The 100,331-nt window shown below is 52.6% G+C and carries 82 protein-coding genes and 3 tRNA genes; 53 read left to right on the top strand and 32 right to left on the bottom strand.

All coding sequences use genetic code 11. The annotated features are described in order from the left end of the window. Nucleotides 1-69: 69 nt before the first annotated feature. The 3 genes from BUA28_RS11410 to pmbA all read right to left on the bottom strand — a co-directional run bounded on the left by BUA28_RS11410 (nucleotide 70) and on the right by pmbA (nucleotide 3,353). Nucleotides 70-549, bottom strand: coding sequence for an autoinducer binding domain-containing protein (locus BUA28_RS11410; RefSeq protein WP_083569983.1), 480 nt, complete (start codon nucleotides 547-549; stop codon nucleotides 70-72). 262 nt (nucleotides 550-811) lie between these two features. Next, entirely contained in the window at nucleotides 812-1,852 is a 1,041-nt protein-coding gene (locus BUA28_RS11405; protein WP_072768243.1) for a phosphoglycerate mutase, read from the bottom strand. 142 nt (nucleotides 1,853-1,994) lie between these two features. Beyond that, complete coding sequence (gene pmbA / locus BUA28_RS11400; RefSeq protein WP_072768253.1) at nucleotides 1,995-3,353, bottom strand: metalloprotease PmbA; 1,359 nt, start codon at nucleotides 3,351-3,353, stop codon at nucleotides 1,995-1,997. Between the two features lie 139 nt (nucleotides 3,354-3,492). Between pmbA and yjgA the strand changes: the two genes are divergently transcribed. Then, the gene (gene yjgA, locus BUA28_RS11395; RefSeq protein WP_072768242.1) at nucleotides 3,493-4,038 is read left to right on the top strand and encodes a ribosome biogenesis factor YjgA; all 546 of its coding nucleotides are present in this window, start codon (nucleotides 3,493-3,495) and stop codon (nucleotides 4,036-4,038) included. 135 nt (nucleotides 4,039-4,173) lie between these two features. On the opposite strand, the gene BUA28_RS11390 is transcribed toward yjgA, so the two are convergent. Next, nucleotides 4,174-5,271 carry a transglutaminase-like domain-containing protein gene (locus tag BUA28_RS11390; RefSeq protein WP_072768241.1) on the bottom strand — a complete coding sequence of 366 codons (1,098 nt, stop codon included), beginning with the start codon at nucleotides 5,269-5,271 and terminating at the stop codon, nucleotides 4,174-4,176. Nucleotides 5,272-5,400: 129 nt separating this feature from the next. On the opposite strand from BUA28_RS11390, the gene BUA28_RS11385 reads away from it, so the two are divergent. The 3 genes from BUA28_RS11385 to BUA28_RS11375 all read left to right on the top strand — a co-directional run bounded on the left by BUA28_RS11385 (nucleotide 5,401) and on the right by BUA28_RS11375 (nucleotide 8,342). Beyond that, on the top strand, nucleotides 5,401-6,087 hold the full coding sequence (locus tag BUA28_RS11385) for an alpha/beta hydrolase (RefSeq protein WP_072768240.1): 687 nt from the start codon (nucleotides 5,401-5,403) through the stop codon (nucleotides 6,085-6,087). Between the two features lie 216 nt (nucleotides 6,088-6,303). Continuing rightward, nucleotides 6,304-6,768 carry a response regulator transcription factor gene (locus BUA28_RS11380; RefSeq protein WP_072768239.1) on the top strand — a complete coding sequence of 155 codons (465 nt, stop codon included), beginning with the start codon at nucleotides 6,304-6,306 and terminating at the stop codon, nucleotides 6,766-6,768. A 38-nt stretch (nucleotides 6,769-6,806) separates the two neighbouring features. Then, nucleotides 6,807-8,342: a sensor histidine kinase gene (locus tag BUA28_RS11375; protein ID WP_072768238.1), complete on the top strand. Its 1,536-nt coding sequence runs from the start codon at nucleotides 6,807-6,809 to the stop codon at nucleotides 8,340-8,342. A gap of 85 nt (nucleotides 8,343-8,427) precedes the next feature. On the opposite strand, the gene arfB is transcribed toward BUA28_RS11375, so the two are convergent. The 16 genes from arfB to BUA28_RS11295 form a co-directional block, all read right to left on the bottom strand. Continuing rightward, nucleotides 8,428-8,862 carry an alternative ribosome rescue aminoacyl-tRNA hydrolase ArfB gene (gene arfB / locus BUA28_RS11370; protein ID WP_143148508.1) on the bottom strand — a complete coding sequence of 145 codons (435 nt, stop codon included), beginning with the start codon at nucleotides 8,860-8,862 and terminating at the stop codon, nucleotides 8,428-8,430. A 115-nt stretch (nucleotides 8,863-8,977) separates the two neighbouring features. Beyond that, nucleotides 8,978-9,916 (bottom strand): NAD(P)H-binding protein, encoded by a 939-nt coding sequence (locus BUA28_RS11365; RefSeq protein WP_256598308.1) that lies wholly within the window; start codon nucleotides 9,914-9,916, stop codon nucleotides 8,978-8,980. A 19-nt stretch (nucleotides 9,917-9,935) separates the two neighbouring features. Next, nucleotides 9,936-10,862 carry a glycosyltransferase family 2 protein gene (locus BUA28_RS11360; RefSeq protein WP_072768236.1) on the bottom strand — a complete coding sequence of 309 codons (927 nt, stop codon included), beginning with the start codon at nucleotides 10,860-10,862 and terminating at the stop codon, nucleotides 9,936-9,938. An 81-nt stretch (nucleotides 10,863-10,943) separates the two neighbouring features. Then, entirely contained in the window at nucleotides 10,944-11,258 is a 315-nt protein-coding gene (mazF, locus tag BUA28_RS11355) for an endoribonuclease MazF (RefSeq protein ID WP_072768235.1), read from the bottom strand. Further along, nucleotides 11,258-11,500 carry an AbrB/MazE/SpoVT family DNA-binding domain-containing protein gene (locus tag BUA28_RS11350; RefSeq protein WP_072768234.1) on the bottom strand — a complete coding sequence of 81 codons (243 nt, stop codon included), beginning with the start codon at nucleotides 11,498-11,500 and terminating at the stop codon, nucleotides 11,258-11,260. The genes mazF and BUA28_RS11350 overlap by 1 nt, the downstream gene beginning before the upstream one ends. A 156-nt stretch (nucleotides 11,501-11,656) precedes the next feature. Next, nucleotides 11,657-11,974, bottom strand: a complete 318-nt coding sequence (locus BUA28_RS11345) for a DUF1634 domain-containing protein (RefSeq protein ID WP_072768233.1) — start codon at nucleotides 11,972-11,974, stop codon at nucleotides 11,657-11,659. Continuing rightward, the gene (locus BUA28_RS11340) at nucleotides 11,971-12,831 is read right to left on the bottom strand and encodes a sulfite exporter TauE/SafE family protein (RefSeq protein ID WP_072768232.1); all 861 of its coding nucleotides are present in this window, start codon (nucleotides 12,829-12,831) and stop codon (nucleotides 11,971-11,973) included. The genes BUA28_RS11345 and BUA28_RS11340 overlap by 4 nt, the downstream gene beginning before the upstream one ends. A gap of 460 nt (nucleotides 12,832-13,291) precedes the next feature. Beyond that, on the bottom strand, nucleotides 13,292-14,578 hold the full coding sequence (locus tag BUA28_RS11335; RefSeq protein ID WP_072768231.1) for a metallophosphoesterase family protein: 1,287 nt from the start codon (nucleotides 14,576-14,578) through the stop codon (nucleotides 13,292-13,294). Between the two features lie 235 nt (nucleotides 14,579-14,813). Continuing rightward, complete coding sequence (locus BUA28_RS11330) at nucleotides 14,814-15,821, bottom strand: glycosyltransferase family protein (RefSeq protein WP_218587264.1); 1,008 nt, start codon at nucleotides 15,819-15,821, stop codon at nucleotides 14,814-14,816. Between the two features lie 89 nt (nucleotides 15,822-15,910). After that, on the bottom strand, nucleotides 15,911-17,020 hold the full coding sequence (wecB, locus tag BUA28_RS11325; protein WP_305887643.1) for a non-hydrolyzing UDP-N-acetylglucosamine 2-epimerase: 1,110 nt from the start codon (nucleotides 17,018-17,020) through the stop codon (nucleotides 15,911-15,913). An 82-nt stretch (nucleotides 17,021-17,102) separates the two neighbouring features. Next, entirely contained in the window at nucleotides 17,103-18,209 is a 1,107-nt protein-coding gene (locus BUA28_RS11320; RefSeq protein ID WP_083569981.1) for an FkbM family methyltransferase, read from the bottom strand. Nucleotides 18,210-18,390: 181 nt separating this feature from the next. After that, nucleotides 18,391-19,395, bottom strand: coding sequence for a glycosyltransferase family 2 protein (locus BUA28_RS11315; RefSeq protein ID WP_072768228.1), 1,005 nt, complete (start codon nucleotides 19,393-19,395; stop codon nucleotides 18,391-18,393). Between the two features lie 33 nt (nucleotides 19,396-19,428). Then, the gene (locus tag BUA28_RS11310) at nucleotides 19,429-19,980 is read right to left on the bottom strand and encodes a hypothetical protein (RefSeq protein WP_178298019.1); all 552 of its coding nucleotides are present in this window, start codon (nucleotides 19,978-19,980) and stop codon (nucleotides 19,429-19,431) included. Between the two features lie 178 nt (nucleotides 19,981-20,158). Continuing rightward, entirely contained in the window at nucleotides 20,159-23,551 is a 3,393-nt protein-coding gene (locus tag BUA28_RS11305; RefSeq protein WP_072768226.1) for a glycosyltransferase, read from the bottom strand. A 279-nt stretch (nucleotides 23,552-23,830) separates the two neighbouring features. Further along, a complete protein-coding gene (locus BUA28_RS11300; RefSeq protein WP_256598307.1) occupies nucleotides 23,831-25,318 on the bottom strand; it encodes an ABC transporter ATP-binding protein in 1,488 nt (495 codons plus the stop codon). After that, a complete protein-coding gene (locus BUA28_RS11295) occupies nucleotides 25,308-26,129 on the bottom strand; it encodes an ABC transporter permease (RefSeq protein ID WP_072768225.1) in 822 nt (273 codons plus the stop codon). Before BUA28_RS11295 ends, BUA28_RS11300 begins: the two co-directional genes overlap by 11 nt. Nucleotides 26,130-26,895: 766 nt before the next feature. Here BUA28_RS11295 and hemP point away from each other — a divergent pair. The 12 genes from hemP (at nucleotide 26,896) to BUA28_RS11230 (ending at nucleotide 36,653) form a co-directional block, all read left to right on the top strand. Then, on the top strand, nucleotides 26,896-27,081 hold the full coding sequence (gene hemP, locus BUA28_RS11290) for a hemin uptake protein HemP (protein WP_072768224.1): 186 nt from the start codon (nucleotides 26,896-26,898) through the stop codon (nucleotides 27,079-27,081). A 28-nt stretch (nucleotides 27,082-27,109) separates the two neighbouring features. Beyond that, entirely contained in the window at nucleotides 27,110-27,343 is a 234-nt protein-coding gene (locus BUA28_RS11285) for a bacterioferritin-associated ferredoxin (protein WP_072768223.1), read from the top strand. A 2-nt stretch (nucleotides 27,344-27,345) separates the two neighbouring features. Next, a complete protein-coding gene (gene bfr, locus BUA28_RS11280; protein WP_072768222.1) occupies nucleotides 27,346-27,810 on the top strand; it encodes a bacterioferritin in 465 nt (154 codons plus the stop codon). Nucleotides 27,811-27,908: 98 nt separating this feature from the next. Next, nucleotides 27,909-28,931, top strand: coding sequence for a DUF2325 domain-containing protein (locus BUA28_RS11275; RefSeq protein WP_143148504.1), 1,023 nt, complete (start codon nucleotides 27,909-27,911; stop codon nucleotides 28,929-28,931). 130 nt (nucleotides 28,932-29,061) lie between these two features. Continuing rightward, nucleotides 29,062-30,078 (top strand): multicopper oxidase domain-containing protein, encoded by a 1,017-nt coding sequence (locus tag BUA28_RS11270; RefSeq protein ID WP_072768220.1) that lies wholly within the window; start codon nucleotides 29,062-29,064, stop codon nucleotides 30,076-30,078. A gap of 65 nt (nucleotides 30,079-30,143) precedes the next feature. Continuing rightward, nucleotides 30,144-30,803 (top strand): hypothetical protein, encoded by a 660-nt coding sequence (locus BUA28_RS11265; RefSeq protein WP_072768219.1) that lies wholly within the window; start codon nucleotides 30,144-30,146, stop codon nucleotides 30,801-30,803. After that, nucleotides 30,800-31,543, top strand: coding sequence for a PepSY-associated TM helix domain-containing protein (locus tag BUA28_RS11260; RefSeq protein WP_083569979.1), 744 nt, complete (start codon nucleotides 30,800-30,802; stop codon nucleotides 31,541-31,543). Before BUA28_RS11265 ends, BUA28_RS11260 begins: the two co-directional genes overlap by 4 nt. 159 nt (nucleotides 31,544-31,702) lie before the next feature. Further along, nucleotides 31,703-33,922, top strand: coding sequence for a TonB-dependent receptor (locus BUA28_RS11255; RefSeq protein WP_072768218.1), 2,220 nt, complete (start codon nucleotides 31,703-31,705; stop codon nucleotides 33,920-33,922). A 767-nt stretch (nucleotides 33,923-34,689) separates the two neighbouring features. Next, nucleotides 34,690-35,265: an acyl-homoserine-lactone synthase gene (locus BUA28_RS11245; protein ID WP_256598306.1), complete on the top strand. Its 576-nt coding sequence runs from the start codon at nucleotides 34,690-34,692 to the stop codon at nucleotides 35,263-35,265. Continuing rightward, nucleotides 35,262-35,726: a hypothetical protein gene (locus BUA28_RS11240; protein ID WP_072768216.1), complete on the top strand. Its 465-nt coding sequence runs from the start codon at nucleotides 35,262-35,264 to the stop codon at nucleotides 35,724-35,726. The genes BUA28_RS11245 and BUA28_RS11240 overlap by 4 nt, the downstream gene beginning before the upstream one ends. A gap of 237 nt (nucleotides 35,727-35,963) precedes the next feature. After that, nucleotides 35,964-36,254, top strand: a complete 291-nt coding sequence (locus BUA28_RS11235) for a hypothetical protein (protein WP_072768215.1) — start codon at nucleotides 35,964-35,966, stop codon at nucleotides 36,252-36,254. Nucleotides 36,255-36,434: 180 nt separating this feature from the next. Continuing rightward, nucleotides 36,435-36,653 carry a hypothetical protein gene (locus BUA28_RS11230; protein WP_143148503.1) on the top strand — a complete coding sequence of 73 codons (219 nt, stop codon included), beginning with the start codon at nucleotides 36,435-36,437 and terminating at the stop codon, nucleotides 36,651-36,653. Nucleotides 36,654-36,779: 126 nt separating this feature from the next. On the opposite strand, the gene BUA28_RS11225 is transcribed toward BUA28_RS11230, so the two are convergent. The 3 genes from BUA28_RS11225 to BUA28_RS11215 all read right to left on the bottom strand — a co-directional run bounded on the left by BUA28_RS11225 (nucleotide 36,780) and on the right by BUA28_RS11215 (nucleotide 39,743). Continuing rightward, complete coding sequence (locus tag BUA28_RS11225; protein ID WP_072768213.1) at nucleotides 36,780-37,259, bottom strand: ferritin-like domain-containing protein; 480 nt, start codon at nucleotides 37,257-37,259, stop codon at nucleotides 36,780-36,782. A gap of 176 nt (nucleotides 37,260-37,435) precedes the next feature. Beyond that, nucleotides 37,436-38,038 (bottom strand): peroxiredoxin, encoded by a 603-nt coding sequence (locus BUA28_RS11220; protein ID WP_072768212.1) that lies wholly within the window; start codon nucleotides 38,036-38,038, stop codon nucleotides 37,436-37,438. Nucleotides 38,039-38,198: 160 nt separating this feature from the next. Beyond that, nucleotides 38,199-39,743, bottom strand: a complete 1,545-nt coding sequence (locus BUA28_RS11215) for a bifunctional ADP-dependent NAD(P)H-hydrate dehydratase/NAD(P)H-hydrate epimerase (RefSeq protein ID WP_072768211.1) — start codon at nucleotides 39,741-39,743, stop codon at nucleotides 38,199-38,201. Nucleotides 39,744-39,987: 244 nt separating this feature from the next. Here BUA28_RS11215 and purL point away from each other — a divergent pair, with 244 nt between their 5' ends. The 4 genes from purL to BUA28_RS11195 all read left to right on the top strand — a co-directional run bounded on the left by purL (nucleotide 39,988) and on the right by BUA28_RS11195 (nucleotide 47,935). Next, nucleotides 39,988-44,022, top strand: coding sequence for a phosphoribosylformylglycinamidine synthase (gene purL, locus BUA28_RS11210; RefSeq protein ID WP_072768210.1), 4,035 nt, complete (start codon nucleotides 39,988-39,990; stop codon nucleotides 44,020-44,022). A 99-nt stretch (nucleotides 44,023-44,121) separates the two neighbouring features. Further along, complete coding sequence (locus tag BUA28_RS11205) at nucleotides 44,122-45,360, top strand: ChaN family lipoprotein (protein ID WP_256598305.1); 1,239 nt, start codon at nucleotides 44,122-44,124, stop codon at nucleotides 45,358-45,360. Then, nucleotides 45,357-47,447 (top strand): M1 family metallopeptidase, encoded by a 2,091-nt coding sequence (locus tag BUA28_RS11200; RefSeq protein ID WP_256598304.1) that lies wholly within the window; start codon nucleotides 45,357-45,359, stop codon nucleotides 47,445-47,447. The genes BUA28_RS11205 and BUA28_RS11200 overlap by 4 nt, the downstream gene beginning before the upstream one ends. 287 nt (nucleotides 47,448-47,734) lie before the next feature. Beyond that, the gene (locus BUA28_RS11195; protein WP_072768209.1) at nucleotides 47,735-47,935 is read left to right on the top strand and encodes a hypothetical protein; all 201 of its coding nucleotides are present in this window, start codon (nucleotides 47,735-47,737) and stop codon (nucleotides 47,933-47,935) included. Nucleotides 47,936-48,038: 103 nt separating this feature from the next. Here BUA28_RS11195 and BUA28_RS11190 read toward each other — a convergent pair whose 3' ends face one another. Then, nucleotides 48,039-48,725, bottom strand: coding sequence for a PEP-CTERM sorting domain-containing protein (locus tag BUA28_RS11190; RefSeq protein ID WP_083569978.1), 687 nt, complete (start codon nucleotides 48,723-48,725; stop codon nucleotides 48,039-48,041). Between the two features lie 388 nt (nucleotides 48,726-49,113). Then, complete coding sequence (epsA, locus tag BUA28_RS11185) at nucleotides 49,114-49,971, bottom strand: XrtB/PEP-CTERM-associated transcriptional regulator EpsA (RefSeq protein ID WP_072768207.1); 858 nt, start codon at nucleotides 49,969-49,971, stop codon at nucleotides 49,114-49,116. A 524-nt stretch (nucleotides 49,972-50,495) separates the two neighbouring features. On the opposite strand from epsA, the gene BUA28_RS11180 reads away from it, so the two are divergent. The 11 genes from BUA28_RS11180 to der all read left to right on the top strand — a co-directional run bounded on the left by BUA28_RS11180 (nucleotide 50,496) and on the right by der (nucleotide 64,312). Beyond that, nucleotides 50,496-53,108: a bifunctional diguanylate cyclase/phosphodiesterase gene (locus BUA28_RS11180; protein ID WP_072768206.1), complete on the top strand. Its 2,613-nt coding sequence runs from the start codon at nucleotides 50,496-50,498 to the stop codon at nucleotides 53,106-53,108. A gap of 258 nt (nucleotides 53,109-53,366) precedes the next feature. Then, the gene (locus tag BUA28_RS15595) at nucleotides 53,367-53,840 is read left to right on the top strand and encodes a hypothetical protein (RefSeq protein WP_072768205.1); all 474 of its coding nucleotides are present in this window, start codon (nucleotides 53,367-53,369) and stop codon (nucleotides 53,838-53,840) included. A 492-nt stretch (nucleotides 53,841-54,332) separates the two neighbouring features. Continuing rightward, nucleotides 54,333-55,094 (top strand): SGNH/GDSL hydrolase family protein, encoded by a 762-nt coding sequence (locus BUA28_RS11170; RefSeq protein ID WP_072768204.1) that lies wholly within the window; start codon nucleotides 54,333-54,335, stop codon nucleotides 55,092-55,094. Nucleotides 55,095-55,393: 299 nt separating this feature from the next. Continuing rightward, nucleotides 55,394-55,819 carry a nucleoside-diphosphate kinase gene (ndk, locus tag BUA28_RS11165; protein WP_072768203.1) on the top strand — a complete coding sequence of 142 codons (426 nt, stop codon included), beginning with the start codon at nucleotides 55,394-55,396 and terminating at the stop codon, nucleotides 55,817-55,819. 18 nt (nucleotides 55,820-55,837) lie between these two features. Next, entirely contained in the window at nucleotides 55,838-56,935 is a 1,098-nt protein-coding gene (gene rlmN / locus BUA28_RS11160) for a dual-specificity RNA methyltransferase RlmN (RefSeq protein WP_072768202.1), read from the top strand. A gap of 112 nt (nucleotides 56,936-57,047) precedes the next feature. Continuing rightward, a complete protein-coding gene (locus BUA28_RS11155) occupies nucleotides 57,048-58,049 on the top strand; it encodes a helix-turn-helix domain-containing protein (RefSeq protein ID WP_072768201.1) in 1,002 nt (333 codons plus the stop codon). 39 nt (nucleotides 58,050-58,088) lie between these two features. Continuing rightward, entirely contained in the window at nucleotides 58,089-59,333 is a 1,245-nt protein-coding gene (ispG, locus tag BUA28_RS11150) for a flavodoxin-dependent (E)-4-hydroxy-3-methylbut-2-enyl-diphosphate synthase (protein WP_072768245.1), read from the top strand. Beyond that, nucleotides 59,323-60,600 (top strand): histidine--tRNA ligase, encoded by a 1,278-nt coding sequence (hisS, locus tag BUA28_RS11145; protein WP_072768200.1) that lies wholly within the window; start codon nucleotides 59,323-59,325, stop codon nucleotides 60,598-60,600. Before ispG ends, hisS begins: the two co-directional genes overlap by 11 nt. Before the next feature lie 45 nt (nucleotides 60,601-60,645). Continuing rightward, nucleotides 60,646-61,272 (top strand): tetratricopeptide repeat protein, encoded by a 627-nt coding sequence (locus tag BUA28_RS11140; protein WP_072768199.1) that lies wholly within the window; start codon nucleotides 60,646-60,648, stop codon nucleotides 61,270-61,272. A gap of 188 nt (nucleotides 61,273-61,460) precedes the next feature. Then, nucleotides 61,461-62,804, top strand: coding sequence for an outer membrane protein assembly factor BamB (gene bamB, locus BUA28_RS11135; protein ID WP_371915216.1), 1,344 nt, complete (start codon nucleotides 61,461-61,463; stop codon nucleotides 62,802-62,804). Between the two features lie 107 nt (nucleotides 62,805-62,911). Further along, nucleotides 62,912-64,312 carry a ribosome biogenesis GTPase Der gene (der, locus tag BUA28_RS11130; protein WP_072768197.1) on the top strand — a complete coding sequence of 467 codons (1,401 nt, stop codon included), beginning with the start codon at nucleotides 62,912-62,914 and terminating at the stop codon, nucleotides 64,310-64,312. 192 nt (nucleotides 64,313-64,504) lie between these two features. Here der and apaG read toward each other — a convergent pair whose 3' ends face one another. Continuing rightward, nucleotides 64,505-64,888, bottom strand: a complete 384-nt coding sequence (gene apaG / locus BUA28_RS11125) for a Co2+/Mg2+ efflux protein ApaG (RefSeq protein WP_072768196.1) — start codon at nucleotides 64,886-64,888, stop codon at nucleotides 64,505-64,507. Nucleotides 64,889-65,053: 165 nt separating this feature from the next. Between apaG and rpe the strand changes: the two genes are divergently transcribed. From rpe to trpE, 3 genes are all read left to right on the top strand, one after another. Then, entirely contained in the window at nucleotides 65,054-65,737 is a 684-nt protein-coding gene (gene rpe, locus BUA28_RS11120) for a ribulose-phosphate 3-epimerase (protein ID WP_072768195.1), read from the top strand. Nucleotides 65,738-66,003: 266 nt separating this feature from the next. Further along, complete coding sequence (locus BUA28_RS11115; protein WP_072768194.1) at nucleotides 66,004-66,732, top strand: phosphoglycolate phosphatase; 729 nt, start codon at nucleotides 66,004-66,006, stop codon at nucleotides 66,730-66,732. 129 nt (nucleotides 66,733-66,861) lie between these two features. Continuing rightward, nucleotides 66,862-68,343, top strand: a complete 1,482-nt coding sequence (gene trpE / locus BUA28_RS11110) for an anthranilate synthase component I (RefSeq protein ID WP_072768193.1) — start codon at nucleotides 66,862-66,864, stop codon at nucleotides 68,341-68,343. Nucleotides 68,344-68,534: 191 nt separating this feature from the next. On the opposite strand, the gene dacB is transcribed toward trpE, so the two are convergent. Next, the gene (gene dacB, locus BUA28_RS11105; RefSeq protein ID WP_072768192.1) at nucleotides 68,535-70,064 is read right to left on the bottom strand and encodes a D-alanyl-D-alanine carboxypeptidase/D-alanyl-D-alanine endopeptidase; all 1,530 of its coding nucleotides are present in this window, start codon (nucleotides 70,062-70,064) and stop codon (nucleotides 68,535-68,537) included. Nucleotides 70,065-70,117: 53 nt separating this feature from the next. After that, nucleotides 70,118-71,428 (bottom strand): adenosylmethionine--8-amino-7-oxononanoate transaminase, encoded by a 1,311-nt coding sequence (gene bioA / locus BUA28_RS11100; RefSeq protein ID WP_072768191.1) that lies wholly within the window; start codon nucleotides 71,426-71,428, stop codon nucleotides 70,118-70,120. Nucleotides 71,429-71,576: 148 nt separating this feature from the next. On the opposite strand from bioA, the gene groES reads away from it, so the two are divergent. The 13 genes from groES (at nucleotide 71,577) to BUA28_RS11035 (ending at nucleotide 84,420) form a co-directional block, all read left to right on the top strand. Then, nucleotides 71,577-71,867 carry a co-chaperone GroES gene (gene groES / locus BUA28_RS11095; RefSeq protein ID WP_025041667.1) on the top strand — a complete coding sequence of 97 codons (291 nt, stop codon included), beginning with the start codon at nucleotides 71,577-71,579 and terminating at the stop codon, nucleotides 71,865-71,867. A 45-nt stretch (nucleotides 71,868-71,912) separates the two neighbouring features. Further along, a complete protein-coding gene (groL, locus tag BUA28_RS11090) occupies nucleotides 71,913-73,565 on the top strand; it encodes a chaperonin GroEL (RefSeq protein ID WP_072768190.1) in 1,653 nt (550 codons plus the stop codon). 409 nt (nucleotides 73,566-73,974) lie between these two features. Continuing rightward, nucleotides 73,975-74,820 (top strand): presqualene diphosphate synthase HpnD, encoded by an 846-nt coding sequence (gene hpnD / locus BUA28_RS11085; RefSeq protein WP_072768189.1) that lies wholly within the window; start codon nucleotides 73,975-73,977, stop codon nucleotides 74,818-74,820. Between the two features lie 179 nt (nucleotides 74,821-74,999). Then, on the top strand, nucleotides 75,000-75,758 hold the full coding sequence (locus BUA28_RS11080) for a YciK family oxidoreductase (RefSeq protein ID WP_072768188.1): 759 nt from the start codon (nucleotides 75,000-75,002) through the stop codon (nucleotides 75,756-75,758). A gap of 65 nt (nucleotides 75,759-75,823) precedes the next feature. Beyond that, a tRNA-Leu gene (locus BUA28_RS11075) sits at nucleotides 75,824-75,908 on the top strand. 99 nt (nucleotides 75,909-76,007) lie between these two features. Then, complete coding sequence (gene tig, locus BUA28_RS11070) at nucleotides 76,008-77,312, top strand: trigger factor (protein WP_072768187.1); 1,305 nt, start codon at nucleotides 76,008-76,010, stop codon at nucleotides 77,310-77,312. After that, a complete protein-coding gene (gene clpP / locus BUA28_RS11065) occupies nucleotides 77,312-77,953 on the top strand; it encodes an ATP-dependent Clp endopeptidase proteolytic subunit ClpP (protein ID WP_072768186.1) in 642 nt (213 codons plus the stop codon). The genes tig and clpP overlap by 1 nt, the downstream gene beginning before the upstream one ends. Before the next feature lie 65 nt (nucleotides 77,954-78,018). Next, nucleotides 78,019-79,296 (top strand): ATP-dependent Clp protease ATP-binding subunit ClpX, encoded by a 1,278-nt coding sequence (clpX, locus tag BUA28_RS11060; protein WP_072768185.1) that lies wholly within the window; start codon nucleotides 78,019-78,021, stop codon nucleotides 79,294-79,296. 90 nt (nucleotides 79,297-79,386) lie between these two features. Next, complete coding sequence (gene lon / locus BUA28_RS11055) at nucleotides 79,387-81,801, top strand: endopeptidase La (protein ID WP_072768184.1); 2,415 nt, start codon at nucleotides 79,387-79,389, stop codon at nucleotides 81,799-81,801. 218 nt (nucleotides 81,802-82,019) lie between these two features. Further along, on the top strand, nucleotides 82,020-82,292 hold the full coding sequence (locus BUA28_RS11050; RefSeq protein ID WP_025041659.1) for an HU family DNA-binding protein: 273 nt from the start codon (nucleotides 82,020-82,022) through the stop codon (nucleotides 82,290-82,292). Nucleotides 82,293-82,305: 13 nt separating this feature from the next. Next, nucleotides 82,306-82,381 (top strand) — tRNA-Val (locus BUA28_RS11045). A 17-nt stretch (nucleotides 82,382-82,398) separates the two neighbouring features. After that, nucleotides 82,399-82,475, top strand: a tRNA-Asp gene (locus BUA28_RS11040). A 61-nt stretch (nucleotides 82,476-82,536) separates the two neighbouring features. Next, a complete protein-coding gene (locus tag BUA28_RS11035; RefSeq protein WP_072768183.1) occupies nucleotides 82,537-84,420 on the top strand; it encodes a SurA N-terminal domain-containing protein in 1,884 nt (627 codons plus the stop codon). Nucleotides 84,421-84,444: 24 nt separating this feature from the next. Here BUA28_RS11035 and BUA28_RS11030 read toward each other — a convergent pair whose 3' ends face one another. Next, a complete protein-coding gene (locus BUA28_RS11030) occupies nucleotides 84,445-85,227 on the bottom strand; it encodes an enoyl-ACP reductase FabI (protein ID WP_072768182.1) in 783 nt (260 codons plus the stop codon). Between the two features lie 302 nt (nucleotides 85,228-85,529). Here BUA28_RS11030 and BUA28_RS15925 point away from each other — a divergent pair, with 302 nt between their 5' ends. The 6 genes from BUA28_RS15925 (at nucleotide 85,530) to BUA28_RS11005 (ending at nucleotide 94,319) form a co-directional block, all read left to right on the top strand. After that, nucleotides 85,530-85,670, top strand: coding sequence for a hypothetical protein (locus BUA28_RS15925; RefSeq protein ID WP_176767863.1), 141 nt, complete (start codon nucleotides 85,530-85,532; stop codon nucleotides 85,668-85,670). 187 nt (nucleotides 85,671-85,857) lie between these two features. Continuing rightward, a complete protein-coding gene (locus BUA28_RS11025) occupies nucleotides 85,858-88,044 on the top strand; it encodes an ABC transporter substrate-binding protein (protein ID WP_072768244.1) in 2,187 nt (728 codons plus the stop codon). Then, nucleotides 88,037-89,014: an ABC transporter permease gene (locus BUA28_RS11020; RefSeq protein ID WP_072768181.1), complete on the top strand. Its 978-nt coding sequence runs from the start codon at nucleotides 88,037-88,039 to the stop codon at nucleotides 89,012-89,014. The genes BUA28_RS11025 and BUA28_RS11020 overlap by 8 nt, the downstream gene beginning before the upstream one ends. A 22-nt stretch (nucleotides 89,015-89,036) precedes the next feature. Then, nucleotides 89,037-90,545, top strand: coding sequence for an ABC transporter permease (locus BUA28_RS11015; RefSeq protein WP_072768180.1), 1,509 nt, complete (start codon nucleotides 89,037-89,039; stop codon nucleotides 90,543-90,545). Next, nucleotides 90,542-92,698 (top strand): ABC transporter ATP-binding protein, encoded by a 2,157-nt coding sequence (locus tag BUA28_RS11010; protein WP_072768179.1) that lies wholly within the window; start codon nucleotides 90,542-90,544, stop codon nucleotides 92,696-92,698. The genes BUA28_RS11015 and BUA28_RS11010 overlap by 4 nt, the downstream gene beginning before the upstream one ends. Before the next feature lie 10 nt (nucleotides 92,699-92,708). Further along, nucleotides 92,709-94,319 carry a peptide chain release factor 3 gene (locus BUA28_RS11005; protein ID WP_072768178.1) on the top strand — a complete coding sequence of 537 codons (1,611 nt, stop codon included), beginning with the start codon at nucleotides 92,709-92,711 and terminating at the stop codon, nucleotides 94,317-94,319. Between the two features lie 130 nt (nucleotides 94,320-94,449). On the opposite strand, the gene BUA28_RS11000 is transcribed toward BUA28_RS11005, so the two are convergent. From BUA28_RS11000 to BUA28_RS10990, 3 genes are all read right to left on the bottom strand, one after another. Beyond that, nucleotides 94,450-95,334, bottom strand: coding sequence for a fructosamine kinase family protein (locus tag BUA28_RS11000; RefSeq protein ID WP_072768177.1), 885 nt, complete (start codon nucleotides 95,332-95,334; stop codon nucleotides 94,450-94,452). Between the two features lie 33 nt (nucleotides 95,335-95,367). Then, nucleotides 95,368-96,780, bottom strand: coding sequence for an argininosuccinate lyase (gene argH, locus BUA28_RS10995; RefSeq protein ID WP_072768176.1), 1,413 nt, complete (start codon nucleotides 96,778-96,780; stop codon nucleotides 95,368-95,370). 221 nt (nucleotides 96,781-97,001) lie between these two features. Beyond that, nucleotides 97,002-99,203, bottom strand: a complete 2,202-nt coding sequence (locus BUA28_RS10990) for a primosomal protein N' (RefSeq protein ID WP_072768175.1) — start codon at nucleotides 99,201-99,203, stop codon at nucleotides 97,002-97,004. Nucleotides 99,204-100,331 lie beyond the last annotated feature (1,128 nt).

Here is a 100,331-nt window from a genome sequence, read left to right as displayed (position 1 = left end):
GGGAAATAACGCCAATTCTGGCAATTTCCTCAGACCTTGTATACCCCTCAACGTTAATATCTGCAAGGCTTACGGACGTATTTCAGGGACGACTAGCTGGGCTTTGTCCATCGTCGCGATAATATCATCCTGAGCTTCACGAGAGTCGCGGGAGGTCGCAAGGCTCAGCATTGCAGCTTCGCCTCGCCCACCATGAACCGAGAAACTGGCTCCGCTCGCCAGGCCGCAATCCTTTGCCTCGCTTCTTATCCTTGCCTCCTTGCGTCCCTTGAAAATCTCGTTCCTCCAAATGACAGGAATTGACGTTCTGGCGCAGTGGGAAACGGTAGGATCAATACTGGCGTAACCTTCCTCGTCATAACGTTTTCGCCATGCTTCCGGATAACAACTGAGGATGAATCGATATGGACGGGTAAGTGATGTATTCACCTGGACGCCGTATAGAAAGTGCTCGAAACCCATCTGGCCAACAATGGCTGTCGCATCCCTGTGCAGCTCTTCCACAGTGTTGCAATTCAACAACGACTCGAATAGATTTAAATTAGTCATGATTTTCTCCTCATGATATTCCCCTTTTATTGCAAAATTCTTACCACCGGTCACGAGTCGTGGGATATTTTACCCACAAGTTACTTATATTAAACATTATTTGCTACGCGAAATCATCCCGAGTTTTATTGATTTGCAGCGTAGTGGAGATTCGGTTTTTCTTGCCCCATCACATTGCCGGGTGGAGCCTCATTATGAATGATATTAGCCACTTTTAATGTGCTGAAAAAGACAAAAAAAACATGGCTTTTCTTCCGATACCCTAGCCGGCATAGATCGAGATTGGTTTTGGCGTGCGCCAGAATTTCCTCAAGTCAATGCGTCTTGCAGTAAAATTTTTGCTTCTGTCTCCACTGAGTGCGGTGAGGGTTATTCGGCTGAACAGCCCTTGCCTGGACATTGTCCACAAAGGCGTGAACCAGTTCCGTTCGAGCTCTTTCAAACTTTCACGCCAGCCATATGCATCCGCGTACTGGGCTTTTCCGTAGAGGGCATCAAGCACGACGAGATGATGCCCGGACGTGGCGGATTGTTGCCACATCGCCGCGCTTGGGGGAAGCTGTATATGATCTGTATGAGACGCTAGTGCCAGGGAGCGGGCAAGGACATTATTGCTCCATATACGCGTATATGGAGAACTCGGTGATTCCGGCATGATCCCGCCGCCCCAGAACCAGGTACTGTTAATGACTGGTTCGCCATGCACCTCCCGTAACTGATTAAGCGGATGCGAATGCAGCAGCATTTGGATTTCATTGAAGAGGCCGCGCCAGAACGTTTGGTTTGCGCCGAACGGCAGCAATTCATTGATGCCTCTGTTTGCAACCTCGCCAAGCAAATGTGTTTTTGCCGCGGGCGTTTTTGTTACGCGCATATACCAGCGATCGGGTCGTAGCGGCAAGAATACCAGTGCCTGGCTGCTCGCCGCAAAATACCGGTTAAGCATGCCGGTAAGCTCCTCGGCCTCCTGGGACGAAATCTGGAAAACACGGCTATCAGCCAGCACGATCTGATCACGCTCGATATGCAGATGCACCGGGTCGGCGCGAATCCAGTAATCGTTTCCTGCTTTTATATCCTCCGCTCCATCGATCAGCAGGGTAAGAGGTGCAACTGGCCAGTCCTGCTGTTTTGCAACGCCGAGCGCCCGGCAGAGCCAAGCCTCTAGTCCTTCCGACTCATCCTCATCGCTCGAACATTTTGCAATCAGGTTCTCCAGTGCGGGGAGCGATAGATCACGGTAAATGTCCGGAAACCCGGTATCGGGCCAAAAGAGGGCAGGAACAAGCAAATGTAGATTCATCGTGAGTTCGCGCGTGAGCCGAAACCATTGCCGGGCTAGACAAGTCGAGCAAAAGGGGCGAAGGCGAATCGAAGCGCATTCCCCAGGGAGTAAACAGAAAAGCGGATGCTGAAAGACTGAGCGCTGAGTGCTTACTGAATGTTTAACCGCCCGCGACCATCATGCGGTCTATCAACAGGGAGCCGCATTGCTTGGAACCACGCGCAATAACGTCATTGCCGACTGCGGAAATGCCAAGCAACATATCTTTCAGGTTGCCTGCGATCGTAATTTCCTCAACGGCATGGCGGATTTCTCCATCCTCCACCCAGTAGCCTGCTGCCCCGCGGGAATAATCTCCTGTGACTGGGTTTACGCCTTGACCGAGTAATTCAGTTACCAGCACTCCTTTATTCATTTTCTTGAGCAGGGCGGAGAATTCGAGTCCGGCGCCATTATCCAGAATAAGGTTATGGTTACCCCCGGCGTTTCCGGTCGTGCTCAGCCCGAGCTTGCGAGCGGAATAACTGCCGAGAAAATACCCCTGCATCACGCCGTTCTCCACCACTTTGCGTTCACGCGTGGCGACACCCTCATCATCGAACGGTCCGCTGGCCAACCCTTTTTTCAAGTGAGGGGCTTCCCGGATCTGAATATCAGGGGCAAATACTTGTTTGCCGATACTATCCAGTAGAAATGACGACTTCCGGTAGAGGCTGCCACCACTCACGGCGCTGACAAAATGGCCCATCAGGCTGGCTGCTATCGGCGCTTCGAATAGAACAGGCACTTCACAGGTCGCAATTTTCCTGGCACCCAGGCGTGCAACGCTGCGCATCCCCGTTTTTCTGCCAACGGCATCTGCATGCTCCAGATCAGCGGCGTCGCGCGCAACGCTATACCAATAATCGCGCTGCATCGTATCATCCTGGCTTGCAATCACCGCGCAACTGATACTGTGACGAGAACCGGGGTAGCCGCCCATGAATCCCAGACTGTTGGCATACACAAACTGGGACTCGCTCAGCGAAACGCTCGCCCCTTCAGAATTGGTGATGCGCTTATCCACCGCGAACGCGGCCGCTTCACAGGTTTGCGCGAGCTGTATGGCCTGCTCCACCGGCAAATCCCACGGAAAATACAAATCAAGGTCGGGGAATTCCCGCGCCAGCAAGTCACTATCGGCCAGCCCTGCACAATCGTCAGCGGCCGTGTGTCCGGCAATCGACAAGGCCGCCGCGACCGTGTCTTTTATTGCCTGTGGCGCGAAATCCGAGGTGCTTGCATGGCCGCGTTTCTGGCCGATATAAACTGTTACCGAGAGCCCTTTGTCACGATTGTACTCTATGGTTTCGACCTCTCCGCGCCGGACGGTAACACTCTGGCCGAAACCATCCGAAATATCGGTTTCACAGGCGCTGGCGCCATTTTTTTTGGCATAATCCAGTACGTCCTGCGCAATTTTTTGAAGTACAGGGAAAGGATAGGAAAAACGCGGGGAAGGGCGGGCATTATCGTTCATGGCCATTTTAAGGGAGGAACCTTATATTGATTAGCTGGCAAATAGCACGCGCAAGCCCGTCTTGGAGCCCAGCAGCAGACTGGCCTGAGATTATGTGGAAATGGCGCTATGATAGCAGTTTCTTGAATTGGGAAGCACAGTGCAGAAAACCCCCTTAAACGATTCCGGACCGCTTCCGGCCAGCAAGACCCGGCGCAAGCAGGAAATGCATGCGCTCCAGGACATGGGCGAACAACTGATACAGCTCGATCTCAAGCGACTGGCCGAACTTGACCTGCCGGAAACGCTGGCCGACGCCGTGCTCGAAGCCAAGCGGATAAGCAAGCATGGAGCGCTTCGCCGGCAGATGCAATTTATCGGCAAGCTGATGCGTGACGTAGATGCAGCGCCAATACAGGAAAAACTTGACGCCTGGAACGGCCTGAGCTCGCAACATACGGCATGGCTGCATCTGCTGGAGCGCTGGCGCGAGCGGCTGCTGACGGATGAGTTGGCGCTGGGCGAACTTGGGCAAAAATATCCTTCCGCAGACCTGCAGCAATTGCGTTTGCTGTCGCGCAACGCGGAAAAGGAAAGGCTTGCGAACAAGCCACCCAAAAGTTTTCGTATGTTATTTCAAGAACTGCAAAAAATTATTCCTGAAGGTTCGAGAGAGCCAGCAAGGAATGACGAACGGGACGCGTAACTGGATAGCACCTTTCCGCACGCTATGGAAAGCACGCGGATTGGAAACAAATTTGGAATAGAGAGCGGATGCGTCGCCAGGTATCAGCCGAACTGCGCCCTGCTTGCAAAACCAGGGCGTGTTCAGAGTTTTCCACTAAAACTTGACGCCCGTCCCCACGAGTTCCGATGAGACAATTTTGTAGGAAAACCCGGCCGGATCAAGGCTATCCTGTTCGTGGCCGGCAATCTCGGCCTGGGGATACATGAAAAACGGCAGATCTTTAAAAACACTGTCTTTTGCCAGCGTGATATCCTTGCCGTGATTAAATGACACCCAGTTCATCTCCCACGCACCGAATAATTTATCGCGCAATTCAACCACTCGGGGATTGGTGATCAGCAATGCTTCCTCAAGCGCCAGTTCGCGCACATCAGCGGGGTCCACTGGCACCCAACCCAGGCCGGCGAGATAAAATTCCGCCCGGACATGCTGGGCGGTGGTGATATCGTCGGATTGCCCCAGGGCTTTGTGCGTCGCTGACTCATCTATGCGAATTCCATAATGATCTCGCGCGGGGACGCCCGCTGCGCGAGCCAGTCCTACAAATAAAGCATTAAGGTCGGCGCATTTTCCGCCCATATTGCCGCTTTCCAGCATGAGCTTGATATCACCCCGGCCACAGCCGCGCGTTGCCGGGTCGCGATAGGAATTGTCTACCACCCAGTTATAGACGGCGTGCGCTTTTTGTAGCGGTGTCTGGGCATTGGCGTCTTTAATGATCGACAGCGCAGTTTTGCGTACAATACCGTCTAGCGGTATGTTCTTTGTCGGTAGCAGAAAACGTTTCACATCCGCTGGGATGGGGGCCGTGCCTCGCTCGGAATACTGCTTCAGGTCGACAGAGCGGTCAACGGTCTTCACGACGCTGCTCACCGAGACGGTGCGTGGACCGGCGCCCCGCCACTCGGCGTAAAACATGGGTGAAGATGTTCCGGGAACGGTATCGAACTTGGCAACCGTCGGATTACCGCTCCAGACGCTGCCCTGAGAAAACTGGTGTGGTGTATCGTCGGTGTCGGGTAATGGTACCCATAAACGGGCTTTTTTTCCGTCGGCGGGAAGATCGAACTTATAGGTCAGGCGATAAGTATGCCGCCGTGACGGGATAACCTGTTGAGCAAACACGGATGGGGCAACAGGAAATAATGCGGCGCTTACTCCCGCTAATTTGATAAAATCCCTGCGTTTCATATTTTCTCCTGCTATAGGGGTTTCGTCTTGAAATTTTGTCTTGAAAATCGAAAGAGCGAATCTAATCCTACCCTCGCGTTAAGTCAACTAGTCAATTAGTCAAATTTTGTCAAATTTTTTTCTCGCCTGGTGACCGCAATCCCTACCGATCTGCTTCCCGCTATTGAACTGGAAACCGGGACTCGCCCAACTCATACTATTTTATGGATGCACGGTCTCGGGGCGGATGGCAATGATTTTGTCCCGATCGTGGATGAGCTCGCGCTGCCTTCGGCGATACACGTCCGTTTCGTGTTTCCACACGCACCGAAGCGCCCGGTGAGCATTAACCGTGGCATGGTGATGCGCGCGTGGTACGACTACGACCTGATCGATACGAATGCAGGCCTTCACGAAAATATGGAAAGCTTGTACGAATCGCAACGGGCAATCGAGGCGCTGCTCGCGCACGAAAACCAGCGGGGAATAAAGTCGGAGAATATTGTTCTGGCCGGTTTTTCTCAAGGTGGAGCGCTAGCGCTCCACACCGGCTTGCGCTATCCGGAAAAACTCGCCGGTGTTATGGCTTTATCATGCCATCTCCCTCTGCCGCAAACCCTCCCAGCGGAAGCGCACCGGGCTAATTTCCCCGTGTCGATTTTCATGTCGCATGGCGAAAGCGATAATGTCATACCGATGACAATGGCGGTCGCGTCAAAACGGCAACTGACCGAACTAGGCTATGCAGTGGAATGGCATGAGTATCGGATGGCGCACTCCGTTTGCAAAGAAGAGATAGCCGATATGGGGAAATGGCTGAAGCGAGTTTTAATCTGAATCCGCTCCGTGGCGCTGATCACTGGAGTTCCGGAATAAAACCGGCGCGATGCAGCATAATATTTACATCTCACCTTTCCGAGGGCGCAGATCGCAGCCTTCACAAAACTTTTACACTTGCGTGACACCCGCTTCACTTAGACTATATTATGCTGTTTGCGGGAACGGTACCCGTAAACGTATCTGCAATTTAAACAGAAACCGGAGGAAACCCAAATGCATGCACCCACTGAACGTCTGGAAAACGATAAGCTGCGCGGCCAACTGCCTGGTTCGGTATTAGCAAAAGAAAGCGGTGCTACCCAGCGAATCGCGCATGTCGATGACGATCCGGATATTCGCGATACTGTAAAACGTATTCTCGATGCAAATGGATATACAGTCGATAGCTACGAGACGATGCGCGATTTTATAGTATCGCTATTAAAGAATCCTGCAAATCCTCCTGATCTGGCGATCCTTGATGTAATGGTTGAATCGATGGATTCGGGGCTGGAAGCTTATGTGGAGCTCCGAAAGCATTTTCCCCAACTACACATGATATTCATGACCTCTCTCGGCGAGGAAATCCGTCCTTATTTCACCGGCATATCCGACGAATGGATTTTAATCGTGGAAAAACCCGTCGACCCGATCAGCTTTTTATCGATTGTTCGCCATCGGCTGGATGCGCCTGCGTAATTTAGAATTTCCAGCAGATTCTTCCTGCAGAATTTAACATGGCGATTGCCGAATTTTCCTGGGCTGCATCCAAAACCGCCTTCGCTTTCCCGCGTGCCGGGTTAACGGGCTCGAAGCTGAGCGACGAAGTACTGATTGGCAACGCGCGGTGGTTTATCATTTTTCGATGGGGGGTCATCGCTGTTCTCCTCATTTTTCAAATATTTGCGCTCGTTGCTTCAGATACGCTTACCGAAATCGGCATCACTCACCAGCAGGGATGGCCTGTTGTCATAACAGCCCTGTTATTTATCGCAAATATCATCTGCATCTATGCCCTGGATTTTCGCAAGCGGACAAAATATAACTCCCCCTCCATAAACATCTGGGCTCAAATCATCGTCGACCTCCTTTGCCTGTCGGTCGTCGTGCATTACGTTGGCAGTATTGCGACTCCGGCTCCCTTCTTTTATGTGCTGCATATCGCCTTATCGTGCATCTTTTTCTCGACGGTGGAGAGTCTGATTGTCACGGTTCTGGTTTGCGCGATGTATTCCATTGTTTTGTTGTTTGAAAATCCGCTTCTTTTTCTGGCGCCTCAGTCGGTATTGATAGACCCGGGTGCATCTGGCATCAGCTCGCTTAAAATCAATACGTTTTTATGGATGTTTACGCTGGATGTGCTCTTTGTCATTGTCTGGTATGTCGTTTCACGGCTGTCGATCGTCGTGCGCGTCCACGAGCGACACCTTATGGATGCCTACGAGCAGATCAGCCGGGCGCAAGCGGAGAAAGACCGGTATGCCGTCCTGATGACACATCAGCTTAAAGCGCCGCTTGATGCGATTCGCAGCAAGATCAGTCTGATCAAAGGAAATTATTGTGGAGAGGCCTCGCCGGAAATAATGAATGTCATTATGAAGGTCGATGATCGAGCCGCCGGCATGGCAGGTCTGATTCTGGATGTGCTCAAGCTTGAACGGTTAAAAGCTGCAGCCCGCGATCCCGCTAATTTGACGTGGGCGAATATTGCTGGTGTCCTCCAGAAATGTATAGACAAATTACAACCTATTGCCAATTCGCATCATATCGCTATCAACCCTTCGATCGAAGATTTTGTGGTGGAATGTGTCCCCAATCAGCTTGAAATACTCTTCGAGAATATTATTTCAAATGCAATTGTCTATTCATACGATGGACGTTCGGTGGAGATCGGGTCTTCTTTCGATGAGCACAGCCTATCCGCGACAGTAACTATTATCGACCATGGGATTGGCATCGGCGATAAAGACCTTCCGCATATCTTCGACGAGTATTTTTATACCCCCAGGGCAGCGTTGCACAACCGAACATCAAGCGGAATAGGTTTATCAATAGTAAAAACCGTGGCTGAGAACAATAAACTAAACATCAGGGTTTCCAGCGAGCAGAATGTCGGAACCACCTTTTCTGTAGTCTTTCACAACGCGAAAAGCGCCCCCGCTATGGAAAAGAGCTTGCAGCAAACTGAGAGCCTTATTGCACGTCCGGCGAATCCACCCGTTGAATTGCCTGAGCCCGACAAAAATGAATCTCATCTAGCACCTATTCATTAGAAATAATCCCGGCACCACGTGATAAAGCCAGCGGTTTAACCTGGCGCATGACTTACACGAAAGCGGATCGAAGTCCTTCTCCTCGTTACGACACCTGCTCACTCAAGAATTTTTTCCTCATGATCTTGATCTGGCCTCGCTGGGTTTTACTGTCGAGCCGTTTCTTCTGCGAACTGCGCGTCGGTTGGGTAGGTTTGCGATTCGGAGGTAATTCGGTTACGCGCCCGATGAGTTCGTATAAACGTCGCAGCGCTTCTTCGCGGTTTTTTTCCTGGCTGCGATATTGCTGCGCTTTGATAACGACCACGCCCTCTCGTGTGATTCGCTGGTCGTTCAGTTTCAATAAACGCTCTTTGTAAATGTCGGGCAGCGATGAAGCGCCAATGTGGAAGCGCAAGTGGATCGCGCTGGAGACCTTGTTCACATTTTGCCCGCCCGAACCCTGTGCCCGAATTGCCTTTATCTCGATCTCGTTCTCGATCGCGTGTATGGCGGCGGCTATTTTGCTGGGATTTTCCATCATTATTCCTGGGTAGCGGTGTCCACGCTTCGATTTCTATTAGCCATGCTCGACATCGCCGCTGTTTGACAGGATGGGCGAGCGTGCCTATATGGGAAGCATGCATTGCTCATTTTCACCCATCGTTCCAATGAGGGGTAAACGGCCTTGGCGAAAAACCAAAATCCAGTGTTGCCTCTGTGTGGTCAAAACACAAATCGACATTCATCCGTATTGCCATTTCCAGCGTTGTGCCCTGCTTATCCGATATCAGCGCCATGACATTTATCGCGCCACGGAACATCCATGGAGGCACGGTTAAAAAACGAGCAGGTTTTCCAAGCGAGGTGAATATTTTCTCGACCATCTGGCGGTAACTTAACGTCTCGCCACCACTCACGTTATATGCCTTGTTAAACGTGGAGGGCTGCTCAAGCGCCGTAAGGCAAGCCTCCGCAAGATCATCAGCATGAACGGGCTGGCGTAGCCCCGACGCCTTTCCCAGCAGGGGAAAAAAACCGTAACGCCGAATAAAACTCGCGATACGCGTTATATTTTTATCCCGAGCGCAATCATAGACCAGCGTTGGACGCAACACCGTCCAGTTTGTTTCTGAGGCGTCGCAAAGACGCCTGATAGCCTCTTCCGCTTCAGCCAGGCGACATGCGATTTGGCGCTCCCCCGCATCAGCAGAGTCCGCCTTGCTGAACAGGCTGGTTGAACCAAAGCCAATCACCCGTTTAATTCGCTGCAAGGCTAAAACCGGCAGTAGCGGGGGCAATAACCAGAGAGGGGCGAGGTGAATGAGTGCCTCCGCGTGAATCAGCGGAAATTGCCCTGCACGACTTATATCTGCCTCGTGCCAAATCAGCTGATTACTCGTTGTTCCCACGTATTTTCCGCCATCGCGGCTGATTGCGTGAACTTCATGGCCGGCAGCCACTAGCCTGGATAGCAGGAAGTACCCAATTATGCTGGTTGCGCCCGTGACAATAATTTTATGTGGAGAAGCAAGGCCAGGCATTGTCTTGATAAGCATTGGGCTAAGACCATTAAACTTTGGATGCGCTCGCATCCGGAAATCCGGCGTAACACTATTCTCGTCCCAGACCCACAAGCCGTCCAGCGCGTCGAACGCTATAAATTGTCGCTATTGTCCCAAAGCGCAGCCATACGCCGAGCGCCACCAGCCACATCACGACACCTGGGTACTCATGCCGGAAAAACTTGCGATAAAACCGCATCATCCCCTTGTGCTTGTGCCACTCCACAAATATAGGGCGGGAGCGGCTGCAGGTCCCCTTATAGTGCACAACCGGGGCGTCCGGTACGAAAAGAATCTGCCAGCCTTTTTTCTGGAAGCGCATGCACCAATCCAGATCTTCACAGTGGATAAAATAACTCTCATCCCATGGGCCAACATCTTCGATTGCCTTCTGGTGAACAAGCATGAGGGCGCCCGAAACAGCCTCCACTTCAAGCGGTCCAGTCGGCAATGCTTGCTTGTGCAGATGAAAATCAAAAAACAGCCGGGGCCAGTAGCGTTCAAAGTGGTACAAGCCAAAGGCACGAACAAACGAACGCCAGGGCGTAGGAATCGCACGGCGCCCGCCAGCCTGCTCAGTGCCATCCTGGTTGATTAATAGTCCGCCGATCATTCCTGCGGAAGGGTTCGCTTCCAATACCTGAACCATGCGCGGCAATGAATCGTCGCTCAAAACGCAATCAGGATTCAGGAATAACAAATAAGGCGCGATAGCCTGTGCAGCGCCTATGTTACAGGCCGTGGCAAAACCGAGGTTTGAAGCGTTGCGAATGATCCTGAGTTTCGGTTCTTCACGAAAACGTTGCGTGCACAGTTCAAGGCTGAAATCTGAAGAAGCATTATCCACCACCAGCACTTCGCTTACCTGAGGCAATGCCGAATGTATGCACTCTGCCAGGATTTGCCCCGCATTGTAATTTACGACAATGACCGAGACCGGGAGGTGATCCGTAGGCGTATTTACCTCAGCAACCATCTATTTTCCACCTACCCTGCCAGTCTTGTTTGCGAGGAAGCGGCGCTTATTGCACGCGTCAATTTCCTGCTGTGATGAGAATTATTGTTTATCGATGAGGGCAGCAATTTTTGCCAAGACCTGAGCTAATTCGCCGGGTGAGACTTTTCCTTTGTGGCTTGCCTTGCGCGCAACCCAATCGAGACTTTTGATTTGATCGGCCAGCACAGCACAGGGACGATCGTCTGAAATAAAAACCTCGAAAGGATAGTCTTTAACCCGAGTGGTTATTGGGCAGCACAACATAAGGCCGGTTTTACCGTTGTAGGACGAAGGGCTAACCACTAGTAGCCCGGCTTGGGGGGTGAAGTGCAACCAAACAATATCGCCAGCCTCAGGTACATAGCGATGAATCATTACAAAAGCTCTTTGCCGACCGGTGTCCCGAAATCAACCTCGGCATGCAGATTTTCCGGTGTTATGTCGGCAAGCATCTGAGTAAGGTCATATTTATTTTTGTGAATCGGTTCGATGACGATGCGACCATCTTCTTCGCGAATATCCACCGGATCTTCCAAGTTTAAGCGGACAGCTTCCATGATCCCGGCGGGGATGCGAACCGATGCGCTATTGCCCCACTTTTTAACGATTACTCGCATGGCAGTCTCCTATGTTGAGCCAATGCTGGCACCATAGCGACAAAACCGGAATGTGTCAACATTGTAGATACATGCCGCGCTCTACGGGTGCGGCCTCATCCGGAAACGACACAAAGCGGATCTTGCTTGGTCGCGATATTTCTTTGCCTGGATACTTCAAAGACCGATCAAAATTCCGGCACCGATGATCGCCAGGACGAGTGCAGAAATGACCATATAGGCGTAGTCACGCTCCCGCAGGAAGATGGCCAGCATCAGCGCCACGCGCGCCACCGGCAAAAGAATGAACAGCGCCACACCGGCTTTTACCAGGTCGTAGCCGCCGAGGCCGAAGCCAGGCAAACCCTCGAGTTGCTGTAGAGCACTCAAGGCCATCCCGGCAGCAATCACGGCCGAGGCGAGCCACGTGCCGTACCAGAGCAACGCGGCAATGATCTGTTCATGGCGCTCGTAATCGTCAGTCATAGGCTTCATGCCGGACCTCCGGGAGTATGCACGCCCAAAGCGCCCAGGAACATTTGGACAGCGAGCAGCGCAAGGACAATGACAAAGAAGAGGCGCAGCTTGTCGGCGGCAAGGCCCATCAGGAGGCGCGCTCCGAGGAGCGCCCCAACCACTGATCCCAGCGCGACCGGGCCAGCAATATCGATGTCGATGTCTCCCCGTACGAAATAAGCGCCGGCGCTCGCGGCAGCCGTCACGCCGATCATGAAATTGGACGTGGCGGACGAAACCTTGATGGGTAGTCGCAGGGCGGTGTCCATCGCGGGGATTTTGAGTACGCCGGAACCGATGCCGAGCAGTGCCGAAATCAGGCCTGCGCCGTACATCAGGGATAGGCCGAGCGGTACGCGGCTTACCTGATAAGGCACGTCCCGACCTAGCACATGATCGGGAAAGCTCGAATGCAGGCGCAGCACGGTGGCCCAGCTTCTGGCATCGGGTGCGCTTGCATCGATCACTTCATGGCGTCGCGTAAGCATCTGCTTTGCAGAGACGGCCAAAATGAAGGCAAACAGGCCATAGAGAAAGGAAGTTGAGACGATGCCGATCAGGAACACCCCAGTCAGCGCTCCGAGCGTGGTGCCCGTCTCCAGAACGATAGCGAGGCGGATATTGGTTAGTCGCCCTTTCAAGAATGGCGCTGCGCTACCGCAAGAACAGGCGATAACCGATATGATGCTCGCACCGATTGCCACCTGAATGTCCACGCCAAATAGCAGCGTGAGAATCGGCACGATGAAGATACCGCTTGCCATGCCGAGCACGCCGCCAAGCGCGCTCGCGCCGAAGGCGGCCACGAATAGCCAAAGAATAGTTGATATTTCCATTGGAGCGACTTCCGGGTTACGTCCGCGTGCGCGGACGCCGGGACAGTCGAGTAGCAAACCTGATCAGTTCGCCATGGTAACAAAACTTTTCGTAACAACCGGCCGCTGCCACTCGCTGCAGGAGATGCGTTAGATGAGGGAAATCGGGCTTCCGACCTCGACCTCCAGAACCTGCGCAACGTGTCTGCCGTGACAGCTTCGAGCTGGTATCGGGAAAACACAGCCCGAATCCCCAAGTGCGATTCGCGTAGGTCAGCCGCAACAACCAATCTGAAATCCCGGGTATTGTCACTGACAGCCTCGCACGATACCAATAACAGGTCTGCGAGATCTGCAACACCAGTCGTTCCCCGGACCTGATTGTTCGATATGGGTAAGCAGCGTTTCGAATAACTTCCGCCATTTCCAGCGCCGACCCCGGGTCTACCACGACGCGAAACAACTCAGATCGATCCCAACGTTACAATTCAGCAGGGAAAAACGCCGGTTGAGTTAAAGTTACCTGATGCCTAAGGGGGACGCTCACTTGCCGAAAAAACACCTGCTTATCTGTAGACCAGTACTTGAAGTCCAAAGATTTTGCTCCCTCATGCAGCTCCACCGTCAACACCTGACCTTCCGGATTCGTTCCCAGTGATGGTACAAGCAGAAAATGAGTAGTAGCTTGCGTTGAATGTACAACATCCGTGCGCGCATTCGGGTGGGTGTGTCCCGAAACCCAGGCTGAAATTTGGTACTTGAAGATGAGCTCAGTTAGTCGTTTCCTCGTACTCTCGTCAAAATCTATAGTGTCGTTGGGATCATGCAAGTTGCCCAAAGACTTTCCACTATTGGGCATCTCATGGGTTGCAACGATGATGTTATAAGTCCGGTGATGCTTAGCCAGCTGCTCTTCAAACCAATGGAAGTCATCTTCGGAGATCCCGCGCGTCTTTAGAGTTCGTGGATCGAAACTAAAGAAATTATTCATCGACAAAAGCAGAAAACATGTATTACCGACGAAGAAAATGTTATTTGTACTTCGTGTTTCAGTGCCTGCAAACGTCGATAAGAAACTGGCTATACCGCGCGCCTCCGTGAAGCCCTGGCGTACGGCGGTGGAAGATTTAGCAAATGAATCTGGAAGCGGTTCTACTAGCTTGATAAAGTTTCGTCTGGCGTCCACATCCTTTACAACCCCTATATGCGACCTATTGGAGGTGTCTCGATCGGGCGTCTCTATAAGAAGAATTTGTTGCCCCTCCACGAATTGCTTAGCGTCTTTAACAAACAGTCTGGTATCCCCTTTCTTCGCGGAGGTTCTAAGAAAACTTTCGACTTCAGGCATGAAGGCCAAAAATTTCCCTTGGATCTCCGGGTAGTTGTAATATATATAATCATGATTGCCCATCAATGCGTACTGTTTCACGGACGCATGATTGCGAATAATCCAATTTACCCATGATTTCGCTATATCCCATTCGGAAGGCAAGAAATCAATCACGTCGCCCAGCCAAAGCAGATGCGTTGGCCGCACGTTCTCATGCCCAAAGACCTGCTTTATGCGCCCAAAAGAATTAATGTTCCATTGAAGGTCCCTGTCCTTGGCATCATCTACGGCATGCGTATCGGAGATGAAGACGATACGTGCAGTCGCCTCGTTTGAGCGAAATTCAATATCGGGATTACTCAGGGCAGTTGATGCCGGGATACCCAAAGCAGTTAATGCCGCAACTGCCACTATCGCTATTTTAGCCCTACTTATCACCACAACACTCCGAACTAGAAGACGACACCGTAGGCCCCTCGTTTTCTAAGACCTATCGTTACTCCCGGCATTTTTAGCTGCACTCAGAAGTAGTGTTTACTTGACTTTTGAAACTGACAAACATAGCGACAGAATACCCGGTAATCTTCTGCAAGGTTTACTCGCTCGGCGGCGTCATCGATGGCCACCACTCGGCCTAACGAGCTTGAGGAGAAGACAGAACGGCTCAGCCGTGTCACAGGACAAAGACACCTGCTTGATTAAACCGGCTTTCCCATGAATTTTCCTTTCTGAACCGTGCCGTATTATCCGCGCTCGTGCGATGGGCCAAGGCCTGGCTGACGACGTCAGTCATATTGGAATCGCGGTCGATAAGATACACGCCTTGATCCTCACCTCTTGAGGTCATTTCTCCAAAAGCCGAGCTCAACACGGGTAGCCCCAAGGCGCGGTATTCGTAGAATTTGATCGGATCGACAGAAGCGGTGAGTGTGTCTTTTTTGAACGGGATCAAGCCAACGTCGAACTGACATATTGCCCGCAGCGCCTCTGGATGGGGAAGCGCCGGTTCCGGACGAACGTTATTGGGCAGCGGTATTGGCGGTTTCACATACATGGGGCCGATGAGCCGCAACGTTGTGTCGGGGTGCGAGTTCGCCAGGGCGACAACAAGCTCCCAGTCGAACCAGTGCCCAATAGTGCCGAGGTAGCCAATTACCAATGGCTGCACCTCATTCAACGGTCGCGCTTCTGGTATTTCAGGCATTCTTTCCGCCGCACAAGCATTCAGAACGAGGCGGACATCCCGTGCCAGATGCCCCAGTCGATCCCGCAATGCGGAGGATGATGTTAGTACCCTGGATACCAGGCCTGCCATCTTGCGCTCCCGCTTTGCCATTGCAAGACGTGACCAGCCTTTATAGAAAGCCGGATAATCATCCATCGCATCATAAAAAGACGAGATGAAGCCTCCCTTTGAGAGCAATCGCAATGCCAGCGCCGTGGGTTTGCCGATACCGAGTACGGTCGAGCTGTCCGCAAATCGGTCAACCGCCAATTCAACATCTCCCCAGAGCAGGCAATTAACCACTTCTGAAAACGGCAACGGCTCTATCGGTAATGCTTTTGGTTTTACGACGGTCAGCCAGGTCGGAATGCCACGCGCTATATGGCCGCATTTTGGGCGCCGAACCAGCACATCGGACAAGGTCGGGAATCGGCCTGGGTATGGATCGATCCACAAAACCTCGCTTCCAGTGAGCGAATGAAAATATCGGACGAGCTCATGCGGTCGTTGGGAAAAACTACTCCACGGGACGGGGGAAAGATAAATCAGCCGCATGTCGCGAAATAGTCACGCAACACCGCTGCGATACGGCCGGCTGCCTTGCCATCCCCATAAGGCGAGACGCCACGAGCCATTTTTTTATAAGCCATCTCGTCGTCCAGCAAATGTTGCGTTATGCCCGTGATTTCTTCGAAATCCGAACCCACCAGCCGCACTACGCCCTCCTGGACAGCTTCAGGCCGTTCCGTCTCGCGGCGCAGGACCAATACAGGCTTACCCAAAGCAGGGGCTTCTTCCTGTATCCCCCCGGAATCGCTCAGAATCAGATAGGCATGTTTCATAGCTGCGACGAACGACAAATAGTCCAGTGGTTCGCAAAGAGTAATCCTTGGATGATTACCTAAAACCTCAGAAACTATATTATATACATTTGGGTTAGGATGCACTGGGTACAGCACCTGCACATCCTCATTGCGCTCCACCAGTGCCAGAATGGCGCGGCAGATTTCCCTGAAAGGCTCACCGAAATTTTCCCGGCGATGTGTCGTCACGAGGATCAGGCGCTTACAGGGGTCAACCTTGAAGGGAAGGGGCGCCTCACTTTCTGCCACGCTCAACAGCGCATCGATCACAGTGTTGCCGGTTACGAATATGTCTTTGTCTGCGATACTTTCTTTTAGCAGGTTCTGCCTGGCACTTTCCGTAGGTGCAAAATGCCACTTCGTCAATCTTCCCGTCACCACTCGATTCATCTCCTCAGGAAATGGATCCGCCATGTTACCGGTACGCAAGCCCGCTTCAACGTGTCCAAACGGTATCTTGTGATAAAAACAGGCAAGAGCAGCGGTCATCACCGTGGTTGTATCGCCTTGGGCAAGCACAGCATCAGGCTTCTCGGCTAGAAGCACATCGTCGAGATTGAGCAACAGGCGGGCGGTGAGAGTTGTCAGTGCCTGATTAGGGCGCATGATATCAAGGTCGATGTCGGGCCTGATATCAAAAATGCGCAAGACCTGATCCAGGAGATTTCGATGCTGGGCGGTTGCCAGAACCGTGCATTCGATATCGGGATATTTTTTTAGTCCCAGAATAACGGGGGCCATTTTGATGGCTTCGGGGCGGGTGCCTACAACGCAAAGAATTTTGTGAATCACTAGCTACGACCGTCAGGCAACGTGGTCAACCATAAGTCATTATGCTTAAATTTGTCGCAAGTAAGAGACAATCGATATTCGGCTATGGTTTTACCATAAAAACGCCCACAGTTGTTCGTCTGCCAAATGCCTCTACAATCACAACCTCATACTCGCCGACGTTTTCGATGACTTCATTCGGAATAGTAGTGGTTATCAATTCGCCTTGAATTGTCGCTCTACCTGCCGCACGCTGATCGCCGAAATATACGTATGCGTCTCTGAAGAGGCTCACGTTGGCCGTTTTGATCCACATGGCAGAAGTTCCGTCAGGTTGAATATTTACGCCTTTCCCAACAAATGTTTGCTTTTTGCCCCAATCACGCACCTGCGCCCTCGGTAATAGCGCCTCAAGCTGGCTACCTAGCTGTAAAAAATTTGCAGGTAGTTCATTTAAAGAATAGAGGCGTGAGTCAATATCTAATATATAGTTTCTGAAATTCCTATGTCGTTCATGGTCGAGAAGTGGTCGATGAGTAATAAAGTAGTATCGTTCTGTTTTGCTAAAAATATCAATCAATTCATTCTTTGTTAGCCCACTTGAGCCAGTCAAATAGCCATCTAGCGAGTTTATTTCAAGACCACAATTATCCGTTAAAAACTCATACAGAGATGAGCTTGTCGTCCCGTAATACTCAGACGCTCCTAGGCCAGACTCAAAAACAATGAAAGGCATCGACTCTCGAATAACTCGCTCAGCCCCACGTAGCACAGGTAATTCACCGCCTTCAACATCGATTTTTATAAAATCTATTTTATGGCCAACTGGAATTATGTCGTCCAACCTACTTTTTTTGACCTTAATTTCTTGAATTTCGGGATCTGAGCAATCATAACGTCTTTGCTTGAGTCCGCTAAAGGCCAGAGCATTTTTAACCAGAAAAAAAGTATCCTCACCCGATTGATCACTTAAGGCCATATCATATAAATTAACACACTGAAACTCATCGTTGGATTTCAGTCCGTTGAGCAAGTAAGGAATGGGCTCAAACGCGTAATGTTTTCCAAGGGGGGAAAGATCAACAATTTCTTTGAGCACACTGCCAACGTGAGCACCAACATCCACACAAGATGAATTTTTGCTCAAAATCATTCTCATGATCAATATAGTATGGTGATCATACATTTGATGGATATTATTGATTTTCATATCATTCGGTGAGCCATAGTTGAACGCAGTAAGACGCTATTTTATATAAGATAGCGTTCTGTAACCCACTATCCTTGAAACAATGTCTTTCAGTACAGTGCAAAGAATTTTGTAGGTTTTGTAGGTATCTTTTTGTTTTGTTCAGAATTACAAAATTGCCGTGATTTGACGACAATCAGCCCTAAATTGCGTCAACCGTTTTCTCTTGCCCAACAAGCGCCTCCATCGGCTTGTTAAGGCTTTCTTTTTTCCCCTGAATTCCTTTTATCTTGCACGCCTTGAATGCTGCCCAGTACCCCCGATAGAGCAGATTGCGTGTTTCTTCATCCAAGCCTAAGCCGGTTGCCAGCTTCAGATTGGCCATTGAGTCGAGGCAGCGGGCTGATTTAATGATGGCTTCAAAGTGACCACCGATCGTCGCCCAACTTTGTTCTGAGTCAGCCGTTCCCGCCCACTGCTGAATTTCAGGTGCAGCATGGATTTGACTACAGACATAGCTTGAAGCCCCCTGGCGCTCAAGGCGATGGCAGAAAGCATCGAAGTCAATCTTCCTTATTGTGTAGGATACGGCGTTCTTGTTGTAAATAACCTGCAATCCCAGTCTGGAAAGCCGGTAACCCAACTCAATATCCTCAGCGCCAAATCGGAAAACCGGGTTGAACACGCCGAACTCCAGTAACAGTGAGCGTTTACAAGAAGAACGCCCGCCCCAGAAATAAGTGTAATCCAAAGCATCACCATGCCTCAGCGAGGGATAAGAGAATAAGAAACAACCGATCTCCGTAACGAAGTGCATGAGTGGGTCTCCGCTGATGTCCGGGCTAAGCGCGGTATATCCGAGTACTGCGAAGTGCTCTGCAGGGAATTCAGCGTGTGTTTTGACATGTTCTTCCAACAAGGTTTCTGTCGCGATATCATCATCGTCCAGAAAAAGCACCACATCACCCCGGCAAGCAAACAGACCGTGATTTTTGGCGCTGGCTAACCCGGCGTTGCGTTGATAAGCATAGCGAAGAGGGAGCTTTGCAGCATAAAACGCCGCTACCACCTGAGTATCGTCGACAGACCCATCATTTATTATTAGAACCTCGAAATCATGCGCGGGCAGCGTCTGCTTGCAGAGGCTATCCAGCACCTTATCTAATAGGGTTGCCCGGTTGTACGTGCAAATCACTACGCTCAGCATTGATCTACTAGAGCAGGGCAGGCGAACGGCGGCTTATCCGACATAGGATTCCAATATAAAAAAGGCGTCTTTTTTTGACAGATGCGGTCGTTCGGCAAGGTACTTGTTCATGTGCTTCGCGCTAGTCCCATGGTCGTAATACGCTACAGGTTTACGAAAGTCATGAGCCACTGGTACAGCATCGACTATGCCCATTCTAAGGCCGTGTTTTTCTGCTAGAACCGGCCATACAAAATCATTACCCCAACCCATCGGGCTGGCTTCGTCAAATGGCAAAAAATAATCAAATGCGCTCCGATGTAGCGAAAACAGAGGCCCGATTTCAACGAAACGCGTCCTTCGAGCATCAATGCCATCAAGCTGTTCAACGAACCAATGATCTATATAGCTATCATGCGTCCGTGCGGGTTGGGCCACAGCGAGGTTATAGCGGGAGACCATGGCGAGGTAGCGATCAACAAAACCAGCCGGTAACTGGATGTCATCATCGCTCACGATAACGTACTCAAAGTCGTATAAATCAATTTTCTGGAGTAGCTGATTTAACAGTAAAAATTTCGGCGAAAACGTATCGATAACTTGCACTGTGAATGGTGCCAAATCTGACTCTGACTGATTCTTGCCTAGCGAGGACCATCGTTGCCTTACGTCCCAATTGTCGCTTAAAGCAAATTCCCGAGTAATATGGGACGCAAGATTCTCTTTATCCGCAAGATATATTCCAACTACCAATACACGGCGTTCCGACCGCCTCTGTGGACCACTACACATACGGCGCCCTCGCCGCTGTAGAGCTTGTTGAGCAACGCGGGATCATGGTGCTGTCATCGCGAGACTCATCCCGGTTCAACTCATTTCGCGTTTTGGGAAAGATTTCGATCATCCGCTTTCGTGCCGCTGCAAGTGAATAATTTGTGTCCAGGTGCGTAAGTGCTGCGGTAGAGAGTCGGCGCCACAGCGCTTCATCATTATAAAGTCGAACCGCCAGGCCGGCAAAATCGTCAGGATCATCCGCAATTAAAAGATGCTTTTCATGCTGAAGACCCATGCCCTCTGCCCCGATCCGCGTGGCGACGATGGGCAGTCCATAGGATATGCTGTGGCCAACCTTGCCTTTCATCCCTGCGCCAAAACGCAATGGGGCTACAAATATGCGGCAAGATTCAAAATAGGGAGCGATATCCGGCACAAACCCGAGAGGCGCTACATTGGCCGAGCGTAGTGATTCCACCGATGGGGGCATATTGCTTCCGATGATATAAAAGACCACGTCGGGAATTTTTTCTTTGATCCGCGGAAAAATATTCTTGACGAAAAATATCACGGCGTCTTCATTGGGTTTGTGCCAGAAGCCGCCAATGAAGAGTATGCCCCTGCGTTGCGCGAAAGGCGCTTTGGGAAAAAAAATCTCATGGATGTTGGGCAGCACAGTAACTTTAGCGTCGGGTTGTTCAGCGAGTAAGTGATCTTTTTCATCATCAGTAATCGCGAGCACGAGATCCGCACAAGCACAATTGAAGAGTTCGATGCGCCGAAAGCTTGCGATGACATCAACTAAGGCGCGATCCCCTGAAATTAGCATCTCGCGCTCAAATCGTACCCAATGAAGGTCAACAGTGTCATATATGAGCTTGGAATATAGCGCGTATGCGCGGACATAAGGCAAGTACTGAAAAGCAATCTCTGGCCGAGATAGCAGTACAAAATGATATCTGCCCCCCACGGTTGCCAGATGACTATGAGCTGCACCAGATCCATAAAGAATGTCGATACCCTGTTTTTCCAGAGCCTCCCTATAATCGGGCAATTGTTCCTCGGAATCGGAGACAAAAGTAATACGAAACCCCATCTCAACCAGCAAGCGAAGAATTGCATACATGCGTACAGAACCGGAATCCCGATCGGGTGTGGGTATTCGTAAATCGATCACTAATACCCAAGGGTCGGTTGGATCAAATTGTTTTGCGCTCGCCGCCACCAGAGGGAGTGCATCCCGATTTTTGTCAAGCTGGAAGACGTCTTTGTGATTTACTTTCCAGGCGCCAGGCCGGGACAGGTAAATTTCCTTGAGCCGTTTTTTAATATGCCAAGGCAATGGCAGGCTCTTATACGTTTGGCGCAACAGCTTGTTGAACCAGAGGGAGCGGGTGAATCTCGCCGACTTTACAGGTGTTAAATTTTTGCTTAAAGGCATTAGCGCCGATTTGATCTCACGAATTGGGCCGGTCATCCGCCACGAAGTGGACTCATATATCTCAGCAATCTCTTGCTGCAGCTCGGCGATCTGCCCGTCACGTTTGGCTATGAGTTGGCTGAGGCTGGCGATCTGCCCGTCGCGTTTGGCTATGAGTTGGCTGAGGCTGGTGAGTTGCTCGTCGTGTTTGGCTATGAGTTGGCTGAGGCTAGCGAGTTGCTCATCGTTTTTCGGTATAGAAGTTAACAACGGCTGCTCTAACCACCTGATTAAGAATTCCCGCGATGAACGTCCCGTTACTTGTTGCTGAATAACAGACTCAAGCTCGGCAAAGCGCACGAAAGCGTCACCGGTCGGTGCGTAGCCTGCTGCAGCTAGAGCCAATTTGATAAATGTTTGCCGCGAGAATAGGTCACCCGTGGAATGCTTGCCAAAGCAAACAGATCCGGTCCCCCAGAGCAATGAACGAAAAAGAAGCAAGCCGACTTCGACTTCGTCTGCAAGCACCCATTCAGGATCTATTGCGTGTGGTTGCCCGACATGGTTGACGATAATATTCTGAGGCGTCATGTCAAAAAAATCCCCGGGCAACTTATCTGCTAACTGCAATTTGCCAATCGAATATCCCTTCTGACTAGCAATAACTGCGAGCAAATTTACATAGCGTTGAATGAAGAGGCCAACTTCTCCAAAGGACCATCCATCACAGGTGACTATTTTTACAAACTCGAACCATAGGGATTTGCCTTCTACATAAGGTGCTTTTTCCACCCCTGTGAAGCTGATGATTTGATTTGTCCTATCATCCTGCTCGCGATCGATCAGGTTATGATAATTCACTGCTATCATATTTTCAGCAGTTTGCTCAAATATTGTTTCTTTACAATACTGTGGAGCTCTATCAGTACTGTAGTGATACCCCAGGATGCCAGATTTAACGATTTGTTGCTGCAATGTTGACGCTACAATCAAGAAAGAATTAGCCATATCTAAAGCCAATCCGTTCTTAAATATTTCGGGCCAGGTCAGCTCCAGCGAAAAATTCGTGCTCGACGGGAGTTGGGGGTCGCGCCTTACGCTCTGCCATGCTAACGCAGCGCCATCAAAGCGTTGGCTCGAAAGACCTTCTGTAGTCAAAATCGAGACAGGTAATTTGTAATCCGGAAACGGAGCCAGGAACTCGGCCACGGCGAAGCCTGCTTTTTCCAGTAAACCAGCAAGTACTGCCCGACCGAAAGTTTGTGGCTGATCCGCAGCGTAGCGACCTTCAATGCCATACATGGGTTGGCCAAGGTGATCTTCTGGCGCTCCGGCAAAGTATTTCAACCCTAACTGGTTTTCTATGGCGATAATTAATTTGCCCTCAGGTTTGAGCAGAGATCGAACGTGCCGAAGCATGGCAAGTGCTGGATTTTCGCTCGCCGTAAAGAGATTGGCGTATTCAAGGACTCCGATGAGGGTAATTACGTCAAATCGGTAGTCACTTTGAAACTGGTCAAGTTTTTCGGCCAGCACAGTTACGTTTTCAAGGTCACGTGTCCGGGAGCGGGTGATAGTCGCACGGCGCGGGCTGCCCGCAAGGGCCAGGACATTCGCGCCGGACTCGCCCAGATAACGTGTAATTGCACCACAGCCGGAACCGATTTCCAGAATGTCCCCTTTGAGCGATGCGTCAAATGGACGCAAGATATTGGCACGAGTACCGGAGAGGTGATACAGGGAAGGCCAGTCGATGCAATGCTGCCGTAGCTCAGCGGAAAGAACAGTAATATCAGTTGCTCGATCGATAGCTTCGGCAATGCGGTCTTCAACTTCGTCCCCGTCGCTATAAGCAATACCGATATACCCGGGCCTTGACCAGATACCACTCTTTGCGTCAGCTATATAGACGGACGTTAAAATCTCGTTTTTCATCAGCGTTCGTTTGGAACTGGAAATTAAAGCGTTTTTGGTTTCAGACATGAGTGCTTTAGCGACCTTGAAAAGTGCGCAAAACGTCTCCGAACTCCGTCAGGTTTTTTTACATGGGGTACAAGAAAAGTATTTTTATAAGGATCTCGCGAGGGAACTGTTGTTGCCATAGCTATTGGTTCTGATCGGTTCTGTATTTTATGTATTGACAGCAATGGGAAGAAAGCGACAAGAGTTCGAGGCGCGTGAGCTTATGCGTCGCATTCTTGCGTCAAAAATCCAGGAAGAACGTAATTAACCCTTTCGTTTCCAAAACCGCTCCTCATGCTGTTATTTTACGAGCGACAAGTTAAGTTCAAGGTCAGCAAGCCCATGGAAATGATTATGCGGTCTGACAATAAAATGTATCGAATCGTAGCGTCGATCGTGGGGGATAATCTCCTCACCTTCTCGCGTAGCAATACCTATCGAAATAAAATAATCGCCTGGAGCAAGCCCACATTTGAAGTGGGACTTGGCATGCATTACGGCTCCCTTCTTCCAAAGCGCCTGAAAATCGTCGATATCGCATTCGCCCATCTCTGAATTGATGCCGGATACTGTTACACCGTCCTTCGTTTTGATGTTGATGTCCAATATGGGACGCAGCAGATCGCAGTGGAATTTCACGGAGATCGCAAGTGTGATAGCTTGCCCCGCTGTGATCGCCGAAGGATAGGGTTCGCCGTCCGCAGCCAGGTAAAAATCCAGAATAGAAACTGTGCCGTCACCCCATCGATATTCGTGGGCATTATATCCCTCACGCATTGCAAAGGCGTCGCACGCTTGGCTTAGCTGATATAAGGCTTCAGCTTTTATAACAGGAGCCAGTTCATCTGCTGATTCAAGCGGTTTAGCACCAACTTCGCGTTTTTCCTTACCAAATAGCAAATCCATGTATCGATTTACCACTCTTTTCGGTTCGCCTGTTTCAAGCTGCATGCCATTATTGAGTAAAATTGCTGAGGAGCAGTGGGTGACGATTTGTTCACTTGAGTGGGTAACAAGTAGAATACTTGTGCCATTATCCTTGAGCTGTTTCAGGCGCGCGAAGCACTTGGCCTGGAACTTTGCATCTCCAACAGAGAGCGCTTCGTCGACAATAAGAATATCGGGGTCTATCTGCGCTTGTACGGCAAACGCCAGCCGCACCGACATGCCGCTCGAATAGGTCTTGACGGGCTGATCGATAAACTGTCCGATATCGGCAAACGATACGATGGCATCGAGGCGACTGTCGATTTCCTCGCTGTTCAATCCAAGCACAGCGCCGTTCATGTAGATATTTTCGCGCCCGGTAAAGTCTAGATTGAAGCCGGAGCCCAGCTCGAGCAAAGCAGCGATGCGACCTTTGGTTTCTACAACGCCACCGGTGGGCGCCAGCGTGCCGCAGATGATTTGCAACAGAGTCGATTTACCCGAACCATTGCGCCCGATCAAGCCGATCGTCTCGCCTCTCCTGACTTTAAATGAAACGTCCTTGAGCGCCCAGAACTCTCGAAAATATTGCCTGGGCTGTCGACCCGTCAGACGTTGCAGACGCGGGGCAACGAACTGTTTAAGACGGTCGCGCGGCACGTCATATATCTGGTAGCACTTGGAAAGATTCTGGACGCGAATAGTGATATCGCTGGAGAAGGTGGTATTGCCAGGATCCGTTACGGTATTTTCAATATCAGGACTGTTCCGTTTCTCCTGCTGCCCTGGCTCCAGCATTCTTGATTGAGATGACATAACCGAAGCGGAAGGTTTCGGGATTTTTTCGGTTTTAGAGAACATCCGCAAATCCCTTGCGGGTTTTCTGGAACCAGGCAAACCCGCCCCAGGCGATTATTGATCCCGCTGCCATCAGAATGGACCACTGTCCAATATCCGGCAACTGGCCGAAGACCAGCACCTTGCGTCCTTCCTCAATGATGAATGCGAGTGGGTTGAGTTGCAGCCAGCCCTGGTATTTTACCGGCAAGATACTTAAAGGGTAGAACACTGGCGAAAGAAACAGCAACACAGTTGTGAACATGCCGGTGACTTGCCCGATGTCGCGCACAAATACGCCAAACGCCGCCAGAAACCAGGCGGAACCCATTGCAATGAGAATCAGCGGCAGCAAGACAAAGGGGAAAAGGACCACTGTCCATGGCATCTGATGGCTGAAGATTAGCTGGGCGATCAGCAGCACGCCGACGCTAATGATCGTGTGGAATAGCGCCGAGCCAAATGCGACCCACGGCAGTATTTCCAGTGGAAAAATCACTTTCTTCACATAGTTGACGTTGGATAATATCAGTGCGGGAGCTCGGTTGATGCATTCGGCGAAGAGCCCATGCACGATCATGCCGACGAAAAGAATAATCGCGAAATCCGTTTTGCTTTCTTCCCCGCCCACACCCCACCGTGCTTTGAATACGACAGAAAACACAAATGTATAAATCGCCAGCATGAGCAAGGGGTTGAAGAACGACCATGCAATGCCCATGACAGAGCCCCGATAACGTCCGATGACCTCGCGTTTGACCAATGCAATGATCAGGTCGCGATTACGCCAGAGGCTTGCGGCCATTTCGCGCGGCAGGATGGAGAAGTTTTGCATGCGGTAGGATGTTAGAGGTATCGCGTGTACCGCTGTGGCCACAACGTGAATGATATAGGTGGCGGGTATTGATTAGTTGAGAAGTCGCAGCGCGTTTCACGCGCTGCGTCAGGACGTTTCGCAGAATCGCGAAACGGAAGTGTTTTAGTTTTCGTTTCAGTTTCCATATGACAGGAACGCTGAATCACTGTCAGTGGGAATTGTCTTTCTCATGCGGCATCATTTAGTCGCTTCCGAAAGCGGCGCTAATAAAATATGCAGGATAGGACGAATTCATTTGCGGCGTGCCGTGTAGACCCGTGTAGACGTAAAGCATAACACAAAATATTTTACACATTGAGGCCGACTCTCAGGCTTAGGCGCCATCAGCAAGCATCTCATTCCCGCTTTTAAACTTCGGAGAAATACCAGGCGCCCATAAGCTTGCGCTGCATTCATTTTTTTATCATTGTAGAGAGTCGCTGCCTTTGGTCTTTGGTTTAGAGAAGGCATCCCGATTCAGTCCTTGAGAAAAGACGATGTTGCGTTCCAGATTCGCGCTTGCGTGAAAATGATGAGGCTACCGTTAGCTTTCTACCTGGAACGAAGCATCTTATTGAGCTTTCAAGAGAAAGACGTTCTGGCTATGCGCCTGCCGGCGCGGTACCGAGCCCAAAAATTCCTTCCAAAATACAACGCTAAAATATTTTTATCCATTCTCTTGCATTTCGTTTAAAGTTGCATATAATACGAATCATTCTCATTAATAATCGCGGAAACGGCCCAAATGGATAAGTCACTTACAGTTCCGGAAACCAACGTTGATAAACAGAACTTCGGCGTGCTCGACCGCAACAGGCGCATCTTCAGCGATACCCTGTTTTCCCAGGGAGACGAGGTATTTATCCAGCACCAGGGCGAACAATATCGCCTGCGGCGTACTCGTAACGGCAAGCTCATTTTAACCAAGTAGTGGAACTAGTAGACTTAAGGCGCTCATCATGTATATTTGTGTATGCAAAGGTGTAACTGATACCGCCATCCGGGAGGCCGTCTCTAAAGGCGCCGACCGGATGCGGGATTTGAAGACCTGTCTGGGTGTGAGTGGGCAATGCGGGATATGTGCCTGTCACGCCAAGGAGGTGCTGGAAAAAGCACTGATGCAAAAAACCATGACTCAACATCATCTACACAAACCCACTCGCTTATACGAGATCTCGCCTGAGGAGGCATAAACATGAAAAGCAGCGCAGACATTATCCAGTGGCTCAACCGCCAACTGCAACACGAATTGACGGCCATCAATCAGTACTTTCTTCATGCCCGGATGTATAAAAACTGGGGTTTTGAAAGCCTGGGCAAGAAAGAATATGAAGAATCCATAGAGGAGATGAAGCATGCCGATGCATTGATCGAGCGTATCCTTTTCCTTGAGGGATTACCCAATCTGCAAGAGCTCGGCAAGCTCCTGATCGGTGAAAAGGCTGAAGAATGCGTCGATTGCGACCTCAGGCTCGAAATGGCGTCCCGTGAGACTTTGCTTGCCGCCATCTCAGCTTCTGAAATGGCGAAGGATTATGTCTCGCGAGAGCTTTTTAAAGAAATCCTCGAAGATACCGAAGAGCATATCGACTGGCTGGAAACGCAGTTGGATGTAATGCAGAAGGTGGGCATACAGAACTGGCTGCAGAGCCAGATGTAATTATCCGTGCCGCTGGGTTCTCCTACCCAGCGGCTTTAGCCAGCCAGTCCGACGGGGCAAGCCAGCATTTTTTTATAACCTGTCATGGAGCGCAGGCTGTGGAACAGCTAAAGACAATCAGGGCAACCGGGACAACCGGTTCAGCGACCTTGGGCGTTACAACCCCAATGATTGCAGAAGCACCCCGCCCCGACGTTATTCTGCTTGCTTGCCTCCATGCCGTTGAAGAATTGAGCGCACACTTGTTGTCCGGCCTGCGGCAAGAAGCCGTTAACGGGACCGGCCGCGCCAGTTCGCACAATGCTCATAATATCGATGATTCCTTTCCCAGCCAGTTGCTGACATTGCTGGAAAGGAAATTTCATCAGGTCGTCGAGTCGTTTTCATTTCTCAGGATCAATCGCAGCCCCTTTTTTTTACAGCATACCGGGCTCACCAGGACCGCGCGCCACGGACGGGCTTCGAATAGCCCCTCGTTTTTGCCGGCAGAGAGCGCAACAACTGTATCGCAGCCGGTTGGCACTCACCAGGCATTGCTGTCGCGCATTGATCTGCTTGAGCGCAAGCTCGCCGATGCCGAAATTCCGGTTCCGCCAGAAACAGATTGGGTTCCGCTGGTCAAGGTCTCCGCCACGCCGGGAGCGCCCGGGACGCTTAGGGCGCAAGGTTGTCCTGGCAGTGCATCTGCCGCAGGACCCGCATGGGATTGCGATAGTCCTGGTGAGAAACAAGCCGCCGCGCATGCTGGTTTCGATCTTGCGGGTCGTCGCGTCCTGTGCGTAGGCGGCCGCGCCGCACTCTACCCGGAGTACCACCGCATGGTGGAGGCGTCAGGCGGCAGGTTGCTCATCTATCGTAGAGGCCCACTTCACGGTGAAGATCATCTCCCTGCGTTGCTCGACCATGCCGATCTGGTAGTTTGTCCGGTCGATTGCATAAACCACTACACTTATTTTACTGTGAAGCGCTACTGTAAATATTCGGGCAAGCCTTGCGTATTGCTCGACCGTTCCGGCCTGCCCACTTTTCGCAAGGGTGTGGCAACGCTGGCTGCGTTGGCTACGGCACCCGCCGGGTGCGGTAACCCTGTTCAATCCACGAAATCCACTCCCATCGTCTAACAACGTTATCCATGATAGAGCTAAACATGATTTGCGTGCGGAGCCACGGCAGAGGCGCGTGGGCGGACGCCAGGCGGGGGAGGCCCGTCGATTCATTATTTGTCACTGTTTCCTGGAATCGGAGAAGCACATGAGCGTTGGTTATAAAGGCAGAATCACGGCATTGGCGACTTTTATTATTGCCTTTTGTATGTGGATTCCGGCGCAGGCAGCACAGGCGGCAGTGAGAGAGTACTGGGTAGCGGCGGAGCAAACTTCCTGGAGCTATGCGCCGTCCGGGCAAAACCTGATCAAGCCGGATGTGGGGCTCGGGGTGTGGGGTACGACGCTGACATACCCTAAATACCGTTATATCGGTTATGCAGACAAAAGCTATAGCAAACCGCTGCCACAGCCCACATGGATGGGGATACTGGGACCCGAGATCCGAGCCGTGGTGGGAGATACCCTCAAAGTTCATTTCCTGAATAAAACAGACCGGCCGCTTTCCATGCATCCGCATGGATTGTTTTATGACAAATCCAGCGAAGGCGCGGATGGCTCCGGCATAGGGGCGGCCGTTCCTCCCGGTAAATCATTCACCTACACCTGGGTTGTGGACGCAGACGCAGGCCCCGGCCCGGCAGATCCTTCATCAATCGTCTGGCTTTATCACTCTCATGTGATGGAAGAAGAAGAAGCAAACCTCGGCCTCATCGGCACTATTATCGTCACGCGTCAGGGCATGGCACGGTCCGCTGCTGATCCGGCGCCGCACGATGTAGATCAGGAATTTACGACCCTGTTCATGATCTTCAATGAAGAGAACGGGGAAGAAAGCGGCATGAAGCATACGATCAACGGCCGTATTTTCGGAAATCTGGAAGGCTATGAAACAAGTTTGGGAAAGCGCGTCCGCTGGCATGTCGTCGCGCTCGGCAACGAAACAGACAATCATACCGTGCACTGGCACGGTCAGACGGTACTCGACCATGGCCGCCGCACCGATGTGGTTGAGGTGCTGCCGGCCAGCATGACGTCGGTTGACATGACCCCGCGTTCGGCTGGCAACTGGCTGCTGCATTGCCATGTAGACGACCATATGATGGCTGGGATGTCCACGCGTTGGCGCGTCCAGCCTGAAACAAAGGGAAGCCGCTCGAAATAGCTTCGAATAGCCTGGAAATAGCTTAGCCCACCTCGGGATATACAAACAAAAAAGGAAAAAATATTATGAAGATTGCAGCCATTATCCCTGCCACCGCTGTTGCCTTACTGGGCGGACTGCTTAGCTTCAATGCCGCGGCGCACGCATTGTGGCTCGAAAATGACAAGGGCGAGGCTGGGGCCTCGAAGCTTTATTTCGGCGAATACGCCGAAGATCGGCGCGAAGCCTCACCCGGCAAGCTCGACAACATCATTCAACCGCTGGTTATTGTGATCGATGCGAGCGGCGCGGAAAAACTTGTCGACGCGAGCCGCGAGAATAATCACTTTGCGATACCCGGCGGTGAAGCGACGGTGCTGGTACAAGCGCTCAAACAACCCATACGCGAGCCACAGGGTGAAAACCCTGCCCCGGTGCAAAGAAGGTTTCTCTATGCGCGGCTGGGCAACGGCGGCAGTTTGCCGCTTGATATACATAGCAGCGACAACCTGCTGCGTTTGAGCTTCCAGGGGAAGCCCGTCCCGAAGGCGGAGATTATCATTATTGCGCCCAATGGCTGGGAAAAGCATTTGCATACGAACGAGAAAGGAGAGGTTCCGCTTACCGTGCTGGAACCCGGTCTTTATGTGGTCGAGGCGAAGCATGAGTTGATTAATCCGGGCAATTTCGAGGGCAAGGCATACGCCGTCGAGAGCCACAAGGTTACGCTTAGCATTTACAGATGAGTACGCTGCAACCCGACGCATCCGCACCTGCAACCATGCAAAGCGCGGCCAGGGAAAACGCAATGCCGCGCCCGGTTACCGAGCCACGTGGTTACCTGTTTTTATCGCAGGGTATGAAGCGTGGCCGCTTTCTTGTCTGGCTCCGCCGTACGCACGCCTGGTTGGGGCTATGGGGAGCCGTACTCGGCCTGATATTCGGCACATCCGGTATTCTGTTGAATCATCGCAGCGAGATGAAAATCCCGCTTGCTGCGCAGCACGAAACTCACCAGACGCTCATGCCGCCCGTCGGCAGCCTGCAATCGGCGGAGGCGCTGGAAGCCTGGCTCCGTGTGAAATTTAAAATGCCTCACGCTAAATCGCGTATCGTGAAAAAACCCGGCGGTCCGGTCCCCTGGGGTGGTGGACAGATCAACCAGCCTGAAAATTGGCGCGTCACGCTTACCACGCCCAACCTCAGCCTTACCGCGGAGTATTGGCAAGGCGACATGGAAACACGCATCGAGCAGAAGGAAGCCAATGCCTGGGCGACATTGGCCAATTTTCACAAGGGAACCGGCATGTCCAATGTGTGGATATTGCTGACGGATACGCTGGCCTGCGGTTTGCTGGTTCTTGCGATTACCGGCACCTTGCTGTGGAGCCGTCTGCATGGACCACGGCTTATGGCGGCGGGATTGATCGGTACGGTATTCACCTCTGCTGTCATTCTTATGCTCACCACGCTATCGCTATCATGAGACTGTCTTTTTTCCCATCGCCAAGCAACCAGGGTCGAGACAAAACACTACCCATGTAAATCCATAGTTCCCTTGCTCTTACAGGGCAAACAAATCCCATAGCCAGCCAACGCCATCGTCGCTTGTAGCCAGCCAATAATTAAAATAACAGAGCGATCAATGAAAAATCTGTCCCAGTTCGAATTCCGGCGCGTCCATGTGGCCTTGTTACTGGCGTGGGTACTTATACCAACGCACGCAATAGCCCAGGAGAGTGCAGGCAATCCAGAAAAAAACGTTAATCCCGAAAAAGCCGAAAAAAAAGCGGAGTTGCCGGAAATCAAGATTACTACCGGCCGGGTCCGTCCGGGTACGATTGAGGATGTGGCGACGACCGGAAGCAAGACAGACACGCCTTCGCGCGACATTCCCGCGAGCATCACCGTCGTGCCGGCCGCCGTACTGAAAGAGCAGGGTGTAATCGAAATGAACGACGCCATGCGCAACGTCAGCAGTGTTCAGCCCCAGATGGGCGGGGGCTATGGGTTCGCGAACTCTTTCACTTCGCGCGGATTATCACTGAGCTTTTTGCGCGACAATATTCCCGATGGGGGCCACCAAAACAACTATTTCCGCACGATGTACGATGTTGATCGTATTGAAGTATTAAAAGGTCCGGGCTCTGCGCTCTTCGGCGTAGCGGGTCCTGGCGGCAGTATCAATATGATCACCAAACAGCCGCGAAATGATTTCAGCTTGTCCGCCGGTACCATGCTGGGCAGTTTCGGAACACGTAATGGATATGTCGACGTAACCGGCGCTATACCTTATTTGCCGAATGTTGCCGGCCGCCTGATTGCAGATATGGAGCATACCGATGGTTTTCGTGGCCTGGAGCGAAATATTGTCGAAGTTTCTCCCAGTTTCATCTGGCGTTATGCACCGGATAAATCACTCGTGGTTGACTACGATCATCGGGAGATCAAAATCAAGCCGGATAACTACGGCATACTCTTCGACTTCAACTCCAATATAGCGAACGTTTCCCGCGAGACGCGCTATTACAGTCGATTCAACAAGACAGACCATACAATCAATCGTCTGGGTCTTACCCATAACTGGGCAATATCCGAAGCTTTGAGCATGCGTACTGCCTTCGTATACGATGCCCGGACCCTGGAGCTATTGCGAAATGCGGGCGGCAATCAGGGTAACTCAGAGGGGATAAGCACAGGACGCACCGCTTACAGCCAGTTCGATAATGCCGGTTACACCATATTGCAGAACGAGTTTATATGGAAAACAGCCACCGGGCCTGTGAAACACACGTTTCTGGGCGGCTTCGAATACAAGAATACAGACATCAATGCGGCTCGCTCGACCTACGTTTTGCCTGACATGCAAGACATTTTTAATCCGGTAGTGGAAGCGTCACTCAATAGTCCCGGAATTAGGGGGGCGCAGACTTTTGACCGGCGGATCAGCAGTAATCAAACGTCATTTTATGCTCAGGATCAGATCGATCTGACCGATCAGTTCAAGCTTCGCCTTGGGATCCGCAATGATCTGGTGCATTACAGCGATAAAGGCTTGCAAAGAGCATCGCCAACAGCAGAGGTATCACCCACCCTATATCGCGAAATAGCACAAACGAAGTCCCTGACCACCTATTCCACGGGCGGGGTGTATCAGCCTACCAAGAATCTGGCTTTTTACGCAGGTTATAGCACCGGCGCGTTTATCAACCTTTCAACGGAAAGTCAGGCACTGTCCACGGCGCCGGAAACATCGGATCAGATAGAAGTTGGGGCGAAAACAATGCTGCTGGATGGCAAAGCCGACTTCAACGTGGCTTTGTTTCAAACCAGCCGCAACAATTATTTCGTCACTTTGCCGGGTTCCGGCGGTATACCGACTCAGGATGGCAAAGACCGGTCCCGCGGGGTAGAGGTTTCCCTGGGCCTGCGTCCTGTCAACGGGTTGAGCATCATTGGTACCGGGGTGTGGATGGATCCTGAAAATATGGCTGACAACGTGGCCAGCAATTCCGTACTTGGGATTACGAGAAGCGTCCACGGAAGCCGGCCAACCGGCGTTGCCACCCATATGGGTAACCTTTGGACTACCTACCAGATACAGAACGGCCTCGCGCGCGGCTTGATGTTCGGATTCGGTGTCACGTACAAGGGCGATGCTTATGCTGACAGCTTGAATCTTCTGAAGGTGCCATCTTACGTCGTGTTGGATGCGGCGGTATCTTATCGGGTAAAGAGAGTTGATCTCGCCCTCAACATAAAGAACCTGACGGATAAAACCTACTATATCAATCCCACGTTTGCCGGCGCCTTGCCCGGCAATCCCCTCAGCGCGTTCGGTAGCATCCGCTTCAACTTTAATTGAACGCTTTCATGAGCTGAAGTTAAACCATACGGGGTAGTTAAACCTGCGCAAGACCCGAGAATAGCCCGACTGTAACCCGACGGTAAGGCGTCAATAAGCGCAGCGCATTGCGCCGTATGAAGACGCCCGTCGAGTCCATCAATTCCGGGTCAACCAGTATGGGAGTCCAGGTGATACGAAACTATTGCCACCATCATCCCGGTTGGCATGCGTTCAGCACAGATTCCTTCCCCAAAAATTGCTGCGTCGTTACGGTAACGATCTTCCGACGGGAAATTTGATGGAGCTCGTTTAAGGCGCAATGCGCTGCGCTTATTGCGCTTTCCATTTCGCCGCTCCACCTCTATTTTGCCGATTTTCTGACAAAAAACGCTCATTCGCGTCCCCGTTTTCACCCCCTTTCAAGCATTTTCCAAAACCGATATCGACCGTCATCGCGTACGCTCAGGTTTCATTGCAAAATTTTCATAACGGCATCGAACCCAGGTGAAAACCTGAAACATCACAGCAATACAATTGCCGAAAGGCACCTTATCCAAGCTCGTTTTTACCACTAATTCTCCCAAAAAAGCCCCTAAAATACAGGTGTATGCTAACGCCGCAAACCCGCTATAGGTAACGGTTTCCGCAAGTATTTATACCCTTCGCCTGTAAGATTCTACAGCTATTCTAGGTTTGGGTTCCGTTGTTTCATAGCACCGTCATCAACCAAAAGACGGGTGAAAACAATGGGACAGATAATGCTTGCGCAACACGGAAACGGGTCAATGGACCAACGGGCGGTTGCAGGAATGTATCGGCTGAGGCACGAAGTTTTTCATGAGCGCCTGGGCTGGGAGGTTACCGACGATAACGGCATGGAGCATGATGAGTTTGATCGTGCCAATCCGGTGTATGTCCTGGCAAAAGGAGATGAAGATGAGGTGCTGGGTTGCTGGCGCTTGCTTCCGACCATGGGACCCAATATGTTGAAGGATACTTTCCCTCAGCTATTGCATGGCCAGGCGGCGCCTCAGCAAGCGGATGTGTGGGAATTGAGCCGGTTCGCTGTGACGGTGCCGAAGTATGAAAGCGCCGGTTTCGGCTTCAGCGAGATCCCGGTAAAAATGATGCAGACCTTATTTCGTTTTGCCCGGCATAACGGCATCAAGCGCTACGTAACCGTGACTACCGTCGCGGTAGAGAGATTGATACGCAAGCTTGGCGTTAATGTCTCAAGAATAGGGCCGCCCATCAAGATCGGGCGCGTTTTAACCGTGGCATGTTATATCGAGATCGACGCAATCACGGAGTTCTGCCTGTTCGGCACGCTACCGGAGAACGCGCAAAGGAAGGCAGCATGAATATTTTACTTATGGGGGAAAAGCAGGATACCCGCCGAATTCTGCAACTATTACTTGAGAAGTCAAAACACAGGCTCGAGCGAAAGTCCCTGGAAAGCTTCCCCGAGCCGGACCTCGGCGCCTACGATATGGTCCTTGTCGATGGGGCGGTGCAGGACTGCACCCAACAGGTGAATCTCCTGCAATGGATACGGGAAGCGAGACGCCGCTATCCCCATCTACCCGTGGCGGTGATGAATAACGTGGGTTCTGACGTAGCGCCCAAAGTGGCGTCTGACCGATATAAAGCGAGCCGCAAGCCTTTGCATACCTGTGGTGTTTTCGAGTCCGGCAATGGGGTGTTGAATATGCGCTGCCGCCTCCAGGAAATCGCGTTGGGAGAAACCGCCGCCCTGATGCGGGATGAGTGCGAGCGGCCAATGCTGGAGCCGATAACATTTGAATATTCGGGACGGGGATAAAAATATTGACCAGCAAGCGGGCAGAGCCAGAACAATTTTCCGCCTCCGGTTTCCATATCGATTATTCAATCTCTCAACTATTGGCGGCACGAAGGGTACCGAAGAAAGTCGCAAGGTTCCGTTGTTTTTTCAAACTTGATAAAGCTTCATCGTAACGTCATCTATTTCGGGTAACCTGAATGTTCTGATCAGTTCACAAATCAGCTTGAGCAGCGCTGTTCATCATAGGAGACAACCATGTATCCCTTATTACCTGCGTTAGTGAAGCTTTTGTCAACGGAAACAAGGAACACCCAAGCTGGCGTCGGCCCTGCTCGGCAAAGACGTGCTGCATCAGGGCGTAGAAATTTTGGCGCTGATCCGATCATTGCAATGTTTAGCAGCCGCGGCGCTGCTGGCGAAAGCCAGGTTGACCCTCGCGGGCCATCGCTTAATGTCCAGGATGACCTGGTAGGCTCTCCCAGCTTGGGCCGGCGTGGTTATCCCGCTAAATCAAACGTCAAAATCCGGAAAAAACGTTTTGGCTGAGGTTCAAATGCTACGATTGATACAACTTCGTATCAGTGTCAGGAAGGGCCGACCCAATCCAAAAAAAAAAGCTTGTGAACCCTTCGCGAGTTTCTAAACATCATCGGGCTTTCCGGCAGTTGAATTTTGGCATCCTGGATACACGGGATCAGGCGCATGGGTATATATAAAAGGTACCGAATGATTACCGGTGCTAAAGGGACGGGCCTGGGTCCGGCCGCAGCGGCCTTGCAATCGACCGAATCCAGCGGCACACTTGATGCAAGCCCGCTCACCGCACTTCGCGTGTTGATGGAATCCAGTCTACCCGGCGAAATTCTGAGTGAAGGGGAAAGTGAGATTGACTTGATGATTCAGCTAAGCGGCATGGTGCATAGCAGTACGGAAAGTGGCGAGTAATTCCGTTTCTTTTTTTGCCGGTTCGATTGAAGCGAAGGCGGAATTGCCTTCATGCTGGCCAGTTCATCCATCGTAAAAGTTATCTTGCTATGACCCCCTTTAGAGAAAGGGCCACGATTGCCGAAGTTATGGCTGCTGTGATCCGCCGCTCTGGGGCGCCTCGTAAACCCCGGTTCTGCCGGTTCTGCGCAGCATCTTGTTGACCTGATCCGCGTGCATCTCTTCCTCGACGATGAGGCCCCGTGCATAATCCTCCAATAGCACCGATTTGCCCTGGGTCAGCTCCAGCAGTTGGTAATAGGCGCCACAGGCCTCCTTTTCATTAGCCAGGGATTCCCTGAGGATATCGCCGATGTCGTGGTGATGTGTCTCCAGCAGGGGCCCGATCGAAAGTGACGGGTATCCCCCCAGGAGCGTGACAAGTTCGCCGGCCCTATGCGCGTGCAGCAATCCTTCTTCGGCCTGCTCCTTGAGCCATGCGACGACAGGAATGCGGTTGTAGCCATAGACCATCAATGAATAGTGCGTGTAACGCACCACTCCCGCAAGTTCCAGTTCCATGATCCTGTTCAGCAGTGCGATCGCCTTGTCTTTATCGAAGTCCATGAGCTTCTCCTTTTTTGGATTGCAAGAATTGGCAGGGTGGTGGCTACGTCTATCCCATAACAGGCAGCACAGCGGAACGATTTATTGTCGCGGTACCTTCTTCTCGCGGTTTCCTGCCTTGCAGCAGACTTATAGCGCTGTGCAACTTATAGTGCTGTGCAAGGTATCGTGATGTTTCACAGCGCCGAGCCGTGAGCACCTAAATATTCTGCTACACCTTCCGGGCTCGGCTTCATGCCAGGGTCTCCTGTTTTCCATCCGGCAGGGCAAACTTCGCCATGGCTTTCATGGAACTGCAGTGCATCTACCATGCGCAGCATTTCATCCACGTCGCGTCCGAGCGGCAGATCGTTGACGACCTGGTGACGCACGACACCATTTTTATCGATCAGAAAAGAGGCTCGCAGCGCAACGTGATCCGGGTGGCTGATGCCATACGCGTGCATGACATCGCCGCCTACATCGGCTACCAGAGTAATGCCGACCGGACCGATACCACCCTTGTCCACGGTAGTATTACGCCAGGCATAATGGGTGAATTGGGAATCCACGGACACGCCGATCACTTCCACGTTGCGTTTGCGGAATTCTTCTGCCCGATGCGAGTGAGCAATAATCTCCGAAGGGCAGACAAATGTGAAATCGAGCGGATAGAAAAACAGGACCGCATATTTGCCGGCAATTTCCGTATGGAAATTGAAAGTATCATTGAAGGTGCCATTCGGCAGGACAGCGGGCTTGGTGAAGTCGGGTGCGAGATGGGTTACGAGTACGGACATTGATATTTCTCCTTTTTGATTGATGGAATCGAGGCGTCATAGATGTGCACAAATGCGCTTTCGACGTTGCATATATTCGACGTTTTTACGTTGGTCGGTCTTGAATTATAGACCGAAGTCAATAGCGCCATCTGTGCGCCGCACCGCACAGCGCAAAACTTCACCTATATAGAGCGGGTCTATAGCTGTAAATCCATCGGTTTAACAGGCTTCGCGCGGCATTCGGTATTTCCGACGCGATCATCCCCACTGGGCCGCCATGTTGTTTCTGCAACACGTCCGCTGCAGCGCCATGCAGATAGACCGAGAGTAATAGAGAATTTTCCGGACTTAATCCCTGTGCCAGAAAAGCGCCGGCAATGCCGGACAATACGTCCCCCGTACCCGCGCTGCTCAAACCCGGATTTCCAGTGGTATTAATATGCCTTTTGCCGCCAGGTTCAGCGCAAATGCTGCCGGCACCTTTCAACACCGCGCAGCAATTGAAACGGGTCGCAAGATTTGCCACCGCAGTCATGCGGTCATTTTGAACTGCTGATATATCGGTATTCAGCAGGCGTGCAGCTTCGGCAGGGTGAGGTGTAAGAATGGAAGCGGCTTTACGTTCCTTGAGCAGGGTGGCAATTCCGGTATCACTTGCGATGATGTTTAAAGCATCGGCATCCAACACGAGCGGCAAGTCCGATTCCAGCGCGCAACTCAACCAGAAGCTGGCGTCTGGTTCCATACCTAGCCCGGGGCCGACGATCATGCAGTTCAGGTTATCGAGTTTGAATAAATCATGGGGCAGGCGCAGCATCAATTCGGGCTGGGCGGGATCGACCCCGAGAGCATCGCCGGCAATCAGCCCGAGATAGACGCGGCCTGCGCCCAGCTTCAACGCCGAGATTCCGGCCAGAAGTACCGCCCCGACCATTCCGGCTGAGCCGCCGATGATGCCGATGCTGCCGAACATGCCTTTGTGGCTATTCGAGGGGCGGGGTAGCGGCAATAATTGTTGAGCATTGGCCTGATCTATCATCCATGAGCCGGGTTCTTTCAGCGATGACACGTCCAGATCAAGGTCACGTACAAATATTTCCCCGCAATACTCGGGGCCATGTCCGGTCAGAAGACCGGCTTTCAGGCTGATGAACGTCACAGTGATGGCGGCCCTGATGGCGGCGCCATGCACCGTGCCGGTATCGCTGCCCAGGCCGCTCGGAATGTCGAGTGAGAGCACGGGCAGATTCATGCGATTAACCGCCTCGATAAGATCGAGATATTCAGCGGCCAGGTTTCGCCCATCGCGATGATCAAGACCAATCCCGAATAAACCGTCTATTACGACATCCCACGTTTCATTTTCAGGGATTTCGGAGAGTACCTCGCCACTCGCGGCGAGCCAGGCGTTCAGTGCCTGTTTCGCATCGTCTGAAAGATTTTTGCGCTCACCAGTGAACACCAGTGTGACCTTGTACCACCACCCGTGCAAATGGCGGGCCACGACGAAGGCGTCGCCACCATTGTTACCCGGGCCGGCCAACACCAGCGCTCTCGTTTTGCCGGCTGTCAAAAGTTTCTCTCGCGCAATTTCGGCAGCGGCCAAACCGGCTTTTTCCATGAGTTGGGGCCATCCGGGTAAAGCAGCCGCAAGTTGCTCGATCTCCCGGATCTCGGCGGCGAGATAAACGGCGCTGGAATTATTGTGTTTTGATAGGTTCATGATATTGACCGTAAAATGTTTCTACAAACCTGAATCTCATCATTACATGATGTTTCAGGAAATTGATTCTTGTGTATCAGCTTGCGTAATTAATTACAAGCTGCGCAATATTTTCTTAGGGACAACCTTATGGCGACAAGCAGTCCTTAAAAGAGTAAGCGCCCCTTTTTAAAGCCTCCCCGGCTACGGGCAGCCTGCCTTCTCGTGTAAAATGAAGCTCTCAATTTATCGTTCAGGTTATCGAATGCTTCGACTTCGCGGCGGTAGCGCACTTTCCCCGTTTCGCCTGGAAAAATTGGCGGCCGTCCTTAAAGTTATCGCTCCGCAAGTTTCCCATATTTATGCAGAATTTTGGTACTTTTGCGCAGTCACGCGCGATCTGCGCGAGAACGAAACTGCGGTCCTTGGGAGGCTGCTCAAGTGCTCTCCGGCAGAGATATCACCGATAGAAGCTGAGGCACCACAAACCCAATTGCTTCAAGGCAATTTTCTGCTGGTGGTGCCGCGCCCCGGCACCATATCGCCTTGGTCGACCAAGGCGACCGATATTGTTCGCCATTGCGGACTGGATGCGGTGGACAGATTGGAGCGGGGTGTCGTCTTTCATTTCCGTACGGCAGATCAGGCGCAGGGCGAGCTTTCCGCTCATGCAAAAGGCGCGCTGGTCGCGCTGATACACGACCGTATGACCGAGGCAGTGTTCGACTCGCTCGATGCGGCAGAAAGTTTATTCAGGCATTTCGAGCCAACGCCACTCCAGTCAGTGGACGTGCTGGGAGGCGGACGAGAAGCCTTGGAAAAGACCAACGACGAAATGGGGCTCGCGCTTTCACCCGATGAAATCGGCTATTTCGCAGCCTATTTCACGCGCATCGGACGCAATCCCACCGATGTGGAATTGATGATGTTCGCCCAGGCTAATTCGGAGCACTGCCGCCACAAGATCTTCAATGCTGATTGGGTGATAGACGGCAAACCCGAAACGGGATCGTTATTCTCGATGATTCGCCATACCCACCAGCAGCATCCGCAAGGCACAGTGGTAGCGTATGCCGATAATTCCTCCGTAATACAGGGAGCGAAAATCGCGCGCTTTTACCCCGGCAAGGATAATGTATATGGTTATGCTGATGAGCAGACACACATATTGATGAAAGTGGAAACGCATAATCATCCCACCGCTATTTCGCCTTTTTCAGGTGCCGCCACGGGCGTGGGCGGGGAGATCCGCGATGAAGGGGCCACCGGCCGCGGCGCCAAACCAAGAGCCGGGCTCAGTGGTTTTTCAGTTTCCAATTTGAATATCCCGGGATTTATTCACCCTTGGGAAGCGTACGCGCAAACGGGAACGGATCATTCTTACGGCAGGCCGGCACGTATCGCATCTGCTCTGCAAATCATGCTTGAAGGCCCAATTGGGAGCGCGGCGTTTAATAACGAGTTCGGGCGGCCCAATCTGGCGGGATACTTCCGTACATTCGAGGAATCCATCGCCGGCGAGATGCGTGGTTACCATAAACCCATCATGTTGGCGGGAGGCATCGGCCACATTGTCGAGCGGCATTCTTTCAAGGAAAAATTTTCAGCCGGCGCGCTGCTTATTCAATTGGGCGGACCTGGAATGCTGATCGGCCTCGGCGGTAGCGCGGCCTCCAGCATGGATACGGGGACAAATACCGAGAGCCTTGATTTCGATTCAGTGCAGCGCGGCAATGCGGAAATGGAACGGCGTGCGCAAGAAGTCATCGACAATTGCTGGCAACTGGAAAGACGGGGCGAGCCTAATCCGATTCTTTCAATTCACGACGTTGGCGCGGGCGGTTTATCGAATGCGTTGCCCGAACTGCTGCACGATTCCGGACGGGGCGGCTATTTCAACCTGCGTGATATTCCCTCGGAAGAGCCGGGCATGTCGCCAATGCAGATTTGGAGTAACGAGGCACAGGAACGTTATGTGCTTGCGATCAGGCCCGAATCGCTGGAGTCGTTCAGGGCGATTTGCGCGCGGGAGCGATGCCCATTCGCAGTAGTAGGTACTGCGACCGGGCAAGAGCAGCTTATCGTGACTGATCCGGCTTTCGGCAATCGGCCAGTAGATATGGATCTCTCCATACTACTGGGCAAACCGCCAAAAATGACCCGGGAAGCGACGCATATCAAAAAAACGCTGGTGTCATTTGATGTGGCGGGACTGAATCTCCGGGAATCCGCATATCGGGTGCTTCGGCTGCCGGCGGTAGCGGATAAGACTTTTCTCATCAGCATTGGCGACCGCAGCGTGGGCGGAATGACGGCGCGTGACCAGATGGTGGGGCCGTGGCAGGTTCCGGTAGCGGATGTGGCGGTGACGTTGATGGATTACCGCGCCTATCTCGGAGAAGCATTCGCCGTGGGCGAGCGTACGCCGGTGGCGCTTATTGACCCCGCCGCTTCAGCCCGTATGGCGGTAGGCGAAGCCGTCACCAATATGGCAGCGGCGCTGATTGAACATATCGGAGAGATCAAGCTTTCGGCCAACTGGATGGCCGCGGCGGGGCATCCTGGCGAAGATGCAGCTTTGTTCGACGCGGTACGGGCGGTAGGGATGGAATTGTGTCCCCGGTTGGGAATCAGCATCCCGGTGGGCAAAGACTCAATGTCGATGAAGACGTTGTGGGAAGCTGAAGCCGGCCCTGGGGATGCGAAAGTAAAAAAAGAGGTGGTTGCGCCCCTGTCGTTGATCGTTTCCGCATTTTCGAGAGTAGCGGATACGCGTAAAACGCTCACGCCGCAATTGCGCACGGATTGCGGCGAGACCGAGCTTATCCTGGTCGATCTCGGTGCGGGCAGAAACCGCCTGGGGGGGTCGGCCCTGGCCCAGGTTTATAAGCAGGTGGGCAATGATGCGCCGGACATGACGGGGCTGGAGGGGGCGGATCAACTCAAGAGTTTCTTTGCCGCCATACAACGCCTGAATCGTGAAAACAGGATAATCGCCTATCACGACCGCTCGGATGGAGGGCTGTTTGTCACATTATGCGAGATGGCTTTTGCCGGACGCGTTGGCATAACCATCAATTTGGATCAGTTATGTTTCGATGCGGCGGCAAACGACATCGACGGCAGCGAATTGAAACCGGAAGTGCTGGGTGGAAGGTTCCTGGAGCGCATCATATCAACGCTGTTCAATGAGGAATTGGGCGCCGTGATCCAGATAGAGGCTACGCAGCGCCAGCATGTACTCGATATTTTATCGGCAGAAGGTTTACGCGACCTGAGCTTTATTATCGGCAGCGTCGATGGCGGGGATGAAATCCGGTTTTTGCGCAACAACAAGCCGATATTCTCAGAGAAGCGCGTGGACTTGCATCGCGCCTGGTCGGAGACGACTTATCAGATGCAAAAGCTACGCGATAACCCCGAGTGCGCTCAACAGGAGTACGATCGTATACTCGATGTCCGTGACCCCGGACTGCACGCGCAACTGAGCTTCGATGTGGACAGTGATATTGCGGCGCCTTATGCTCTCGGCGCCAGACCTCGAATTGCGATTTTGCGCGAGCAGGGTGTGAATGGTCACGTCGAAATGGCCGCAGCGTTTGATCGTGCCGGATTTGATGCGACCGACGTACACATGAGCGATATCGTTGCGGGGCGTGTTTCGCTGAGTGGTTACAAGGGCTTCGCCGCTTGCGGCGGCTTTTCGTATGGTGACGTGCTCGGGGCAGGGGAAGGGTGGGCCAGCTCAATCCTGTTTAACGCGTGTGCCCGCGATGAGTTTGAGGCTTTCTTTTTGCGAGATGACACCTTTGCACTAGGTGTATGTAATGGCTGCCAAATGATGAGCAACCTGCATGAAATCATTCCCGGGACTGAGCATTGGCCAAGGTTCGTGCGAAATAAATCCGAGCAATTCGAGGCGCGACTCGTCATGGTGGAGGTCCAGCAAAGTCCTTCGCTGTTTTTCGACGGCATGGCGGGGAGCCGGGTGCCTGTTGCCGTTGCGCACGGTGAAGGTTATGCTGAATTTACCGATAAGAACGAAATCTCGTTAATCTCGCCGCTGGTTACGTTGCGTTTCGTGGATAATCGCGGTACACCCACAGAGATTTATCCGCTTAATCCCAGCGGCTCTTCTCAAGGTATTACCGGCGTGACGACAGCAGACGGACGGTTCAGCATACTCATGCCTCACCCGGAGCGCGGGTTTCGCGCTGTCCAGCATTCATGGCATCCCGGTTGGCGTGAGGATGCGCCATGGATGCGAATGTTCAGGAATGCGCGTAAATGGGTGGGCTGAGGCATCTGCATCCCGGTGCTTGTTAAGGCTGGCCACCGGTGTTTGCCGGATCATATAATCTGGATATGAAAAGGAGAGTTCGATGAAGGAGTATCCGGTTTGAAAATCTTTCGGAGCGCGTTCCTTGCTCCCTTTTTTGCCTATGTCAGTCTTGCATTGGTTGCCTCCGGCCTCTCCGTCAATATCGCGTCCGCGCAGACGAAAGCCCCTGCGAAGGACAACCCGGACTGCGTGCCGGCCGGGAACTGGGTCGTGCCTGGCAATGGGAAAATATCCGGCACTGAAGTCATCAATCGCGCTGCCAAGCGTTCGGTAGTGCTGCTGGGTGAGATGCACGACAACCCCGAGCACCACCGCTGGCAATTGCAGACGCTGGCCGCGCTGCACGCGTTGCGGCCGGACATGGTTATCGGTTTTGAAATGTTTCCGAGACGCGTACAGAAGGCCCTGGACCAATGGGTAGCCGGCGAGCTTACCGAATCGCAGTTTCTTGCTGCCTCCGACTGGAATGCCGTCTGGAGCACGGATGCGAATCTCTACCTGCCGTTGTTCCGTTTTGCGCGCATGAATCGGATACCGATGCTGGCTCTCAATATCGATACGCGTTTGAGAAAATCGGTTGCGGCACAAGGTTTGGCTGGCGTGCCGGAGAATGAACGCGAAGGCGTAATGGCCCCCGCTGCTGCGAGCACGGCTTATCTTGACTATCTGTTGCCGATTTACGGTGAGCACGAGCGCGGCGGTAAGAAGAACGGCGAGGCCAGCCGTGATAATCCGAATTTCCGGCGTTTTGTCGAGAGCCAGCAGCTCTGGGACCGGGCCATGGCTCAAGCGTTAAATTCAGCGGTGGGCCGCGCAGAGCGTCCTCTTGTCATTGGAATCATGGGTTCGGGGCATATCAAATACGGTTATGGCGTTCCCCACCAGCTGAAAGACCTGGGGGTGACCGACGTTGGCGCGCTACTCCCCTGGAATAGCGGTATCGCGTGCGGACAAATTACCGCGGGGCTGGCCGATGCAGTATTTGGTGTTGCCTTGCCATCGGTGGCATCGCATGAACGTCCACGGCAGCGCCTTGGCATCCGTTTTGAAATGGCACAGGATGGCGGCGCGCGAGTACTGCAGGTAGAGAAGGGAAGCATTGCCGAGGCGGCGGGTATACGTGACAGTGACGTGATCAGGGAAGCCGCCGGGGTGCCGGTCACGCAAATGGATGATATCGTCGAAATAGTCAAACGACAGGCCCCGGGAACGTGGCTGCCGCTTAAATTGAAGCGCGGCGGGGATACAATCGAGATTATTGCCAAGTTTCCGGCGATGCTGAAGGGAGGCGAATGACAAGGCTGATGACAGGGCGGCATATTTTCAATATCCATGGAAGCAACGTCTCGATCGTCTCTTTTCTGTTTTTGATTTTGTCGGCACTTGTTTCAAACAGCGCATCCGCCACATCCCCCGAGGCGGCCGACGCCGTTGAGGTCACCTATGAAATTGAGGTTCAAATAGATCCGGTGGCACACAGTATCGAGGGCCGCAGCGTCATCGTGGCGAACTCGTCGGAAGAACTGACTCTCGTGCTGGGCCGTCGTTTTGGCGTGTTGAGTGCGCAGGTCAATGGCACATCGCTGGGGCCGGCTGCAAGCATGGGGAAAGTCCGGGCCTGGCGGGTTTTCAACGACAAGGGTCTGCCGCGCCGTATCGAAGTCTACTGGCGCGGCCAATTAACGCCGCTCGATACTTCGCTCGATCATGCGCAAACGCTGGGACGGGACGAGCCGACAAGTGGCGAGGCCGGAACCTTCCTGCCTGATTCAAGCGGCTGGTATCCGTACATTGCGGGAAAGCTCGCCAGTTATCGCGTGAGCATCAAACTTCCGGCGGGGCAACGGGCGATTGTTCCAGGCCGTCTGGTGGAAGAATCCGAATCGACTGACGGATATCGGGCACGTTTTGAATTCCTGGCACCGACGGGCGGTATCGACCTCATGGCCGGCCCCTATAGCATCGAAACGCATACGATGCGCGGCGCCGGCGGCAAGCCAATCCAGTTGCGAACCTACTTCCACCCGCAGATCGCGGATCTCGCAAGCGGCTATCTCGATTCGGTGAAGGGCTATATCGATCTCTACGAATCCTGGATCGGCGAGTATCCATTTACCGAATTCAGTGTCGTTTCCAGCCCTACGCCGACAGGCTTCGGCATGCCGACGCTCACCTATCTGGGAACGGAGGTGCTTCGGCTTCCATTCATTCGTTACACGTCGCTGGGCCACGAGGTACTGCATAACTGGTGGGGAAACGGGGTATACACCGATTACGCACACGGCAACTGGTCAGAAGGATTGACCACCTTTATGGCGGATTATGCATATAAGGAGCGTGAAAATCCCGAAGCTGCGCTGGACATGCGACGCGGGTGGCTGCGGGACTTCGCCGCGCTATCGTCCGGGCAAGATGCACCGCTCAGCACATTCACCTCGCGTACGCATGGGGCGACCCAGATAGTTGGCTACAACAAATCGGCAATGGTCTTCCTCATGCTGCGCGATATGCTGGGGCGCGAAACTTTCGATCGTGCTCTTCAGGCATTCTGGCAGGAGCAACGCTTCCGCATTGCATCATGGATGGATTTGCAGCGCGCATTCGAGGCATCTTCAGGGAAGGACCTGGGTGGTTTCTTCGACCAGTGGCTCACTCGTGGAGGTGCGCCGGTCATACGCATTGCAGAGGCGAAACGCGCAAAGCCAGACCCGGTCGCTTCCGCAAATCATCGTGTTACGGTGACGCTTGAGCAAGCGGAGCCTGCATACCGATTACGCGTACCTGTCGCGGTGCGTACCGCCGAAGGCGAAGAATTTCACACGCTTGACCTTGAGAAAGCGCGCCAGGTATTCACGCTTGACGTTGGGGCCCGACCGCTGCAGGTAACGCTCGATCCGGATTTACGGTTGTTCCGGCGCTTGATGCCCGATGAGGCGCCCCCGATCCTGCGGCAGGTGATGGTGGACCGGACAGCCGCTACCGTTCTGCTTCCCGAAAGCGGGGATGCGCAAAGTACCGCCGGAACGCTGGCGGAAAAACTTCAACAGCGCACCCCAAACCTGGTTCCGGGAAAGGAGGCGCCACCGGCTGTGCCGGTGCTGGTAATCGGTCTCGAAGAGCAAGTGGATACCTGGCTCGCAAGACATCGATTGCCTGCACGGCCTGACATCGTGCGCGGCAAAGGTTCGGCGCAAGCCTGGACGGTGAGCCGTCCCGATGGCGTGACACTCGCAGTAATATCGGCGCGGGATACCGAATCTCTCGCTGCGCTAACGCGGCCGCTACCGCACTATGGCCGCCAGAGCTATGTAATATTCAATGGTTCGAAGGTGATCGGACGCGGCGCATGGCCAACACGTGCGCCGATGGTAAAGCTCGACTAATAGCCACTAGCGGCACGCTATACGTTGTTTCCGGCTGTGCTGTCTGCTGCGCAGCGACCGGGAAACCTGCGCCGCAATTGTGAATTTAGCGATTCGCATCATTTTCCCGCCTTCGCTCCCGCTCCTTTCTAATGCGAAGTCAATTGAAACTGTAATAGAGCTGAGAAAGAAAACGGCCATCGCGAGGATGCGACTGGCCATAGAGGCAAGGATTTATCTGTGAACATGGATGTTTCAGTGAAACTTGACTATTATTTCTTCATACACTTACTCTTTATGGAGAGGATATGAACGCTGATTATAAAGGATACAGTATTGTTGTCGGGGCGGATCACGACGATACCACGGGTCTCTGGAACGGCCGTTACAGGATTCTCGATGACAAAGGAATCGTTGTTTATGAAAGCTTTGTCGAGCCGTTGCCCGATCAGGATCAGGCGGGTGAAGCTGCTAACGTAGCAGCCCGCGAATGGATCGATAGGCAATAGCTAAAGCGGCCCGAATTGTTCGCGCTCTGACAAGTTCTACAAGATGCGGTGTTATCTGCGATAACAAAAAAACCCGCCGAAGCGGGTTTGTTCGCTCGTCGATTCAGGAATGTGATGATCTACGCCTGCGTACGGCCCCGATAGCAAAAAGGCCGAGCCCAACCAGGGCAAGAGTCGCTGGTTCCGGGATCTCGCCAGTTTGGCCAAATGCAGCGTCATACGTTGTGTAATGGCTTAGCTTACCAATATTGCCTTTGATGCTACCCCCTCCGGAAAGGAAATTCACCTGCTCGTTGGACCATACCAGTTTTGTCATCTCCCCGGTGTTTTGAAAGAAATAAGTATTCGCGATATCTTTGTCGTTACCGGTGCCAAATTTCAAAAGAAAATAACCTGGCCCAGTCGGGCCGACATCCAGGTACCATTGACCTGAATCTGTACCGTTCTCAACAGCGGTGAACGACTTGTCCTTGAGGTCTTGTACCAGATTGGTATTACCGGCAAAAAATTCCATTTTGGCGTGCTCAGTCGCATCTCCGGAGTCTTTAAGACGAGCCTCTCCTATTTTGATGTCAAGTATGTAAGGTATGAAAGCCGCTTGTGCAGACGGTATCCAGATGGCTGTGCCAACCAGTGTGGCGAGTATCGTGGAAAAGAATTTATTTTTTTTGTTCATTTTATCTTCCTTATTTTTCAATTGTGGTGTTTGACTAATGCCTCGAAACATCCGCGGAAATGTTTCCGATGAGACGTCGTAGCCATTTTTAGTTTTGCCGTAAAACTCTCCCATCAAACGCTGTCAGCGAATACACCCCCATGGCCGGTAAAGGCACCGTGCGGAGTAGGTTGGCCTCACGCGGAAGCCATCACAGTTTGCTTGACGGACTTTCCGAGCTTGGCCCCATTAATTCGGTGGCTATTATTCGCGTAAAAACAGGAAGATGAAATAGCACGACTAGTCGGGAGTAATAGCTCGTCAGTGATATGAGAACTATGCTTGGGAGCTATAAAACAAGAACAGATAGGAGTTTGAGAAAGGTTTGGTGTAAACCGATGGCCCAAGCGAGGCCGGCAGCCAGATAAACGGTTGCCAGTCTGGGATGGTGAATGGTCCCTCCGCCCTAAACCTGTAAGCGGAACTGCGTGGTGGAGGCTCAATACTTAATGTCGAATGAGCTTTAGCGGTTTAAGGTGAAAACAGACTGAAGGGGAAGCGCCGAATTAGCTTCAGGCATATGTGGGACCGGGCCAGTCTTGGAAATGGCCTGCACCCGATTGTAAACATCCAGCTTTTTGAAGATGTGCCGCAAATGATTTTTAACCGTATAAATGCTGATGGCCAGAATGGATGCGATCTCGGCGTTCGTTTTACCCGTCCTTACCCAATCGAGTATTTCGACTTCACGCGTGCTCAATCCGTAATTTTCGCTGTTTTGGGACGCATCTGCCGAGGATGGTGCAGCGCTATTCTGACGAACCAGGGGTCGGACCCGGCGCAATGCAGTGTCAAGATAAGGCAGCAGGTTCTCCATTGCGCTCAGCGGGGAATCATTGAGGTTGCCGGCTGAACTGAATATTACATAGAGGCAATCCTGGCCTCCGCGTTCGTCGCTGATACCGTGCACGAGCAGAGACCGCATGTCGTGCAATGCTTCGCGAAAAGCGCATAGCGGCCCCCGGTCGCCAAATTGAAAGCCGCATGCACCAAGGCTTAATCTATAGGGCGCCTTGCCCAATTCGACCCAGCAGCTATACAGCCCTCGTTGCAAGGCCCGAAGATTTTCCGAATGTAAATGCTCGGTTCTGACTCCGGGCAATACAGAAACAAGATCGTGTCGGAGGTGGTTCGCGCCAGCATCATTCCAGACCGCGAGCATGATTTCGTGGGGAAGATAATGCTGTACCTCTCCCTGCAGCCACTTCAAAAGGTCGGAATGGCTCTGCACAGCTATTCCTTCGCGGATAACTCGGAAGTACCGTTCAAGATGTTCGTCGGAGAGCGAGGACGGAAAAGAGAACGAGGAAGGAATAACCATTTGCGATAGATCTGCCTAAGTAGGTAATTGAATGAAATGTCGAGATGATGGGCCCTTTTTTGTTAAGCAAAAATCATTCCAGAAAAAAAACCTTGTTGGATCAATAGGCAAGCAAATAAATTCGCACTGACTTCATATACTGTAAGAAATACCGACTAGCGCAGGAGTTCGCGCTTGCCATTGCTTCTCCTTGTGCAGGTGCGGTACAGGTCGGTATGGCTGGACCTGGGCTATTAAGGCGCAAACCTCCATTTGGATAGGTGTGGCGATCGGGCGCAAGAGTCACTACCTGAAGATGGAGATAAAGACTCAGGCGCAGCATTTTACAGCAGGTCATTCCTCTCGGCTTCGAGGTAAATTTACCATCGGCTTTAGCGGCCCTGTATTGCAGCCGTTATTGGCAATGCAGCTCAAAATATGAGTAGCGGGGCATGCTCATGTTTCAATCCGTACAACATCTGCGATGCAAGAAAAAGATGACAAGAATTGCGAAAGCCTAATTTGACGAGGTGGGGGACGATTTCATGAGAATTGGTTTTTTTACCAAGCTGTTCACCTTCATCCTGATGCTGCTTCTTTTCGCAATTGGAATAATGGTTTTCCAGGCGTTGGGTATCCGCGACGACGTCGCCGCCAGCGAGGATCACCGCTATCGCTCTCTGCTGCTTGCTGGAGAGTTTTTTCAAAGCTCTGAAGACCTCACGCGTATGGCCCGCACCTACGCAACCACAGGAAATCCGATTTATAAGCATTATTTTTTTGATATTCTCGACATCCGGGAAGGTATCAAGCCGCGCCTGCAAAATTATCCCAACACATACTGGCATCTTGCAGGTGCGGGAAAAAGTTCTGCCGCTGAGCTGAGCAGGCCTGTTTCCTTATTCGAGATGATGCGTAAAGAAGGTCTCGACAAGGAGGAAACCGCCCTGCTTTGGGAAGCCAAAATAAATTCCGATAAATTAACCATGCTGGAGAAACAGGCAATCGCCGTGGTGGACGAGATACAAGAGAGGGGTAGCAAGAATAAACTTACAAACCATCGGCTACCTGAACGGCAACTTTCCATTGACCTTTTGTTCGGAGAACGCTACGTCGCTGAAAAAGCCGCCGTCATGGCGCCAATTCAGCAATTTACCGATTTGCTTGATACAAGAACGCAAGCGGAAGTAAAGGATGGACTCGCTCGCCTGCATCGCCACATTCTGTTAGTAATGGCGCTCATCGTTATCGCGATGCTTGCCGTCGCCGCCACGATTTTCTACGCCCGCCGCGCCCTACTGCTTCCATTGGCCCAGCTCCGTAGCGAGGTAATGAATATCGCACAAGGCGATTACGCTGCCCGCTGCCATATTGAAACGCATAATGAATTGGCCGAGCTCGGCAGTGCATTCAACTCCATGGCTTTGGCAATCGAGCAGGACATTGGCAAGCGCGAGAAAGCCGAGGAATCCATGCGGCAGGCTATCGCGATATTTGAGAACAGCGGCGAGGCAATGATAGTGACCGATGCCAAAAATGTCGTCGTCGCCGTAAACCCGGCCTTTACCAGGGTGACGGGCTATACGTTTGATGAAATCTCGGGACAGAATCCCGACATTCTGAATGCCGGCCTTCAAGGAGAGTCTTCTCTTTTAGCAATGAAAACCTCCTTGGAGACTAACGGCCATTGGGAGGGAGAAATGGCAGGCCGGCGCAAGAACAAGGAAGTCTACATCGAGTGGCGTACGATGAATGCCATCTACAATGATGATGGTTCCGTACATCGGTGGGTAACCTTGTTCTCGGACATTACCGCGAAGAAGAAATCGGAAGAACTGATCTGGCAGCAAGCCAATTTCGATCCCCTGACGAGTCTGCCCAACCGCCATATGTTCCATAACCAGCTGGAGCAGGAAATCAGGAAAGCGGATCGCTTTGGATCATCGATAGCTTTGATTCTTCTGGATCTGGACAATTTCAAAGCAGTCAATGACGCCTACGGACATAACGTTGGCGATCTTTTGCTCAAAGAAGCGGCGTGGCGCCTGAGCAGTTGCGTTCGCGGCGTTGATCCGGTGGCGCGACTTGGCGGGGACGAATTCACCGTGATCCTTGGGTCGCTAAAAAGCCTCATCAGTATCAACCGCGTCATCCGGGACATCCTGCACAGGATGTCCGAACCCTTCAAGTTAGGGGATGAGATAGCTTATGTGTCCGCCAGTATAGGCGTAACTTTTTACCCGCATGACGGCGCCGACGCCGAATCCATGGTGAGGAATGCCGACCAAGCCATGTATGCCGCCAAGAATAAGGGCCGGAACTGCTTTAGCTACTTTACCCATACACTGCAGGAAGCTGCACAGATCCGCATGCGCCTGGCCGGAGACTTGCGTAGCGCTTTGGCTGGCAACCAGCTTCAACTACACTATCAGCCTATCGTGGAACTCGAAACCGGGCGAGTTCATAAGGCGGAAGCGTTGTTGCGCTGGCACCATCCTAGGCTTGGCCTCGTAAGTCCCGTCGATTTTATTTCCATCGCGGAAGAAACCGGAATGATCATCGATATCGGCGATTGGGTATTTCGGATGGCAGCGCAGCAAGCCAAGGTTTGGCGTGCATCGCACTCTGCTTCGTTTCAGATCAGCATCAATACTTCTCCCGTACAGTTTCGCAAGAATGTCGATCTCCACAAGCCATGGCTCGATTTTTTACAGGAACTGGAGTTGCCTGGGCAAAGTATTGCCATCGAGATTACTGAAGGTTTGCTGATGGACGTCAGCCCCGACGTTACCTCAAAGCTGCGTAGCTTCAGGGAGGCGGGTATCGAGGTTTCCATGGATGATTTTGGAACCGGTTATTCCTCCCTGAGCTACCTCAAGAAATTCGACATCGATCACCTGAAGATAGACCAATCCTTCGTGCAAAGCCTGGCTCCGGATTCCGATGATCTCGCATTATGCGAGGCCATCATCGTGATGGCACATAAGCTGGGGATAAAAGTGATCGCTGAAGGGATAGAGACATCAGAGCAACGTTACCTTCTGGCCTTCGCCGGGTGCGATTATGGTCAGGGCAATTTGTTCTCCGAACCGCTGGCGGCGGACAGATTCGGGAAATTCATGGATGAAGCCCACAGTGACGCAAATCTATCGGCGTAGATCATAAAGCCGTACATCAAAAATTCGACCTCCCCTATCGTCAATACGGACGCGACTGATCCATCGTGAAATCCCTCGCTAATACAATTTCTGTATTAGCCGGAGCGAGCCCTATACTCCTCTGATGCTCACCCCTGGTTCTGGCCGGTTTCAAGCGCGGGTTGTATTCGTGCATTCGTGCGGAAACGAACGGAATAACTCAGGGGCGAGCGTACGCTTTCGATACAGCAATCTCGCTGAATTATTGTGAGGCATATCATGAAATCTATTTCCTTCTTGAAAGATACTGCTACATTCGTTGTGCTCGCCGGCATGATGCTGGGGCTCGCCGGCGTTGTTTCTGCTCAAGTTGGCGGGGCTGGCGGAGGTGGTGTAGGCGGCGCAGGTATCGGAGGCGGTGCAGGTATCGGAGGCGGCGCAGGTGACGCAGGCAGCGTAGGTGTCCCGGGTGCGGCTAACGAAGGTACCATCGGTACCCCAGGCGGCGTGGGTGACGCAGGCAGCGCAGGTGGCATGGTTAGCCCGAAGGCGGTTGATTCGATGACTGGACAACACGGTCCCATGGGAGGACGCCCCCCCTACGCATCGGGCAGCGCCGTTTCGGGGGAGGCGCCGCCAAGTCCCGCGACCTCCCCGACAAGTGGGTCGGAGCGGCAAGGTTACGGCTTTACCGGAGTAGCGCCGGGCGGAGGATCAACTGCTCCGGGAGCCACTTCAGGAACGGGGGAATAGTAAGTTCCTCATGAGCTGAAAAGCGTCGAAGATGAGTCACGATATGGCGCGGAGCCGGAGAAATAACGGCGCCTTCCAGTCGCGGTTATCTTCATCGGAGTGGTATCAAGGGGCTAACCGGACGGGCTATAATTACGCGGCGCCTGGTTTATCCTCTCCTCTACGATCCTGGTTGGGGGGTGCGATGCGTCGACTGTGAGGTTATCCAGCAACCTGCCGGGCTTAAAAGGAAATCGCTGTAAAAGCGCAAAATGTCGAGGCTGTTCATATTTCGCCGCTTTTTCGACCAATAGAATAACTATTGGCCTTCAAAATCTGCAAAATCCGCCTTCACCCAGTCACTTTTTCGCTGCGATTCTTTAAGCTCGACACGCTGCCAGCGGGGGCGGAACAATCGATGGGTGCGCAATCATCACAACGGATTGTAGTGCATTTCGATACGGCTCATCCATGTCTGTATATCGTTGACTCGTTATATGATGACCGGGAAATATGGCTAGTCGCCGCACTCCGGATGATGGGTTCGAGTCGAGCACCCGGCGCTGCTGGCTGCGGACACTCATAGCCGGCGCCGCAATGATCGCACTGGATGCGACAGGAGCAACCAGGCGGCGTAATGGATTCACTGTTCTCACATTTGGGGATTCCATCCTGGACTGCGCCCGATACAATGAATATGGCGTACATCCAGGGCAGCTGATCCTGCGTAATGACGATCATCTGTTTCCCGAGTTCCGCGGTAATGACCTTTTGTCGTTCGCGTTTGCACAGCTCGACCATCGGGCGCGTGACGGCAGCGGGGTGGAGGATCTTCCGCGGCAAGCGCTAGGACTCCAGGTTGCCGGGCCGGGGGTGGCGTTGGTGACGATCGGCGGCAACGATCTTCTTGCGGGACTTGCCGCAGACCGGGGAAATGGCATACTGCGCTTCGAGCGGCGTCTGGATATGTTTCTGCACGCGCTCCCAATGCGGCCAGTTCTGCTCGGCACGGTCTACGATCCGACGTTCGGTGACGATTCGCGCAACTTTCTAGGTGTCGATGCGGGCATTGCACGTGCGAATTTTAATCGGGTAAACGCGATCATTGCCAAGCTCGCCGTGCGCTATGGGCAACTCATCGATTTGCACCGGCATTTTCTAGGCGGCGATCCCTCATGGTTTACGTATACGATCGAGCCGAGCCTGCGGGGGGCCTCGGAAATCCGTGCCGCATTCCTGCCAGCGGTATTGACGGCCCAAAAATGCCTGATGTAGGGGCGTGGCCGCGATTCATGAACGGTTGATCTCTGCACCAGTCTCATGCTCTATGTCTCGATAACTACTCGATCCACTTCCTGCCCGCTAAACAATCGCTCGTATTACACCGGCGTCCACCGATCCCGAAGCCATCCAGGCATGTTTAGATGGAAGAGTCGATGGAAAGAATCGTTTTTCACCTGATCCCTAATTTATCGAAGCCATCGCCAAGCCAACCGCCGGTTTCCGATTTCCCGGCGTAAGGGCGGTTTTTTTGTTAAAATACGCTTTAATTTCTTAATTTAGTGGAGTATTTAATGGCTGTCGAAAGAACTTTGTCTATCATCAAACCTGATGCGGTTGCTAAAAACGTGATCGGCGAAATCTACTCCCGCTTTGAAAGCAAGGGATTGAAAATAATCGCGGCGCGCATGCTGCACCTGTCGCAGACTGATGCGGAAGGTTTTTACGCAGTGCATCGCAGCCGCCCATTTTTTAACGATCTGGTGAAGTTCATGGTTTCCGGGCCGGTAATGGTGCAGGTGCTTGAGGGCGAAGGCGCAATCGGCAAAAACCGGGAACTGATGGGCGCGACGGATCCGAAAAAGGCCGAGAATGGTACTATCCGCGCAGATTTCGCCGATAGTATCGACGCCAATGCCGTGCATGGCTCCGACGCGCCGGAAACTGCAGCAACTGAAATTTCCTATTTTTTTCCGCAACTCAACATTTATTCTCGCTAGGAAAACCACAGCTCCGCCATGAGCGTTAATCTTCTCGATTTCGATGCGAAAGGGCTCTCCGGCTTCTTTACGGAAATTGGTGAGAAGCCGTTTCGTGCCAAGCAGTTGCTGCGTTGGATACACCGATGTGGCCGGGTGGATTTTGATGGCATGAGCGACTTGGCGAAAGAATTGCGCGATAAGCTTGCTGCAACCGCCGTGATCGAATCTCCGCAGGTCATCAGCGATCATACCGCAGCCGACGGTACCCGAAAATGGCTGCTGTCGGTGGGTGCAGGTAATGGAATCGAGACGGTTTACATACCTGAAACCAACCGTGGGACGTTATGCATTTCCAGTCAGGTTGGCTGCGCGCTGGCGTGTACTTTTTGCTCTACCGGCAGGCAGGGATTCAACCGGAATTTGACGGTAGCGGAAATCATCGGTCAGTTATGGTGGGCAAATAAAGCGCTGGCGGAAGAGTTCGGCGGCGAGCAGGTCCGCGATCGGGCTGTCACGAATGTGGTAATGATGGGCATGGGCGAGCCCTTGGCTAATTTGGAAAATGTCGTGACCGCACTCAGCCTGATGCTGGACGATAACGCCTATGGACTTTCGCGGCGACGCGTGACAGTAAGTACATCAGGCTTGATACCGGCCATGGACCGTTTGCGGGAGCGTTGCCCGGTAGCGCTGGCGGTATCCTTGCATGCGCCCAACGACATGCTGCGCGACCAGTTGGTTCCAATCAACAAGAAGTACCCCATCAAGGAATTGCTGGCGGCGTGCGAGCGCTACCTTCAATCCGCGCCGAGAGATTTCGTCACTTTTGAATACGTCATGCTGGATGGGATTAACGATAGTGTGGCTCATGCACGTGAATTGGTTCAGTTGGTACGGCATACGCCCTGCAAGTTCAACCTGATTCCGTTCAATCCGTTTCCGAATTCCGGTTACAAGCGCTCATTGCCGGAAGCGGTATCCTCATTTCGGGATGTGCTGATGCAGGCCGGGCTGGTGGCCACGGTACGCAAGACACGCGGCGACGATATTGCCGCTGCATGTGGTCAGCTGGCGGGGAAAGTCCATGATAAAACCCGACGGACAAGCCGGGGATCGATGGAAGTGGCAAGATGACGCAGACTTCGTGACGCAAACTTCGACGGATTTCTACAGTCAGTATTCACATGCAGTGATAGAGCTGATTTCCGAATAAGAGGCAAGGCTGGCACAATGACGGATTCGAGTAATGGACGCGCCTGATAACGGAGATACCACCCTTGGGGTGGATGAAAAACCAGCCCGGACTGGAACAGGCGTGGGCGAATTATTGCGAGCGGAACGGCTGGCGCGCGGCTTGAGCATCGAGGATGTGGCACGGCAACTGCGCTTGGCGGTGCGGCAGGTGACGGCGCTCGAGGAGGATGACTACGACAAGCTTGCGGGCGGAACATTCGCGCGCGGATTCGTACGCAATTATGCCAAGCTGTTGCAGATCGATGCTGCGCCGTTATTGCAACAACTGGATCAGTCACTTCCGCCGTCCGCCCCTCAAACCATTACCTATCAGACTGAAGGTGTTCCGTTTCCTTCGAAGCAGAAATCGGGAACCCGCAACCTGATTGTCGCGGGGGTGATAATTCTGGCGTTGCTGCTGCTGATTTATGAAATTTATCGTGGTAACGAGGCTAATATAGCCAATATAGGCAAGCAGCCCAGCGTAAGTAGTGAAACTGGATCTGGAGCTGAAGAAGCAACCGAGCCGCCGCAATTCCAATCTCCTGACGTAATTTCAAACAGCGACGCCGACTTGCCTGCCGAGGAAGCCACGGCAGGCAAGCAAGAAAGTACTGCGCAGCTTTCTGTTCCTGCTCCGGTTTTGTCTCCACCGCTGGCGCGGCAAGCTGCTCCGGCGACCGCTGTGCCTGAATCGGCGAGCACGGTTTCCCCAAGGTCGGCGAGTCAAGCGGCGAATACGACCGTTGCCTCTCCAGCCGTGAACGGCGGGGCGAATGGTATTCACTTGATATTTGCAGGAGAATCATGGACCGAAGTTAAAGATGGCAGAGGCAGATTGCTCCTTTCGCGGATTAATCCCCGGGGCACCGAGCATGTTCTGCAAGGTACGCCGCCATTCTTCCTGACGATCGGGAACGCGGCTGAGGTCAAGCTGGTCTACAATAGCAAACCGGTTGATCTGGCGCCTTATACCAATGCCTTTGGTGGAACGGCGCGGTTGTCGCTCGAATAGAATTTCAACATTTATAAGATTCCCATATTTATTATGACCATGTCTCAAAATGCTTTCCCCCCACGTAGAAACAGTGTAGGCGTTTGCGTAGATAAGATCAGGATTGGCGGTGGTGCCCCGGTAGTGGTGCAATCCATGACCAACACCGATACCGAAAATGAAGTTGCCACCGCGGTACAGGTGGCGCAACTCGCGCGCGCGGGGTCCGAGCTGGTGCGTATTACCGTCAATACCCCGGCCGCTGCAAAAGCGGTGCCGGCTATCCGGGCTCGCCTCGATGACATGGGTTGCGATGTACCGCTGATAGGCGACTTCCATTTCAACGGCCACAAGCTGGTGACCGATTATCCCGGTTGTGCGAAGGCGCTGGCAAAATACCGTATCAATCCGGGTAATGTCGGGCATGGAAAGAAGCGCGACGAGCAATTCTCCATTCTGATAGAAACAGCCTGTAAATATGACAAGCCGGTGCGTATCGGCGTCAACTGGGGTAGTCTGGATCCGGAGTTGCTGGTGCGCATGATGGATGAGAACGCGCAATCCCCCGATCCGAAGGAGGCATCGCTCGTGATGCATGAGGCGTTGATCACCTCTGCGTTGGAAAGCGCAGCCAGGGCGGAAGAGATTGGTTTGGGCCGCGACAGGATTATACTGTCCTGCAAGATGAGCGGCGTGCGTGACTTGATCACCGTTTACCGCGACCTCGCGGCACGATGCGACTATGCGCTGCATCTGGGATTGACGGAAGCAGGCATGGGTTCCAAGGGAATCGTTGCTTCCACCGCCGCGCTATCCGTGCTGCTTCTGCAAGGCATAGGCGACACCATACGCATATCGCTCACCCCTGAGCCGGGCGGTGACCGCTCACGTGAAGTCATCGTTGCCCAGGAAATTCTGCAGACCACGGGGTTGCGCGCATTTGTGCCTCTGGTGGCGGCATGCCCCGGTTGCGGCCGCACTACCAGCACCTATTTCCAAGAGCTGGCTGAAAGTATCCAGGGCTACGTGCGGAGCCAGATGCTGATATGGCGCGAAGAATACGATGGTGTGGAAAACATGACGCTGGCTGTGATGGGATGCGTGGTCAATGGCCCCGGCGAAAGCAAGCATGCCAACATCGGCATCAGCCTGCCAGGCTCGGGAGAAAGGCCGGTGGCGCCGGTTTACGTGGATGGGCAGAAGTCTGTGACCTTAAAAGGCGATAATATCGCGGGGGAGTTTCGCCAGATCGTCGACGAATATGTGCAGATGAAATATCCGAAGAAAACGGTCGATGTCCAGTAGAACGCTGCAAGCCATTCGCGGGATGAATGACATCCTGCCTGATCAGATATACCTGTGGGAGTTTTTCGAGCAAGTCGTGCATGACTGTATGGCGGCTTTTGGTTACCGGAACATCCGCATGCCAATCGTCGAACAGACCGACTTGTTTGTGAGGTCGATTGGCGCGGTAACAGACATCGTCGAGAAAGAGATGTATTCCTTTTCGGATCAACTTAACGGCGACAGTCTGACGCTGCGTCCTGAAGGAACCGCTTCCTGTGTGCGTGCAGTGCTGGAACATAACCTGCTCTATGCGGGTTCCCAAAGACTATATTATTCCGGCGCGATGTTTCGCCATGAGCGTCCTCAAAAAGGCCGTTACCGGCAATTCCATCAGGTAGGCGTCGAAGCGCTGGGTTACGCCGGTCCGGATATCGATGCCGAGCTCATAATCATGTGTGCGGAATTATGGAAAAGATTGGGCATTTCCAATCTGCGCCTGGAAATTGGCACGCTTGGCAGCACCGCGTCCCGCGCTGTGCACAGGTCTCGATTGATCGGATATCTGGAGCGGCATCTGGACAAGCTCGATGACGATGCCCGCAGGCGGTTACACAGCAATCCGTTACGGATACTCGACAGCAAGAATGCCGAAATGAGAGAGGTTATCGACGGCGCGCCGCGGTTACTGGATGACCTTGACGAGGATTCACTGGCGCATTTCGAGGCGTTACAGCGACTGCTGCGCGATCAGGGAGTCGATTTCGAGATCAATCCGAGACTGGTGCGGGGTCTGGATTATTACAATCGTACCGTGTTCGAGTGGATAACCGGCAAGCTTGGCGCACAAGGCGCAGTATGTGCCGGCGGCCGCTATGACGGATTGGTGGAACAGATCGGCGGAAGGGCTGCGTCGGCGGCGCCGGCTTGTGGGTTCGCGCTAGGGGTGGAGCGTGTGCTGGCGCTGATATCGATGGAAAGTGCAGGCGACATACCGCATTCCGTACCGGATGCTTACGTAATACATCGTGGCGAAATTGCAGATGGCTTTGCCTGGAAGGTTGTCAGGTACTTACGGGACAAAGGGCTCAAGGCAATTTTGCATTGTGGAGATGGCAGCTTCAAGGTCCAGATGAGAAAAGCGGACGCCAGCGGGGCGCGTTTTGCCGTCATCATTGGCGACGTGGAAGCACAAGCCGGCGAAATAAGCATCAAGCCGTTGCGCGAAGCGGCTGAACAGGTGAGGGTCGGGCTCGCGGAAGCAGTCGACCTGCTCAAAGGAAATTGAAAAAAAAAGCAATCAAGAAAGAAAATTATTAATTCGGGAAGCTAAATGGCAACATATGATCCGGAAGAACAAGAGAACATAGACGAACTGAAGACGTGGTGGAGCGTATATGGCACGCAGGTAATCGTGGTTATAGCCGTTTTTATCGCGAGTATAGCGGGCGTGCAGGCGTGGAATTACTACCAGCGGCAACAGATTGACCAGGCGGTGGAATTGTACGATTCGTTGTTGCAGGTTCGGGGGAGCGGGGATGCCAAGAAAATCAGTGATGCCGCTGGTCTGGTAATGGCGGGGTTTGCCAGCAGCGGCTACGCATCGCGCGCAGCGCTGATCTCTGCCCAGTCCAGCCTGGACGCAGGCGATTTGCAAAATGCAAAAAGCCGTCTGCAGTGGGTGCTGGATAATTCGAAGGAAGAGGAATTGAAGGATCTCGTGGGGCTGCGGTTGGCAGGCATCTTGCTGGATGAGAAAAAATACGATGACGGCCTGCGTGTGCTGGAAGCCAAGCACGGCGAATCTTTTGATGGACTCTATGCCGATCTTAAAGGCGATCTGCTCGCCAGCGCCGGAAAGGTTGCCGAAGCACGTGCCGCTTATCAAATAGCAATCGACAAGGTGGGCAAACAAGGCACGTATCACAATATCATTCAAATGAAATTGGACGCTTTGTGAAACCGCAAGTAATCTGAGTCTGCAACAAAATCAGGACCATCATCGAAGATGAGGGGAGTGGTAATTTTGACCCTCAAGGAAAATGATATGACGGGGCCACCCTGTCGACGTGCAATCATTTTTTATTGTAAACCTCGAAAATGTCCCCAAGCAAACTGATGCCCTTGGCAATGCTCGCCGGAAGAGTAATTATCCGGAGGTTCGCCGGGATAGCTGACGCCGTCTCGCAGTATAGGCAGTATATTCTGCTGCTGACGTCATCCTTTTTGCTTTCCGGATGCGCTGGTATGATAGATATGGCGCGCGATGTGGCGAGCAGCTTGGCGGATATCGACATTTCCGGTGTCACCGAGATGTTCGTTGGCAAAGCGCCTGAGTTAAGTCCGGAGCAGCTTGCTCAGCTGGAGGTTATTCCGCCTGCACGTTCCTTATGGAAAGCCGGGGTCGAAGAAGGCCAGGCGGCGGTATTTCTGCCGGTATTCGAGAATGGCACGGTATATGTAGCCAGCACGGATGGTCTCCTCGTGCGTTTTAATGCGACGACAGGCAAAGCGTCGGGCGTTATCGATACGAAACACAAGTTGTCGGGCGGCGTTGGCACGGGTGAAGGCCTGTTGCTGGTTGGAACCTTCAAAGGCGAAGTTTTGGCGTTTGATGAGAAAAGCGGTAACCGGCTATGGAAAGCACAGGTATCCACCGAGGTGCTAAGCCCACCGCATGCGGCAAACGGTATGGTAGTGATTCGTACCGGAGACGGCAGAATCTTCAGCCTGGAGGCGAGCAGCGGTAAGCGCAAGTGGATTTACCAAGGCGCCACCCCCTCATTGACGGTGCGAAGTTTCGCGGGCGTTCTGATCTCGGATGACACCGTCTATGCCGGTTTCGCTGGAGGTAAGCTGGTGGCGATAAATTCCTTGACGGGCAGTGTAAGCTGGGAAGCCGCTGTAGCACGGCCAAAAGGTGCGTCCGAGTTGGAGCGGATCGCCGATATCACCAGTTTGCCGGTAATGGATGAACAGCAGGTATGCGCTGTCGCCTATCAGGGACGTGTTGCGTGCTTCGAAATAACGACCGGCACCCAGATTTGGGCACAGGACGTATCCAGCAACGCCGGCCTTGCCATGGATAACCATTACCTTTACGTAAGCGAGAATAAAGGCGCGCTGGTAGCTTACGATAAAAAGGACGGCACCCGCATTTGGACGCAAAGTCTACTTGATGGAATCCGATTGTCTCCACCGCTCGTTCGCGACGCTCGTATCATAGTCGGAGATTCCCTGGGATATGTGAATCTCATCAGGAACGACAACGGCGCCATCGTTGCGCGAAGCCTCACTGACGAGGGCGCCATCGTTACTCGCCCGGTGCCGCTACCTGATGGTTTTGCGGTACAAACCTTGAAAGGTGGAATTTATGCATTCAGCACAGAATCAATGGCAGTGCCACCCCTGTTGCCTGGTCAGTCATCTTCGATACTGCGATCACCGCAAAGCCAGTTTCTCTGCGCATTGCTTCCATTCTGTACGCCGTAGTAAGTGAATTACAACCGACAAACAGGAGTAAAAATCCGAGAAAAATCTTTATTGCAGAAGAAACGCGAGAGCGACAAGGAACCGGCTTTTTTCGGAAAATTACTATAATGAAACCTACTCTTGTGCTGGTCGGCCGCCCCAATGTCGGGAAATCAACGCTCTTCAACCGCTTGACCCGTAGCCGTGACGCGATCGTGGCGGATATACCGGGATTGACACGAGATCGCCACTACGGCCACGGCAGACTGGGAGATAAGCCCTATCTGGTTGTCGATACCGGAGGTTTCGAGCCCATGGCGACGGAAGGCATCCTGCATGAGATGGCCAAGCAGACGCGACAAGCGATCGATGAGGCTGATATGGTCCTATTCATCGTGGATGGGAGGCTGGGCCTGGCGCCGCAAGATAGAATCATTGCGGAGCAGCTGCGCAAAACGGGGCGCAAAGTCATACTGGTGGTAAATAAAACCGAAGGTATGGCGTCTTCTGTCGTTACCGCTGAGTTTCACGAGCTGGGCTTGGGAGATCCGTGCGCTATTTCCGCCATCCATGGCGACAATGTAAATGATCTGGTTGAACTGGCTCTGCTGCATTTTCCTCCGCCGCAAGAGGACGAAACAAAAGACAAGCATCCGAAAATTGCCATTGTCGGGCGCCCCAACGTTGGGAAATCAACGCTGGTGAATACAATGCTGGGGGAGGAGCGGGTTATCGCCTTCGATGAGCCCGGTACGACGCGTAACAGTATCTATATCGATTTCGACCGTAACGGCCGCACATATACGCTTATCGACACAGCGGGTTTGCGGCGACGCGGCAAAGTGCTTGAGGCGATAGAAAAGTTTTCGGTAGTGAAAACCCTGCAAGCGGTAGAGGATGCCAACGTGGTTGTACTGGTCCTTGACGCGAGCAGCGAAATTTCGGACCAGGATGCCCACATCGCCGGATTTATTCTGGAGGCGGGCCGTGCGCTGGTGTTGGCTATTAATAAGTGGGATGGCCTAAGCGAGTATCAACGCGACACTATCAAGAGCGAAATCGCCCGAAAACTGCCTTTCCTGGTGAGTTTCGCGAAGTTCCACTACATCTCGGCATTACGGGGCACCGGTTTAAAAGGACTACTCCCATCGATTGACGCCGCCTATGCCGCCGCGATGGCACAGCTATCCACCCCCAAACTCACCCGCGTCCTGATGGCGGCGGTAGAGAGGCAGCCACCGCCGCGTGCGGGCATGTCTCGTCCAAAACTGCGTTACGCCCATCAGGGCGGCTCAAACCCGCCTTTGATCGTGATCCATGGCAAGTCCCTCGATCATGTGCCCCAAACCTATCAGCGTTATCTCGAGAATATGTTTCGCGAGACTTTCAAGCTCGAGGGTACGCCTTTACGGGTGGAATTCAAGACTGGCCACAATCCCTACGCCGGAAAAAGCCCGGCGCCACTCAGCGAGGCAGAAGCAAAACAAGCGCATCGCCGCCGCAGATACGGCCGAAAGAGATATGGATAATTATTGATTTCGCTCCGGGTCTCAGTAGAACATGGGAAATTTCTGAATAACGCCTCGTCCTCGTCGCATGCGCCAAGGCTGGTTCACGGATATGTAGCAGCCTTTCGGACTTGAAGAATCCCAGCGAAAAAGCGGAAAATATGAACAAGCCAGACGCTTTTCCAGCCGATTTCCTTCAAGTTCGACAGGATGTTAGTGTAATATCCTTGGCACACTCAAGATAAATTCCGGAATCGGTGCGTCGAAACGAAGACCGTCTTCAGCCACCATCTGATAACTGCCTTTCATCGATCCAACCGGCGTTGAAATGGCAGTGCCGCTCGTATACTCAAAGCTGTCACCGGGCTTCAGCAATGGCTGCTCACCTACTACGCCGAGACCCCGCACCTCCTGCACACCGCCGCCTCCATCCGCGATAATCCAATGGCGGCTAATCAGCTGTGCCGGAACCGTGCCGGTATTGGAAAGGACGATCGTATAGGCGAACACATACCGATCGAGCGCCTCGTCTGATTGTTCAGGAAGATAGGTTGTGTGGACCTTTACCTTAATTTCGTATTTTGTACTTTCAGTCATAACCGCATTGCACACTATTTTTCACCTGACGGCAAGGGTGGCGCGTCATAAAATTGTCCAGGCGCACGAAATTCGAGGGGAGAGCTGGTTTAACGGCTGAAGCTGTTAGCGTCAAGCCGTCATTTGCGGTTAAAATCCAGTTTTTTGTTTACAAGGAAGCCCTCCATGGCTAATTATCGCATCGCCCCGAGCATTCTTTCCGCAAACTTTGCCAAATTAGGCGAGGAAATCACTGCTGTAATCGATTCCGGAGCGGATTTTATTCACTTCGATGTGATGGATAACCACTACGTGCCCAATCTTACTATTGGCCCACTGGTATGCAGCGCGATCCGGCCCCTGACGGACGCGGTTATCGACGTGCATCTGATGGTCGAGCCGGTGGATCGTATTATTCCTGACTTCGCCAAGGCCGGCGCCAATATCATTTCGTTTCATCCGGAAGCCTCCCGCCATATAGATCGTACTATAGGGCTCATCAAGGAACAGGGTTGTAAGGCGGGCCTGGTATTCAACCCTGCAACACCGTTGAGTTATCTCGACCATGTACTCGAAAAGCTGGATCTGGTGCTGATAATGTCGGTAAATCCGGGTTTCGGCGGACAGCAATTCATTCCCGAAGCATTAGAAAAACTCAAGGCGGTGCGGAAGCGCATTGATGAGACGGGGAAGAAAATTTTGCTTGAAATCGATGGTGGGGTGAAGGTGGATAACATCGCTGAAATTGCTCGCGCGGGAGCTGATACTTTCGTTGCGGGTTCTGCTATCTACGGCGCAGGCAGGGACAGCGATCCGCACCGCTATGATTCGGTAGTGGCTGCTTTACGCGCAGAGTTGGCAAAGGCTTGACAACAGCTTTTAAAGGCAGAAAAGCTCGTTGAACGCCGGTCATGAATAGTATATTTATTCCATTTCCCTACGTCACTCTGAAAATGATCGACGTCCAGGATGCGTTCTGAGAGCGCGTACTGGCGGCGTTCTGGCTCAACAAAGTGACAATGGGTTATGCCCAAGCTATGTGATCTGTTCAATCAGATTTTAAGGGGGAATTCACAACTCACGAGTTCCCGGCGTTTCACCGCAACATGAATCATATCGCACAATAGGAACCACTCATGAACAAAAGTTTTTCTCCGATGGCGGATGCCTCTGAAGTTGAAATGGAATTTCCCCTGCCAGTAAAGGCCGTGATGATCGACCTGGATGGCACTCTTCTCGATACCGCGCGGGACTTGGCCACTGCTGCCAACATGATGCTAAGGGAGTTGGGCAAAGCGGAGCTTCCGCTGGAAACCATCCAGTCCTACATCGGCAAAGGCGTAGAAAAATTGGTGAAACGTTCTCTTACTGGAAGCATTGACGGCGAACCTGGCGCAGAATTACTCGGCAAAGCGATGCCGATATATGAGCGTGAATACGCGAAAGCGTTGTGCAATGACACGCAGGCCTATCCAGGTGTTTTGGAAGGGTTGAACGCCTTGCGCGAAAGCGGATTTGGTCTGGCTTGCGTTACCAATAAAGCTGAAGTCTTTACCTTGCCGCTGCTTCGTGCGACTGGGTTACTCGATTTTTTCGACATTGTCGTTTCAGGCGATAGCCTGCCCAGAAAAAAACCCGATCCAATGCCTCTGCTGCATGCCTGCAAGCACTTTGGAATTCAGCCACGTGAGATGCTGCTGATCGGGGACTCATTAAACGATGCGCAAGCAGCGCGCGCGGCAGATTGCCGCATCTTTTGTGTGCCATATGGTTATAACGAGGGGCGGGATGTGTATGAGCTCGATTGCGACGCTGTGGTCTCGTCGATTTATGAGGCAACGAGGTTGATCCGGAAATTGTCATGATAGCCAAAAAAACTGAAACTGGAAGATGCAGGGGCAAAACCTGGGGTCCTTGGCGCCAGAGCTTTGCTCGCTGGCGTGTTTGATCCCGCTGCGGCCTTCTTTCTTTTTCTGTTTTTTTCGGAGTAAATCATGACCGAAACTGAATTCAACGATCTTGCAATACAGGGCTACAACCGCATTCCAATAGTACTGGAAACCGTTGCCGATCTCGACACACCCCTGTCGGTTTATCTGAAGCTTGCCCATCAGCCTTATTCATATTTGCTGGAATCGGTGCAGGGCGGCGAACGTTTCGGGCGATATTCATTTATCGGCTTGCCTGCTTCGACCCGCATCGAGGCGCGCGGCAACCACATCAGACTTATCAATAGCGCAGGACTAAGCAAAATTGAGGTGGATGATCCGCTGTCGTTCGTCGAATCCTATTTGTCGGATTTCAAGGCGGCGCCATATCTTGCTTTACCACGCTTCTGCGGGGGTCTCGCGGGCTACTTCGCATATGACACAGTGCGATATATCGAGCGCAAGCTGGCCGGTAATGTTCGCCTTGGCGCCCCCCCCGATGTGCTCGACACACCGGACATATTATTGCTGCTATCCGAAGAACTGGCGGTCGTGGATAATCTTTCCGGCAAGCTCTACCTTATCGTCTACGCTGACCCGGGTGTGCCCGGCACATACCTCGCCGCCAAGAAACGCCTGAAAGAACTGCTGGCGAATTTGCGCAAGCCTGTGGAGATTCCGGCAGAAGCGTCATATCAATCCGGTGAGGCTGTCTCGGAATTCAACGAAGCAGATTTTATTGCGGCAGTGGAGCGCGCCAAGCGTTATATTTTCGATGGCGACGTCATGCAGGTAGTGCTATCGCAGCGCACCAGCAAGCCTTACGGTGCTTCACCGCTGGCGCTTTACCGTGCGCTTCGCAGCCTCAATCCATCGCCTTATATGTTTTATTATCATCTCGGCGGCTTTCACGTGGTAGGCGCCTCACCCGAGATTCTGGTGCGACTGGAAGGCGAAACCGTGACGGCGCGTCCTATCGCAGGTACCCGCCCGCGCGGAAAAACCGTACAGGAAGATACGGCGCTGGCAGCCGATTTGCTGGCTGACCCGAAAGAACGTGCGGAGCACGTGATGCTGATGGATCTGGGGCGTAATGATGTCGGGCGGGTTGCACAGACGGGCACGGTAAAAGTCACCGAGAACATGCAGATCGAGCGCTATTCCCACGTTATGCATATCGTTTCCAATGTAGAGGGCAAACTCAAGCCCGGCCTGAATGCAATGGATGTACTGCGTGCCACCTTCCCGGCAGGAACCGTTAGCGGCGCCCCCAAGGTTCGGGCAATGGAAATTATCGATGAGCTGGAAGTTTCGAAACGGGGAATCTACGCCGGCGCAGTCGGTTATCTGGGGTTCAACGGAGATATGGATCTGGCTATTGCCATTCGCACTGGTATCGTCAAGGAGGGTACGTTGTATGTACAGGCGGGCGCTGGTATCGTTGCCGATTCCGTGCCGCGAAGTGAATGGATAGAGACCCAGAACAAAGCCAGGGCGCTATTGCGGGCGGCGGAGATCGCAGAAGCGGGTTTGGATAGCAAGGTTTGAATAGAATGTGATGTCATTGCCGCGCTACGGCGGACGGAACCTGGAAGCCGGGTACGCCACTGACTGTCGAGTTTATTCATGTGCTTGTGGCAGCTCATTGCAATCAGGGTAGCGATGCAGTAGAAATAAGTCATATTTACCTACTTCATATGTTGACTCCCCGAATTCGCAGCAGAATTAATCGGTAGCCATCACTGCCTTTCATAAGCCCATTCCAGCAGCGCATCCATTGCGGGCTGAGCACCTCCCGCCTTGGGATGGTTGACCAAAAAAACCACAACCACGCGCCTGCCTGATTTTTCAAGTACATAGCCGGCCATGGTTTTTACGCCCTCGAGCAGGCCGGTCTTGATATGAGCCTGGCCCGCCGTAGCGCTGCCGTTCAGCCTTTTTTTCATGGTGCCATCCACTGCCGCGATCGGCAGGGAGGAGATGAACTCGGGCATTGCCGGGCTTTGAAATGCCGCAAGTAAAAGCTCTCCCAGGTGGCGAGCGCTGATTCGCTCGTTGCGTGATAACCCCGAGCCATTTTCCATGATCAATTCAGGAAAACTCAACCGTTTGGATGCGAGCCATTGTTGAATCGCCGTGTTCGACTTCGCCAGTGTCGCGCGCCGTTTATTTTTACTGTCACCCGTACCGTTGGTTGCGCTGATACTCTCACCGGCAGGGACACCTGTCGACATGCCCCCAAGCATATCGGCCGGCAGGCCGGTAGTCAGCCCAAGTGCAAGATACAGTTGCCGTGCCGCGGTATTGTTGCTGAATTTATTGATATCGCGAACGATGTCCGTGAGTGGAGGGGATTGATGGATTTCAAGTGGCGGTATTCCTTCCGGCGCCGTGCCCGTTCTTACCTTGCCGTGAAATACTCCGCCCTGTTCCTCCCATAGGTGCCGAAAGAGGCTGAAGATATAGTGGGCGTTATCGTGTACGCTGAGAAACAGGGTTTTTTCGCCGCAATCGCTGGAATAATTCCCGTTGAGCGAGACCGATACGCGACCGTTGTCCTTGACTGCGGTACGAATATCGGTACCCAGCGCATCGCGCCATTCGCTGCATGGGCCATTAGTAAGCGTCAGGCTATTTTGAAGGTCCAGCGAGGCCGGCAGTGGATCGACAACAATCCGAACGGTTTTGCTTCCGGGCTGAGGAATCAGGCGCAGCGCCAGCGTCCGATAGTTTACCAGCAGCGCTTCGGGGAGCACGTTGTAAGCTCGGTAGGGTTTGCCATCGAAGGCCGCAGGGTCGCCATTGGGCAGATCGAAATGACTGCTATCCAGTACCAGGTCACCGGCAATTTCGCGTAATCCCGTCTGGCGCAGGCGCCGCGTGAGCAGCCAGAAATTTTCGAGATTCAGCTTGGGATCCCCGTAACCCTTGATCACCAGGTCGCCGCGCAGCGTGCCATCCTCCACTATTCCACTGGCGTACGACTCCGTGTTCCAGGTATAAGCCGGACCCAGCAGTTCCAACCCGGCGAAAGTAGTGACAAGCTTCATCACCGATGCCGGATTCATTGCCACGTTGCCGTTAACGGTCAGCAGCGGTTTGCTCGCGCTGATTTCATGAACGTAAACACCAATTGCAGACTCGGGAATTCGTGCTTGTTTAAGCGCTCTATTGACGGATGCCGGCAGATTTTGGGACCACGCGGACAGCGGCACGGCGGCCGATATAAAACACAGGACAGCAAGTACATGCTGATGCAGGATTTTCATTTATTTACGCACGAGCGAGCGATTTGCATGATGCGTGTTGCTTGCGCCGATTTTTACCATGAAGCAAGTGCCCGTAAGGTTCCTGCTGCCAGCAAATCCATTTCCTGTTCGTCAATCGTATACGGCGGCATGAAGTAGACTGTATTTCCAAGCGGACGCAACGATAACTCCTGCTTGAGGGCCGCCCGAAAAAATTTTCCGGAAAAATCCGGGTCGGGCGTCTCAACGTCGAATGCCCAGATCATGCCGCAGTTACGAAAGTTTTTTACCCCTGGATGGAGCGCGATCGGCTGTGCTGCGTGATTGAGATAGCTGGCCTTGATGCGATTGGCTTCAATGATCTTATCCTGTTCGAAAATATCCAGCGTAGCCAGTGCGGCGCGGCAGGCAAGTGCATTACCCGCATGAGTATGGGAATGCAGAAAACCGAGTGCAGGCTTGTCGTGATAAAAAGCGTTATAAATCCCATCAGTGGCCATCACCACCGACAAGGGCAGGTAACCCGCGCTCAAGCCCTTTCCGAGACACAATAGGTCCGGAACGATATCAGCCTGTTCGCAGGCAAATAGGGTTCCGGTCCTGCCAAAGCCAACCGCGATTTCATCGGCAATCATATGTACTTTATATTTATCGCATAGCTCTCGCGCAAGCTTCAGGTAATCGGGATGATACATGCCCATTCCCGCCGCCCCCTGTATGAGCGGTTCGATAATAAGCGCCGCTGTTTCGGTATGGTGTTGCACGAGATATGCTTCAAGCGCGGCGGCAGCGCGTAGCGCATAATCGCCATGGGATTCCCCTTCAGCCGCATAACGCCAATCCGGGCTTGGAACGTGCGCACTTTGGCGCAATAACGGGGCGTAGATATCTTTGAACAGCGCCACGTCGGTGACTGACAGCGCTCCCAGCGTCTCGCCGTGATAATCGTTCTGCAAGCTTACAAAGCGATTTTTTTCAGGATGACCCATGTTGTGCCAGTAATGAAAGCTCATTTTCAGCGCGATTTCCACCGCGGATGCGCCATCGCTGCTGTAGAAACAATGGCCGAGCTTCTCCGATACCAGTTTGCGCAACCGCTCAGAGAGTTCCACTACCGATTCATGCGTGAAGCCCGCAAGCATGACATGTTCCAGCTTTTCAAGCTGGTCACGGATGGCGGCATTGATGCGAGGGTTGGCATGACCGAACAGATTGACCCACCACGAACCGATAGCGTCCAGGTAGCGCCTGCCTTCATTGTCGTAAAGCCATACGCCTTGACCTCGGACGATAGGGATGAGTGGCATCGATTCATGCTGTTTCATCTGGGTGCACGGGTGCCACACCGTCTTTAAACTGCGTTCCTGCAAGTATTTATTGTTCATCTACTTGAAATTCACCCTCATAGACCATATTATTAGCACTCGTTAGCAGTGAGTGCTAATAGATTTGTGAAAAATCCAGGATCAGGCCGTCAATACGGTTTTTCCAAGATTTCGTCGTTTTGATTTTTTAAAACAGGAGAAAGAAAACATGCAGATTCGTCCATTACACGACCGCGTCATTGTCAAGCGGCTGGAAGAAGAACGCAAGACCGCATCCGGCATTGTCATTCCAGACAGTGCCGCCGAGAAGCCCGATCAAGGCGAAATTGTCGCGGTTGGCAAAGGCAAGGTCGGCGACGATGGCACCATCCGTGCGTTGGAAGTGAAAGTCGGCGATAAAGTGCTGTTTGGCAAATATTCCGGACAAACGGTAAAAGTATCCGGGGACGAACTTCTCGTGATGCGCGAAGAAGACATCATGGGCGTTATCGAAGGTTAATTTTTACCCTTACACAACATTTTCTGGAATTAGGAGAAAAAGATTATGGCAGCAAAAGACGTAAAATTCGGCGATTCAGCCCGCCAAAAAATGGTTAACGGGGTCAACATACTGGCCGACGCAGTCAAGGTTACCTTGGGTCCTAAGGGTCGTAACGTCGTGTTGGAGCGTTCTTACGGTTCGCCCACCATCACCAAGGACGGTGTTTCAGTAGCCAAGGAAATCGAGCTGAAAGACAAGTTCGAGAATATGGGCGCGCAAATGGTGAAGGAAGTCGCCAGCAAGACCTCGGATGTGGCCGGTGACGGCACCACGACTGCTACCGTATTGGCGCAATCCATCGTCAAAGAAGGCATGAAGTATGTTGCCGCCGGGATGAACCCGATGGATCTCAAGCGGGGTATCGACAAAGCGGTTACCGCCACGGTTGAAGAACTCAAGAAGTTTTCCAAACCCTGTACCACCGGAAAGGAAATCGCTCAGGTAGGCAGCATTTCCGCCAACTCGGATCCTGAAATCGGCAAGATCATCGCCGACGCAATGGAGAAAGTAGGTAAGGAAGGCGTAATCACGGTCGAAGACGGATCCGGGTTGCAAAACGAGCTGGAAGTGGTCGAGGGCATGCAGTTCGACCGTGGCTATCTTTCACCCTATTTCGTCAATAATCCGGACAGACAAATTGCATTGCTGGACAATCCTTTTATCCTGCTGCACGATAAAAAAATATCCAACATCCGTGAATTGCTGCCGGTGCTGGAACTGGTAGCCAAGGCAGGCAAGCCCCTCTTGATAATTGCTGAAGATGTGGACGGTGAAGCGCTCGCGACACTGGTGGTGAACAATATCCGCGGGATCCTCAAAACCTGTGCAGTCAAAGCACCAGGATTTGGCGATCGCCGTAAAGCCATGCTCGAGGATCTCGCCATTCTCACAGGTGGCACCGTCATTGCCGAGGAAGTCGGCCTGTCTCTGGAAAAAGCGACACTGCAGGAGCTCGGTCAGGCCAAGCGCATTGAGATCGGTAAGGAAGAAACCACCGTCATCGATGGAGCGGGCGATACCAAGAACATCGAATCCCGCGTCAAGCAGGTCCGCAACCAGATTGAAGAAGCGACCAGCGATTACGACAAGGAGAAATTGCAGGAGCGCGTGGCAAAACTGGCAGGCGGCGTTGCGCTGATCAAAGTTGGCGCGGCTACGGAAGTTGAAATGAAAGAGAAGAAAGCGCGTGTTGAAGATGCGCTTCACGCAACTCGGGCGGCGGTGGAAGAAGGTATCGTTCCCGGCGGTGGTGTTGCATTGTTGCGTGCCCGTGCTGCACTGGCCAGCATCAAAGGCGACAATGCCGATCAGGATGCGGGTATCAAGATCGTTCTGCGAGCGCTGGAAGAACCGCTGCGCCAGATTGTGGCCAACTGCGGCGATGAGCCCTCGGTGGTCATCAACAAGGTACTGGAAGGCCAAGGCAACTTTGGCTATAACGCTGCTACCAGCGAGTATGGCGACATGGTGGAAATGGGCGTGCTGGACCCCACGAAGGTCACGCGTTACGCCCTGCAGCACGCTGCTTCGGTGGCGAGCCTGATGCTGACTACCGACGCCCTGGTAGCGGAACTGCCTAAGGAGGAATCCGGTGGCGGAGGTGGTATGGGTGGTGGAATGGGTGGTATGGGCGGCATGGGCGGCATGGACATGTAGGGTTTGCCCCAGTCGTAATAAAACGCACGCAATAAAAAACCCCGCTCCGGTGGGGTTTTTTATTGTATAAAGCGTTCTGAAGAAAATGAGCGGTATCTTTACAGCAGCCCATATAGAACCCTTGAATAATTTATTGCCCCCTTTGCCTGCGCAGTTGCAATAAGCTATCTATCCGAGAAGATTTGTTCAGAATTCCTTTTGAATTCGCTATTTTTGCAAGAACCGGGCTGTTCTAAGATTTTGGCGCCATCATTGAATATCGCATTAATGGGTTTCATCTCCTGCAGGCTTGCGATTGGATGGATATGCGCGAGACGACAGAGTGTGAGGCAGCAGTCGAGATGATGATGGATATTCCGATGTTAGGGCGACCGGATCGCGGCCGATATACTTTCCATAATTGCTTATCATGACCCCAGACCAGTATTGCCAGGAGAAAGCTGTTCAAAGCGGTTCCAGCTTCTATTACAGTTTTCTCTATTTACCCTTGGAAAAACGCCGCGCTATCACTGCGTTATATGCATTTTGCCGGGAAGTAGACGACGTGGTGGATGAATGCACCGACGTATCGGTGGCGCGCACGAAGCTTGCATGGTGGCGGCAAGAAGTCGACGCTATCTTCAACGATGGGCAGGGAAATAAGCCGAGCCATCCAGTGGCGAAAGCGCTGGCCGATGTGTCGGCAACATTCAATCTCACTGCTCAGCGATTGAAGGAAATTATAGACGGCATGGAAATGGACCTTAACTATAACCGCTATGCGGATTTCGAAACCTTGCGGCACTACTGTTATCACGTGGCCAGCGTGGTAGGACTCTGTTCCGCTGAGATATTCGGCTATCGAAATCCGAAAACCCTGAGATATGCGGAAGATCTGGGGCTCGCGTTCCAGCTTACGAATATCATACGGGACGTAGGGGAGGATGCATGTCGCGACCGCATTTACCTGCCCCAGGATGACCTCGCCCGCTTTGGAGTAACCAGCGAAGACATACTCAATTCCCGCGAAACCGATGGCTTCCGGCAATTGATGGAGTTTCAGATCGAGCGTGCAGAAGGTTATTACGCCCGGGCTTTCGCCGCGTTGCCTGCGGAGGATCGCAAAAACCAGCGGCCGGGAATCATCATGGCCGGGATATATGAAGCCTTGCTGAAGGAGATCAAGGCGGACGGCTGCCACGTCCTGCGCCAGCGTGTGAGACTGACGCCGATGCGTAAATTATGGATTGCGTGGACCACCTGGATGAGAGGGTAAGCATGTCGACACAACGATTCTGGGTAGCGATAGCTAAGTTGGAGTGCCCCATGCGCACTCTCTATTACCAGAATTACGGCGACATACTAGGTACGCAGTAAGCACCTCTGGAATCGGCGCTGGCGGGCAACCTGTTTTAGTATTCGGCCACTGGGATTTTTTAACCGATAAATTCTTCCATGAATCAATTCGAAAATTACACTCCGTCAAAGGACTTGCTCAAGAGTCGCGTGATCCTTGTCACTGGAGCGGGGCAGGGAATGGGCCGGTCTGCAGCGCTGGCATATGCCGCGCATGGCGCAACCGTTATATTACACGGGCGTAATGTCAAGAAACTGGAAAGCGTGTACGATGAAATCGAGGCAGCGGGCGGGGCTCAGCCGTCGATTTTTCCACTTGACCTCGAAAAGGCCGAAGACAAGGATTTCGCCGCAATCGCCCAAGCCATTAAACTGCAATTAGGCCGGTTGGATGGCATCTTGCACAATGCGGCGCTTCTATTCAACTTGACTCCGCTTGAGGCGCAGACACTGGACCAATGGCTGGCGCTGCTGCGTGTCAATCTCATTGCCCCGTTTGCGCTGACCCGAGCCTGCCTGCCTTTGCTGAAAGCTTCACCGGATGGGAGCGTCGTTATGACCTCGGATACGCATGGCCATGCGCCTGCCGCCTATTGGGGCGGCTTTGCAGTGGCGAAGGCGGCGATAGAGGCGTTGGTAAAAATTCAGGCTCAGGAATGGGAAATATTTCCGAATCTGCGCATCAACGTCTTGATCCCCGGGCCTGTGCATACACCGCAACGAACCCGGACCCATCCTGGCGAGGTCAAGCGTGACATGCTCCAGCCGCAGGATTTAATGCCGTACTATTTGTACCTGATGGGTGGTGATAGTAAAGCATTCAGTGGCGAAACCGTATTTTGCCAAGGCCGCGAGTAGTACAGGCTGCTGTAGCCGCAAGAAAAAGGTATAATCGTTCGGCACCAATGAAAAAAAAGCAGCCTGCGAAAGTGGCGGAATTGGTAGACGCACCAGATTTAGGTTCTGGCGCCGAAAGGTGTGGGGGTTCGAGTCCCCCCTTTCGCACCAGGGAGTTGTAAGCGGTCTGAGCGATAGCGCATCTTGACAGCTGTCGCGTTCCCCTGGTCGCTAACGCTGCATAATGTTATCAACCAGTCAGGAAAAGCAATGCAAACGAATGTCGAAGACCTTGGTGCGCTGGAGCGCCGCCTTAACGTTTCGGTTCCTCAGGAGAAAATCGAGACAGAAATTGAAAGCCGCTTGAAGCATTTGGCGCGCACGGCGAAGTTACCCGGTTTTCGACCGGGAAAAGTGCCGTTGAAAATCGTGATGCAGCAGTATGGCCCGCAGGTGCGCCAGGAAGTGATCAGCGATGTGCTGAAGAAGAATTTCAACGATGCGGTGCGCGAGAAGAACCTCAGAATCGCTGGCTATCCTCGCTTTGAACCCAGGGAGGCGGCAGAAAATGCGACTCAGTTTGAATTCAGCGCGACATTCGAGGTCTATCCTGAGGTGGTTCTGGGAAATCTGGGTGAAATTCGTATTGAACGACCCGTCGTCAACATTTCCGAATCCGATATCGATAAAACCATAGATGTTTTGCGCAAGCAACGCGTTCAGTATGAACCGGCGGAACGGGGAGCTCTGCCGGGTGACCGTATCAATATCGATTATCACGGCATCATCGATGGAGTAGAGTTTGCAGGAGGTAAAGCCGAGAATTTTACCTTGGTGCTGGGGGAAGGGAAGCTTCTCAAAGACTTCGAAGAACCGTTGATCGGCATGAGCGCGGGGCAGGTTAAAACATTTGAAGTTACCTTTCCGGCAGACTATCATGGTAAAGAGGTCGCCGGAAAGACCGCCACGTTTGAAGTCAGTTTAAACGGGGTCGAGTCTTCAAGGCTGCCCGACGCCGATATGGAATTCGCCAGGTCGCTGGGGGTCGCCGATGGCGATACTGAAAAAATGCGCGTCGAAATTGAGGCTAATCTCGAGCGTGAGGCGTCCCGGCGTGTAAAGGCCAGGCTTAAGGAACAGGTCATGCAGGCGCTCCTTGATGTAACCAGCATTCAACCTCCTAAAGCGTTGGTGGAAATGGAACAGGAGCGCTTGATGCAGGAAGCGCGCGAAGAGTTGACTTCGCGCGGCCTGAGTGCCAAGAATTTGCCGCTGTCGCAGGATTTGCTTCTGGAAAGGGCGCAACGCCGTGTAAACCTGGGATTGATTTTGGGGGAACTGGTAAAAAGCCACAGCTTGCATCCGAAACCCGAACAGGTGCGTGCGGTGGTAGAGGATCTCGCACAGAGTTATGAGAATCCGGCGGAGGTGATCAAATGGCACTATTCCGTGCCGGATCGTCTTAACGAGGTCGAGTCAGCAGCGCTGGAAGACAACGTCGTGATGTGGGTATTGGAGAAGGTAACGGTGGTGGATAAGTTAATGACTTTAGATGAGCTAATGGGAAGATCATGATGCAGCAACTTCACTGGAAGCAACGGAGCCTCGAGCCGAACGGGTTGGGCCTGATTCCCATGGTCATTGAAACCAGCGGGAGAGGTGAACGCGCGTACGACATCTATTCCCGATTGCTGAAAGAGCGAGTCATATTCCTGGTGGGCCCGGTTACGGAAGGCTCCGCGAACCTGATCGTGGCGCAACTTTTGTTTCTGGAATCCGAAAACGCGGACAAGGATATTCATTTTTATATTAATTCTCCTGGCGGACTGGTTTCTGCCGGGATGGCGATTTACGATACCATGCAATACATTAAACCCGATGTCAGCACACTCTGCATAGGACAGGCTGCAAGCATGGGATCGCTGTTGCTGACGGCCGGTGCCAAGGGCAAGCGCTTCTGCCTCGCTAACTCGCGCGTTATGATCCATCAACCGCTAGGTGGCTTCCAGGGGCAGGCTTCCGACATTGAGATACATGCGAAAGAGATACTATTTTTAAAAAACCGGTTGAATGAGTTGTTGGCGAAGCACAGTGGTCAAAGTATAGAGACCATAGAGAGGGACACGGACCGGGATAACTTTCTCAGCGCCGAGCAGGCGGAGAAATACGGTTTGATCGATGCTGTGCTAACCTCCAGGAGTGAAAGCACGAGTTGAAAAAAACAGGGTGGAAGTGATTGCTAGCTACGAGCGCAACGGCTCGGATAATGCGGGATAAAACTATGTCAGAGAAAACTGGCGGTGAAAAACTGCTTTATTGTTCCTTCTGCGGCAAAAGTCAACACGAAGTGAAGAAGCTCATTGCTGGCCCATCGGTATTCATTTGCGATGAATGTATCGAGCTTTGCAATGACATCATACGTGAGGAAATACAAGGCGCTGAAGCTGCCAAGCTTACGAAGTCGGATTTGCCGGTGCCGCATGAAATTTGCCAAATTCTCGATCACTATGTAATTGGCCAGGAGCAGGCAAAGAAAATCCTGTCAGTAGCGGTTTACAACCATTACAAGCGTTTGAGAAACCTGGCAAAGGCGACGGACGCCGATGAAATCGAGCTGGCGAAGAGTAATATTCTGCTTATCGGACCGACGGGCTCGGGCAAGACATTGCTTGCGCAGACATTGGCGCGGTTGCTTGATGTGCCCTTTGTGATGGCCGACGCGACCACGCTGACCGAAGCAGGCTACGTCGGCGAGGATGTGGAAAACATCATCCAGAAGCTGCTCCAGAAATGTAATTACGATGCAGAAAAGGCGCAGCAAGGAATAGTCTACATTGACGAAATTGATAAGATTTCGCGCAAATCTGACAACCCGTCAATTACCAGAGACGTTTCGGGTGAGGGCGTACAGCAGGCCTTGCTGAAACTGATCGAAGGAACCATTGCTTCTGTGCCGCCCCAGGGAGGCAGAAAACATCCAAATCAAGAGTTTGTGCAGGTGGATACCACCAACATTCTTTTTATTTGCGGCGGTGCTTTTGATGGGCTCGACAAGGTGATACGCGCCCGCTCCGAAAAGGGAGGGATAGGTTTTGGCGCCAGCGTGAGAAGCCGCGACAGCCGGAAGGACTTCGGTGAAGTGTTGCGAGGCGTGGAGCCTGAAGATCTGGTCAAATACGGCCTGATACCGGAATTCGTCGGGCGTCTGCCCGTGGTGGCGACTTTGGAAGAACTGGATGAGTCAGCATTGATTCAAATATTGACCGAACCAAAGAATGCGCTTATCAAACAGTACCAGAAAATGTTTCACATGGAGGGGGGCGTCGATCTCGAATTTCGTGAGCAGGCCCTGAAAGCAATAGCCAAGAAGGCGCTGGCGCGAAAGACCGGGGCCCGTGGTTTGCGCTCCATTCTGGAGAGCGCTCTGCTGGACACGATGTTTGATCTTCCATCACTGGAAAATGTTGCCAAGGTAGTGATTGATCACGGTTCGGTCAATGGCGATATCAAGCCCATCCTGATCTATTCAGATAAGCCGAAGGTAGCCAAGAGCTGTTAACTGTTAATGCACGTTTCGTATTTGCCTTGTCCGTTGAATTTCTCTGCGGCGTCCCCATAACTCTTGTTTGTCTCTTATAGGTGAGCCGACATGTCTTCTCCAGTGAACGATCCCACTCAAATTTCATTACCGCTATTACCGTTACGCGATGTCGTCGTCTTTCCGCATATGGTAATTCCTCTTTTCGTTGGAAGGCCCAAGTCCATAAAGGCGCTGGAAATCGCCATGGAATCTGGTAAAAGCATTTTGCTGGTGGCTCAAAAATTTGCGGCCAAGGACGAACCGGCGCCGGAAGACCTCTACGGCGTGTCCACCGTTGCAAATCTGCTGCAAATGCTTAAATTGCCGGACGGTACTGTCAAAGTACTTGTAGAAGGCGGCCGCCGTGCGCGGATTATCAATGTAACCGACGATGGCACGTATTTCTCCGGCCAGGCTGCATTGCTACCTCCGGATGCTGTGGATAACCATGAGGTTGAGGCGATGCGGCGCGCGATGCTGGCGCAATTCGACCAATACGTAAAGCTCAATAAAAAAATTCCTCCCGAGATACTGACTTCGCTTAGCGGCATAGATGAAGCAGGGCGTCTTGCTGATACGATTGCTGCTCATTTACCCTTGAAACTTGAGCAAAAGCAGGAAGTACTGGAAATCTTTGATGTACCCAAACGCCTGGAACATCTGCTCGGATTACTGGAAACCGAGTTGGATATACTCCAGGTGGAAAAACGCATTCGTGGGCGAGTCAAGCGTCAGATGGAGAAAAGCCAGCGGGACTACTACCTCAACGAGCAGGTGAAAGCTATCCAGAAGGAGTTGGGCGAGGGCGAAGATGGCGCTGACCTGGAAGAAATCGACAAGAAAATACAGGCAGCCCAGATGTCGAAGGAAGCTCGGGCGAAGGCAGAGGCAGAACTGAAAAAACTTCGGTTGATGTCGCCAATGTCTGCGGAGGCCACGGTCGTCCGTAATTATATCGATGCGCTGGTCGCGCTGCCTTGGAAAAAAAGGAGCAAAATCAGTAAAAACCTCAGTGCTGCCGAGGTAGTGCTTGAGCAAGACCATTATGGGTTGGAGAAGGTCAAGGAGCGAATCGTCGAGTACCTGGCTGTGCAGCAGCGGGTGGATAAGTTGAAAGCACCCATACTTTGTCTGGTAGGCCCTCCCGGAGTAGGCAAAACTTCGCTGGGCCAATCCATTGCGCGTGCCACCAATCGCAAATTTGTGCGGATGTCACTGGGCGGTGTTCGTGACGAGGCCGAGATACGTGGCCATCGCCGCACTTATATTGGTTCGATGCCCGGCAAGATCCTGCAGAATATGACTAAGGTGAGTGTCAAGAATCCCTTGTTTCTACTGGATGAAGTGGACAAGATGGGTATGGATTTTCGTGGCGATCCCTCATCCGCGCTTTTGGAAGTTCTTGATCCTGAACAAAATAATTCTTTCGTTGATCATTATATCGAGGTTGAGTACGATTTGTCCGACGTCATGTTCGTGGCTACCGCGAACACGCTGAATATACCGCCGGCGCTGCTTGACCGCATGGAGGTAATAAGGCTGTCGGGCTATACCGAGGACGAGAAACTGAACATTGCAATGCGCTATTTACTGCCTAAACAGATAAAAAACCACGGTTTGAAGGAAAACGAACTGGCGGTATCCGAGTCTGCCTTGCGCGATATTACGCGCTATTACACACGCGAGGCCGGTGTGCGGGCAATGGAACGGGAGATCTCGAAAATTTGCCGTAAAGTCGTGAAGGCATTATTGCTGAAAAATGATCAAAAGAAGATTACGGTCAGCGGGCGGAATCTCGACAAATATCTGGGCGTAAGGCGCTACACGTATGGCGTTGCTGAAGAAAAGAACCAAGTGGGACAGGTTACGGGGCTGGCGTGGACCGAAGTGGGGGGCGAACTATTGACCATTGAAGCTGTGGTGTTGCCCGGCAAGGGAAAAACCATCACAACCGGAAAATTGGGTGAAGTGATGCAGGAGTCCGTTCAGGCCGCCCTCTCGGTAGCGCGCAGTCGTTCACGAACCTTGGGTATCGCCGACGATTTTTATCAGAAGAACGACATTCATATTCACTTGCCGGAGGGCGCGACACCCAAAGATGGCCCGAGCGCAGGCATTGGCATCTGCATTGCGATGGTGTCGGCTCTGACCGGTATTCCAGCTCGGGCGGCTGTCGCAATGACAGGGGAGATCACGTTGCGCGGCGAGGTTCTGCCTATCGGCGGCCTCAAGGAGAAACTGCTGGCGGCACATCGTGGCGGCATAAAAACGGTACTGATCCCGGAGGACAATGTCAAAGACCTGACGGAGATTCCGGAAAATATTAAAAATAGACTGGATATTCATCCGGTTAAATGGATAGATCAGGTGCTGGAGTTGGCCTTGGAGCGCAAACCGGAACCGCTTCCCTCCGCCTCACCCGTATCCGGTCCTGGTCCCGTTGCGGCCGAAGGGGGCGTACCTAGCGTTGTTATCAAGCACTAGGATGATGTCTGCCTCCTGTCAGTCGATGAGGCAGACATCAAGCTGTATAGACAATTTTTATTTTCGGCCTTTCATTTTGGATAAGATTCCTGCGGAAAATTTGGTATGAAACGTTCTCTGAAATATTTTTACAATTGCTTGACCAAGCACAAGCGGCTTGATATAAAACCGATTGCAGGGTTTTTGTAACTCTTTAACAATAACGAAAGGGGAATCACGTGAATAAATCTGAACTTATCGATGCCATCGCCAAATCATCCGACATTTCCAAAGCCTCCGCGGGAAATGCGCTGGATGGTGCATTGTCTGCTATTAAAGCGGCTTTGAAAAAAGGCCAAAGTGTAACCCTGGTTGGATTCGGAACTTTCAAAGTGGGAAAGCGCGCCGCCCGCACCGGGCGAAATCCCCGTACCGGCGCAGCTATTAAAATTGAAGCTACGAAGGTGCCGAAATTCAGCGCTGGCAAGGCGCTCAAGGATGCAGTAAACTAGCATTCTTTAGATGGGGTGCTTAGCTCAGTTGGTAGAGCGTCGCCCTTACAAGGCGAATGTCGGCGGTTCGACCCCGTCAGCACCCACCAGCAGCTGTTTGATCGTTGGAGTGGTAGTTCAGTTGGTTAGAATACCGGCCTGTCACGCCGGGGGTCGCGGGTTCGAGTCCCGTCCACTCCGCCAGATTTTTGCCTAAACCAGGGCGAACGCAAGTTCGCCTTTTTTATTCATTTTCTGTCCCTCAATGTTTGATTTTGTCCATAAAAAAAGACGTATAGTTCAGGTCATTCTGGCGCTCGCCACGCTGCCATTCCTGTTCTGGGGCCTCGAATCATATCAAAGCAAGGAGGGCGAAGATCAAGTTGCGCTCGCGGCCGGCGAAAAGATCCTTCGCCAGGAATTCGATCAGGCCGTGCGCAATCAGAAGGACAGCATGCGGGCTTCGATGGGAGAGGGCTTTAACGACGCGCTGCTGGATAAGCCCGAAGTGCGATCTGCAATATTGGAAGGACTGATTCAGCAGCGCTTACTGAAACATGAGGCATCTCGTGTGGGATTGGCTGTGCCGGATGCCCAGCTTGTGGAAACAATACAAAATATCTCTTCATTTCAAGAAGACGGAAAATTTTCCAAGCCGCGCTACGAAGAACTGCTGCGTGGACAGGGGCTAAGTCCGCAAGCATTCGAAGCACGGGTGCGCCAGGAACTGATGCGCCAGCAGTTGATCGCGCCCTACAGCGAAAGCGGCTTCATTTCCGATACAGTAGCGGATCGGGTTCTTCGGTTGAGTGAAGAAAAGCGTGAAGTTAGTCTGGTTCAAATACAGCCAGAGAAGTTTCTGGGCCATATTAAGCCTGATGATGCGGCCATCAAGGCATACTATGACAGTCACCAAGCCGACTTTCAGTTGCCGGAGCAAGTACGGCTCGAGTATCTGGTGTTATCCCTGGATGAGCTGATTAAACAATCGAATGTCAGTACTGATGAAGCAGAGAAATATTTTAACGAGCACCGGGCCGAATTTGGGCAACCGGAAGAGCGCCGGGCAAGCCACATACTTCTGAGCGCGCCTGCCACGGCGCCGGATTCGGAAAAAGCCGCGGCGCGCGCCAAAGCTGAGCAGCTGCTTGTCGAAATTAAAAAAGCGCCGGAACGCTTTGCGGATCTTGCCAGAGAATATTCTCAAGATCCGGGTTCGGCGGCCAAAGGGGGTGACCTCGGCTTCTTCGCACGCAATATGATGGTCAAGTCTTTTGAAGACGCGGTTTTTCAGATGAAACAGGATGAGATCAGCGGGGTGGTCGAGACCGATCACGGCTTCCATATTATCCAGCTTTCCGCCATAAAGAACGCAGAACCGGTCAGTTTTGATAAGGTAAAAAATCAGGTCGAGCAGGAAGTGAAGAAGCAGAAAGCCGAGAAAGCTTTCGGTGAAATGGCGGACGACTTCAGCAATATGGTATATGAGCAGAGTGATAGCCTGCAGCCTGCCGCCGAAAAATTCGGCTTATCCATGCAGCAGAGCGACTGGACTGGAAGAAGTGGCGGCCAACCACCCTATTTCAATAACGAAAGGCTGCAGCAAGCGGTTTTTTCGGACGACGTCATCAAGGACAAACGCAACACAGAAGCAATCGAAGTTTCGCCGAACACGCTGGTTTCGGCGAGACTATTGAATTACCGACCAGCGACTACGCTCTCCCTGACATTGAAGGATAAAATTGCCGGGCTTATCGCGCGGCAGGAAGCTGCCAAGGCGGCCATCAATGAGGGAAAGGAGAAGCTCGCGCAACTGCAGGAGGGCAAAGATGGGGTCGTTAAGTGGGGCGCTACCCAGGAGATTTCCCGCAAAGAGCCCCATGGTCTTGACAACGAAACCCTGCGGGCGGTTTTCAAGGCCGACGCTACGAAACTTCCCTCCTATACCGGGATTGCGAATCCCCAGGGCGGTTTTACCTTGATTCGTGTCGAACATGTCACCAAACCAGCCCCGCCTGAGGCGGATCAACAACAAGCTTTTGCCAGGCAATTGCAGCAATTGGTCGCGCAGGAGGAACTCTCGGCTTATTTGGCCGGGGTCAGGAAGCGGTACGACGTCTCCGTGAGTAACGAGAACCTGGAGAAGTAGCAGAAAACAAGCCGTTATCAGCGGCTACATGATATCAAACGCGACTGTGTTAAACCCTGCATCGACATGGGTAATCTCGCCGGTAATACCGCTTGCCAGATCGCTGCACAGAAATGCCGCGACATTCCCGACCTCCAGAATGGAAACATTACGCCGTAACGGTGATACCTTTTCGGTATAGCTCAAAAGTTTTCCGAAGTTGCCGATCCCAGCCGCTGCCAAGGTTTTGATCGGACCTGCTGAAATCGCGTTGACCCGTATCCCCTTGGGACCAAGGCTGGAAGCCATGAATCGCACATTTGCTTCAAGGCTCGCTTTGGCTAATCCCATCACATTGTAATTCGGCATTACCCTTTCTGCACCTAGATAGGTGAGCGTGAGAAGTGAGCCGTTTCGGCCTTGCATCAGCGGTGTGCCGGCTTTCGCCAGCGCAGTGAAACTGTAGGAGCTCACATCATGGGCTATGCGGAAAGCCTCACGATTTACGCTTTCGACATAATCCCCATTCAGTGCCTCGCGTGGAGCAAAGGCAATAGAATGAACGATACCGTCAAGACCGTCCCAATGTTTCCCCAAATCATCGAAACATTGCGCTATTTCGTTATCATTCGAAACATCGCATGGAAAAAGTAAATCGCTGTCAAACTCTGCGATTACTTTTTTAACCCGCTCGCGCACCGCTTCTCCCTGATAAGTAAAAGCCAGTTGCGCGCCTTCACGATGCATTGCTTTTGCAATGCCGTAGGCAATGGAACGATTACTCAGTAGTCCGGCGATGAGAATGCGCTTATCGGCAAGAAGTGTCATGTAATATACCTTACGAAGTTGAATAGCTGAATGGTTTTGGATCCATCCGGCAATTGGTACTGGCAGCGAGCATCTAAAGGACCGAATGACACGAAAAGCTGTTGCCGGTAGGCGCGTCAAGCTGAAAAAAGCCGGTCCATTGCCGGACTTGGGATTATAGCTTCAAGTCTTTCATACTTGTAAAATCATCAAATGCCGCCTGGGTACCGATCAGCTTTCCCCAATCGCTGTGCTATATAATTACATCAATGATAGCTGTGCTTACGATATCGAAACACGTCTGGGTTTTGCAAACGGGGAGCATGACAATCGCTTCTCAGTATGAAATATCCCAAAAAACGGTAAGTCCAAAAGTCAATGGCGCATTCCGCCTGGTAGTGGACCTTGGCAAAAACCTGTCGCAACAGATCGTCCAGTATCTGTCCATGCGCTATCCCTTGTAATCTACGGTAAAATTGTGTGTCCATCACGTTACACGTCATGGTATGACCATTATGTTAGTAGCGAACCACTGCCTCTTTCTCGGCGGTACTCATGAGTTGTCCTTCGCCCGATCTTGCCGAAACCGTTCCGCCTGGAGGAGTTATCCGACGACTCCCTAAATACCTGCTGGCGCCGCTCGTCGTTTTTATGTGCGCCTGTAGCGGCAATCCATGGAACAATCCCTATCCCGCCTCCGACGCCGAAAAAAACATCCTCTATGCTGCCTTTGCAGAGCGCCCAAAGCATCTGGATCCGGTGCAATCTTATAGTTCCAACGAAATTCTTATGACAGCGCAGATCTATGAACCGCCATTGCAATATCATTATTTGAAACGCCCCTACCAGTTGATCCCATCAGCGGCGGCGAGAATGCCGGTGGCGCAATATTTCGACAAGAACGGCGTACGTTTGCATGACGATGCCGATGCAGAGAAAATCGCGCATACGATTTATGAAATTTCCATCCAGCCTGGTATTCGGTATCAGCCTCACCCTGCCTTTGCCAGAAACGAGCTGGGAGATTATAGCTATCATAATCTCACCGCTGAGGCTCTAGCTGATATTCATAAACTGGGCGATCTTCGAGATACCGGTTCCCGCGAGTTGACTGCCGAGGATTATGTTTTTCAGATTAAGCGGCTGGCACATCCCAGGCTGCATTCGCCCATTTTTGGCTTGATGTCCGATTACATTGTTGGACTGAAGGAATATTCGGCGACGCTACAGGCTGCCGCCGACGCGCAGTTCAAGAAGGAGGGCAAAGATGCTTATCTGGATCTGAGCAGTTATCCTCTCGAGGGCGCGGAGGTGCTGGGTCCTTACACCTATCGCATCAAGATCAATGGGAAATATCCGCAATTCATGTACTGGCTGGCAATGCCTTTTTTTGCCCCTATCCCTTGGGAAGCAGAGCGCTTTTACAGCCAACGCGGATTATCGGAAAAAAATATCACCCTTGACTGGTATCCAGTCGGCACCGGACCTTATATGCTCACCGAGAACGATCCGAACCGTGTGATGATACTGGAGAAAAACCCCAACTTTCATGGTGAGGCTTATCCGTCTGAAGGTATGCCGGGTGACGCGGTAGCGGGTTTGTTGAAGGACGCGGGAGAGCCGCTGCCTTTTATCGACAAAGTGATATACAGCCGGGAAAGGGAAAGCATTCCCCGCTGGAACAAATTCCTGCAGGGCTATTACGACGCATCCGCAATCGGGTCCGATAGCTTCGATCAGGCTATCCAACTGACAGGTGGACAGGGCGAAGCAACGGTAACCGAGGCGATGAGAGCGCAGGGTATTCGCCTGGAGACTGCGGTGGCGGCATCCACGAATTACCTGGGCTTCAATATGCTGGACCCGGTAGTGGGCGGAACGGATAAAAAAGGACGTGAGTCCGCCAGAAAGCTGCGCCAGGCTATTTCGATCGCGGTTGATTATGAAGAGTATGTTTCGATATTTGCCAATGGTCGTGGCATTCCCGCGCAGGGACCTATTGCGCCCGGCATCGCTGGACATCGCGAGGGTAAACAAGGAATTAACCCGGTAGTGTATGACTGGGTGAACGGACGGGCGCAGCGAAAGCCAATTGAAGCGGCCAGAGAATTGCTGGCTGAGGCAGGCTATCCAGGCGGGATGAGTAGAAAGACAGGTGAGCCGCTGGTGCTTTATTTCGATGTCACTGCCCGCGGGGCCGAGGACAAATCCAGCCTCGACTGGATGCGCAAGCAGTTTCAGAAACTCAACATCCAGCTCGTGGTTCGAAGTACCGACTACAACCGTTTTCAGGACAAGATTCGCAAGGGCAATGCTCAAATTTTCGAGTGGGGCTGGAATGCCGACTACCCTGATCCGGAGAATTTTTTATTCCTGCTGCATGGCCCTCAGCAGAAAGTCGGTAACGAAGGTGAAAACGCCGCTAATTACTCCAACGCCGAATATAACCACCTTTTCGACCATATGAAGAATATGGAAAATGGCCCCAGGCGTCAGCAAATCATCGACAGGATGGTCGATATTCTTCGTCACGACGCGCCCTGGCTCTGGGGTTATCATCCCAAGGACTACGGGTTGTATCACTCATGGTATGGCAATGTTAAGCCGAACAGATTATCAAACAATAATGTCAAATATCTTCGCATCGACGCCGGCATGAGGGACCAGAAGCGGCGCGAATGGAATAAGCCGGTATTGTGGCCGGTCGGTGGAGGATTGATCCTGCTGGCTGTCAGCCTGCTTCCGGCCGCGATCGTTTATCGCCGCAAGGAGCGAAACGCCGGTATAAGGCGTGCCGGGCCAAATGAAGATATCGAGGTCAAGCGCTTAAATGCTTAATTACATCGTAAGGCGGGTGCTTTACGCTGTCCCCATTCTCATCGGCGTCAACCTGATTACCTTCACCTTATTCTTCGTAGTGAATACACCCGACGATATGGCGCGGATGCAACTGGGCATCAAGCGTGTCACGCCCGAGGCTATCAACAAGTGGAAGCAGGAGCGCGGCTATGACAAACCGCTGATGTTTAACCATGCAGAGGATGGGCTTGCAAAATTTACGCATACTATTTTTTTCGAGAAGTCCGCTGCCATGTTCGCCTTTCGTTTCGGCCCCGCCGACGACGGACGCGACATTGCCCATGAAATCAGAACACGGATGGTGCCCAGCCTGGCTATCGCGTTGCCGGTATTTTTGTTGGGGCTGGGCGTTTATATCGTTTTCGCGCTGACAATGGTTTTTTTTCGGGCTACCTACGTGGATTTCTGGGGCGTGGTATTATGCGTCGCGCTAATGTCGATCTCCAGTTTATTCTATATTATTGGCGGACAATTCCTGATCAGCAAATTATGGCATCTGGTGCCGATTTCTGGATATGGGCAGGGGCTGGATGCCGGCAAGTTCCTGATTCTTCCGGTTATTATCGGCGTGATTAGCGGCGCCGGAGCGAACACGCGCTGGTACCGTACCATTTTTCTGGAAGAAATGGGCAAGGATTATGTCCGCACCGCCCGTGCCAAGGGCCTGCCGGAAAGTTTCGTGCTGTTCGGACACGTACTCCGAAACGCCATGATTCCGATACTCACGGGGGCAGTGGTGGTGATCCCCCTGTTATTTTTAGGTAGCCTCATTACCGAATCATTTTTCGGTATCCCCGGCCTGGGCAGCTATACAATCGATGCAATCAATTCCCAGGATTTCGCGGTAGTGCGGGCGATGGTTTTTCTGGGATCATTGCTTTATATCGTCGGCCTTATATTGACGGACATTTCCTATACCTTGGTCGACCCCAGGGTAAGGCTGGAATAATGCTGCTCCGGTAAAACCATACATGGCTTTCAAACCTGTAGTTCTCTGGACAGATGCGCTGATCTATCTGCTTGTGGCAGTAGTACTCCTGTTTGTCTGGCATGTGCGGCGAAACCAGCACCTTCTTGTGCCATGGCGGCGCGTAAGCCATAGCGCGAGTGGTATGGCAGCTCTCACGGTATTAATGTTCTTTATCATTATCGGGCTACTCGATACGGTGCATTTACGTCCCGCAGTGGGAAACGCCAACGACGGCGCCCGTGAGCAGGCTTACAGCGTGGAAGTGCTGAGTTTGCTCGATCTGATCGCCACCCCCCTGCGCGTACGTGTGGAAAAGACCTACTCAGCGCCGTTTGCCGCGCACCTATACGCTCGAGAAACAGTGGAGTTCCCGGATGGCAGGCAGACACGGGAATTTCCCCGACTGAAATTTGGCGGGGCGCATTTGCAGGATCCCGAAGCGCAGCTTATCACCGACGTTGCCTTGAGAGCGGGAGCGGGCGGAGGCTTGGGGCTACTTGTCTGGAGCCTGCTGTTAATTTTACTGGGCGCCTTGGTGGCGCGCCGCAGCGGTGAGACATTCATATCAGCGCTTTCCGCCATCAGGCGTGGCACTACCGCAATTCCCTGGAACGCGGTAGCCATCGTACTCTTGCTGATATTATTGCTGTGCGGCGCGGCCCTAACATTATGCGGAAACTACCATATATTAGGTACCGACAAGGTAGGACAGGACGTTTTTTACCAGTCGCTCAAAAGCATCCGTACCGGACTCGTGATCGGAACACTGACTACGTTGATGATGCTTCCTTTTGCGCTGCTTCTGGGTATTACAGCAGGCTACTTTCGAGGTTGGATAGATGATGTGATTCAATATCTCTATACGACACTCAGTTCAATTCCGGGTGTTTTGCTCATCGCGGCGGCAGTATTGATGATGCAGGTTTACATCGAGACCCGCCCCGAGCTGTTCGATACGATCGCCGCGCGGGCTGATCTGCGCCTGCTGTTTCTCTGCATCATACTCGGGGTTACGAGTTGGACCGGCCTGTGCCGTCTACTGCGCGGCGAGACATTGAAGTTGCGCGAAATGGAGTATATTCAGGCGGCTCACGCGTTTGGTGTTTCCCATTGGCGCATTATCAGCCGGCACATTCTTCCTAACGTAATGCATATCGTGCTCATTACGACGGTTATGGATTTCAGCGGCCTCGTCTTGGCGGAGGCCGTATTGTCTTACGTCGGTGTCGGGGTTGATCCGTCGACGATTAGTTTTGGAACCATGATCAATGCGGCACGGATGGAGATGGCGCGTGAACCGGTGGTATGGTGGGCCCTGCTCGCGGCTTTCAGCTTTATGTTTGCGCTGGTATTGAGCGCTAATCTATTTGCCGATGCAGTACAAAATGCGTTTGACCCACGCGTGAGAACCTTGTCGGCAAAAATTGGAACATTGAGGCGCAAAAAACTCAGGAAAGCGCCGGAAGGCAAAGCTGTTTCCGCCGGGATCGAAGATCCTTTTTCGTCATGAGCGCCGTGCTGCAAATCAGCAACCTGGAAACCATTCTGCATACGGAGGCAACACTGGTTCGGGCTGTGGACGGGCTTACGCTGCAAGTCATGAGAGGCGAGACTTTCGCCCTATTGGGCGAGTCCGGCTGCGGCAAGTCCATGACTGCGCTGTCCGTTATGCGGTTACTGCCAGAAATAGGCGAAATCGTAGGGGGCTCTGTCAAGCTCGATGGAGAGGACCTCCTTCTGCTGCCGGAGACCGTGATGCGCAGCATTCGCGGAAAGCGTATCAGCATGATTTTCCAGGAGCCGATGCTGAGCCTGAATCCAGTAATGACCGTGGCGCAACAGATTGGCGAGGTCCTGCGGCGGCACTTCAACCTACGCGGCGCGGTTGCGCAAAAACGCATACAGCAAATTTTGAATGAGGTGGGAATACCAGACGCATCACAGCGCATGAACGAATACCCTTTCCAGTTTTCGGGCGGGATGAAGCAGCGAATGATGATAGCAATGGCGCTGGCGGGAGAACCGGAACTCCTCATCGCCGATGAGCCGACTACTGCGTTGGATGTCACCATTCAGGCCCAGGTACTCAATCTCATGCGTGATTTGCAGCAACGTGAGGGGATGGGTATCCTGCTGATTACTCACGATCTCGGTGTGGCGGCAGAAATGGCGCATCGAGTGGGAATAATGTATGCCGGCGAAATGGTAGAGACGGCGACGCGCGAAGATTTTTTCCGCGAGCCCGCGCATCCCTACTCGCGAAAATTACTTGCTTCGCTGCCAGGGCGGGATAGACGCCGGCAGGGCTTGCGGTTGGCCGCGATCAGCGGAAATGTGCCGCCATTGTCACGCGAATTCGTAGGTTGCCGGTTTGCCGACCGCTGTGATCAGGCTTGGGGATTATGTCACGATGTGGCGCCGGGGTGGGCGGCGTTGGCTGGCGAACACCACGTCAGATGTCATCTTTTTAATCAGAACCTGGGGTCACGGGTTAATGAGCAAGGGCAGCAAGGGTCAAGGGGTGCAGAACCGGAAGCCCTGACTCTAAACTCCGGGCTGAACTCCCGGCCTGCGGATGAGTCCAACACCCAGATCACATCGCTGACTCCTGAATCTCGTGTTTCCCATTCATGCTTATTATCCGCCAATGATCTGAAAGTTTACTTTCCCATCCGTAAGGGCTTGATGAAACATGTGGTGGGCCATGTCAAGGCGGTAGATGGCGTTTCACTGGAAATCGGCCTGGGCAAAACGTTAGCGTTGGTGGGAGAATCGGGCTGCGGGAAGACGACAGTCGGTAAAGGTATCCTGCAATTGATCCCGCTCTCTGGCGGCAGTGTCCGTTATAACGGGCTCGAATTGGTTGGGTTGGAACGCAAGCGGTTGCGGAAATTACGCTCCGAATTCCAGCTTATATTTCAGGACCCGTATTCATCGCTCAATCCGAGGATGCGCATCGTCGACATTATCGAGGAGGGCATGAATGCCCTGAATGTCGAAGACGACAGCAAAGCGAGCGACGCGGAGCATCAGCCTGATATCGTGAAGAGGCATAAAGTCGATGCCTTGCTGGAAAGTGTCGGGTTGCCGCCAGAAGCAAAATGGCGCTATCCACATGAATTTTCCGGCGGCCAGCGCCAGCGTATCGCCATCGCACGTGCCTTGGCCGTTAACCCCAAGCTGATCGTGTGCGATGAACCTACCAGCGCACTGGACGTATCGGTTCAAGCCCAGATTCTGAACCTGTTGAACGAATTGCAGGACAATCTGGGATTGGCCTATCTATTCATTACTCATAATATTTCCGTAGTGGAATATCTCGCGGATGAAGTGGCGGTCATGTACCTTGGAAGAATTGTAGAACGCGGGAGCGTGGACGAAGTCTTGATCAGTCCCAGGCATCCATATACTCAGGCTCTGATGGCGGCGATTCCTGTGATCGAGCTTGAATCGAAACGTCATATTATCCGACTTCACGGAGACCTTCCTTCACCCGCCAATCCGCCGGCCGGTTGTCACTTTCATCCTCGTTGCCCCCACGTCATGCCAATTTGCCGCGAAGTTTACCCAGCGACAAGCTCATTCAGCCCGACGCATACCGCGCACTGTTATCTTTATCCCCAGGAACTAGACTCAGCAGCGCACCTCGAATCACAAGCATAAGGAAAATCTCATGATGGTCGGTCAGCAAGTGGCGCGGCGTCGCACGTTTGCCATAATTTCTCATCCGGATGCCGGTAAGACGACGCTTACCGAGAAGTTGCTGCTGTTTGCGGGCGCCATTCACATCGCAGGCAGCGTCAAGGCACGGAAGGCGAGTCGCCACGCCACTTCCGACTGGATGGAGATCGAGAAGCAGCGAGGAATTTCGGTAGCCAGTTCAGTGATGCAGATGGAATACCGCGATTGCGTCATCAATCTCCTGGATACGCCCGGCCACCAGGATTTCTCCGAGGACACGTATCGTGTTCTGACCGCCGTTGACGCCGCGCTGATGGTGATTGATGCCGCCAATGGTGTCGAGGCCCAGACACTGCGTCTGCTGGAGGTGTGCCGTGCACGCAAAACACCCATCCTCACTTTCGTGAATAAAATGGATCGCGAAGTACGTGAACCGCTCGATCTTATCAATGAAATCGAGCAAACGCTGGGCATGGCGGCAGTGCCTTTTACCTGGCCGATGGGTATGGGTCGCAGCTTTAAAGGTGTATTCGACTTGGAGCGCGATAGCATGCGCGTTTTTCAGCCTGGATCGGACAGACTGGATGATGGAGACGAAATCATCAAAGGGCTGAATAACCCGGTGCTTGAAGAGCGTTTTGCGGATGGCGCCGCTATTATGCAGCAGGAAATCGAACTGATACGCGGCGCTTCACCCGAATTCAGCCATGAAGCCTTTCTCGCTGGCCGGCAGACCCCGGTATTTTTTGGCTCAGCCATCAACAACTTCGGCGTGCGAGAAGTACTTGACGCGCTGGTTAATCTTGCCCCGCCGCCCGGATCGCGTATGGCCTTGCAGCGGCAGGTGCAACCTGGTGAACCGAGATTTTCAGGGGTGGTGTTCAAGATTCAGGCTAATATGAATCCAGCTCACCGGGATCGCATCGCATTTGTGAGAATTTGCTCGGGCCGGTTCGATCGCGGCATGAACCTCAGGATTGTGCGTAACGGTAAGGATATCCGCACCAACGGCGTGGTGTCGTTTCTTTCCCAGCGGCGCGACTTGCTCGATATCGCCTATCCCGGCGATATCATCGGAATCCCCAACCATGGAACACTGCAGCTGGGGGATACACTGACCGAAGGCGAGCGATTGCAATTCACGGGTTTGCCGTTTTTCGCGCCCGAAATCTTCCAGACGGTCGAGCTCGCCGATCCGATGCGCAGCAAACAGCTCAAATTGGGACTGGCACAGTTGGGCGAGGAGGGTGCGATTCAGGTGTTTCGTCCTCATTGGGGCGGCACCTTGCTGCTGGGCGCGGTAGGCACTTTGCAATTCGAGGTGGTAGCACACCGGCTCAAGCATGAGTATGGCGTCGATGCCAGGCTCGCGCCTGCCAAGTACCAGTTGGCCCGCTGGGTCACCGCGGACGACTCCCGCGAGCTTAAGCGGTTCATCGATACCAACGCGCATCGGATAGCCTATGACGTCGTCGATGCCCCTACTTTCCTGGCTTCATATGGAGCGGAACTGAGCGTAGCCGAGGAAAGCTGGAAGCATGTTCAATTCCATCGAATGCGAGAGCATGCCGGGCTGTTATTCCAGACTCATCTCGACAGGTAAAATGATTTAACCTAAATCCGGTAGTAGCGCCCCCACCCGGAAGGTGAGCGTCAAATAATATGAAATATTGTTACTAATCATAACGCTGATCCATCAAATGAGCGTTCGACTACCGGATTAGGTTTAACGTTTAGTTGACTTCGGCAAGCAGCCTGCTGATCGCTTGCTGTGCCTGATGTAGATAACCGCCGCCAAACAGGTTGAGATGGTTCAGTATGTGATAGAGGTTATAAAGCGTTTTACGCGTTTCATAGCCGGAGTCAAGCGGATAGGCTTCTCGATAAGCGGCATAAAACGTTTGGGAGAAACCGCCGAAAAGTTCGGTCATGGCGATATCCGTCTCGCGATCCCCATAATATACAGCCGGATCGAATAGCACTGGCTGTGCTGTGTCATCAAAGCTGTAGTTGCCGCTCCATAAGTCGCCATGCAACAGTGACGCCACCGGTTGCGGTCCTGGAAAAAAGAAATGAAGCTTCTCCAATATTTGCTCGCCCTGCGCCTGTAGCCTTCCGGTGTAGCCATTAACGCTGGCGAGCTGTAATTGATGGCCCAAGCGGTATCTACGCCAAAATTCAATCCAGTTGGAACAGGATTGATTGATTTGCGGCGTGGCACCGATCGTGTTATCGCGCGTCCACCCGAATTTTCCCGAGGTAATATGATGCATCGCTGCAAGCCCCGAGCCCAGGGCTGCCGCGCTGCCACGAGGCGCCCTGCCCATCTCCAGATATTCCAGTACCAGCCATGCCTCGGATGTATTTCTTCCCCAGCATATCGGGACGGGAACGCGGAGCGTGCGGGTATTGCTGATTTCCCGAAGACCCGCCGCTTCCGCGTCAAACATCGGCAGGCTTTCGGCATTATTCAGTTTGACGAAAAATCGCTGGCCGTTGCCTTCGATCCGATGCGTTTGATTGATACATCCGCCACCAACGGAAGAAATGGTTTCGACGGCGAATGGAATACCGGTGGTGCGACTGATTTGTGCCGAGATTTCAGACCAGGCAGGCATGAGTAGCAGGTGGCCACTTGAAGGGCCACTGTATCAGGATAGACATTTCCTTGCGCGCGCGATGGCGGCGCTTACCTGTGCCGGCGCCGTTCCGCCAATATGGTTGCGGCTGCTGACGGAGCCTTCCAGAGTCAGCACAGCGAAAATGTCATTCGCGATGAGTGGTGAGAATTGTTGCAACTCCGGCAGGGTAAGCGCGCTCAGGTCCCGTCCGCTGTCATCGGCAAAGCGCACTGCCTGCGCGACGGTTTCATGCGCTTCACGAAAAGGCAGCCCTTTTTTCGTCAGGTAATCCGCCAGGTCAGTCGCGGTTGCATAACCGCGCATCGCCGCCTTATACATTGCCTCCCGGTTGACACGAACCCCCGTCAACATGTCGGCGTAGATACGCAACGTGTCAATGAGCGTGTCTACAGTATCGAATAAAGGCTCCTTGTCTTCCTGATTATCCTTATTGTACGCAAGCGGCTGGGCCTTCATCAGGGTAAGCAGTGCAACCAAGTGGCCGTTGACGCGCCCCGTCTTGCCGCGTACCAGCTCCGGTACATCAGGGTTCTTCTTTTGTGGCATGATGGACGAACCGGTGCAGAATCGGTCGGCAAGATCGATGAAGCCGAACGATGGGTTCATCCATAGAATCAGTTCCTCGGATAATCGGGACAGATGTGTCATGATCAGTGCCGCAGCCGCACAGAACTCGATGGCAAAGTCCCGATCGGAAACCGCATCCAGCGAATTTTCGCAAACGCCATCGAACCCCAGTTCTTGCGCAACCCTGTCACGGTCGATCGGATAACTGGTCCCTGCCAGCGCAGCCGCCCCTAACGGCAATCTGTTTACACGCCTTCTGCAGTCGGATAATCGTTCGACATCGCGCTTCAGCATTTCAAAATATGCCATGAGATGGTGGCCGAAGACCACAGGCTGGGCCACCTGCAAATGAGTGAAACCCGGCATCACCGTATCAGTATGCTTTTCCGCGAGGTCCAGCAGCGCTTGCTGCATCGCATGGATGAGGCTGACAATGTCGTCGATTGAAGCGCGCAGATAGAGCCGTATATCAGTAGCCACCTGATCGTTGCGTGATCGCGCCGTATGTAGCCGCTTCCCTGCATCGCCTATGAGGGCAGTCAGGCGTTTCTCGATATTGAGGTGCACATCCTCCAGTTCCAGTAGCCAGACAAATTCGCCACTGCGGATTTCTTCCCGGATCTGGTCCAAGCCAAGTTGGATAGCCGCCAGGTCATCCGCGCCAATAATGTCCGTCGCCGCGAGCATACGGGCGTGAGCAAGAGATCCCTGGATATCGTATTCCGCCAGCCGCCGGTCGAAGCTCACCGAAGCGGTGTAGCGCTGCACCAACTGGGAAACTGGCTCGCTAAATCGGCCCGACCATGTGTTTATTTTTTTTTCAACCGGTGCGCTGATCTTTTTTGAGGCTGCCATTTGTTTCGCTCATCAGAATGGAAGGGCAAAGAAATACACAACCTTTCCAAGCCGTTCTTCGTTATCGTGTTAAAAAACGATGAGTATAAATCAAAAGATGTCTCTGAGGCCCTTCTATAGCCATGCGTTATAGCCAAGTAGATGGAAGTCTGTGATCTTCGGTATCCGTAAACAGGTCAGCAGGAAGTATTTCTTGTGGTGGTAAAAAGAATTATTCAGGCTCAGAACTCAAGCGGATCTATGTCCAATGTCCATCGCACTTTATAGCTGGGAAGTGCGTCAAGTTTTATCCGCCATCCGGCAAGGAATTCCTGCAATTTTTTACGCGACCTGCATTGTACTAACAGATAGCCGCGTTCCATTCCCTTCAGGCGTGCCATTGGCGCCGGAACCGGGTCGAATACCTCGACCTGCTTTGGCGCCTTGGCTAGTGCTGCCGCGCTAGCGAGAAAATCCAGCGCGGCAGCGATCCTGGGCGCTTCGGCGCGCAATAAAACCTGGTAGACGAATGGCGGGAACCCCGCCGTCCTTCTTTCCTCCAGCAGCGCTTGCGCGAGCAGATCGTAATTATGCTGCCGTAATGCTTGGTACAGCGGATGGTCCGGAAACTCGGTTTGAATCAGTACTTCTCCTGGAATATCGGCACGTCCGGCTCGGCCCGCGACCTGCATTAATTGCGCGAACAGGCGTTCCGAGGCCCGGAAATCCGTACTGAATAGCGAGGCATCGGAATTCAGGGTGACCACTAGCGATAAATTTGGAAAATCATGCCCTTTCGCGAGAATTTGGGTCCCAACCAGGATGTCGACGCGGTGCTCCTGAATGTCTTTCAGCATTCGCCCCCAGGCATCTTTTCGGCTTGTGCTGTCGCGATCTATACGCATGATCCGAGCGTCGGGAAAACGTTGGCCTAACGCGTCCTCCACCCGCTGGGTGCCGTGCCCGAAGGGGGCAATGTCCTGATCCCCGCATTCGTGACAGACGCCGGGAAATCGCTCCTGATGACCGCAATGGTGACAACGCAATTTTTTCTCGCGCAGGTGCACGACCAGGCGGCTGGCGCAGCGGTGACAGACCGCCGTCCATCCGCATGATTTGCATAGCAGTACCGGCGCATAGCCGCGCCGGTTTATGAAAACAAGGCTTTGCTGGTTTAACGCCAGGCATTTCTCGAGCGCGGCGATCACGGGCTCGGAAAAGCTTTCTTTGGTTTTTACAGCTCGGGTGTCTATACAGCGGACCATTGGCAGGACGGCGTTCTTTACTGCGCGCGACGGTAGCGCTAGCCTGAGATAGCGGCCAGACATGGCATTGTAATAACTTTCGAGCGACGGAGTGGCGGAGCCAAGTATTACCGGCACACCGGCATACTTGGCACGAAAGATGGCCACGTCGCGCGCGGAATAGCGTAAGCCATCCTGTTGCTTGAATGAGGCGTCCTGTTCCTCATCCACTATCAGCAGCCCAAGCTTTGGCAATGGCGTGAATACTGCCAAGCGAGTGCCCAATATTATTTCTGCATCGCCCTGTTGCGCTTGCAGCCAGGCGGTCGCGCGTTCGGAAGGGCTGAGTCCGCTATGGAGACTCACCAGCCTCACTGCGGGAAAGCGCGCACGGAAGACAGCCTCCAGCTGTGGCGTCAGATTGATTTCAGGAACAAGCACCAGCGTTTGCCTCGCTTGTCGCAACAGCAGCGAAATCAGTCGCAGGTATACCTCTGTTTTCCCGCTGCCGGTAACCCCATGCAGCAGCCATGTATTGAACGTATTTATTTTTGGAGCAATCACATCAATGGCGTTTTGCTGCGCAAGGTTAAGGACGGGCATCGGCGCAGTATTGGTAACGGAAGCTGAAGCTTCGAAAGGAATAATGGGTATTTCTTCAACCCACCGGAGCGCCACCAGTTCCTTCAGCGCCTTGGGAGCCCGCTGGGAAAATTGCTTTGCCTCACTGCCGGTCATCACACCCGATTCTCTCAGTTTTGCTAAAAGTCTTCGTTTGACGATACTGCGGGCCGGAATCGCTGAGGGGTCAGCGGCGCGCCCCGCTGTGGTGAGGCAATAGTGAAATGCAGATGGAAAATTTTGCGTAAAAGGTTTATTGCTGCGCAACCGGGTCGGCAGTCCATTCATGACCACCTCCCCCAGAGGATGATGATAGTACTCGCTACAGAAATGAAATAGATCGAGCAATGCCAGGGGCAGAGAGGGAATATCCCGGAATATATGGGTAATATGCTTGAGCTTGACGGGGTCCACAGAAGAGTGAGTAGTCACTTCCATAATCAACCCTGTCTTCGTATTTCTTCCGAAGGGAACGCTCACGCGCCTGCCGATATCTTGCGCCGTTATCTCGGTATCCGGTGCAAGATAATCGAACAGAATATTCAGGGGAACATCAAGCGCGACGCGTACGATGGGCATGCGGGTAAGAGTGTATTGAAAACGAGTTTGAGTTTATTGGCGTGCAAGAATCGTGGAAATACAGCATGCCAGGTTCTTGCTGATTCGGCGCAACGGCAGCTTGAACATTGAGCAGAGATCCGTCCGGCCCGCTTGATAAATAAACCTTTACGCGCATTCAATGTTGTTCTGCTCGTTTCTCGTCCATGGGGTTTTAGCAGCCTGTTTGGGCAAACTACAGAGGTCAAGAGGGGGCCAAAAAAATTGTAATCGCTGCGCGCACATCCAAACAAAGCATACCGTACTTGGAACAATTCAAGGCGGATATGATCCGTGGCATGAAAAGCGGTCATTCAAGGCTCATCCATGCCTAGCTATTACTTAAAATGTCGCATTTTTTACAGTTATTTGCGTAAAATTCGAGAATAAGTTACAAGTTATTGATATAAAATATATATAAATGCTGGCACGGGATATGCTTGCGGAAATAACAATGCACAGCCGTAGCAGAAGCTGAGCCGATGCTACTTATGCAGTTTTGCGGTAACAGACTGAATTCAAAATTTTACTTTTTTTAAGCTTCAAATAAAGATCAGCATGAGCGAAGAATGTATGTAAACCCCGACAAATTTGGCATGGAAATTGCTATACAAGATGCTCTATTGTAGTCCCGACAAACTGCTTGACTTAGGGCATCTTCGGGGATAGTCTTTATAGGGTTATGGGTATGTAACGTATTGGTAACACCGTATTCAGAAACGCAGGGATAGAGAAACAGATGAAACAAGTTGGACCGTATCGAGCAACACCCGCAGCATAAGCAACACCGGAAGTATCGAGCAACACCGGAAGTATCGAGCAACACCCGAAGTATCGAGTAGTAAACCAGACATAACGAGCAACACCAGATTGAAGGAAAGAAGGACGGCAACAAATTATCGAAGTTTCTACCGGCGTAGAGTAGTTCAGGAACAGAGGCAAGTTCAGGAACGGAAGGGGCAGGACAAGCCGGTAGAGCGCGCAGCACATGATCAACGCAACAGGAGGAAACAACATGGCAACAACACTAGGAACGTCGGGTCACGCCAAGGCAAGTGGTCGCGACTACGACATGTCGGAGTGGTATGACTCGAGGTGGTACAAATTCGG

The organism is Nitrosospira sp. Nsp11, assembly GCF_900142705.1.
Lineage (GTDB): Bacteria > Pseudomonadota > Gammaproteobacteria > Burkholderiales > Nitrosomonadaceae > Nitrosospira.
Note: the sequence above shows the minus strand (reverse complement) of the source record. Positions and strands in the feature narration are given on the sequence as shown.

Excerpts from the sequence above, each read along its gene's own strand:
- BUA28_RS11410 (WP_083569983.1), bottom strand. The coding sequence starts at position 549 with ATGACTAATTTAAATCTATTCGAGTCGTTGTTGAATTGCAACACTGTG.
- BUA28_RS11405 (WP_072768243.1), bottom strand. The coding sequence starts at position 1,852 with ATGAATCTACATTTGCTTGTTCCTGCCCTCTTTTGGCCCGATACCGGG.
- pmbA (WP_072768253.1), bottom strand. The coding sequence starts at position 3,353 with ATGAACGATAATGCCCGCCCTTCCCCGCGTTTTTCCTATCCTTTCCCT.
- BUA28_RS11390 (WP_072768241.1), bottom strand. The coding sequence starts at position 5,271 with ATGAAACGCAGGGATTTTATCAAATTAGCGGGAGTAAGCGCCGCATTA.
- BUA28_RS11380 (WP_072768239.1), top strand. The coding sequence starts at position 6,304 with ATGCATGCACCCACTGAACGTCTGGAAAACGATAAGCTGCGCGGCCAA.
- BUA28_RS11375 (WP_072768238.1), top strand. The coding sequence starts at position 6,807 with ATGGCGATTGCCGAATTTTCCTGGGCTGCATCCAAAACCGCCTTCGCT.
- arfB (WP_143148508.1), bottom strand. The coding sequence starts at position 8,862 with ATGGAAAATCCCAGCAAAATAGCCGCCGCCATACACGCGATCGAGAAC.
- BUA28_RS11365 (WP_256598308.1), bottom strand. The coding sequence starts at position 9,916 with ATGCGAGCGCATCCAAAGTTTAATGGTCTTAGCCCAATGCTTATCAAG.
- BUA28_RS11360 (WP_072768236.1), bottom strand. The coding sequence starts at position 10,862 with ATGGTTGCTGAGGTAAATACGCCTACGGATCACCTCCCGGTCTCGGTC.
- mazF (WP_072768235.1), bottom strand. The coding sequence starts at position 11,258 with ATGATTCATCGCTATGTACCTGAGGCTGGCGATATTGTTTGGTTGCAC.
- BUA28_RS11350 (WP_072768234.1), bottom strand. The coding sequence starts at position 11,500 with ATGCGAGTAATCGTTAAAAAGTGGGGCAATAGCGCATCGGTTCGCATC.
- BUA28_RS11345 (WP_072768233.1), bottom strand. The coding sequence starts at position 11,974 with ATGAAGCCTATGACTGACGATTACGAGCGCCATGAACAGATCATTGCC.
- BUA28_RS11340 (WP_072768232.1), bottom strand. The coding sequence starts at position 12,831 with ATGGAAATATCAACTATTCTTTGGCTATTCGTGGCCGCCTTCGGCGCG.
- BUA28_RS11320 (WP_083569981.1), bottom strand. The coding sequence starts at position 18,209 with ATGAAAATCAATAATATCCATCAAATGTATGATCACCATACTATATTG.
- BUA28_RS11315 (WP_072768228.1), bottom strand. The coding sequence starts at position 19,395 with ATGCTGAGCGTAGTGATTTGCACGTACAACCGGGCAACCCTATTAGAT.
- BUA28_RS11305 (WP_072768226.1), bottom strand. The coding sequence starts at position 23,551 with ATGTCTGAAACCAAAAACGCTTTAATTTCCAGTTCCAAACGAACGCTG.
- BUA28_RS11300 (WP_256598307.1), bottom strand. The coding sequence starts at position 25,318 with ATGTTCTCTAAAACCGAAAAAATCCCGAAACCTTCCGCTTCGGTTATG.
- BUA28_RS11295 (WP_072768225.1), bottom strand. The coding sequence starts at position 26,129 with ATGCAAAACTTCTCCATCCTGCCGCGCGAAATGGCCGCAAGCCTCTGG.
- hemP (WP_072768224.1), top strand. The coding sequence starts at position 26,896 with ATGGATAAGTCACTTACAGTTCCGGAAACCAACGTTGATAAACAGAAC.
- BUA28_RS11285 (WP_072768223.1), top strand. The coding sequence starts at position 27,110 with ATGTATATTTGTGTATGCAAAGGTGTAACTGATACCGCCATCCGGGAG.
- bfr (WP_072768222.1), top strand. The coding sequence starts at position 27,346 with ATGAAAAGCAGCGCAGACATTATCCAGTGGCTCAACCGCCAACTGCAA.
- BUA28_RS11270 (WP_072768220.1), top strand. The coding sequence starts at position 29,062 with ATGAGCGTTGGTTATAAAGGCAGAATCACGGCATTGGCGACTTTTATT.
- BUA28_RS11265 (WP_072768219.1), top strand. The coding sequence starts at position 30,144 with ATGAAGATTGCAGCCATTATCCCTGCCACCGCTGTTGCCTTACTGGGC.
- BUA28_RS11260 (WP_083569979.1), top strand. The coding sequence starts at position 30,800 with ATGAGTACGCTGCAACCCGACGCATCCGCACCTGCAACCATGCAAAGC.
- BUA28_RS11255 (WP_072768218.1), top strand. The coding sequence starts at position 31,703 with ATGAAAAATCTGTCCCAGTTCGAATTCCGGCGCGTCCATGTGGCCTTG.
- BUA28_RS11245 (WP_256598306.1), top strand. The coding sequence starts at position 34,690 with ATGGACCAACGGGCGGTTGCAGGAATGTATCGGCTGAGGCACGAAGTT.
- BUA28_RS11240 (WP_072768216.1), top strand. The coding sequence starts at position 35,262 with ATGAATATTTTACTTATGGGGGAAAAGCAGGATACCCGCCGAATTCTG.
- BUA28_RS11235 (WP_072768215.1), top strand. The coding sequence starts at position 35,964 with ATGTATCCCTTATTACCTGCGTTAGTGAAGCTTTTGTCAACGGAAACA.
- BUA28_RS11230 (WP_143148503.1), top strand. The coding sequence starts at position 36,435 with ATGATTACCGGTGCTAAAGGGACGGGCCTGGGTCCGGCCGCAGCGGCC.
- BUA28_RS11225 (WP_072768213.1), bottom strand. The coding sequence starts at position 37,259 with ATGGACTTCGATAAAGACAAGGCGATCGCACTGCTGAACAGGATCATG.
- BUA28_RS11220 (WP_072768212.1), bottom strand. The coding sequence starts at position 38,038 with ATGTCCGTACTCGTAACCCATCTCGCACCCGACTTCACCAAGCCCGCT.
- BUA28_RS11215 (WP_072768211.1), bottom strand. The coding sequence starts at position 39,743 with ATGAACCTATCAAAACACAATAATTCCAGCGCCGTTTATCTCGCCGCC.
- purL (WP_072768210.1), top strand. The coding sequence starts at position 39,988 with ATGCTTCGACTTCGCGGCGGTAGCGCACTTTCCCCGTTTCGCCTGGAA.
- BUA28_RS11200 (WP_256598304.1), top strand. The coding sequence starts at position 45,357 with ATGACAAGGCTGATGACAGGGCGGCATATTTTCAATATCCATGGAAGC.
- BUA28_RS11195 (WP_072768209.1), top strand. The coding sequence starts at position 47,735 with ATGAACGCTGATTATAAAGGATACAGTATTGTTGTCGGGGCGGATCAC.
- BUA28_RS11190 (WP_083569978.1), bottom strand. The coding sequence starts at position 48,725 with ATGGGAGAGTTTTACGGCAAAACTAAAAATGGCTACGACGTCTCATCG.
- epsA (WP_072768207.1), bottom strand. The coding sequence starts at position 49,971 with ATGGTTATTCCTTCCTCGTTCTCTTTTCCGTCCTCGCTCTCCGACGAA.
- BUA28_RS11180 (WP_072768206.1), top strand. The coding sequence starts at position 50,496 with ATGAGAATTGGTTTTTTTACCAAGCTGTTCACCTTCATCCTGATGCTG.
- BUA28_RS15595 (WP_072768205.1), top strand. The coding sequence starts at position 53,367 with ATGAAATCTATTTCCTTCTTGAAAGATACTGCTACATTCGTTGTGCTC.
- BUA28_RS11170 (WP_072768204.1), top strand. The coding sequence starts at position 54,333 with ATGGCTAGTCGCCGCACTCCGGATGATGGGTTCGAGTCGAGCACCCGG.
- ndk (WP_072768203.1), top strand. The coding sequence starts at position 55,394 with ATGGCTGTCGAAAGAACTTTGTCTATCATCAAACCTGATGCGGTTGCT.
- rlmN (WP_072768202.1), top strand. The coding sequence starts at position 55,838 with ATGAGCGTTAATCTTCTCGATTTCGATGCGAAAGGGCTCTCCGGCTTC.
- BUA28_RS11155 (WP_072768201.1), top strand. The coding sequence starts at position 57,048 with ATGGACGCGCCTGATAACGGAGATACCACCCTTGGGGTGGATGAAAAA.
- ispG (WP_072768245.1), top strand. The coding sequence starts at position 58,089 with ATGTCTCAAAATGCTTTCCCCCCACGTAGAAACAGTGTAGGCGTTTGC.
- hisS (WP_072768200.1), top strand. The coding sequence starts at position 59,323 with ATGTCCAGTAGAACGCTGCAAGCCATTCGCGGGATGAATGACATCCTG.
- BUA28_RS11140 (WP_072768199.1), top strand. The coding sequence starts at position 60,646 with ATGGCAACATATGATCCGGAAGAACAAGAGAACATAGACGAACTGAAG.
- der (WP_072768197.1), top strand. The coding sequence starts at position 62,912 with ATGAAACCTACTCTTGTGCTGGTCGGCCGCCCCAATGTCGGGAAATCA.
- apaG (WP_072768196.1), bottom strand. The coding sequence starts at position 64,888 with ATGACTGAAAGTACAAAATACGAAATTAAGGTAAAGGTCCACACAACC.
- rpe (WP_072768195.1), top strand. The coding sequence starts at position 65,054 with ATGGCTAATTATCGCATCGCCCCGAGCATTCTTTCCGCAAACTTTGCC.
- BUA28_RS11115 (WP_072768194.1), top strand. The coding sequence starts at position 66,004 with ATGAACAAAAGTTTTTCTCCGATGGCGGATGCCTCTGAAGTTGAAATG.
- trpE (WP_072768193.1), top strand. The coding sequence starts at position 66,862 with ATGACCGAAACTGAATTCAACGATCTTGCAATACAGGGCTACAACCGC.
- dacB (WP_072768192.1), bottom strand. The coding sequence starts at position 70,064 with ATGAAAATCCTGCATCAGCATGTACTTGCTGTCCTGTGTTTTATATCG.
- bioA (WP_072768191.1), bottom strand. The coding sequence starts at position 71,428 with ATGAACAATAAATACTTGCAGGAACGCAGTTTAAAGACGGTGTGGCAC.
- groES (WP_025041667.1), top strand. The coding sequence starts at position 71,577 with ATGCAGATTCGTCCATTACACGACCGCGTCATTGTCAAGCGGCTGGAA.
- groL (WP_072768190.1), top strand. The coding sequence starts at position 71,913 with ATGGCAGCAAAAGACGTAAAATTCGGCGATTCAGCCCGCCAAAAAATG.
- hpnD (WP_072768189.1), top strand. The coding sequence starts at position 73,975 with ATGACCCCAGACCAGTATTGCCAGGAGAAAGCTGTTCAAAGCGGTTCC.
- BUA28_RS11080 (WP_072768188.1), top strand. The coding sequence starts at position 75,000 with ATGAATCAATTCGAAAATTACACTCCGTCAAAGGACTTGCTCAAGAGT.
- tig (WP_072768187.1), top strand. The coding sequence starts at position 76,008 with ATGCAAACGAATGTCGAAGACCTTGGTGCGCTGGAGCGCCGCCTTAAC.
- clpP (WP_072768186.1), top strand. The coding sequence starts at position 77,312 with ATGCAGCAACTTCACTGGAAGCAACGGAGCCTCGAGCCGAACGGGTTG.
- clpX (WP_072768185.1), top strand. The coding sequence starts at position 78,019 with ATGTCAGAGAAAACTGGCGGTGAAAAACTGCTTTATTGTTCCTTCTGC.
- lon (WP_072768184.1), top strand. The coding sequence starts at position 79,387 with ATGTCTTCTCCAGTGAACGATCCCACTCAAATTTCATTACCGCTATTA.
- BUA28_RS11035 (WP_072768183.1), top strand. The coding sequence starts at position 82,537 with ATGTTTGATTTTGTCCATAAAAAAAGACGTATAGTTCAGGTCATTCTG.
- BUA28_RS11030 (WP_072768182.1), bottom strand. The coding sequence starts at position 85,227 with ATGACACTTCTTGCCGATAAGCGCATTCTCATCGCCGGACTACTGAGT.
- BUA28_RS15925 (WP_176767863.1), top strand. The coding sequence starts at position 85,530 with ATGACAATCGCTTCTCAGTATGAAATATCCCAAAAAACGGTAAGTCCA.
- BUA28_RS11025 (WP_072768244.1), top strand. The coding sequence starts at position 85,858 with ATGTGCGCCTGTAGCGGCAATCCATGGAACAATCCCTATCCCGCCTCC.
- BUA28_RS11020 (WP_072768181.1), top strand. The coding sequence starts at position 88,037 with ATGCTTAATTACATCGTAAGGCGGGTGCTTTACGCTGTCCCCATTCTC.
- BUA28_RS11015 (WP_072768180.1), top strand. The coding sequence starts at position 89,037 with ATGGCTTTCAAACCTGTAGTTCTCTGGACAGATGCGCTGATCTATCTG.
- BUA28_RS11010 (WP_072768179.1), top strand. The coding sequence starts at position 90,542 with ATGAGCGCCGTGCTGCAAATCAGCAACCTGGAAACCATTCTGCATACG.
- BUA28_RS11005 (WP_072768178.1), top strand. The coding sequence starts at position 92,709 with ATGATGGTCGGTCAGCAAGTGGCGCGGCGTCGCACGTTTGCCATAATT.
- BUA28_RS11000 (WP_072768177.1), bottom strand. The coding sequence starts at position 95,334 with ATGCCTGCCTGGTCTGAAATCTCGGCACAAATCAGTCGCACCACCGGT.
- argH (WP_072768176.1), bottom strand. The coding sequence starts at position 96,780 with ATGGCAGCCTCAAAAAAGATCAGCGCACCGGTTGAAAAAAAAATAAAC.
- BUA28_RS10990 (WP_072768175.1), bottom strand. The coding sequence starts at position 99,203 with ATGCCCATCGTACGCGTCGCGCTTGATGTTCCCCTGAATATTCTGTTC.